The 109,132-nt window shown below is 57.5% G+C and carries 120 protein-coding genes and 1 riboswitch (2 of these 121 cut by a window edge); of the genes, 56 read left to right on the top strand and 64 right to left on the bottom strand.

The genetic code is table 11. From position 1 onward, the window contains the following. Positions 1–392 carry the final stretch of a glycoside hydrolase family 18 protein gene (locus tag ACOWVD_RS02790; RefSeq protein ID WP_049240332.1) on the top strand. It extends 886 nt beyond the left edge of the window, so 392 of the gene's 1,278 nt are visible here — the last part of the coding sequence; its start codon lies beyond the left edge, outside the window; it ends in the stop codon at positions 390–392. Between the two features lie 42 nt (positions 393–434). Here the strand turns inward: ACOWVD_RS02790 and ACOWVD_RS02785 are convergent, their stop codons facing one another. Together ACOWVD_RS02785 and msrB are read right to left on the bottom strand one after the other, a co-directional pair. Continuing rightward, on the bottom strand, positions 435–707 hold the full coding sequence (locus ACOWVD_RS02785; protein WP_004932218.1) for a YeaC family protein: 273 nt from the start codon (positions 705–707) through the stop codon (positions 435–437). Between the two features lie 63 nt (positions 708–770). After that, positions 771–1,184 carry a peptide-methionine (R)-S-oxide reductase MsrB gene (gene msrB, locus ACOWVD_RS02780; RefSeq protein WP_004932219.1) on the bottom strand — a complete coding sequence of 138 codons (414 nt, stop codon included), beginning with the start codon at positions 1,182–1,184 and terminating at the stop codon, positions 771–773. 348 nt (positions 1,185–1,532) lie between these two features. Between msrB and gapA the strand changes: the two genes are divergently transcribed. Together gapA and ACOWVD_RS02770 are read left to right on the top strand one after the other, a co-directional pair. Then, positions 1,533–2,528 (top strand): glyceraldehyde-3-phosphate dehydrogenase, encoded by a 996-nt coding sequence (gapA, locus tag ACOWVD_RS02775; RefSeq protein WP_004932222.1) that lies wholly within the window; start codon positions 1,533–1,535, stop codon positions 2,526–2,528. A gap of 192 nt (positions 2,529–2,720) precedes the next feature. Next, positions 2,721–3,596, top strand: a complete 876-nt coding sequence (locus ACOWVD_RS02770; protein ID WP_049240331.1) for a D-hexose-6-phosphate mutarotase — start codon at positions 2,721–2,723, stop codon at positions 3,594–3,596. Positions 3,597–3,690: 94 nt separating this feature from the next. Here the strand turns inward: ACOWVD_RS02770 and ACOWVD_RS02765 are convergent, their stop codons facing one another. Together ACOWVD_RS02765 and ACOWVD_RS02760 are read right to left on the bottom strand one after the other, a co-directional pair. Further along, positions 3,691–4,455 carry a MipA/OmpV family protein gene (locus ACOWVD_RS02765; RefSeq protein WP_015378103.1) on the bottom strand — a complete coding sequence of 255 codons (765 nt, stop codon included), beginning with the start codon at positions 4,453–4,455 and terminating at the stop codon, positions 3,691–3,693. A gap of 108 nt (positions 4,456–4,563) precedes the next feature. Next, the gene (locus ACOWVD_RS02760; RefSeq protein ID WP_153297016.1) at positions 4,564–4,839 is read right to left on the bottom strand and encodes a hypothetical protein; all 276 of its coding nucleotides are present in this window, start codon (positions 4,837–4,839) and stop codon (positions 4,564–4,566) included. 42 nt (positions 4,840–4,881) lie between these two features. Here ACOWVD_RS02760 and yeaG point away from each other — a divergent pair, with 42 nt between their 5' ends. From yeaG to ACOWVD_RS02745, 3 genes are all read left to right on the top strand, one after another. After that, positions 4,882–6,816 (top strand): protein kinase YeaG, encoded by a 1,935-nt coding sequence (yeaG, locus tag ACOWVD_RS02755; protein WP_004932230.1) that lies wholly within the window; start codon positions 4,882–4,884, stop codon positions 6,814–6,816. Positions 6,817–6,948: 132 nt separating this feature from the next. Then, the gene (locus ACOWVD_RS02750) at positions 6,949–8,217 is read left to right on the top strand and encodes a YeaH/YhbH family protein (protein WP_004932234.1); all 1,269 of its coding nucleotides are present in this window, start codon (positions 6,949–6,951) and stop codon (positions 8,215–8,217) included. Positions 8,218–8,555: 338 nt separating this feature from the next. Continuing rightward, positions 8,556–8,786, top strand: a complete 231-nt coding sequence (locus ACOWVD_RS02745; protein ID WP_004932237.1) for a hypothetical protein — start codon at positions 8,556–8,558, stop codon at positions 8,784–8,786. Positions 8,787–8,910: 124 nt separating this feature from the next. Here the strand turns inward: ACOWVD_RS02745 and ACOWVD_RS02740 are convergent, their stop codons facing one another. Beyond that, on the bottom strand, positions 8,911–9,600 hold the full coding sequence (locus tag ACOWVD_RS02740; protein WP_004932239.1) for an alpha/beta hydrolase: 690 nt from the start codon (positions 9,598–9,600) through the stop codon (positions 8,911–8,913). Between the two features lie 826 nt (positions 9,601–10,426). On the opposite strand from ACOWVD_RS02740, the gene ACOWVD_RS02735 reads away from it, so the two are divergent. After that, positions 10,427–10,603 (top strand): GhoT/OrtT family toxin, encoded by a 177-nt coding sequence (locus ACOWVD_RS02735; protein ID WP_015378105.1) that lies wholly within the window; start codon positions 10,427–10,429, stop codon positions 10,601–10,603. Positions 10,604–10,866: 263 nt separating this feature from the next. Here the strand turns inward: ACOWVD_RS02735 and ACOWVD_RS02730 are convergent, their stop codons facing one another. After that, positions 10,867–11,160, bottom strand: coding sequence for a hypothetical protein (locus ACOWVD_RS02730; protein ID WP_015378107.1), 294 nt, complete (start codon positions 11,158–11,160; stop codon positions 10,867–10,869). Positions 11,161–11,385: 225 nt separating this feature from the next. Between ACOWVD_RS02730 and ACOWVD_RS02725 the strand changes: the two genes are divergently transcribed. The 3 genes from ACOWVD_RS02725 (at position 11,386) to ACOWVD_RS02715 (ending at position 14,006) form a co-directional block, all read left to right on the top strand. Further along, the gene (locus ACOWVD_RS02725; RefSeq protein ID WP_421105409.1) at positions 11,386–11,868 is read left to right on the top strand and encodes a hypothetical protein; all 483 of its coding nucleotides are present in this window, start codon (positions 11,386–11,388) and stop codon (positions 11,866–11,868) included. 306 nt (positions 11,869–12,174) lie between these two features. After that, positions 12,175–12,735 carry a 3'-5' exonuclease gene (locus ACOWVD_RS02720; protein ID WP_004932251.1) on the top strand — a complete coding sequence of 187 codons (561 nt, stop codon included), beginning with the start codon at positions 12,175–12,177 and terminating at the stop codon, positions 12,733–12,735. A 77-nt stretch (positions 12,736–12,812) separates the two neighbouring features. After that, complete coding sequence (locus tag ACOWVD_RS02715) at positions 12,813–14,006, top strand: multidrug effflux MFS transporter (RefSeq protein WP_164094877.1); 1,194 nt, start codon at positions 12,813–12,815, stop codon at positions 14,004–14,006. An 8-nt stretch (positions 14,007–14,014) separates the two neighbouring features. Here ACOWVD_RS02715 and dadX read toward each other — a convergent pair whose 3' ends face one another. Both dadX and ACOWVD_RS02705 read right to left on the bottom strand, forming a co-directional pair. Then, entirely contained in the window at positions 14,015–15,088 is a 1,074-nt protein-coding gene (gene dadX, locus ACOWVD_RS02710; RefSeq protein ID WP_049240328.1) for a catabolic alanine racemase DadX, read from the bottom strand. 76 nt (positions 15,089–15,164) lie between these two features. Next, positions 15,165–16,469: a D-amino acid dehydrogenase gene (locus ACOWVD_RS02705; RefSeq protein ID WP_049240327.1), complete on the bottom strand. Its 1,305-nt coding sequence runs from the start codon at positions 16,467–16,469 to the stop codon at positions 15,165–15,167. Between the two features lie 539 nt (positions 16,470–17,008). On the opposite strand from ACOWVD_RS02705, the gene ACOWVD_RS02700 reads away from it, so the two are divergent. Continuing rightward, on the top strand, positions 17,009–17,326 hold the full coding sequence (locus ACOWVD_RS02700; protein ID WP_033632861.1) for an antibiotic biosynthesis monooxygenase family protein: 318 nt from the start codon (positions 17,009–17,011) through the stop codon (positions 17,324–17,326). A 46-nt stretch (positions 17,327–17,372) separates the two neighbouring features. On the opposite strand, the gene zinT is transcribed toward ACOWVD_RS02700, so the two are convergent. Continuing rightward, on the bottom strand, positions 17,373–18,023 hold the full coding sequence (gene zinT, locus ACOWVD_RS02695) for a metal-binding protein ZinT (protein ID WP_004932265.1): 651 nt from the start codon (positions 18,021–18,023) through the stop codon (positions 17,373–17,375). Between the two features lie 298 nt (positions 18,024–18,321). Here zinT and ACOWVD_RS02690 point away from each other — a divergent pair, with 298 nt between their 5' ends. Then, the gene (locus tag ACOWVD_RS02690; RefSeq protein WP_016927460.1) at positions 18,322–19,857 is read left to right on the top strand and encodes a SpoVR family protein; all 1,536 of its coding nucleotides are present in this window, start codon (positions 18,322–18,324) and stop codon (positions 19,855–19,857) included. Between the two features lie 57 nt (positions 19,858–19,914). Here the strand turns inward: ACOWVD_RS02690 and fadR are convergent, their stop codons facing one another. Then, positions 19,915–20,634, bottom strand: a complete 720-nt coding sequence (fadR, locus tag ACOWVD_RS02685; protein WP_004932271.1) for a fatty acid metabolism transcriptional regulator FadR — start codon at positions 20,632–20,634, stop codon at positions 19,915–19,917. Positions 20,635–20,877: 243 nt separating this feature from the next. Here fadR and nhaB point away from each other — a divergent pair, with 243 nt between their 5' ends. The 3 genes from nhaB (at position 20,878) to ACOWVD_RS02670 (ending at position 24,504) form a co-directional block, all read left to right on the top strand. Beyond that, positions 20,878–22,443: a sodium/proton antiporter NhaB gene (gene nhaB, locus ACOWVD_RS02680; protein WP_033632859.1), complete on the top strand. Its 1,566-nt coding sequence runs from the start codon at positions 20,878–20,880 to the stop codon at positions 22,441–22,443. 120 nt (positions 22,444–22,563) lie between these two features. Then, positions 22,564–23,094, top strand: coding sequence for a disulfide bond formation protein DsbB (gene dsbB / locus ACOWVD_RS02675; protein WP_004932277.1), 531 nt, complete (start codon positions 22,564–22,566; stop codon positions 23,092–23,094). A gap of 648 nt (positions 23,095–23,742) precedes the next feature. Then, positions 23,743–24,504, top strand: coding sequence for an aspartyl/asparaginyl beta-hydroxylase domain-containing protein (locus ACOWVD_RS02670; protein WP_048323832.1), 762 nt, complete (start codon positions 23,743–23,745; stop codon positions 24,502–24,504). Between the two features lie 118 nt (positions 24,505–24,622). Here ACOWVD_RS02670 and ACOWVD_RS02665 read toward each other — a convergent pair whose 3' ends face one another. From ACOWVD_RS02665 to ACOWVD_RS02650, 4 genes are all read right to left on the bottom strand, one after another. After that, positions 24,623–25,069: a YcgN family cysteine cluster protein gene (locus tag ACOWVD_RS02665; RefSeq protein ID WP_004932284.1), complete on the bottom strand. Its 447-nt coding sequence runs from the start codon at positions 25,067–25,069 to the stop codon at positions 24,623–24,625. Positions 25,070–25,191: 122 nt separating this feature from the next. Continuing rightward, complete coding sequence (locus tag ACOWVD_RS02660; RefSeq protein WP_025159804.1) at positions 25,192–25,848, bottom strand: fumarylacetoacetate hydrolase family protein; 657 nt, start codon at positions 25,846–25,848, stop codon at positions 25,192–25,194. Between the two features lie 58 nt (positions 25,849–25,906). Next, positions 25,907–26,869, bottom strand: a complete 963-nt coding sequence (locus ACOWVD_RS02655; RefSeq protein WP_239504276.1) for a lytic murein transglycosylase — start codon at positions 26,867–26,869, stop codon at positions 25,907–25,909. A gap of 88 nt (positions 26,870–26,957) precedes the next feature. Then, positions 26,958–27,230, bottom strand: coding sequence for a YcgL domain-containing protein (locus tag ACOWVD_RS02650; RefSeq protein WP_004932294.1), 273 nt, complete (start codon positions 27,228–27,230; stop codon positions 26,958–26,960). A gap of 136 nt (positions 27,231–27,366) precedes the next feature. Between ACOWVD_RS02650 and minC the strand changes: the two genes are divergently transcribed. From minC to minE, 3 genes are read left to right on the top strand one after another with little or no spacing between them, the layout of a single operon-like run. After that, a complete protein-coding gene (gene minC / locus ACOWVD_RS02645; protein WP_004932297.1) occupies positions 27,367–28,062 on the top strand; it encodes a septum site-determining protein MinC in 696 nt (231 codons plus the stop codon). A 25-nt stretch (positions 28,063–28,087) separates the two neighbouring features. Beyond that, positions 28,088–28,900: a septum site-determining protein MinD gene (gene minD / locus ACOWVD_RS02640; protein WP_004932300.1), complete on the top strand. Its 813-nt coding sequence runs from the start codon at positions 28,088–28,090 to the stop codon at positions 28,898–28,900. Between the two features lie 3 nt (positions 28,901–28,903). Beyond that, on the top strand, positions 28,904–29,173 hold the full coding sequence (gene minE, locus ACOWVD_RS02635; RefSeq protein ID WP_004932303.1) for a cell division topological specificity factor MinE: 270 nt from the start codon (positions 28,904–28,906) through the stop codon (positions 29,171–29,173). A 237-nt stretch (positions 29,174–29,410) separates the two neighbouring features. Here minE and rnd read toward each other — a convergent pair whose 3' ends face one another. From rnd to ACOWVD_RS02610, 5 genes are all read right to left on the bottom strand, one after another. Then, positions 29,411–30,532, bottom strand: a complete 1,122-nt coding sequence (gene rnd / locus ACOWVD_RS02630; RefSeq protein ID WP_015378121.1) for a ribonuclease D — start codon at positions 30,530–30,532, stop codon at positions 29,411–29,413. Positions 30,533–30,613: 81 nt separating this feature from the next. After that, the gene (fadD, locus tag ACOWVD_RS02625) at positions 30,614–32,302 is read right to left on the bottom strand and encodes a long-chain-fatty-acid--CoA ligase FadD (protein WP_004932309.1); all 1,689 of its coding nucleotides are present in this window, start codon (positions 32,300–32,302) and stop codon (positions 30,614–30,616) included. Positions 32,303–32,511: 209 nt separating this feature from the next. After that, positions 32,512–33,102 (bottom strand): Slp family lipoprotein, encoded by a 591-nt coding sequence (locus ACOWVD_RS02620; protein WP_049240321.1) that lies wholly within the window; start codon positions 33,100–33,102, stop codon positions 32,512–32,514. A gap of 100 nt (positions 33,103–33,202) precedes the next feature. Beyond that, the gene (tsaB, locus tag ACOWVD_RS02615; RefSeq protein ID WP_164094874.1) at positions 33,203–33,904 is read right to left on the bottom strand and encodes a tRNA (adenosine(37)-N6)-threonylcarbamoyltransferase complex dimerization subunit type 1 TsaB; all 702 of its coding nucleotides are present in this window, start codon (positions 33,902–33,904) and stop codon (positions 33,203–33,205) included. A 79-nt stretch (positions 33,905–33,983) separates the two neighbouring features. Then, the gene (locus ACOWVD_RS02610; RefSeq protein ID WP_049240318.1) at positions 33,984–35,900 is read right to left on the bottom strand and encodes an ATP-dependent DNA helicase; all 1,917 of its coding nucleotides are present in this window, start codon (positions 35,898–35,900) and stop codon (positions 33,984–33,986) included. Positions 35,901–36,033: 133 nt separating this feature from the next. Between ACOWVD_RS02610 and ACOWVD_RS02605 the strand changes: the two genes are divergently transcribed. Then, on the top strand, positions 36,034–36,378 hold the full coding sequence (locus tag ACOWVD_RS02605) for a RidA family protein (RefSeq protein ID WP_015378124.1): 345 nt from the start codon (positions 36,034–36,036) through the stop codon (positions 36,376–36,378). 62 nt (positions 36,379–36,440) lie between these two features. Here ACOWVD_RS02605 and mdtI read toward each other — a convergent pair whose 3' ends face one another. The 4 genes from mdtI to zwf all read right to left on the bottom strand — a co-directional run bounded on the left by mdtI (position 36,441) and on the right by zwf (position 39,949). Further along, the gene (gene mdtI, locus ACOWVD_RS02600) at positions 36,441–36,770 is read right to left on the bottom strand and encodes a multidrug/spermidine efflux SMR transporter subunit MdtI (protein ID WP_004932324.1); all 330 of its coding nucleotides are present in this window, start codon (positions 36,768–36,770) and stop codon (positions 36,441–36,443) included. After that, the gene (gene mdtJ, locus ACOWVD_RS02595) at positions 36,757–37,125 is read right to left on the bottom strand and encodes a multidrug/spermidine efflux SMR transporter subunit MdtJ (protein WP_004932327.1); all 369 of its coding nucleotides are present in this window, start codon (positions 37,123–37,125) and stop codon (positions 36,757–36,759) included. Before mdtJ ends, mdtI begins: the two co-directional genes overlap by 14 nt. Positions 37,126–37,677: 552 nt before the next feature. Beyond that, positions 37,678–38,319 carry a bifunctional 4-hydroxy-2-oxoglutarate aldolase/2-dehydro-3-deoxy-phosphogluconate aldolase gene (locus ACOWVD_RS02590; RefSeq protein ID WP_004932329.1) on the bottom strand — a complete coding sequence of 214 codons (642 nt, stop codon included), beginning with the start codon at positions 38,317–38,319 and terminating at the stop codon, positions 37,678–37,680. A gap of 154 nt (positions 38,320–38,473) precedes the next feature. Next, positions 38,474–39,949, bottom strand: a complete 1,476-nt coding sequence (gene zwf, locus ACOWVD_RS02585) for a glucose-6-phosphate dehydrogenase (protein WP_004932333.1) — start codon at positions 39,947–39,949, stop codon at positions 38,474–38,476. A gap of 449 nt (positions 39,950–40,398) precedes the next feature. Between zwf and ACOWVD_RS02580 the strand changes: the two genes are divergently transcribed. The 3 genes from ACOWVD_RS02580 (at position 40,399) to ACOWVD_RS02570 (ending at position 43,870) form a co-directional block, all read left to right on the top strand. Continuing rightward, positions 40,399–41,271, top strand: a complete 873-nt coding sequence (locus ACOWVD_RS02580; RefSeq protein ID WP_021503871.1) for a MurR/RpiR family transcriptional regulator — start codon at positions 40,399–40,401, stop codon at positions 41,269–41,271. A gap of 189 nt (positions 41,272–41,460) precedes the next feature. Next, on the top strand, positions 41,461–42,903 hold the full coding sequence (pyk, locus tag ACOWVD_RS02575) for a pyruvate kinase (protein ID WP_004932339.1): 1,443 nt from the start codon (positions 41,461–41,463) through the stop codon (positions 42,901–42,903). A gap of 85 nt (positions 42,904–42,988) precedes the next feature. After that, on the top strand, positions 42,989–43,870 hold the full coding sequence (locus ACOWVD_RS02570; RefSeq protein ID WP_049240316.1) for a leucine-rich repeat domain-containing protein: 882 nt from the start codon (positions 42,989–42,991) through the stop codon (positions 43,868–43,870). 49 nt (positions 43,871–43,919) lie between these two features. Here ACOWVD_RS02570 and lpxM read toward each other — a convergent pair whose 3' ends face one another. The 3 genes from lpxM to znuA all read right to left on the bottom strand — a co-directional run bounded on the left by lpxM (position 43,920) and on the right by znuA (position 47,325). Then, entirely contained in the window at positions 43,920–44,888 is a 969-nt protein-coding gene (lpxM, locus tag ACOWVD_RS02565) for a lauroyl-Kdo(2)-lipid IV(A) myristoyltransferase (RefSeq protein ID WP_004932345.1), read from the bottom strand. Between the two features lie 149 nt (positions 44,889–45,037). After that, positions 45,038–46,360 carry a murein DD-endopeptidase MepM gene (mepM, locus tag ACOWVD_RS02560; protein ID WP_049240312.1) on the bottom strand — a complete coding sequence of 441 codons (1,323 nt, stop codon included), beginning with the start codon at positions 46,358–46,360 and terminating at the stop codon, positions 45,038–45,040. Between the two features lie 20 nt (positions 46,361–46,380). Beyond that, a complete protein-coding gene (gene znuA, locus ACOWVD_RS02555) occupies positions 46,381–47,325 on the bottom strand; it encodes a zinc ABC transporter substrate-binding protein ZnuA (protein ID WP_049240344.1) in 945 nt (314 codons plus the stop codon). A gap of 78 nt (positions 47,326–47,403) precedes the next feature. On the opposite strand from znuA, the gene znuC reads away from it, so the two are divergent. Continuing rightward, on the top strand, positions 47,404–48,162 hold the full coding sequence (gene znuC, locus ACOWVD_RS02550) for a zinc ABC transporter ATP-binding protein ZnuC (RefSeq protein WP_004932357.1): 759 nt from the start codon (positions 47,404–47,406) through the stop codon (positions 48,160–48,162). Next, entirely contained in the window at positions 48,159–48,944 is a 786-nt protein-coding gene (znuB, locus tag ACOWVD_RS02545) for a zinc ABC transporter permease subunit ZnuB (protein WP_015378131.1), read from the top strand. The genes znuC and znuB overlap by 4 nt, the downstream gene beginning before the upstream one ends. Before the next feature lie 61 nt (positions 48,945–49,005). On the opposite strand, the gene ruvB is transcribed toward znuB, so the two are convergent. The 7 genes from ruvB to ACOWVD_RS02510 form a co-directional block, all read right to left on the bottom strand. Next, entirely contained in the window at positions 49,006–50,010 is a 1,005-nt protein-coding gene (gene ruvB, locus ACOWVD_RS02540) for a Holliday junction branch migration DNA helicase RuvB (RefSeq protein ID WP_004932364.1), read from the bottom strand. Between the two features lie 19 nt (positions 50,011–50,029). Continuing rightward, positions 50,030–50,644, bottom strand: a complete 615-nt coding sequence (gene ruvA / locus ACOWVD_RS02535; RefSeq protein ID WP_004932365.1) for a Holliday junction branch migration protein RuvA — start codon at positions 50,642–50,644, stop codon at positions 50,030–50,032. Between the two features lie 112 nt (positions 50,645–50,756). Continuing rightward, positions 50,757–51,278, bottom strand: a complete 522-nt coding sequence (ruvC, locus tag ACOWVD_RS02530; protein WP_004932367.1) for a crossover junction endodeoxyribonuclease RuvC — start codon at positions 51,276–51,278, stop codon at positions 50,757–50,759. A gap of 57 nt (positions 51,279–51,335) precedes the next feature. After that, positions 51,336–52,079 carry a YebC/PmpR family DNA-binding transcriptional regulator gene (locus tag ACOWVD_RS02525; RefSeq protein ID WP_004932370.1) on the bottom strand — a complete coding sequence of 248 codons (744 nt, stop codon included), beginning with the start codon at positions 52,077–52,079 and terminating at the stop codon, positions 51,336–51,338. A gap of 19 nt (positions 52,080–52,098) precedes the next feature. After that, positions 52,099–52,545, bottom strand: a complete 447-nt coding sequence (gene nudB, locus ACOWVD_RS02520) for a dihydroneopterin triphosphate diphosphatase (RefSeq protein ID WP_004932373.1) — start codon at positions 52,543–52,545, stop codon at positions 52,099–52,101. After that, positions 52,545–54,329 carry an aspartate--tRNA ligase gene (gene aspS, locus ACOWVD_RS02515; protein WP_049240311.1) on the bottom strand — a complete coding sequence of 595 codons (1,785 nt, stop codon included), beginning with the start codon at positions 54,327–54,329 and terminating at the stop codon, positions 52,545–52,547. Before aspS ends, nudB begins: the two co-directional genes overlap by 1 nt. 74 nt (positions 54,330–54,403) lie before the next feature. Further along, a complete protein-coding gene (locus ACOWVD_RS02510; RefSeq protein WP_033632845.1) occupies positions 54,404–54,595 on the bottom strand; it encodes an FmdB family zinc ribbon protein in 192 nt (63 codons plus the stop codon). A gap of 231 nt (positions 54,596–54,826) precedes the next feature. Between ACOWVD_RS02510 and ACOWVD_RS02505 the strand changes: the two genes are divergently transcribed. The 8 genes from ACOWVD_RS02505 to ACOWVD_RS02470 all read left to right on the top strand — a co-directional run bounded on the left by ACOWVD_RS02505 (position 54,827) and on the right by ACOWVD_RS02470 (position 61,735). Further along, positions 54,827–55,405, top strand: a complete 579-nt coding sequence (locus tag ACOWVD_RS02505; RefSeq protein ID WP_049240309.1) for a hydrolase — start codon at positions 54,827–54,829, stop codon at positions 55,403–55,405. 53 nt (positions 55,406–55,458) lie between these two features. Beyond that, complete coding sequence (locus ACOWVD_RS02500) at positions 55,459–56,274, top strand: DUF72 domain-containing protein (protein ID WP_031299685.1); 816 nt, start codon at positions 55,459–55,461, stop codon at positions 56,272–56,274. Between the two features lie 102 nt (positions 56,275–56,376). Beyond that, positions 56,377–56,772 (top strand): MAPEG family protein, encoded by a 396-nt coding sequence (locus ACOWVD_RS02495; RefSeq protein ID WP_004932387.1) that lies wholly within the window; start codon positions 56,377–56,379, stop codon positions 56,770–56,772. 102 nt (positions 56,773–56,874) lie between these two features. Next, positions 56,875–57,618: a carboxy-S-adenosyl-L-methionine synthase CmoA gene (gene cmoA / locus ACOWVD_RS02490; protein ID WP_049240308.1), complete on the top strand. Its 744-nt coding sequence runs from the start codon at positions 56,875–56,877 to the stop codon at positions 57,616–57,618. After that, positions 57,615–58,586: a tRNA 5-methoxyuridine(34)/uridine 5-oxyacetic acid(34) synthase CmoB gene (cmoB, locus tag ACOWVD_RS02485; protein WP_049240307.1), complete on the top strand. Its 972-nt coding sequence runs from the start codon at positions 57,615–57,617 to the stop codon at positions 58,584–58,586. The genes cmoA and cmoB overlap by 4 nt, the downstream gene beginning before the upstream one ends. Before the next feature lie 184 nt (positions 58,587–58,770). After that, positions 58,771–59,133, top strand: a complete 363-nt coding sequence (locus ACOWVD_RS02480; RefSeq protein WP_049240306.1) for a GtrA family protein — start codon at positions 58,771–58,773, stop codon at positions 59,131–59,133. Then, positions 59,133–60,068 (top strand): glycosyltransferase family 2 protein, encoded by a 936-nt coding sequence (locus ACOWVD_RS02475; RefSeq protein WP_049240342.1) that lies wholly within the window; start codon positions 59,133–59,135, stop codon positions 60,066–60,068. The genes ACOWVD_RS02480 and ACOWVD_RS02475 overlap by 1 nt, the downstream gene beginning before the upstream one ends. A gap of 176 nt (positions 60,069–60,244) precedes the next feature. Then, on the top strand, positions 60,245–61,735 hold the full coding sequence (locus tag ACOWVD_RS02470) for a glucosyltransferase domain-containing protein (protein ID WP_049240305.1): 1,491 nt from the start codon (positions 60,245–60,247) through the stop codon (positions 61,733–61,735). A gap of 70 nt (positions 61,736–61,805) precedes the next feature. Here the strand turns inward: ACOWVD_RS02470 and ACOWVD_RS02465 are convergent, their stop codons facing one another. The 3 genes from ACOWVD_RS02465 to cutC form a co-directional block, all read right to left on the bottom strand. Continuing rightward, positions 61,806–63,650 (bottom strand): FKBP-type peptidyl-prolyl cis-trans isomerase N-terminal domain-containing protein, encoded by a 1,845-nt coding sequence (locus ACOWVD_RS02465; RefSeq protein ID WP_204348641.1) that lies wholly within the window; start codon positions 63,648–63,650, stop codon positions 61,806–61,808. Beyond that, positions 63,647–64,051 carry a hypothetical protein gene (locus ACOWVD_RS02460; RefSeq protein WP_049240302.1) on the bottom strand — a complete coding sequence of 135 codons (405 nt, stop codon included), beginning with the start codon at positions 64,049–64,051 and terminating at the stop codon, positions 63,647–63,649. Before ACOWVD_RS02460 ends, ACOWVD_RS02465 begins: the two co-directional genes overlap by 4 nt. A 430-nt stretch (positions 64,052–64,481) precedes the next feature. Then, positions 64,482–65,240 (bottom strand): copper homeostasis protein CutC, encoded by a 759-nt coding sequence (gene cutC / locus ACOWVD_RS02455; protein ID WP_049240301.1) that lies wholly within the window; start codon positions 65,238–65,240, stop codon positions 64,482–64,484. 101 nt (positions 65,241–65,341) lie between these two features. On the opposite strand from cutC, the gene ACOWVD_RS02450 reads away from it, so the two are divergent. After that, complete coding sequence (locus ACOWVD_RS02450; RefSeq protein WP_197842867.1) at positions 65,342–66,490, top strand: MalY/PatB family protein; 1,149 nt, start codon at positions 65,342–65,344, stop codon at positions 66,488–66,490. Here the strand turns inward: ACOWVD_RS02450 and ACOWVD_RS02445 are convergent. Then, positions 66,487–67,050, bottom strand: a complete 564-nt coding sequence (locus tag ACOWVD_RS02445) for a VOC family protein (RefSeq protein ID WP_049240299.1) — start codon at positions 67,048–67,050, stop codon at positions 66,487–66,489. The two genes, ACOWVD_RS02450 and ACOWVD_RS02445, sit on opposite strands and share 4 nt — an antisense overlap. An 804-nt stretch (positions 67,051–67,854) precedes the next feature. Between ACOWVD_RS02445 and argS the strand changes: the two genes are divergently transcribed. Next, positions 67,855–69,585 carry an arginine--tRNA ligase gene (gene argS / locus ACOWVD_RS02440; protein WP_015378141.1) on the top strand — a complete coding sequence of 577 codons (1,731 nt, stop codon included), beginning with the start codon at positions 67,855–67,857 and terminating at the stop codon, positions 69,583–69,585. Positions 69,586–69,647: 62 nt separating this feature from the next. Here the strand turns inward: argS and murJ are convergent, their stop codons facing one another. The 4 genes from murJ to rimJ form a co-directional block, all read right to left on the bottom strand. Then, entirely contained in the window at positions 69,648–71,183 is a 1,536-nt protein-coding gene (gene murJ / locus ACOWVD_RS02435; protein WP_015378142.1) for a murein biosynthesis integral membrane protein MurJ, read from the bottom strand. 106 nt (positions 71,184–71,289) lie between these two features. Continuing rightward, positions 71,290–72,210, bottom strand: coding sequence for a Gfo/Idh/MocA family protein (locus ACOWVD_RS02430; protein WP_164094870.1), 921 nt, complete (start codon positions 72,208–72,210; stop codon positions 71,290–71,292). Further along, positions 72,203–72,838, bottom strand: coding sequence for a YceH family protein (locus tag ACOWVD_RS02425; RefSeq protein ID WP_421105408.1), 636 nt, complete (start codon positions 72,836–72,838; stop codon positions 72,203–72,205). Before ACOWVD_RS02425 ends, ACOWVD_RS02430 begins: the two co-directional genes overlap by 8 nt. Positions 72,839–72,847: 9 nt before the next feature. Next, positions 72,848–73,432, bottom strand: coding sequence for a ribosomal protein S5-alanine N-acetyltransferase (gene rimJ / locus ACOWVD_RS02420; protein ID WP_004929636.1), 585 nt, complete (start codon positions 73,430–73,432; stop codon positions 72,848–72,850). Positions 73,433–73,778: 346 nt separating this feature from the next. On the opposite strand from rimJ, the gene mdtH reads away from it, so the two are divergent. The 5 genes from mdtH (at position 73,779) to ACOWVD_RS02395 (ending at position 78,470) form a co-directional block, all read left to right on the top strand. Further along, positions 73,779–74,984, top strand: a complete 1,206-nt coding sequence (gene mdtH, locus ACOWVD_RS02415) for a multidrug efflux MFS transporter MdtH (RefSeq protein ID WP_049240293.1) — start codon at positions 73,779–73,781, stop codon at positions 74,982–74,984. A gap of 73 nt (positions 74,985–75,057) precedes the next feature. Then, on the top strand, positions 75,058–75,306 hold the full coding sequence (locus tag ACOWVD_RS02410; RefSeq protein ID WP_004929632.1) for a hypothetical protein: 249 nt from the start codon (positions 75,058–75,060) through the stop codon (positions 75,304–75,306). Positions 75,307–75,433: 127 nt separating this feature from the next. Continuing rightward, positions 75,434–76,081, top strand: a complete 648-nt coding sequence (gene grxB, locus ACOWVD_RS02405; RefSeq protein ID WP_164094868.1) for a glutaredoxin 2 — start codon at positions 75,434–75,436, stop codon at positions 76,079–76,081. A gap of 32 nt (positions 76,082–76,113) precedes the next feature. After that, on the top strand, positions 76,114–77,754 hold the full coding sequence (locus ACOWVD_RS02400; protein ID WP_406887337.1) for an ABC1 kinase family protein: 1,641 nt from the start codon (positions 76,114–76,116) through the stop codon (positions 77,752–77,754). 152 nt (positions 77,755–77,906) lie between these two features. Then, positions 77,907–78,470 (top strand): lipoprotein, encoded by a 564-nt coding sequence (locus ACOWVD_RS02395; RefSeq protein ID WP_004927555.1) that lies wholly within the window; start codon positions 77,907–77,909, stop codon positions 78,468–78,470. A 56-nt stretch (positions 78,471–78,526) separates the two neighbouring features. Here the strand turns inward: ACOWVD_RS02395 and yebF are convergent, their stop codons facing one another. The 5 genes from yebF to cspE (ACOWVD_RS02370) form a co-directional block, all read right to left on the bottom strand. Further along, a complete protein-coding gene (gene yebF / locus ACOWVD_RS02390) occupies positions 78,527–78,886 on the bottom strand; it encodes a protein YebF (protein WP_164094866.1) in 360 nt (119 codons plus the stop codon). A gap of 71 nt (positions 78,887–78,957) precedes the next feature. Continuing rightward, positions 78,958–79,266: a N(4)-acetylcytidine aminohydrolase gene (gene yqfB, locus ACOWVD_RS02385; RefSeq protein ID WP_004927562.1), complete on the bottom strand. Its 309-nt coding sequence runs from the start codon at positions 79,264–79,266 to the stop codon at positions 78,958–78,960. A 39-nt stretch (positions 79,267–79,305) separates the two neighbouring features. Further along, complete coding sequence (locus tag ACOWVD_RS02380) at positions 79,306–79,629, bottom strand: YebG family protein (protein ID WP_004927565.1); 324 nt, start codon at positions 79,627–79,629, stop codon at positions 79,306–79,308. 88 nt (positions 79,630–79,717) lie between these two features. Continuing rightward, positions 79,718–81,100, bottom strand: coding sequence for an ATP-dependent RNA helicase DbpA (gene dbpA / locus ACOWVD_RS02375; RefSeq protein ID WP_164094865.1), 1,383 nt, complete (start codon positions 81,098–81,100; stop codon positions 79,718–79,720). A 147-nt stretch (positions 81,101–81,247) separates the two neighbouring features. Further along, positions 81,248–81,457 carry a transcription antiterminator/RNA stability regulator CspE gene (cspE, locus tag ACOWVD_RS02370; RefSeq protein WP_004927572.1) on the bottom strand — a complete coding sequence of 70 codons (210 nt, stop codon included), beginning with the start codon at positions 81,455–81,457 and terminating at the stop codon, positions 81,248–81,250. Positions 81,458–81,703: 246 nt separating this feature from the next. Between cspE (ACOWVD_RS02370) and purT the strand changes: the two genes are divergently transcribed. Then, the gene (gene purT / locus ACOWVD_RS02365; RefSeq protein WP_004927575.1) at positions 81,704–82,882 is read left to right on the top strand and encodes a formate-dependent phosphoribosylglycinamide formyltransferase; all 1,179 of its coding nucleotides are present in this window, start codon (positions 81,704–81,706) and stop codon (positions 82,880–82,882) included. Positions 82,883–82,916: 34 nt separating this feature from the next. On the opposite strand, the gene ACOWVD_RS02360 is transcribed toward purT, so the two are convergent. Together ACOWVD_RS02360 and ACOWVD_RS02355 are read right to left on the bottom strand one after the other, a co-directional pair. Then, positions 82,917–83,156: a YoaH family protein gene (locus ACOWVD_RS02360; RefSeq protein ID WP_015378151.1), complete on the bottom strand. Its 240-nt coding sequence runs from the start codon at positions 83,154–83,156 to the stop codon at positions 82,917–82,919. A gap of 70 nt (positions 83,157–83,226) precedes the next feature. Next, positions 83,227–84,228: a glycosyltransferase gene (locus ACOWVD_RS02355; protein ID WP_048323877.1), complete on the bottom strand. Its 1,002-nt coding sequence runs from the start codon at positions 84,226–84,228 to the stop codon at positions 83,227–83,229. Positions 84,229–84,750: 522 nt separating this feature from the next. Here ACOWVD_RS02355 and pabB point away from each other — a divergent pair. From pabB to ACOWVD_RS02335, 4 genes are all read left to right on the top strand, one after another. Next, the gene (pabB, locus tag ACOWVD_RS02350; RefSeq protein ID WP_049240341.1) at positions 84,751–86,124 is read left to right on the top strand and encodes an aminodeoxychorismate synthase component 1; all 1,374 of its coding nucleotides are present in this window, start codon (positions 84,751–84,753) and stop codon (positions 86,122–86,124) included. Further along, positions 86,121–86,699, top strand: a complete 579-nt coding sequence (locus ACOWVD_RS02345; RefSeq protein ID WP_004927587.1) for a CoA pyrophosphatase — start codon at positions 86,121–86,123, stop codon at positions 86,697–86,699. Before pabB ends, ACOWVD_RS02345 begins: the two co-directional genes overlap by 4 nt. 446 nt (positions 86,700–87,145) lie before the next feature. Further along, positions 87,146–88,510 (top strand): L-serine ammonia-lyase, encoded by a 1,365-nt coding sequence (sdaA, locus tag ACOWVD_RS02340; RefSeq protein ID WP_004927589.1) that lies wholly within the window; start codon positions 87,146–87,148, stop codon positions 88,508–88,510. A gap of 267 nt (positions 88,511–88,777) precedes the next feature. Further along, complete coding sequence (locus ACOWVD_RS02335) at positions 88,778–90,364, top strand: EAL domain-containing protein (protein ID WP_049240284.1); 1,587 nt, start codon at positions 88,778–88,780, stop codon at positions 90,362–90,364. A 16-nt stretch (positions 90,365–90,380) separates the two neighbouring features. Here the strand turns inward: ACOWVD_RS02335 and ACOWVD_RS02330 are convergent, their stop codons facing one another. After that, a complete protein-coding gene (locus tag ACOWVD_RS02330) occupies positions 90,381–91,925 on the bottom strand; it encodes a TerC family protein (RefSeq protein WP_060559773.1) in 1,545 nt (514 codons plus the stop codon). A 562-nt stretch (positions 91,926–92,487) separates the two neighbouring features. Between ACOWVD_RS02330 and manX the strand changes: the two genes are divergently transcribed. The 5 genes from manX (at position 92,488) to mntP (ending at position 96,658) form a co-directional block, all read left to right on the top strand. Then, positions 92,488–93,447 (top strand): PTS mannose transporter subunit IIAB, encoded by a 960-nt coding sequence (gene manX, locus ACOWVD_RS02325; protein WP_049240280.1) that lies wholly within the window; start codon positions 92,488–92,490, stop codon positions 93,445–93,447. 56 nt (positions 93,448–93,503) lie between these two features. Then, a complete protein-coding gene (locus ACOWVD_RS02320; protein ID WP_015378156.1) occupies positions 93,504–94,304 on the top strand; it encodes a PTS mannose/fructose/sorbose transporter subunit IIC in 801 nt (266 codons plus the stop codon). Positions 94,305–94,319: 15 nt separating this feature from the next. Further along, a complete protein-coding gene (locus ACOWVD_RS02315) occupies positions 94,320–95,162 on the top strand; it encodes a PTS mannose transporter subunit IID (RefSeq protein WP_015378157.1) in 843 nt (280 codons plus the stop codon). Positions 95,163–95,216: 54 nt separating this feature from the next. Next, the gene (locus ACOWVD_RS02310) at positions 95,217–95,675 is read left to right on the top strand and encodes a DUF986 family protein (RefSeq protein WP_004927610.1); all 459 of its coding nucleotides are present in this window, start codon (positions 95,217–95,219) and stop codon (positions 95,673–95,675) included. 218 nt (positions 95,676–95,893) lie between these two features. Then, positions 95,894–96,081: riboswitch (yybP-ykoY riboswitch) on the top strand. 7 nt (positions 96,082–96,088) lie between these two features. After that, positions 96,089–96,658 (top strand): manganese efflux pump MntP, encoded by a 570-nt coding sequence (gene mntP / locus ACOWVD_RS02305; RefSeq protein ID WP_004927615.1) that lies wholly within the window; start codon positions 96,089–96,091, stop codon positions 96,656–96,658. A 63-nt stretch (positions 96,659–96,721) separates the two neighbouring features. Here the strand turns inward: mntP and rlmA are convergent, their stop codons facing one another. Further along, a complete protein-coding gene (rlmA, locus tag ACOWVD_RS02300; RefSeq protein ID WP_049240278.1) occupies positions 96,722–97,540 on the bottom strand; it encodes a 23S rRNA (guanine(745)-N(1))-methyltransferase in 819 nt (272 codons plus the stop codon). Positions 97,541–97,701: 161 nt separating this feature from the next. Here rlmA and pgeF point away from each other — a divergent pair, with 161 nt between their 5' ends. Then, entirely contained in the window at positions 97,702–98,418 is a 717-nt protein-coding gene (pgeF, locus tag ACOWVD_RS02295) for a peptidoglycan editing factor PgeF (protein ID WP_004927619.1), read from the top strand. A gap of 52 nt (positions 98,419–98,470) precedes the next feature. On the opposite strand, the gene cspE (ACOWVD_RS02290) is transcribed toward pgeF, so the two are convergent. Both cspE (ACOWVD_RS02290) and ACOWVD_RS02285 read right to left on the bottom strand, forming a co-directional pair. Next, positions 98,471–98,680, bottom strand: coding sequence for a transcription antiterminator/RNA stability regulator CspE (cspE, locus tag ACOWVD_RS02290; protein WP_002221949.1), 210 nt, complete (start codon positions 98,678–98,680; stop codon positions 98,471–98,473). A 41-nt stretch (positions 98,681–98,721) separates the two neighbouring features. Continuing rightward, a complete protein-coding gene (locus ACOWVD_RS02285) occupies positions 98,722–98,838 on the bottom strand; it encodes a DUF2627 domain-containing protein (protein WP_002211058.1) in 117 nt (38 codons plus the stop codon). A 306-nt stretch (positions 98,839–99,144) separates the two neighbouring features. Here ACOWVD_RS02285 and ACOWVD_RS02280 point away from each other — a divergent pair, with 306 nt between their 5' ends. Beyond that, positions 99,145–99,435 (top strand): hypothetical protein, encoded by a 291-nt coding sequence (locus ACOWVD_RS02280; protein WP_197799011.1) that lies wholly within the window; start codon positions 99,145–99,147, stop codon positions 99,433–99,435. 84 nt (positions 99,436–99,519) lie between these two features. On the opposite strand, the gene ACOWVD_RS02275 is transcribed toward ACOWVD_RS02280, so the two are convergent. After that, positions 99,520–100,554 (bottom strand): MBL fold metallo-hydrolase, encoded by a 1,035-nt coding sequence (locus ACOWVD_RS02275; protein ID WP_015378161.1) that lies wholly within the window; start codon positions 100,552–100,554, stop codon positions 99,520–99,522. 219 nt (positions 100,555–100,773) lie between these two features. Here ACOWVD_RS02275 and ACOWVD_RS02270 point away from each other — a divergent pair, with 219 nt between their 5' ends. Next, positions 100,774–101,064 (top strand): hypothetical protein, encoded by a 291-nt coding sequence (locus ACOWVD_RS02270; RefSeq protein ID WP_004927675.1) that lies wholly within the window; start codon positions 100,774–100,776, stop codon positions 101,062–101,064. Positions 101,065–101,110: 46 nt separating this feature from the next. Here the strand turns inward: ACOWVD_RS02270 and ACOWVD_RS02265 are convergent, their stop codons facing one another. The 3 genes from ACOWVD_RS02265 to ACOWVD_RS02255 form a co-directional block, all read right to left on the bottom strand. Next, the gene (locus tag ACOWVD_RS02265; RefSeq protein WP_421105407.1) at positions 101,111–102,472 is read right to left on the bottom strand and encodes an amino acid permease; all 1,362 of its coding nucleotides are present in this window, start codon (positions 102,470–102,472) and stop codon (positions 101,111–101,113) included. Positions 102,473–102,647: 175 nt separating this feature from the next. Then, positions 102,648–102,884 carry a DUF4060 family protein gene (locus tag ACOWVD_RS02260; RefSeq protein ID WP_004927680.1) on the bottom strand — a complete coding sequence of 79 codons (237 nt, stop codon included), beginning with the start codon at positions 102,882–102,884 and terminating at the stop codon, positions 102,648–102,650. A 74-nt stretch (positions 102,885–102,958) separates the two neighbouring features. Continuing rightward, on the bottom strand, positions 102,959–103,261 hold the full coding sequence (locus ACOWVD_RS02255) for a phage protein NinX family protein (protein WP_004927682.1): 303 nt from the start codon (positions 103,259–103,261) through the stop codon (positions 102,959–102,961). 170 nt (positions 103,262–103,431) lie between these two features. Here ACOWVD_RS02255 and fos point away from each other — a divergent pair, with 170 nt between their 5' ends. Then, a complete protein-coding gene (gene fos, locus ACOWVD_RS02250; RefSeq protein WP_049240276.1) occupies positions 103,432–103,839 on the top strand; it encodes a fosfomycin resistance glutathione transferase in 408 nt (135 codons plus the stop codon). A 39-nt stretch (positions 103,840–103,878) separates the two neighbouring features. Here the strand turns inward: fos and ACOWVD_RS02245 are convergent, their stop codons facing one another. After that, entirely contained in the window at positions 103,879–104,154 is a 276-nt protein-coding gene (locus ACOWVD_RS02245) for a YebO family protein (RefSeq protein ID WP_033640075.1), read from the bottom strand. 81 nt (positions 104,155–104,235) lie between these two features. Beyond that, positions 104,236–104,394 carry a PhoP/PhoQ regulator MgrB gene (locus ACOWVD_RS02240; protein ID WP_004927688.1) on the bottom strand — a complete coding sequence of 53 codons (159 nt, stop codon included), beginning with the start codon at positions 104,392–104,394 and terminating at the stop codon, positions 104,236–104,238. Between the two features lie 161 nt (positions 104,395–104,555). Between ACOWVD_RS02240 and ACOWVD_RS02235 the strand changes: the two genes are divergently transcribed. After that, positions 104,556–104,789, top strand: coding sequence for a YobH family protein (locus ACOWVD_RS02235; RefSeq protein ID WP_004927690.1), 234 nt, complete (start codon positions 104,556–104,558; stop codon positions 104,787–104,789). A gap of 40 nt (positions 104,790–104,829) precedes the next feature. Here the strand turns inward: ACOWVD_RS02235 and ACOWVD_RS02230 are convergent, their stop codons facing one another. Next, positions 104,830–105,069, bottom strand: coding sequence for a DUF2766 family protein (locus tag ACOWVD_RS02230; RefSeq protein WP_004927692.1), 240 nt, complete (start codon positions 105,067–105,069; stop codon positions 104,830–104,832). A 184-nt stretch (positions 105,070–105,253) separates the two neighbouring features. On the opposite strand from ACOWVD_RS02230, the gene ACOWVD_RS02225 reads away from it, so the two are divergent. Together ACOWVD_RS02225 and ACOWVD_RS02220 are read left to right on the top strand one after the other, a co-directional pair. Continuing rightward, positions 105,254–105,466, top strand: coding sequence for a YccJ family protein (locus tag ACOWVD_RS02225; protein WP_004927694.1), 213 nt, complete (start codon positions 105,254–105,256; stop codon positions 105,464–105,466). Positions 105,467–105,912: 446 nt separating this feature from the next. Beyond that, on the top strand, positions 105,913–106,299 hold the full coding sequence (locus tag ACOWVD_RS02220) for a helix-turn-helix domain-containing protein (protein WP_004927697.1): 387 nt from the start codon (positions 105,913–105,915) through the stop codon (positions 106,297–106,299). Positions 106,300–106,320: 21 nt separating this feature from the next. Here ACOWVD_RS02220 and ACOWVD_RS02215 read toward each other — a convergent pair whose 3' ends face one another. The 5 genes from ACOWVD_RS02215 to lysM form a co-directional block, all read right to left on the bottom strand. Next, complete coding sequence (locus tag ACOWVD_RS02215; RefSeq protein ID WP_044031053.1) at positions 106,321–106,674, bottom strand: DUF1304 domain-containing protein; 354 nt, start codon at positions 106,672–106,674, stop codon at positions 106,321–106,323. Positions 106,675–107,102: 428 nt separating this feature from the next. After that, on the bottom strand, positions 107,103–108,044 hold the full coding sequence (locus tag ACOWVD_RS02210; RefSeq protein ID WP_164094864.1) for a pirin family protein: 942 nt from the start codon (positions 108,042–108,044) through the stop codon (positions 107,103–107,105). A gap of 103 nt (positions 108,045–108,147) precedes the next feature. Beyond that, the gene (locus tag ACOWVD_RS02205; RefSeq protein ID WP_170310328.1) at positions 108,148–108,312 is read right to left on the bottom strand and encodes a hypothetical protein; all 165 of its coding nucleotides are present in this window, start codon (positions 108,310–108,312) and stop codon (positions 108,148–108,150) included. 23 nt (positions 108,313–108,335) lie between these two features. Next, positions 108,336–108,491: a hypothetical protein gene (locus ACOWVD_RS02200; RefSeq protein WP_004934560.1), complete on the bottom strand. Its 156-nt coding sequence runs from the start codon at positions 108,489–108,491 to the stop codon at positions 108,336–108,338. Positions 108,492–108,756: 265 nt separating this feature from the next. Continuing rightward, positions 108,757–109,132, bottom strand: partial view of a peptidoglycan-binding protein LysM gene (lysM, locus tag ACOWVD_RS02195; RefSeq protein ID WP_015378169.1) — the 3' portion only. Its footprint extends 71 nt past the window's final position; only the last 376 of its 447 coding nucleotides appear in the window; its start codon lies off the right edge, out of view — the gene reads right to left on this strand; the stop codon is at positions 108,757–108,759.

Raw genomic sequence — 109,132 nt, 5'->3', positions numbered from 1 at the left:
ACAAGCCGGACGCCGCCAAACATCCGGTGACGCAGCCTTATTTCAGTGCGCGAGAAACCGCTCTGTTCCGCACGCTGGGGCTGGATCTCAGCAAAGACACTTACTTTAAATACCGCGATATCGTCAGCAAATTGCTCAACGATCCGCAGCAGCGTTTCCGCGAGCACTGGGATGACGACGCCAAGGTGCCTTACCTGACGCTGCAATCCGCCGAAGGCAAACCGCTGTTCGCCATCTCCTACGAGAACCCGCGTTCGGTGGCTATCAAAGCCGAGTACATCAAAAGCCAGGGATTGGGGGGAGCGATGTTCTGGGAGTACGGCGCGGACGACAATAACCGGCTGGCGCAACAGCTGGCGGAGTCGCTGGGAATAAAAGGCGAAAAACGGTAAATCGACGGGGCGATGGCGACATCGCCCCGCTTTAGGGACAGCTTACTGCGGTTTAAGTTTGACCAGCGGCTCGGCAACAAACTGCTGCTTCAGTTCTTGCTTGCTCTTCATCACGATCTGCCCGTCGGTGCCGATGCTCATGTGCTGCGGATCGACGTTGTTCATCGACTGCCACAGCATCACCGCCTGCAGGCTGTTTTCCTTCTGCTCAGGCGTCAGCGCCACGCCGTCCGGCCACTTGCCCAGCTCAACCGCCTGCACCAGGCGCTGGTATATCTCGGGCGTCATCGCCGCAATCAGATCTTTCACGTCCATCAGAGCCCTTCTCGCTTACAGATGAATAATTAGCTGAATCGATTTTGTTGATTAAATTACCACTTAACCGGCCGTTTGGTCGCCATTTTCGCCATCGGTGAAACTCAGCGAGGCGGAGTTGACGCAGTAGCGGTCGCCAGTCGGCTGCGGGCCATCAGGGAAAACGTGCCCCAAATGCGCATCGCAGTGGCCGCAGCGGATTTCAACACGATGCATATTATGTGAATTATCATCAAGATAACGGATTGCATCGGCGGAAACCGGCTCATAAAAGCTCGGCCAGCCGCAGCCGGAATCGTATTTGGTTTCGGAATAGAACAGCGGCTGGTTACAGCACAGGCAATGGTACACGCCCTCGCGCTTGTTGTGCAGCAATTTGCCGCTGAACGGCGCTTCGGTGCCACGCTGTTGCGTCACATAACGTTGGATTTCATTCAGTTCCGTGACCGGATGACCGGGGGTTGTCTCTTTAGCCATTTGTGCTTATCTCTGAATGTGGATAATGTCAACGAAAACAATGATTAATAATAACAAAAAATTAACACCGCTGCAGGGGTTTTTGGCCTAAACTGTAGCCCATAAAGGCCACGTCACGATGATATGTGATAACGATCACACATCTTGCGTATGCTGACTTTATACTTGGCGGCTTGTCCCCATATAACGGATGAGGCCGAGCGCAAATGGACTGTGCAATAAGCGTGCAAAACCACCCTTCCGGTTTGACTTGCCGCAAGTATTGACACGATTCCGCTTGACGCTGGGTAAGGTTTTTGTAATTTTACAACCAACCTTTTATTCACTAACAAATAGCTGGTGGAATATATGACTATCAAAGTAGGTATCAACGGTTTTGGCCGTATCGGTCGCATTGTTTTCCGTGCTGCTCAAGAGCGTTCTGACATCGAGATCGTTGCAATCAACGATCTGTTGGACGCAGAGTACATGGCTTACATGCTGAAGTATGACTCTACTCACGGCCGTTTCAACGGTACGGTAGAAGTTAAAGACGGCCACTTGGTTGTTAACGGCAAAACCATCCGTGTTACCGCAGAGAAAGACCCGGCTAACCTGAAGTGGAACGAAGTGGGTGTTGATGTGGTTGCTGAAGCGACCGGTATCTTCCTGACCGACGAAACCGCGCGTAAACACATCACCGCCGGCGCTAAAAAAGTGGTTCTGACTGGCCCATCCAAAGATGCGACCCCAATGTTCGTTCGCGGCGCCAACTTTGACAAATATGCCGGCCAGGACATCGTGTCCAACGCCTCTTGCACCACCAACTGCCTGGCGCCGCTGGCTAAAGTCATCAACGACAACTTCGGTATCGTTGAAGGCCTGATGACCACCGTTCACGCCACCACCGCTACTCAGAAAACCGTTGATGGCCCGTCTCACAAAGACTGGCGCGGCGGCCGCGGCGCATCCCAGAACATCATCCCTTCTTCTACCGGCGCAGCGAAAGCGGTTGGCGTGGTTCTGCCAGAGCTGAAAGGCAAACTGACCGGCATGGCGTTCCGCGTACCGACCCCTAACGTGTCCGTTGTTGACCTGACCGTGCGTCTGGAAAAAGCGGCTACCTACGAAGAAATCAAGAAAGCCATCAAAGATGCCGCTGAAGGCTCGATGAAAGGCGTTCTGGGCTATGTTGAAGACGACGTGGTTTCCACCGATTTCAACGGCGAAGTGCTGACTTCCGTGTTCGATGCCAAAGCCGGTATCGCACTGAACGACAACTTCGTGAAACTGGTTTCCTGGTACGACAACGAAACCGGCTATTCCAACAAGGTTCTGGATCTGATCGCTCACATCTCCAAGTAATGGCATGATGTTAAGCTGATAATGAGGGCGACATTTTTGTCGCCCTTTTTTTACCCGTCATCTTTCGAGTCACTGCGTTGTTGGCTGCACACACTCACCTCAGTCACTGTCTAAGCATGCGCCTGAGGGCCTGGTTGTGACCCGAAAGCTAATAGGGTCCATTTCTATTTCCGGCAAACAATAGGTTATGAAATGAACGAGAAAATTTTCACCCTGCCCGTTTCCGAACAAATTTCTCCTTATATCAGCCAGCGGCAACTCGATGAGCTGGGCGTGGTTGTGGTGTCGCACCCGAAAGTGCGCGCGGCCGTCGCGCTGCAAGGCGCGCATTTGCTGGCCTGGCAGCCCAGCGGTGAGCAGCCGGTGATTTGGCTCAGCAACAACACGCCTTTCGCCAAAGGCAAGGCCATCCGCGGCGGCGTGCCGATCTGTTGGCCGTGGTTCGGCCCGGTGGCGCAGCCCTCCCACGGCTTTGCCCGCAACCAGCCCTGGAGCCTGACGGCGCACGATGAAGATGACAACGGCGTCATCCTGACCTTTACGCTGAAAGACAATGAGCAGACCCGCAAACTGTGGCCGCACGCCTTCACGCTGATTGCTCGCTTCAAGCTGGGTGAAGAGTGCGAGATCGAACTGGAGTCGCACGGCGATTATCAAGCCACGGCGGCTCTGCACAGCTACTTCCAGGTCGGCGATATCGATCGGGTCAGCGTGGCGGGCCTGGGCGAGCCGTATATCGATAAAGTGGCGGGCGGCGCCGAAGCGCGCCAGACCGGCGAAGTGACCTTTGTCGGCCAAACCGACCGCGTCTATACCCGCCCGGAAGCTTTCAGCCAGATCCGCGATCCGGCACTCGCTCGCACCATCGAGGTTCACCACCATCATATGAGCGACGTCATCGCCTGGAACCCCGGCGTGGAACTCTCCTGCAGCATGGGGGATATGCCGAACGACGGTTACAAGACCATGGTCTGCATCGAGACCGGGCGCGTCAGCAAACCGCTGGTCGCTGCCGGCGAGCAACCCGCCCGTTTGGGTGTCACCTTCCGCAGTCGTAAGAAGGCCTGAGGAACCGTGCGCGGAAGCGCACCACAGATGTGCAAAAGGGGCGCTAGCGCCCCTTTTTGATGCACGACATGCACGACAGTTGTGCAATGCGTGATTAGAAGGTGTAGCTCACACCCGTCATCAACAAACCGGTGTAAGATTTATCCACCATCGGGCTGTCTTTCACTTCATCCGACAATTTCACATAGCGGCCGACGAAGAAGGCGTTCCAGCTTTTGTTGATCTGATAATTGGCGCTCAGCTCGAGATACGGAGCCCAGCTATCGCCAGGGGTGTAGCTGTCCAGGCCGCTGCGGCGTGATTCATTGGCGCTGACGCCGTAGTAATATTTGTTCTGGTTCTTGCTGTTCCACATCACGCCCACGCCCGGGACCAGCGTCAGCGCGTCCAGATCAAACTTGTACAGATAAGCGACATCGCCCACCAGCCCGTTGCTGTTGTTCAGCGTGTCGCCGGTGAACGTGGTACGAAGGGTGCCCCATTCCGCGTTGTGCGAATAGGCCAGGCCGGCCATCAGCGTGCCGCGACGCTTGTCGAGGCGCTTCATGCGATCGTCGTCGCTGTCGCCTGGACGGTAGCCCCATGGCGTGTAGTAACCCATGATGCTCAGCTGGTTTTCTTGATCTTTCCACAGGTAGTAACCGGCGGTCAGAGTACGAAAGTAGAAGTCGTCACCTTCATAGTCGATGACGGGCACCGGATAAACGCGGTCCTGATAACCGCGATACGCGTCCGGACTAACCAGCGCGGCAGCACCGAGTGACCAGGTCCCCGCCTGAGCACTTTGCGCACAAACCATTGCGGAAGCGATAATTGCTAGCGTTTTGAGTTTTGAAATCTTCACTGGTTCTTTTTCCATAAATTACAGGGTTAATAGCCGCGATAGTTTATGTGAAAATTTAGTTGCGCGCCTAATCTTTACAAAGGAAAACGACCAAGATCGAATAACTTATAGCGGAATTATGAATTAATCATGGCGGAACGATGACGTTTTATCCCGCAGGCCGCGCCAGACAAGGCATTTGGCTTCCACGGTAATAACTGAGTCATTGATATGACTTAAAAAAAGCTTTTTCTGCGGCAGGAAATTTTCCGGCAAGCAAACTAAGCTTAAATCAGAAGGTGAATTTATCCTGGGCCCAGTGGCATACAGCGCAACTCGCGATAATAAGCGCACCAAGTTGGCATACGGGTTGCTGTACTCAGGCGTATTCTCATCTTTCGGGAGCCAGAACACTATCACACGCTCTCTTTAACCTGTGCTAATAACGAAAGGACGGGCATCATGAACATATTTGACCACTATCGCCAGCGCTACGAAGCTGCCAAGGACGAAGAGTTCACACTGCAGGAATTTCTTACCATTTGCCGGCAAGATCGCAGTGCCTATGCCAACGCGGCCGAACGTCTGCTGATGGCTATCGGTGAACCTGTGATGGTCGACACTGCGCTAGAATCACGCCTGTCGCGCCTGTTCTCCAACCGCGTGATCGCACGCTATCCGGCCTTCGAAGAATTCTACGGCATGGAAGAGGCCATCGAACAGATCGTCTCTTACCTGAAGCACGCCGCGCAGGGCCTGGAAGAGAAGAAACAGATCCTGTACCTGCTGGGCCCGGTGGGCGGCGGTAAATCCTCGCTGGCAGAACGCCTTAAAGCGTTGATGCAGCGCGTGCCCATCTACACCCTCAGCGCCAACGGCGAACGCAGCCCGGTCAACGATCATCCGCTGTGCCTGTTCAACCCTCAGGAAGATGCCTCAATCCTGGAAAAAGAGTTCAACATCCCAAGTCGCTATCTCGGCACCATCATGTCGCCGTGGGCGGCGAAGCGCCTGCACGAGTTCGGCGGCGATATCACCAAGTTTAAAGTCGTGAAGGTGCGCCCTTCCATCCTGGAGCAGATCGCCATCGCCAAAACCGAACCGGGCGATGAGAACAACCAGGACATCTCGGCGCTGGTCGGTAAAGTGGACATCCGTAAGCTGGAGAACCACGCGCAGAACGATCCGGACGCCTACGGCTATTCCGGCGCACTGTGCCGCGCCAACCAGGGGATTATGGAATTCGTCGAGATGTTCAAAGCGCCGATCAAAGTGCTGCATCCGCTGCTGACGGCGACTCAGGAAGGTAACTACAACGGCACCGAGGGCATCTCCGCCCTGCCGTTCAACGGCATTATTCTGGCGCACTCCAACGAATCCGAGTGGGTGACCTTCCGTAACAACAAGAACAACGAAGCGTTCCTCGACCGCGTGTACATCGTCAAGGTGCCTTACTGCCTGCGCGTGTCGGAAGAGATCAAGATTTACGACAAGCTGCTGGATCACAGCGAGCTGACTCACGCGCCCTGCGCGCCGGGCACCCTCGAAACGCTGGCGCGCTTTAGCGTGCTGTCGCGGCTGAAAGAGCCGGAAAACTCGAGCATTTACTCGAAAATGCGCGTGTATGACGGCGAAAGCCTCAAGGATACCGATCCGAAAGCCAAGTCCTATCAGGAGTACCGCGACTACGCCGGGGTTGACGAAGGCATGAACGGCCTCTCCACCCGTTTCGCCTTTAAAATCCTCTCGCGGGTATTCAACTTCGATCACGCCGAGGTGGCAGCCAACCCGGTGCACCTGTTCTATGTGCTGGAGCAGCAGATCGAACGCGAACAGTTCCCGCAGGATTTGGCCGAGAAATACCTCGAACATCTGAAAGGCTATCTGATCCCGAAATACGCCGAGTTTATCGGCAAAGAGATCCAGACCGCCTATCTGGAATCCTACTCGGAATACGGACAGAACATTTTTGACCGTTACGTGACCTACGCGGACTTCTGGATCCAGGATCAGGAGTATCGCGACCCCGACACCGGTCAGCTGTTCGACCGCGAGTCTTTGAACGCCGAACTGGAGAAAATTGAAAAACCGGCCGGTATCAGCAACCCGAAAGATTTCCGCAACGAAATCGTGAACTTCGTGCTGCGCGCCCGCGCCAACAACAACGGCCGCAATCCGAACTGGACCAGCTACGAGAAGCTGCGCACCGTGATCGAGAAGAAAATGTTCTCCAATACCGAAGAGCTGTTGCCGGTGATTTCATTTAACGCCAAAACCTCGACGGACGAGCAGAAAAAACACGACGACTTCGTCGACCGCATGATGGAGAAAGGCTATACCCGCAAGCAGGTGCGCCTGTTGTGTGAATGGTATCTGCGGGTCAGAAAATCCTCATAACGCCTCAGGTAAGCGGCATTATCAGGGCCATGTCCACAGTCATGGACGTTGCAGCGCAGCCCAAGGAGGGGCTTACACATTGCGCTGTCGCGACCGGGACATGAAGAGTTGGCAACGTCGTTTGGGGGAAGTATGGCCTATTTCATTGACCGACGGCTGAACGGCAAAAACAAGAGCATGGTGAACCGCCAGCGCTTCTTGCGCCGTTACAAGTCGCAAATCAAACAGTCGATTGCCGAAGCCATCAACAAGCGTTCGGTCACCGACGTAGACAGCGGGGAATCGGTCTCCATCCCCACTGACGATATCAACGAACCGATGTTTCATCAGGGGCGCGGCGGTACACGCCATCGCGTTCACCCAGGCAATGACCACTTCGTGCAGAACGATCGCGTTGAGCGGCCTCAGGGCGGCGCAGGCGGTGGCGGCGGCCAGGGCAACGCCAGCCAGGACGGTGAAGGCCAGGATGAATTCGTCTTCCAGATCTCCAAAGACGAGTACCTCGATCTTTTGTTCGAGGATCTCGCCCTGCCCAATCTGAAAAAGAATCAGTACAAGCAGTTGACCGAGTTCAAAACCCATCGTGCCGGCTATACCGCCAATGGCGTGCCGGCCAACATCAGCGTCGTGCGTTCGCTGCAGAACTCGCTGGCGCGACGAACCGCCATGACCGCCGGTAAAAGACGCGCGTTGCACGAGCTGGAAGATGCGCTGACCCAGTTGGAAAATACCGAGCCGGTGCAATTGCTGGAAGAGGAGCGGCTGCGCAAGGAAATTGCCGAACTGCGCAAGAAAATCGAAAGCGTGCCGTTTATCGATACCTTCGACCTGCGCTACAAAAACTATGAGCGCCGGCCGGAGCCCTCCAGCCAGGCGGTGATGTTCTGCCTGATGGACGTGTCCGGCTCGATGGACCAGGCGACCAAAGACATGGCCAAGCGTTTTTACATTCTGCTCTATTTGTTCCTGAGCCGAACCTATAAAAACGTCGAGGTGGTCTACATTCGCCATCACACCCAGGCGAAAGAGGTGGACGAACAGGAGTTCTTCTATTCGCAGGAAACCGGTGGCACCATCGTTTCCAGCGCGCTGAAGTTAATGAATGACGTAGTCGAAGAGCGTTATGACCCGGCGCAATGGAATATCTATGCCGCGCAAGCGTCGGACGGCGACAACTGGGCCGACGATTCACCGCTGTGTCATGAGCTGTTGGCGAAAAAGATCCTGCCGATGGTGCGTTATTACAGCTACATAGAAATCACTCGCCGCGCTCACCAAACGCTGTGGCGCGAATACGAGGATCTGCAGGCGAAATTCGACAACTTCGCCATGCAGCATATCCGCGAACCGGACGATATCTATCCGGTATTCCGCGAACTGTTCCGTAAGCAGACCGTGTGAATAACGCCGCGTGAATGTCACCACAGCCGGAAAGCACCGTTTTCCGGCTGTTTCTTTTTCGCATTATATATTTGCAAAACCCATGTTTATTTTTTAAACAATGACAACAGCAATAATAAGTCAGATTCCCCAGAACGGTCCTCTCTATTATTTGTTCTTCTGAGGTTATTCCTAAACATCCGCCGCTCCCCCCCGCACGGCTTGATAGGAATATTCCCATTCAGTTATCGTTACCCCATCGCTTAAGTCTCTTCCTAAGCGAAATTTGCCTCATTTTATTTTTCTATGGCTTCTCAGCCCGCTGCGGCGGGCATTTACCTGTCAGCAGGTTAGACATCATGATCGACTACACCCTCTATGGCCTCAACAAGCACGATGTTGATGAATACCATAAGCAAATATGTTGCCTGCTCGGCAAAAACGTGCTGCTGGTGCTGACCGCCAACAAGCCGATAACCAAACAGAACCTGCTCGCCAGCCTTATCCAGGAGATAGAAAAGCAGCCCGATGATTATTTTCAGCGGCTGCATCGCGCGGCAATAGAAATGATCGGCGTTAACGGGCGCTAAGGCGATATACGTAAGGCAAACCTCTACGCCATTATTGCCGTCGCCGTCGTGTTGATGATGCTGTTATAGCGATATCAGCGAAGGGATAATCTGCCGCAGAATGTCGAGCCTTCCTGCCCCTGCTTTATTTCAAACCTGCCGCTTCGTCAATCAAACCCGCCACCTCATCGGCATGGGAAACCAGCGAGGCATGGCTGGCATTCAGCACCATCACTTTCTTGGCCTGCAGCCGCTGCGCCATGCGCCGCTGATTCTCCGGCGCTATCATGCGATCGTCGCTGGAAAGTTGATACCATGACGGCTTATGTTTCCAGGCTGGCTCGCCGATGGTGTTACCAAAGGTATCGGCCAGCGGGGCCTTCTGCGCCACCGCCATCACCAATGCCTCGTCGGCGGTCAGATCCTGGCAAAAGCTTTCGTGAAACTTGTCGGTTTTAATCCACAGATAACCGTCGCTGTCCGGGGCCAGATTCTCGACTGCCGCAGGAGGATGCGCTTGCGTAATACCGCCGGCACTTTCACCGGCATCCGGCGCAAACGCGGCGATGTAGACCAGGCCAACCACGTTAGGCTGGTTGCCCATTTCCGTGATCACGGCACCGCCGTAAGAGTGCCCGACCAACAATACCGGTCCCGCTTGCTGCGCGACCATCTTGCGCGTACGTTCCGCATCCTCAGCCAGCGACGTCAACGGCATTTCCACCGCATGAATCGCCGTATATCCCCTGCGCGACAACTCGATGATGACCTTACTCCAGTGCGCGGCGCCGCCCCAGAATCCGTGTACCAGCACGATAGTTGGTTTTGTGCTCATTGCCGACTCCTTCATCTCATAGGAAAGCGCCGCAGGCAGATGAACGCCCCCGCAAGGGGCGAGCCTGGCTGCCTTCGACGCCACGCAGTCCTCCTTTTATATAGTCAGCCTCATGGCGTTCAGCAATAGCTACGACGAGTTAACGTCCCCGATTTTCCACCGCCGCCGCAGCTTATCGAAGCGGCTTACGCCGCAAGGCCGGGAAAAAAAAGGATTAAAACTAGGATTTTTACCCATACCGATCTAAAATTTCGCGCAAAAACAAAGAGAAGTAAATTTGGCTCACCGGGAAAAGGAATGAAGTTGTGAAGGAAATGATCTCCATCGTTTTTATGGCATGCCTGCTGGCGCTGCTGTTTTCGTGGCTGTTCGTCTACGGTCTTAACATTCATTAAACCCGTAACGACAACCATCCCCCTCCCTGGCGGGCAAGCGGCGCATCGCGACTGATGCGCTAAAACCGGCGCCTGAAGGGTTCACGTACCGCCAAACCCGACGCCACCTCACCTTAACCTTGCTGTTCGCAAATACATCATTAATTTTTATGAGTCATAACCCCACCGCGTTTCCCCCTTCACCGACTCTTTTACTGCTCAGCGGAGTTCACTCCAGAAGGATGGCTTGCCTGACGCAAAATGTTACCGGTAACTATGCTGTTGATTTCTTTTGGCAATAAACATAAAGCCGCTAATAACCCTACGTTCTTTATAGAAATAAATTATGCATACTTATGGATAAAGGTTTGAATAAAGGGCCTTTGGTCATTGATTATCACCCGCCAAGCTCCTAGAATTCGCGCGTAAAAATACAACTGGGATCGGGTTTCATGTCGCCGCTGTGGGTTGCAACGCAATACTGTTATTTTATTGGTCTGTTAGTTTCTATGGTTTTCACCTACCTGGTTAGCCGGGACACCGTCAAAATTCGCTGTATCAGCGCACTGACCATCGGGTTAACCTGGCCGTTGAGCCTGCCGGTGGTGTTGCTGTTTTCGCTGTTCTAACGCCCCAATGCCGCGCGCTGGCTTTTAAACAGCCATATTAATGAAAAGAGGCTGACCACCGGCGTCATGGTTTTTGGCGTGGGATAAAAAAGTGCCAGCGCAAGGCTGGCATGAAAACGGGAAGCAATGTGAGCAATGTCGTGCCGGATCGGGGGCACAGAAGGAGACAACCCTTTTCCCCTCACCGGCGAATAAAATGATAATACGTCTCATTATTGAATGCAAAGTCATTTCCCCAGGCAACTTTCCCCCTTGAGAAACTATCAGCCGCGCGGCGATCGCCAGCGCTGATACAATCGCCCCGCCCCCCACACCAGCAGCCAGAGCAAAGCGTTCAACCCCAACCATAGCATCAGCAAGTAGAAGAAAGTCTGATAGCCGGGTATGCCCCGATCGGCCAAAAACGGGTTGAAGTGAAAAAATTTGACGATCGCGAACGGATTAAGATTGAAACGGTTGAACACGACCGCCGTCAGCAACGGTGGCAATAGCGTATAAAACGCCAGGCTGAACAACAGCAGGATTTTTGTGCCCGAAGTATTTTTATAATCTTTCATATCAATAAATTATATCTGTCATCATAGTGCAAAAACCGCCAGGCATTCGTACGCCAATCGACCCCGCGGGCGCAAAAGAGTTCCAGGCCAACGCGGAAATAAAGCCGATCCCGCGTTTAATTGTCATTTAGCGCTCGGGTGATATATACCCTGTGGATTTTAAATTACGATGTCGCCGCGCCGTCTTCAAGCACAGCGTTTACATGGCATCATCAGGAGGCATTAATGAAACCGGACGCACTCTCCCTGCCGCCGCCCCCGAAAAAGCTCAAGGTCATCTACGGCTGGTATATTTATGTGATCTATATCCTGCTGGTTTTCAACATTTACATGGCGGTCTACAACGTCTGCGTTCGGCACCCGATCGAGGCCCCGCTGCTGTCGCTGTTTCACAGCCTGTTTCTCGCGCTGATGCTGCAGCAGGTGCTCAAGAAGAACGTCGTTTTCGCCTGGGTCTTGCTGAGCTATTTTATTCTGATGCGCCTGTATTACGCCAATGTGCTGCATGTTGAGTTCACGTTGGTGAGCCGTTGCCTGGTGCTGCTGATTCTGACGCTGCTGCTGACCGGCGCCGTAGCCGTCGGGCAACTGGCCACGCAGCCGCAGCGGCATGACTGGCTGGCGCGGCTGGGCTGGCGGCAATGGGGGGCGCTCACGGCGCTGGCGGCCATCCTGACGCCGCTGATTACCACCGACTATCTGGGATAAACTGGGGGCTATTTGGGAATATGAGGTTCGGAAATGTCTACGACGCGGCATATTTTGGTGTAGTTACCCGCCTTCTCACAGATCTTGTCCGTGACGAACATGCTAAGGTAGCCCAGCAGCAGCAAGTAGCCGGCCATGCACAGAATAAAGATAAGCGTTCTCACCGATAGCGACCAACCTGACAAGAGTATCACGAGCATCATAACCTGAACGAGGCGCTTTAAAAGGATTTCATGTGCGCACCGGCCGCATCGGCGCACGTTCTGTAGTAACATTAAGCCACCACGCCCACCACCGGAAACGCCGATGCACCATCTGATGTTAGACATTGAAACCCTGGATATAAAACCCAGCGCCGTCATTCTGGTGGTTGCGGCGGTGTTTTTCGATCCCCGGACCGGGGAACTCGGCGCCGAATTCGAGGCCGCCGTCAGCAGTCAGAAAGACCAACCGGGCCGTACCATCAGTCTGGACACGGTCGCCTGGTGGGCGAAACAGTCCGATGAAGCACGCAAACAGGCCTTCGGCGGCACCGAGAGCCTGAAGCGCGTGCTGAGCAGCCTCAGCCGCTTTATCCATATGAACAGCACTGATACGGTAAAGGTCTGGGGGAACGGCAAAGAGTTCGACTGCGCGATCCTCGAACACGCCTTCCAGCAGTTGGAAATGCCCTGCCCGTGGAAGTTTTGGGATACTCAGGACGTGCGCACGGTGATCACGCTGGCGGAACTGCATGGCTTTAACCCGAAAAAGGCTCGCCCGTTCGAAGGTATGCCGCATCGTGCGCTGGATGATGCTCGCCACCAGGCCCGTTATGTGGCCGATACCGTCTCGGCGCTCTATTATCGTCAGGGGGCGCAGCGCTGACCCGCTTTGCCCCTTTTCATTTGCCGCCAGAGTCTCTACTCTAGCCCTCTTTGTCACTCGGACGTGCCTTTTCTGTTATGCAAAAGTTTCTGTTTATGCTTCTCAGCCTGGTGCTGCTCGGCCCATTAGGCATCGATCTTTATCTGCCGACTATTCCCGCTATTGCCGTCGGCCTGGGCAGCAGCGAAGCGTTGATCCAATCCACCATATCGCTATTTATTCTGGTACTTGGCCTCGGCCAGGTCATCGCCGGCCCGCTGGTGGATAACTATGGCCGCAAACCGGTGGCGCTGGCCGGCATTATCCTCTACATGATCGGCGCCGCGATGGCGGCGCTGGCCACCAGCCCGACGATTTTCATCGCTTCGCGTCTGCTGCAAGGGGTGGCGGTTTGCTGCACCGCCGTCGTCGCCTTCAGCGGCGTGCGCGATCGCCTGAATGGCGACGACGCCGCCCGCGCTTTCGGCTTTCTTAACGGCACGCTGAACATCATCCCGGCGCTGGCGCCGCTGCTCGGCGGCCTGCTCGCCGAAGCCTTCGGCTGGCGCGCGCCCTTCTGGTTCCTGGTCGGCTACGCGCTGCTGGTGTTGGCGCTCATCGCGCTGCGCCTGCCGGAAACTCGCCCCGCCGACACCGTGCCGGTCAAGGGGTTGCCGGTGCGTCAATACGCGCGCATCCTCAGCGAACGGCGTTTCCTCTCTTTTGCGGTGGTGAACTCCGGGGCGATGGGCATGGCGCTGACCTACGTTTCTCTGGCACCGAACGTGCTGATGGGCACCGCCGGCCTGACGCCGCTGCAATTCTCGCTGGTGTTCGGCGCCAACGGTTTCTGGATCATGCTGGTCAGCTTCTTCGCCAACCGCATCATCCACAAGGTCGGCCGCCCGGTTTGTCTGGCGACCGGCGGCATGTTGATGGGGCTGGGCTGTCTGGGCCTGCTGCTGGGCGTCATGCTGCTGCCCGCGACGGCGCAAGCGCACTGGCTGGCGTATATGCTGCCAGTCGCCAGCGCCTGCGCCGGGTTGGCATTCGTGATGGGCCCGGCCACCAGCTACGCGTTGGAACCCTACTCCAATGAGGCCGGCGTCGCGTCCGCGCTGGTCGGTTTCGTGCAGATGGCGGGCGGCGCCGCGCTGGGTCTGGTGGCGATGGCGTTGCCGCTGCAACCCAAGCTGTCGCTGGCGCTGGTGATGCTGGCGGGCTGCCTGCTGGCGCTGCACGCGCGGCGGCTCAGCAAGCAGATTAAAGGGCAGATCAGAAAAGTCGCCTGAGCCCCGGCTCAGGCTTCGATGGCGACCGGCACTCGCGCCGCTAACGCCGACAGCAGTTCATAGCCTAACGTCCCTGCCGCCGTGGCCACCTCATCCACCGGCAGACGTTGCCCCCACAGCTCGACTTCGGCGCCCAGTTCGACTTGCGGACAGGGCGTCAGATCCACCGCCAGCATATCCATCGATACCGTTCCCAGGGTGCGCGTCAGCACGCCGCCAACCCATACCGGCGTACCAGTCGGCGCATGACGCGGATAGCCGTCGGCGTAACCGCAGGCCACCACGCCGATACGCTGTGCGCCTGCGGCGCTGTAACGACCACCGTAACCCACACGATCGCCAGACTTCAGCTGCTGAATGCCGATGATTTCACTGCTCAGCGTCATCGCCGGCTGCAGCCCCGTCGCCGCAACGTCATTCCAGCAACCGCTCGGCGAAGCGCCATAGAGAACGATCCCAGGACGGATCCAACTACCGTGGGTCGAAGGGTGCCACAGCGTGGCGGCCGAGTTGGCCAGACAGCGCGGCAGCGGTATATCGGTAGCCGCCGCCTCGATGGTGGCCATCTGCTGCGTCACGCCTTCGGGGCCGTCGGCGGTGGCGAAATGGCTCATCAGCGTAAGCTCGGCAATGTTGGCTACCGCCTGCGCCCTGCGCCACACCTCATGCAGCCGCTCGGGTGCGAACCCCAGCCGATTCATGCCACTGTTCACTTTCAGATAGACATTGAGCGGCGCGTTCAGCGTGGCGTCGGCGATCGCCGCCAGTTGCCAGTCGCTGTGCACCGCCGTCGTCAGGCGATAACGGTCAAGCAACGCCAGATCCTGCGGCTGGAAGAAGCCTTCCAACAACAGGATAGGCCCTTGCCAACCCGACTCGCGCAGCAGCACCGCTTCGGCCAGATCCAGCATGGCGAAGCCGTCGGTTTGCGCCATGCTGCGCCAAACGTGTTTGATGCCGTGGCCATAGGCGTTAGCCTTGACCACCGCCCAGACTTTGGCGCCGGGGGCGAAACGGCGCACCACCTGCAGGTTATTTTCAATCGCGCCGAGATGCATCGTGGCGGTTATGGGACGGGGCATCGCTTCTCCTTGGGGCAGCGTACGGCGGCCACGCGCGCCTGCGCGTGGCCGGGAAAGTCTATGACAGAGTCAACGATTAACGTGCGGGATGCACGTCGTTCAGCGGAACCGCGTGTTGCTGACGAAACCCGGCGCTGTAACGCGCCACCGCCAAGTCATCGGAAGGGATCGCCGGCGTAATGCCGGACATCAGATCGGACAACAACTGCCCGGAGCCACAGGCCATCGTCCAGCCCAACGTGCCATGCCCGGTATTGAGATACAGGTTCTTCAGCGAGGTGCGGCCGACAATTGGCGTGCCGTCCGGCGTCATCGGCCGCAAGCCGGTCCAGAACGTCGCCTCTTCCACTCGGCCGCCGTTCGGGTAGAGATCGCGCACCACCATTTCCAGCGTTTCGCGCCGTTTTTGCTCCAGCTGCGTATTGAAACCGACGATCTCCGCCATGCCGCCAACGCGAATGCGCTGGTCGAAGCGTGTGATGGCGATTTTATACGTCTCATCCAATACCGTAGAGAACGGCGCCGCCGCTTCGTCGGTGATAGGAATGGTCAACGAATAGCCCTTCAGCGGGTAAACCGGAATGGACACCAGGCCGCGCAGCAGCGCCGTGGAGTACGAGCCGAACGCCACCACATAGCTGTCGGCCTTGAACACTTCCTCGCCGCACTGCACGCCGGCGATCTTGTCGCCCTCCACCAGTAGACGATCGACGCTGCGGTTGAACAGGAAGGTGACGCCCGCCTGCTCTGCCATCTTCGCCAACTGTTGCGTAAACAGCTGGCAATCGCCGGTTTCGTCGTTCGGCAACTGCAGGCCACCGGTCAGCTTGTGCGCCACCTGCGCCAGCGCCGGCTCGACGCTGCCGAGCTGGCCGGCTTCCAGCAATCTGTAAGGCACGCCGGCATCTTCCAATACCGCAATGTCTTTCGCGGCGTTTTCGAACTGTTGTTGAGTGCGAAACAGCTGCAGCGTGCCGCCCTGGCGACCTTCGTACTGGATGCCGGTTTCCTGACGCAGCGCCTTGATACAATCGCGGCTGTATTCCGCCAGGCGCACCATGCGGCCTTTGTTGGTCATGTAGTGTTCGGTGTTGCAGTTTTTCAACATCTGCCACATCCAGCTCAGCTGGAAGCTGCTGCCGTCGAGGCGGATGGCCAACGGCGCATGGCGCTGGAACATCCACCTTATGGCCTTCAGCGGCACGCCCGGCGCCGCCCAAGGGGCAGCATAACCCGGTGAAATCTGCCCGGCGTTCGCCGCGCTGGTTTCCAGTGCGGGGCCTGGCTGACGATCGATCACCGTCACCTCATGCCCCGCCTTCGCCAAATACCAGGCACTGGCTACGCCCACCACTCCACTACCTAAAATTACCACTCGCATCGCTGACTCCAGCCCAAGGCTTAACAAAGCATAATCTTCTGCTTACAGGAAATTAACTCAGTGAAAAAATCCGTCCAACAACTTCGTCATCAAACGTGACAATATTCACAATTAATTTATCGTCGATGGGCCATGTATTTGCAATAGCCGTCTGCAAATAGCGATAAGATGCGGTTTAGAGGGGATTATGGCGTCATACCGCCACTGAATTGATATCAACGCTATCAATGATAGCATTCAAAAAAGGCGTAATAAGCAACATTGATTTAACAGAACATAAAAATACCAGCCAACATTTAAACAGAATAAAAATCCAATAAAATAAAAAATTCCAACATAACAAACAAAGAGAGCCCCCTCCCTCCGCAGCAGAAAAATCGCGCAAAATTTCAGCTGCCGTTAACCTTGCTTTCAGTGCCGGAATAAAACACCCGAGCCCTTGGCCCGCCCGTTTATGTTGAACGCTGCAGCACGATATGAACGTTGAAGCCAGAAACAGCGCCTAAAGTTCACACTGTCGCTATTGTGGAGAACGTCTTATGTTCATCGCCATCTACCAGTTTTCAGTCAAACCCGGACACGAGCACGCCTTTCGCCAGGCTTGGCTGGCGTTGACCCAAGGTATCTATCTGCAGCGCGGCAGCCTTGGCTCGCGCCTGCATCGGGATGTGGGCGGGCAGTTTATCGGCTATGCGCAATGGCCAAGCCGAGTCGCATGGGAAAGCGCCGGTGATATTCAGTTGGATGAACGCTACCGGCAAGCCCGGGAACGAATGCGTGCGACCTTGTTGGCAGATAAAACGCTATTTGAAATGGAAGTGACGGACGATTACCTGCAAATCAGACCGTTTGACTGAGCACAAGCCCACACAGGCGGGCTTGTGGTTGCGGGAACGAGCAGCATCAATGATGCAGCATCTCATCCACGACTTCTTTGGTTTGCAGTTGGAATGGGTAGTAAGTCGGCCAGTTATCCATCTCTTTCAGCAACGCTTCCTGCGACGTGTTGCCCATAAAGATATGGAAATGCGCCGATTTGCGCGGGCCGATAATATGATCGCTGAACTGCACGAATTTCGGCGCCAGGCTGCCGGCATCCTGACATTCAAACAGATAACGCACGCCCTTTTTACCGGAAACATACGTCAGGATCTTATGCCCGGCGTACTTATACTGACAGGCGCTGGATTGGTCACCGCGGTGAAATTCCATGACGCCGTTTTCAATGCCGATGGTATCCACATCGGTGGCATACCCTTTGCGGTAATACGCCTTCACTTCGGCGAATGTCTTGCGCTTGTCCTGTGCCGCTTTCTTCTTGAACACCGGGTCAAGATCCCCATTGAGCAGATAGGGATACACGGATTGCCACACGCCCTCCCAGTCGGCCAGGTCGCGATCTTTGACGTCCTTATCGTCGAACACCCCCGCCTCCGCCTTTTTTTCCGCCTCCGTCAGCGGCTTGCCATGTGAATGATGCCCGTGGGCGCATGCCTGCCCGCTGATAAACAACGCGGCCAGCGCCACCGCCAGTTTGCCAAAATGCCTCGCCAAAATGCGCTCCTTGTCCGTTATCGGGAAAAATTAAAAGTTACAATATAACATAACATTTTTCAATCCTTGTCGTGCAACAGGCATTGTGTTGCGCCCCCCTGCCGCAGGGTTATACTCGAAGAGGAAGTGCGGTGCCGCACCGCCTTCTGCCGGGACGGGCGCCGGATTGACCGCCGTTCGCCCCTTTGCGTACCGGCATTTTTATTTCACTGATTTGCAATGGTTAATTATGACTTGAACTATGCTTGTTACAGGGTCTGCCGTTTGAGCAAGACCCGTGAATAATGAGGGTGCGCTGATGACTACTTCAACACATGAAAAGGTTAAGGATGATAAACGTCTGAGCGATGGACCGGACTGGACGTTCGAACTGCTGCAGGTGTATTTGGAGCAGATCGACCGCGTCGCCAAGCATTACCGACTCGACACCTACCCCCATCAAATCGAGGTGATCACCTCCGAGCAGATGATGGACGCCTATTCGAGCGTCGGCATGCCGATCAACTATACCCATTGGTCCTTCGGCAAGAAGTTCATCGAAACCGAACAGCGCTACAAACAGGGCCAGCAAGGGCTGGCGTATGAAATCGTCATCAACTCCAATCCCTGCATCGCCTACCTGATGGAGGAGAACACCATCACCATGCAGGCACTGGTGATGGCGCACGCCTGCTATGGCCACAACTCGTTCTTCAAGAATAACTATCTGTTCCGCAGCTGGACCGACGCCAGCTCCATCGTCGATTATCTGCTGTTCGCCCGCCACTACATCAGCCAGTGCGAAGAGCGCTACGGCGTCGATGAAGTGGAGCGACTGCTGGACTCTTGCCATGCGCTGATGAACTATGGGGTCGACAGGTACAAGCGCCCGCAGAAAATCTCCCTGGTGGAAGAGAAAGCGCGCCAGAAAAGCCGCGAAGAGTATCTGCAAAGCCAGGTGAATACGTTATGGAAGACCTTGCCACGCGTTGAACGCGAAGAATCGCCGGAGCAGGCGCGCCGGTATCCGAGCGAACCGCAGGAAAATATCCTCTATTTTATCGAAAAGAATGCACCGCTGCTGGAACCCTGGCAGCGTGAGGTGTTGCGCATCGTGCGCAAAGTCAGCCAGTATTTCTACCCGCAAAAGCAGACTCAGGTGATGAACGAGGGTTGGGCCACCTTCTGGCATTACACCATCCTCAACCATCTGTACGACGAGGGCCGAGTGACCGAGCGGTTTATGCTGGAGTTTTTGCACAGCCACACCAACGTGGTGTATCAGCCGCCGTACAACAGCCCGTACTATAACGGCATCAACCCTTATGCGCTGGGCTTCGCCATGTTCCAGGACATCAAGCGCATCTGCCAATCGCCGACCGAAGAAGACCGCTACTGGTTCCCGGACATCGCCGGAAAAGACTGGCTGGAGACATTGCACTTCGCCATGCGCGACTTCAAGGACGAGAGCTTTATCAGCCAGTTCCTGTCACCCAAAGTGATGCGCGATTTCCGGTTGTTCACCGTGCTGGACGACGATCGCAACAACTATCTGGAGATTGCCGCGATCCATAACGAAGCCGGTTACCGGGCGATCCGCCAGGAGCTGTCGGCGCAATACAACTTGAGCAACCATGAGCCGAACATTCAGATCTGGAACGTGGATCTGCGCGGTGACCGCTCGCTGACATTGCGCTACATCCCGCAGGAACGCGCGCCACTGGATAAGAGCCGCCGCGACGTGTTGAAGCACCTGCATCGCCTGTGGGGCTTCGACGTGATCCTCGAGCAGCAAAATGAAGACGGCAGTGTAGAGCTGCTCGATCGCTGCCCGCCGCGGCCTACGCCGCTGTAACCGCCACAACGACAAAGGGCGCCGCATGGCGCCCTTTCTTATTTCATTGACTCGCGATTAACGACGCGCTTCGGTCAGATCGCTCGGCATGGTGCCCTGCATGCTCTGCCAAATCGCTCCGCTGTCTTTACCGTAGCTGCGCACGGTATCCATCACCTGGTCGTACAATTTCTCATGGCACAGCGTGGACAGCTTGCTGTAGAAGGCCAGCGCCAGCTTGCGCGCTTCCGGATTGGAGAAGTAGTAACGGCCCACGCGGGTGTACAGCCCTTTCAGACCGTTGAAGATCAGGCCGTAGATCGGGTTGCCGGAAGCGAACGCCAGACCGCGGAAGATCTCGTAATCGAGCAGATTGAAAGCGTCCGCCTGATCTTCTACCTCGGCGGCCTTCGCCAACACTTCCTGGGCCTGCTCCGGATGATTGCGCACCGCGGCGCGAATAAAGATCGACGCGATATTGGTGCGCACGGACAGCAGGTTATCGATCAGCTGAGGGACGCTTTTGTGATCGAGACGGGCCACCGTCTCAAGGATATTGAGGCCGGACGTTTCCCAAAAATTGTTCACTTTGGTCGGTTTGCCATGCTGAATGGTCAACCAGCCATCGCGGGCCAGACGTTGCAACACTTCACGTAACGTGGTGCGCGTGACGCCAATCAACTCCGAAAGCTCACGCTCCGCGGGCAAAATAGAGCCAGGGGGGAAGCGATTATTCCAAATACTCTCAATAATGTACTCTTCCGCGAAACCGGCAGGACTCTGCGCCTTTATGACCATGTGTTTGACGTTCCGTTGCGACGATAAAATCAGTAAAAGTAATCAGCTCATCATACCAGATCGTGCTGACATGACATAGCGTGGGCGAAAAACAATAAACGAAAGTGTGCATAACGTGGCAAAAAACGAGCAAAAATACCGGTCGTGGGAATTTTCTCATCGTAAAACAAGCTCAGGTTGCGCACGCCCCCGCCGCATTGTTAGGGTACGTGCTACGACTGATTGAAGGATGCATAGAGCACAATGGAAACAACCCTGCGTAGCGCCCTGCTCAAAAATTTTCTGGGGCAATCTCCCGACTGGTACAAACTGACCATTCTCATTTTTCTGGCGATCAACCCCCTGGTGTTCTTTTTCGCCAGCCCGTTTATCGCGGGTTGGCTGCTGGTGGTCGAGTTCATCTTTACCCTGGCGATGGCGCTGAAATGCTACCCGCTGCTGCCGGGCGGCCTGCTGGCGCTCGAGGCCGTGGCCATCGGCATGACCAGCCCGGCGCAGGTCTCGCAGGAAATCGAACATAATCTGGACGTGTTGCTGCTGCTGATCTTTATGGTGGCCGGCATCTACTTTATGAAGCAACTGCTGCTGTTCGTATTCACCAAGCTGCTGCTCAACATCCGCTCGAAAACGCTGCTGTCGCTGGCGTTCTGCCTGGCCGCTGCCTTTCTTTCCGCCTTTCTCGACGCGCTGACGGTCGTGGCGGTGGTGATCAGCGTGGCCACCGGCTTCTATTCCATCTATCACAACGTGACGTCGAATCGCCCCGACGGCGACATCGGCGATGACAGCGATTTTACCGGCGAAGAGCGCAAACAGACGCTGGAGCAATTCCGCGCCTTTCTGCGCAGCCTGCTGATGCACGCCGGCGTCGGCACCGCGCTCGGCGGGGTCATGACCATGGTGGGCGAGCCGCAAAACCTGATCATCGCCAAAAACGCGGGCTGGGGTTTTATCGATTTCTTCCTGCGAATGGCGCCGGTCACGCTGCCGGTGTTGGTGTGCGGCCTGCTGGTTTGTTGGCTGGTAGAACGTTTTCGCCTGTTTGGCTACGGCGCGCAGCTACCGGAAGCGGTACGCGACGTGCTGAAAGAGTATGACCGCAAGGCCACTGCGGGCCGTAGCAAGCAAGAACGGCTCAAACTGGTGATGCAAGCGCTGATCGGCGTTTGGCTGGTGCTGGCGCTGGCCTTCCACCTGGCTGAAGTGGGGCTGATTGGCCTGTCGGTCATCGTTCTCGCCACCTCCCTGTGCGGCGTGAACGACGAGCACGCCATCGGCAAAGCGTTCCAGGAAGCGCTGCCGTTCACCGCGCTGCTGACGGTGTTTTTCACCGTGGTCGCGGTCATCATCGAGCAGCACCTGTTCAGCCCGGTGATCCAGTTTGTGCTGCGCGCCGAGCCCGCTTCTCAGCTTTCGCTGTTCTACCTGTTCAACGGCCTGCTGTCGTCGGTTTCCGACAACGTGTTCGTCGGCACGGTTTACATCAACGAGGCGCGCACCGCGCTGGAAACCGGCGCTATCGGGCTGAAGCAGTTCGAGCTGCTGGCGGTCGCCATCAATACCGGCACCAATCTGCCCTCGGTCGCTACCCCTAACGGGCAGGCGGCGTTTCTGTTTCTGCTGACGTCTGCGCTGGCGCCGCTGGTGCGTTTGTCGTATGGCCGCATGGTATGGATGGCCCTGCCTTATACGGTGGTGCTGACGGTGGTTGGCCTGCTGTGCGTCCAGTTCACCTTGGAACCGGCGACCGAGCTGTTGACGCAGTGGCATTGGCTGACGCTGCCGTCCATCGACGCCGTCGGCCACTGAGACGGCGTCGGCAGGGTGAACCGACTATTTTTACGCTGAATCCGGCCCAGGTGGCTGGCAGCGAAGAGGAATTGGTTTACACTGCCGGTTCAATTGCTTACTGCATGGAAGAATCTAGATATGTTGCAATTCTTTAACCGCTGTTCACAAGGACGCGGCGCCTGGCTGCTGATGGCCCTGACAGCGTTGGTGTTGGAACTGGTCGCGCTTTATTTCCAGCACGTTATGCTGCTGCAGCCGTGCGTGATGTGCATTTACGAGCGTTGCGCGCTGTTCGGTATCCTCGGCGCCTCGCTGGTGGGCGCCATCGCGCCGAAAACGCCGCTGCGCTACGCGGCGATCTTGCTGTGGATCTACAGCGCCTGGGAAGGCGTACAGCTGGCGTGGAAGCACACCATGATCCAGTTGCATCCTTCGCCATTCAATACCTGCGATTTCTTCGTCAGCTTCCCGTCCTGGCTGCCGCTGGACAAATGGCTGCCGGCGGTGTTCCACGCTTCCGGTGACTGCTCCGTGCGTCAATGGCAATTCCTGACGTTGGAAATGCCGCAATGGTTGGTCGGCATCTTCGGCGCCTATCTGCTGGTGGCGCTGATTGTGCTGATCGCGCAGTTTGTTCGCCCACGCCGCCGCGACCTGTTCGGCCGCTGATCGGCAGACAAACAAAAAACGGCGCCGGAAGGCGCCCTTTTTTTAGGTATTGCTGCCACATTCCGAGATAAAGCCACCTCAGGTATGTGTAAGGAAGTAAACGAGCACGATCAGCGCTCCAGCTACGGCAAACAGGCGGATCATTTTCATTGTTATACTCTCGAACTTGCGGGAGAGCGGCCAAATTACCCAACTTATCGTTTAAAAAGAAGCATCCCGGCACAATTAAGCGAGTAATTTACATAACATTAAACTTCTGCGATATCGGCGACTAAAAACTGGCCGCTCTGGCTCATTCCTTTCAGCCTTCGAGCATCAATAAATTACCGTTACTTATGAACGACTGCACCTTTGTCACATTCAGAGCACAATATTTTGGTGAAGTTTACCCATAAAATCCTTATAGTATCGGCAAAGTGAGTACTACCGATTTCCCTGGTGTTGTTGTGTGTCTTGCCCCTCATCTTTGCAGGGGCTTTTTTCCTTCTCCCCCAACCGTCAGTCCCCGCTGTCTTTAAAGAAATCATTCAAATTTAACTCTGCGCGGTATCACTCATCGGCCATCACTCGCGCACTAATGATTAAAATCGTTCGTGATTCTTTCCTTATGCTGAAAGCAGTAGGCCAATGACATCAAGGACACGATTTATGCCGGATAGCACCTTTCCCACCACGTCTCAGCGCCCGTTCCTGCGGCGCATGCTGCTCAAAGCAGGGAAAAAATTCCTGCGCTGGAACGGCGAGTTTCAAACTCGCCATTCGCTCATCTCCACCACGCCGCGGATCGGTAATCATGAATTTAATTGGGTGACGGCGCTGGAAGCCCGTTGGCCAGCCATTCGCCAGGAGTTGGATCGGTTACTGGAGCACCCGGAGGACATCCCCGCGTTCCATCAAATATCACCGGATCAGAAACGCATCTCCAAAGGGGATAATTGGAAAACCTTCGGGCTATTTGTCTACGGACAGCGCGTTGATGAGAACTGCGCCATTTGCCCGCACACCGCACAGGCGGTCAGCGAGATCCCCGGCATGCGCACCGCCATGTTTTCGATCCTTAAGCCGCACTATCACATCGTCCCCCACAAAGGTCCGACTCGTGCCGTGGTGCGCGCGCATTTGGGATTGATCGTGCCAAAGGATCGGGACAAGCTCTGGATCCGCGTCGACGATCAGATCCTGCACTGGGATGAAGGCAAGGTCATTTTGTTTGATGACTCTTATGAACACGAGGTGCGCAATGATACCGACGAACTGCGTGCGGTGCTGTTTCTCGATATCGACCGGCCGATGGACAAAGTGGGGACGGCGGTAAATAAACTGCTGTTCAGCCTGATTAAAGCCAGCCCTTACGTGAAGCAGCCGCTGAAAAATCTGGCCAATTGGCGCCGCCGCGACAAAAAAGAGTGAAGTGACGGCTTATGCGATAACCTCACGCCTGCCGGTTAGCGCAATTGCAGAGGGCGGCGTGTCCTGACACGCCGCCCTCTTGCATGAAAACGCGTCTTGCTGCGCAAGGGGGCCGGCGTTATCTGGCCCAGTCCGGCTTGTTGAGGATATGATCCTGCCAGTCCACCACTTCACTCTCGCGCACTGCGATATGCCGCACCGTGATGCGCTCGCCGTGCATCGCCGCTTTGGAGCCGCTGATCAGCGGGTGCCAGGGGAACAGCGGCTTGCCTTCGCCAATCAGACGATAGGCGCAGGTAGGCGGCAGCCAATCGAAGGTGGTGAGATTTTCGCGCGTCAGTTTGATGCAGTCTTCTTCCAGCTCGAAGCGCCGCTCGTAGTTGCGGCATTGGCAGGATTTGATGTTGAGCTGGTTGCAGGCTACGTTGGTAAAATAAATCTCGTCGGTATCTTCGTCGATCAGCTTATTCAAACAGCATTGCCCGCACCCGTCGCACAGCGATTCCCACTCTTGTTCTGACATTTCCGCCAGCGTTTTCTGTTGCCAAAAAGCGAGTTGTGACATGTTAGCGTCCGGTTTCGGTAAATGGATAAGTCACCTGCGCGCAGGTTCGAGGGGGGACTATATAGACATTTTAGCCACAAGATGCAAGCTTTGCCGCCGACGATGCCGGCGGCAAGGAGAAATCAGATCACCCGGGTGCTGAGCGTTTTGCCGTTCAGGCTGATTTTCAGCATGTCGCCGGAAGCCATCGGGCCCACGCCCTGCGGCGTGCCGGTCAGGATGATGTCGCCGGCGCGCAGCGTGAAGAAGCGGCTCATGTAGCTGATAAGCGGCAGGATTGGCGTGATCATGTCGCGCGTATTGCCCTGCTGGCGCAATTGATCGTTGACGGTCAACGACAGCTCGGCGTTTTGCGGATCGCCGAATTCCGCCACCGGGATAAATCCCGACATCGGGCAGGAACCGTCGAAGGCCTTGGCCTTTTCCCACGGCTGACCGGCCTTTTTAAAGCCCGCTTGCAGATCGCGCAGCGTCAGATCGAGCGCCACACCGTAACCGGCGATCGCCCGCGCAACGCGATCTTCGTTGGCCTGTTTCAACGGCGTGCCGATCAGCACCGCCAGCTCGACCTCATGGTGCACTGAACCGAACTCTTTGGGGATAGCCACCGGCTGGCGGATATCGCACAACGCCGTTTCCGGTTTGATAAACACCACCGGTTCGACGGACACCGCGCTGCCCATTTCCTTGATGTGATCGGCGTAGTTGCTGCCGACGCAGACCACCTTGTTCACCGGGAAATCGAGCAGCGAACCCTGCCAGTCTCTATGTTGATACATACCGCTTCTCCCAAACTGTAGAGGCTTGGCGCGCCAAGCCGATTATTGGTGTGCCGGATCAATGCCCGATCGCGTCTGCCATCATACCCACGGCGAGAGCGAAATAGTAAGAACGATTCCAGTGCATGAGGGTGCGGAAATTATCATAGACCAGGAACGTCCGCCCCTGCAGATCATCCGGCGCGATAATCCAACCGCGCTGCACAGCATGCGGCAACGCACTGCCATCCGCGCGGCGCACGCCGCGTTTTTGCCAGTCGTTGACGCTGCGCGCCTGCGCGTCTTTCAGACCCAGTTCGGCCCGGTTGAAACCGGCGGGCAATTTGACCTCGCGCCCCCAACCGATGCCGGGCTGCCAACCCTCTTTGGACAAGTAGCTGGCTGTAGACGCGAAAACGTCGTCAATGTTATTCCAGATATCGATGCGCCCGTCGCCGTCGCCATCCGCAGCGTAGCGCAAGAAGGAGCTCGGCATAAACTGGCATTGCCCCATCGCGCCGGCCCAGGAGCCTTTCAGCGGCGTATCGCCGACGTGCCCCTGCTCGACTATCTGCAGCGCCGCCATCAGTTCCTGGCTGAAAAAAGCTTCACGGCGCCCTTCAAACGCCAAGGTCGCCAGCGCAGACACCACGTCTTCCCGCCCCTGAATCTTGCCGTAGGCGCTCTCCATCCCCCACAGTGCGATGATATAACGCCCTGGCACCCGATAGCGCTCGCTGGCCCGCGACCATTGCGCATGGCGCAGCCGATACAGTTCGCGCCCCTGGCGCACCTTGGCGGGCGACATCACCCGCCGTAGATAGTCGTCCAGGGTTACCTTCTGCTCCGGCTGATTGCGATCGGCCTTGATCACCCGATCGACGAAATGGATTTGCGCAAACGCGCGATCAAGGGTGGCCTGACTGATGCCCTGTTCCCGCGCCCGGCGCTTAAGTTGATCGACATACGCCGGGAACTGCGCCGGATCGCGGCCGCTCACCGCCAGCGTCGTCTCCTGCGCCGCCTGCGATGCGCCGGGCATCAGCACCCCGCCCAGCGCCAACCAGGCGGCCAATACGGTCTTTCTCGCCGAACGTGTCATCGCGCCTCCCCTGGCCGTGGCGACTGTCTCAGGCCTTATCGCCCGCCAGATGCTGATTGAGCAGGTTTTCAACCGGCGGCGGGAACTGCAGATAATAGCCTTCGTCTTTCAACGCCTGCTTCACCTTTTCGATATCCGCCGAGGCCAATTTCTTGCGCTCATCGAGCGACAGCATCATGGCGAATTGCGGCACGCCGAAACTTTTCATCAGCTCTTCCGGCACACGAGAGAAATCGTCTTTTTTTTCGACATAAAGATAAGTTTGATCGCGTTTCGGGCTTCTATAGATCACACAAAGCATTTTTTTAACTCTATTTAATTGAGGGAGCGTCTTGCCTGGATATAACTCTGACTATAACATGCTTATAGTACATCGGAATATCGCACCCCGAGTGGTATTCCGGGGATTTAAAGTTGCTGAGACTGAGTCAGGATAGATGTCACAATCGCCAATTGAGCTAAAAGGCAGCAGTTTTACCCTATCGGTTGTTCATTTGCATAATTCGCAGCCCGAGGTAATACGCCAGGCGTTACAGGAAAAAGTTGAGCAAGCGCCCGCTTTTCTGAAAAACGCCCCTGTTGTTATCAACGTCGCAACGCTGGAAGGCGATGCGAACTGGAAAGAACTTCAACAGGCTGTCGCGGCAGCAGGTCTGCGCGTTGTGGGTATCAGCGGTTGCAGAGATGAGCGTCAAAAGCGCGCGATAGCCCGCGCCGGGCTGCCGCTGCTGAGCGAAGGCAAAGGCCAGAAAATGGCGGCGCCGGAGCCTGCACCAGCGCCCGTGGTGGCGGATAACGCCCCCGCCAAAACGCGCATCATCAGTACGCCTGTCCGCTCCGGCCAACAGATTTACGCCCGCAACAGCGATCTTATCGTGACCAGCAGCGTCAGCGCCGGCGCCGAGTTGATTGCCGACGGCAATATTCATGTCTACGGCATGATGCGCGGTCGCGCACTGGCAGGCGCGTCAGGCGACACGCAATGTCAGATTTTTTGCACCCACCTGGCGGCTGAGCTAGTCTCTATCGCAGGGCAGTACTGGTTGAGCGACCAAATCCCGTCCGATTACGTCGGGCAGGCCGTACGACTCAGCCTGTTGGATAACGCTTTAACCATACAACCTTTAAATTAAGCCCTTTTGACAAGGAATCCATTTCATGGCACGCATTATTGTTGTTACATCGGGTAAAGGGGGCGTTGGCAAGACCACTTCGAGCGCGGCCATCGCTACCGGCCTGGCCCAGAAAGGCAAGAAAACCGTCGTGATCGATTTCGATATCGGTCTGCGTAATCTTGACCTGATCATGGGCTGCGAACGTCGGGTAGTTTATGATTTCGTGAACGTGATTCAGGGCGATGCCACGCTGAATCAGGCGTTGATCAAAGACAAACGCACTGAAAACCTCTATATCCTGCCGGCTTCGCAGACGCGCGACAAAGACGCGTTAACCCGTGAAGGCGTTGAAAAAGTCCTCAACGATCTCGGCGAGATGGATTTTGACTTCGTGGTCTGCGACTCACCGGCCGGTATCGAAACCGGTGCGCTGATGGCGCTGTATTTCGCCGACGAAGCTATCATCACCACCAACCCGGAAGTCTCTTCGGTACGCGACTCCGACCGTATCCTGGGCATTCTCTCTTCTAAATCACGCCGCGCTGAGAAAGGCGAATCGCCTATCAAGGAACACCTGCTGCTGACCCGTTACAACCCGGGCCGCGTCAGCCGTGGCGACATGCTGAGCATGGAAGACGTGCTGGAAATCCTGCGCATTCCGCTGGTGGGCGTAATCCCGGAAGACCAGTCCGTGCTGCGCGCTTCCAACCAGGGTGAGCCTGTCATTCTGGATGCCGAGTCAGACGCCGGTAAGGCGTATGACGATACCGTTTGCCGCTTGTTGGGGGAAGAACGCCCATTCCGCTTCATTGAAGAAGAGAAGAAGGGTTTCCTGAAACGCCTTTTTGGGGGATAAACCATGGCCTTATTAGACTTCTTTCTGTCCCGCAAAAAACAGACAGCCAATATAGCCAAGGAACGGCTGCAGATTATCGTCGCAGAGCGTCGCCGCGGGGACAGTGAGCCCCCGTATCTGCCTGATTTGAAACGCGATATTCTGGCGGTTATTTGCAAATACATTCAGATCGATCCTGAAATGCTGCATGTGCAGTTCGAGCAGAAAGGGGACGATATTTCGGTACTTGAACTTAACGTGACATTACCGGAATCGGAAGAAGCAGCTAAATGATTGCGACGCATTAATTACCCCCTGTATATTTTATGCAGGGGGTAACTGTATGTGCATCCAGTTATTAAGCATTATCGGCAGCAAAAAATCGATTTTCCCCTTTGGGACAATTCCCAATTAACTTTGCCGCCACCTCGTTTAAAGTAAATTCTGGCCAGATTTACCTTCAACGCATTATTTCCTGCCTATATTCACCCGAGCAGAGTTTCCCTACCCTGCCCTGGTGATAACCAGCGATTAATAATCTTTCAGGATGTCCTGCAACGGCACCATTAATAAATCGCCGCGCCAGCCGCTGATTAATTCAGGGCGACTCTCGCCGTCCTTCAGTTTCCAATGCCAGTTCAACAATTGGTTAATTTGGCGACGGGATGCCAGCAGCTCGCTGCTCAACCCGCTTTGCTCGCTGACGGTAGCGATCGCCGCCTTGATGTCTTTGAACACCTTCTTGTAGCCCGGCTGATCGATAAGGTTGGCCAACGGCGCCGGCAACTCGGACTCGTCCAGCGCTTCGGCCTCCGCCACCAGCGCCAGCAGCGTTTTACCGTGATAACGGATCTCCGGCCCGCTCAGACCCAGCGAATCCAGTTCTCCCAGCGAAGACGGCATATAGCGCGCCACCTGCCACAGGTTCTCCTCACGCACCACAAAGTTCACCGCCAGATCGCGCTCACGCGCCTGGCGCAGCCGCCATTCCGCCAACTTCTGCAGACAACCGAGCTGACGCGGGCGCAGCTGCCAGGCGTTGCTGATTTCGCGGTAGGCCAATGCCGGCGCCAGCGTCTCGCTACGGCGCTGGCACAGCAGCAGGCACTCGTTATTGGCCGCCGCGGTCCAACCGGCCTCTTCGGTCTCCTGCACCAACTGTTTAGCCATCGGCAGCAGATAGAACACGTCGGCGGCCGCGTACACGCATTGCCTTTCGGTCAGCGGGCGCGCCAGCCAGTCGGTGCGCGACTCGCTCTTGTCCAGCTCAACCTTCATGTACTCCGCCACCAGCGTCGCGAAGCCACAGGAGAGCGGCCGGCCGGTAAAGGCCGCCAGGATCTGAGTGTCGACCATCGGCGTCGGCAGCGTTTTAAAGGCGTTGAGAAACACTTCGAGATCTTCACTGCCGGCATGCAGGAACTTCACCACGGCGGTGTCGGCCAGCAGGTCGACAAACGGCTGCCATTGCTTGATCGGCAGAGGATCGATAAGGGAGAGTTGTTCACCGTCGTAGAGCTGGATCAGGCCCAGCTGCGGATAGTAGGTGCGCGTTCTGACAAACTCGGTGTCCAGCGCAATCTGGGCATGCTTTCTCGCCTGCTCGCAGACCTGCTGCAATCCGGCATCGGTAGTGATCAACTGATAATTCAAAACATCATTCTCTTGTAGGATTCAAACACAACAACGCCGGCATTCACCGGCGTTGTTGATAGTCAGGCGCGAGAGCGACACCTAGGCGGCATCGGCCGGCTTCGGCGTTTTTAGCTCATCGCGCAGTTCTCGCCGCAAAATCTTGCCGACGTTAGACTTCGGCAGTTCATCGCGGAACTCAACAATTTTAGGCACTTTATACCCGGTCAGGTGCCGACGGCAATGGGTCAACAGCTCTTCCTTGGTCAGCGAGGCGTCTTTCTTCACCACGCAGATCTTCACCGTTTCGCCGGAGACCTCGCTCGGCACGCCGATCGCCGCACATTCCAGCACTTTCGGATGCTGGCTGACCACGTCCTCGATCTCGTTCGGGTAAACGTTGAAACCGGAGACCAGGATCATGTCTTTCTTGCGGTCGACGATGCGCACGAACCCCTGCTCGTCTACGGTCACCACATCGCCGGTCGCCAACCAGCCATCTTTCAGCACTTCGTCGGTGGCGTCCGGGCGCTGCCAATAGCCTAACATAACTTGCGGCCCTTTGACCCACAGTTCGCCCGGTTCGCCCGGCGGTACATCCTGGCCATTGTCGTCCACCAGACGAATGTCCGTCGACGGCACCGGCAGGCCGATGCTGCCGCTGTAGTGTTTCAGATCGTAAGGGTTACCGGCCACCAACGGCGCGCACTCCGTCAGGCCATAACCTTCCAGCAGGTGTTTACCGGTGGTTTTCTCCCACTTCTCGGCCACCGCTTTTTGCACCGACATGCCGCCGCCGACCGAGAAACGCAGCGTAGAGAAATCGAGCTTGTGGAACTCTTCGTTGTTCAGCAACGCGTTGAACAGCGTATTCACCCCGCTCATGGCGGTGAACGGATATTTGCCCAGTTCTTTCACCAGCCCAGGAATGTCGCGTGGGTTGGTGATCAGCAAATTGCGCCCGCCCAGATCGATAAACAGCAGGCAGTTCACCGTCAGCGCGAAAATGTGATACAGCGGCAACGCCGTCACCACCAGTTCCTGCCCTTCGCGGAACAGCGGCGAATAGGCGGCCTTGGCCTGCTCGAGGTTGGCCTGCATGTTGCGGTGCGTCAGCATCGCGCCCTTCGCCACCCCGGTGGTGCCGCCCGTATATTGCAGGAAGGCCAGATCGGCATTAATGATGTCCGGTTTTACATACTGCAGGCGGCGGCCGCGCTGCAGCGCGCTGCGGAATGAAATGGCGTCCGGCAGGTTGTATTTCGGCACCAGACGCTTGACATACTTGACCACGAAGTTGACCAGCGTGCCTTTGGCGGCCGACAGCTGATCGCCCATGCGCGTCAGGATCACGTGCTTGACCTGAGTGTTGAACACCACTTTTTCCAGCGTATGGGCAAAGTTGGAAACGATGACGATGGCGCTGGCGCCGCTGTCGTTCAACTGGTGCTCCAGCTCACGCGGGGTATACAGCGGGTTGACGTTGACCACCACCATGCCGGCGCGCAGAATGCCGAACAGGGCGATGGGGTATTGCAATAGGTTAGGCATCATCAGTGCGACGCGGTCGCCCTTCTTCAGGCCCAGTTCATTTTGCAGGTAAGCCGCGAAAGCCCGGCTGCGTTCTTCCAGTTTGCGGAAGGTCATCACCTCGCCCATATTGATAAAGGCGGGCTGATCGGCATAGCGCTGCACGGCATGCTCAAACATTTCGATCAACGACGAATAGCGATCGGCATCAATCTCTGCGGGCACATCTGCCGGATACCGTTTTAACCAGACCTTATCCAAGGTATTACTCCTGAAATCATTACTAATTATCATCGCAGCCCTCAAACTCGCAGCCTAACCATAACAATATTTTAACTCAGCAGACCAGTTCGGGTTTTAAACATTATTCAGGTTGCGATGTACGTCACTAATTGTCGGATATTCCTTATCCCAAAAAGCAAAAGGGCGGCCTGAGCCGCCCTGTCAAATTTGTTCACATCAAGCGTATGCTACTCGGTTACGATGGTTTGCACCTGCGCCGGGCCAGGGTTGTACCAGCCATAGCCTGCGCCCCAACCGGGTCCCCACGGACCTCCGCGCCAGCCCCAGGGCCCCATCGGCGCTGGCGGCATCACCACCTGTTGCACCAGATGCCAGCGTTTGAAACCGGTCACGTTCATCGTCACGAAGCGATACGGCGTCATGCCGATCCGCCCCTCTTTCAGGCCGGTAATGGGGCCGACAACGGTCACCAGTTGGCCTTTGAAATCAACCGGCTCGAGGAAACCGTTTACCGTGGCCAGCAAGCGGCCGCGCGAGGGTTCACCCAATATCGGCCGCGCACCGCTGTCGAGCGGCACCGCCGCAATCTCCAGCACCGTGCGCCCTTGTTCGTTGGCGACGTTCACCACGGTGCCGCCGAAGCGGGCTTCCGCACCGGTAAACAGGTTGGGTGCATTTTGTACCGAGGAAAGCTGAGTCACCGGCGTAGGGCTGGAGCCTTTGATCGCATCCGGTACGGTGACGCACCCGGATAAAACCAGCGCGCCGCAGGCGACGGCCAGCAGCGACAGCTTTTTACTTGCAGTGCGGATTAACATGGTCGCAATCTCCTGAAATGGCTGTAACTTTGACCGCGTTTCATCGTTCAAGTTGCAGGCCTTCATCGCCCGGCATCAACATCAGCACAATACGCCGCGATCAGTCGCGGCCCGGCAGTTTTTTCCAGGTCACTTCATTGCGCAGGTAGGTCGGCTCGGCATTTTCCACCGCTACCGCCAGCCCTTCTTGCCAGGCCTGCAGCGCCAGCGGCAGCATGTCTTGCGCCTGCGGCAACAGCATCTGGCCGTCGCGCACGCTCAGCGTGGAACCCTTGACCAGATCGGGGTAGGTTTGCCACCCGGTGCCAACATGGGCCCATTCGCCCTGCAGGCGCTGCGCACGCTCCAGCGCCTGCGCCGGCGACAGCACGGCCTCGCTTTCGCTTTCCCACCAGCGGCCGTCCGCCTGGCGTTCGAACTGCCCCCAGTAAACTTCACCCATGCGCGCATCGATCGCCGCCAGCACACGCTCCGCGCCGCTGACGCGCCAGGCGCCCTGCGCCATGGTTTGCAGCGTGGAAACGCCGATCATCGGCAGATCGGCGCCCAGCGCCAGGCCTTGAGCGATGCCGATACCGATGCGCACCCCGGTAAAGCTGCCGGGGCCACGGCCGAAGGCCAGCGCATCGAGCTGGTTGAGCGCCAGACCGGATTCCGCCAGCACCTGCTGCACCATAGGTAAAATTCGTTGCGTATGCTCGCGTGGGCACAGCTCAAACAGGGCGTGGATTTCGCCTTGATTCCAGACGGCGACGGAACAGGCTTCCGTCGCGGTATCGATCGCTAAAATTCGCGTGGACATGCCAACCTCTGGCGGGAATAAAACTGGGTTTTTCATACAGGGCGCGCATTGTAGCACAGCCCCGTAAGCCCTTCATCTTTCACGTGGCCGACGTGTCGGCGGCCTGCAGGAAGGCGATTGCCTGCTTCAGATCGCGGGTGCGCGGCGTGGGCGGCAGGCTATTGAGGAACACCTCGCCGTAAGGGCGCATCACCAGACGGTTATCGCAAATCACCAGCACGCCGCGATCGTCGGTGTCGCGGATCAAACGGCCGACGCCCTGTTTCAGGGTGATGACCGCATCCGGCAACTGCACATCATTGAACGGATCGCCGCCGCGCAGGCGGCAATCTTCAATACGCGCCTTCAGCAACGGATCGTCCGGTGACGTGAACGGCAGTTTATCGATGATGACGCAGGACAGCGCATCGCCGCGCACGTCCACCCCTTCCCAGAAACTGCTGGTCGCCACCAGCAGCGCGTTACCGGCGGCGACAAACTGCGCCAACAGCTGGCCTTTGCTGGTTTCCCCCTGCAACAGCACCGGCAGCGTCATCGTGGCGCGAAACTCTTCCGCCAGCTCACGCATCATCTGGTGCGAGGTGCACAAGAAGAAGCAGCGGCCGTTGTTGGCTTCGATTAATGGCCGCAGCATGCGCGCCAGTTGGCGCGCCCCGCCGGGCTGATTCGGCGAAGGCAAAAAGCGCGGCACGCACAGCAACGCCTGTTTGGCATAGTCGAACGGGCTCGGCAGCAGCAGCGTTTTGGCCTTGGTCAGCCCCAAGCGTTCGGTGAAATGGCCCAACCGATCGTTGACCGACAGCGTGGCCGAGGTAAAGATCCAGCTGCCCGGCTTCTCGTCCAGCATTTCGCGGAACCGATCGGCCACCGTCAGCGGCGTCAGCGCCAACACGAAGTGGCGTGAATTGCATTCATACCAATAGCTGTAGCCCGGCTCCGTCACCGCCTTCAGCCGTTTAAGGCGCGCGCGATACAGCGTGGCGCGCTCAAAAGCGGCATCCAGCAGCGCCGAACGCCCCAGCGACAGTTTCATGACGTCGTAACACAGCTCCAACGCGTCATCGAGCAGCAATAAAGCGCGCTGCACGTTCGGCTCCCCGAGCACATCGCGCAGATTGCCGCGAAAACCCGGCTCTCCCAGATTAAGGCGAAAATCTTGCGTGCTCAGGCTGAGACGGTCGGCGCTTTTTTGCAGTTGAGCGGCATCGCGCACCTCGGTGCGGTAGGCGATGGTGATGTCCTTCGCCAGATCCAGCAACTGGCGGCTGGTAAGCTGCTGGCCGAAATACTGGCTGGCGATGTCGGGGATTTGGTGCGCCTCATCAAAAATCATCACCTCGGCTTCCGGGATCAGCTCGGCGAAACCGCCCTCTTTCACCACCATATCCGCCAGGAACAGGTGATGGTTCACCACCACCACATCCGCATCCATCGCGCGGCGGCGCGCTTTAACCACGAAGCAATCCTGATACAGCGGGCAGTCGCTGCCCAGGCAGTTGTCATTGGTGCTGGTCACCAATGGCCAGACGAAACTGTCTTCCGCCACTTCGCTGCAGGTGCTGATGTCGCCTTCTTTGGTCTGCGACGACCACTTGCGCAGCTGCACCAAATCGATCAGCGTCTGCCCCGCCAGTTCGCCGCCGGCCATCGACTGCTGCTCCAGCCGCTCCAGGCACAGGTAGTTGGAGCGCCCCTTCAGCAGCGCCAGCTTGCCTTTGTACTTCAGCGCCTTGGCGACGGTGGGCAGATCGCGCGCATACAGCTGATCCTGCAACGCTTTCGAACCGGTGGAGATGATCACTTTGCGATCGGCGCGCAGCGCCGGCGCCAGATAAGCGAAGGTTTTGCCGGTGCCGGTGCCGGCTTCCACCACCAGCTCCTGCTTGAAATTGATCGCCTCGGTGACGGCCTGCGCCATCTGCCGCTGCGGCTCACGCGGTTTGAATCCCTTGATAGCCTGCGCCAATGCGCCGTCTGTTGCAAAATCGTCTGTCACGCTGTCTCTCTGCCGGTGTCATTCAGCGGTGATTATGCCAAGCCTGCCGCCCGGCTACCACCCACTTTATCGCCGCGCTTTTTCATCACCGGCTGTGCTACCCTGAGCGGGACTATGATATGGAGATAAGCAAATGAATATCGAAAGAATTGATCCCGATCAGCGCTGGTCCGAAGCCGTGGTGCACAACGAGACCGTTTACTACACCAGCGTGCCGGAGAACCTGGATGATGACGCGACCGCGCAGACCGCCAACGCGCTTGCAGCCATCGACGTGCTGCTGGCGCGCGTAGGCTCGGATAAAAGCCGCATTTTGGACGCCACCATCTTCCTGGCCAATACCGCCGACTTCGCCGCGATGAACGCCGCCTGGGACGCCTGGGTCGTTGCCGGCAGCGCGCCGGTACGTTGCACCGTGCAGGCGCAGCTGATGAATCCGAAATATAAAGTGGAAATCAAAATCATCGCCGCGCTGTAAGCCTGAGCGCAGACGAAAAAAAACCGCAGACGGCAACGCCTGCGGTTTTTTATTGCCCGCTATCAGGACAGTTTAAGGATCACCATCCCCGCCAGCAACAGCGCCAGGCCGATCCAGCCTTTGGCGTTTAACCGCTGGCCGAACATGATCCAGCCCGCGGCGATAGTGGCGGCGATACCGAAACCGCCCCACAACGCATAAGCGATCGACAGATCGATGCCCTTCACCGCCTGCGCCAGGGCGCTGAACGCGCCGAGCACCGACAGCAGCGACAGCAATCCCAGCCAAATTTTACGGAAGCCGTCCGACATCTTCAGGAAGATGTTGGCGATGATTTCCAGCACGATGGCCAGCCCCAGAAACCCAATGTGGTACAACTCAAACTGTTGCATGGTTGTCACCTCGCGGGCTGACCTGTTTTCGCTCTTTGCGGGTACCGGATTTCACCAGCATGATGCCGGCGATCAGCGTAGCCAGGCCCAGTACTTTCAGCGCCGAGATTGGCTCGTCGAACCACAGCACGCTGAACAGGGTGATGAACAGAATGCCGATACCTTCCCACAGCGCATAGGCTACGCCCAACGCCACGCGTTTTACCGCCACCGACAGCAGCACATAAGACGCGGTGATCATCACGTACATCACGATATGCCCGATCATGCCGCCATTGACGCTGGCGTATTTCATCGACAAGGTACCGATGATTTCGGTCATGATGGCCAAACCTAAAAAGATCCAATAAATCATAATTTTTCTCCCAAACGGCGAATAACACGCGCCAAGGCATATTTATCCCGATTTATCTCGTCGAACGGCCGCAGTACGGCGCGCAAGACGCAGAGATCCCTGGGGATAAACTGACCCAAACGCAAAAAGAATGTTTGCCCGGCTGAACGGTAGAACGAAGGCCTAAGCCCGCTACCCGCACCGGTTAAGGGAGAAAGACGCTATAGCTCGCTGCACCAGTGATGCTCACTGGCAAGGATCGCAGACAGGAAGAGTTGGCACGTAGAGGTTCTGAGGGTAGTTCCGTTAATAGTCATCATAATAGTTCTCTATTATCAGCCGCACACCGTGCGATTTGCCCAATATCCTCATAAAAGTAAAATTTTCAACTGAGATATTTTTACCACAGCCAAAATAAGAAAGCAAACTGCCGTTTTCATCAAAAAGCAGAAAAAAACGGGTTAAAAATAAGAAAGTTAATCGCGATAAAAATTAAAAAAGGCTCAACGGAGCGTTGAGCCTTGCGATACCCGCGGGTGAGCAAATAAGCGCCAATCCCAGGCCTGGCGCGGGTTACAACGCGGCGCCGCTGACGGCGCTGCGCGCCAGTTCAGTGATGCGCGCATAGTCGCCTTTTTCGAGCGCGTCCGCCGGCACCAGCCAGGAACCGCCGATGCAGAGCACGCTTTTCAGCGCCAGATAATCGCGGTAATTGTTTGGCGTAATACCGCCGGTCGGGCAAAAACGCACCTGCGGGAACGGGCCGCCGATCGCCTGCAGCGCCTTCACGCCGCCGTTGGCTTCCGCCGGGAAGAATTTGAATTCCCGCAGACCGTGATCCATGCCCTGCATCAGTTCAGACACGGTGCTGATGCCCGGGATCAGCGGGATGGGTCCCGCCGTCGCCGCCTGCAGCAAGGCCTCGGTCAGCCCTGGGCTGATGGCGAACTGCGCCCCGGCTTCGGTCACCTGCCGCAGCTGCTGCGGGTTGATCACCGTACCGGCGCCGATGATCGCCTCCGGCACCTCTTCGGCGATAGCGCGGATAGACTCCAGCCCGCAGGCGGTGCGCAGCGTCACCTCCAATACCCGCACGCCGCCGGCAACCAGCGCTTTCGCCAGCGGCACCGCCTGCTCCAGCTTGTTGATCACGATAACAGGCACCACCGGCCCCGCCGTCAGGATCTGCTCGGCGCTGGTTTTCCAGTTTTTCATCGTTATTTCTCCATTACTCGCGGTTAACAATGGCACGCCCCTGCCACAGGGCTCCGCACAAATGCGCGGACGTCCGGCCGTACCGTAAGTGATGTGGCCCACGCGCAGATCGCAGGCAAAAAAAAGCCGGCAGACAAGCTGCCGGCATTACGCATTATTCGAACTCGTTCCAGGAGCGGCCGTCGCGGGTGATCATCGCCACCGAGGCCACCGGCCCCCAGGTGCCCGCCTGGTAAGGCTTAGGCGCCTCGTTGTCGGCTTTCCATGCGTCCATGATGGAGTCGACCCACTTCCAGGCTTCTTCCACTTCATCGCGGCGCACGAACAGCGCCTGAATGCCGCGCATGGTCTCCAGCAGCAGGCGCTCGTAGGCGTCCGCCACGTGCTCCTGGTTAAAGGTTTCCGAGAAGCTCAGGTCCAGCTTGGTGGTCTGCAGGCGGTGCTTGTGATCCAGCCCCGGCACCTTGTTCAGCACCTGAATTTCGATGCCTTCGTCCGGCTGCAGGCGGATGGTCAGCTTGTTCTGCGGCAACTGCTGGTAAGAATCGCTGAACAGGTTAAGCGGCGGGTTTTTGAAGTACACCACCACTTCCGAACATTTGGTCGGCAGACGTTTACCGGTACGCAGGTAGAACGGCACGCCGGCCCACTGCCAGTTGTCGATATCCACGCGGATAGAGACGAAGGTTTCGGTGCTGCTGCTCTTGTTCGCCCCTTCCTCTTCCAGATAACCCGGCACTTTCTTGCCCTGGACGAAGCCGGCGGTATACTGGCCGCGCACGGTGGTTTCCCGGACATTGGTCTGATCGATGCGGCGCAGCGAGCGCAGCACCTTCACCTTCTCGTCGCGGATGCGGTCGGTGGTCAGATCCGCCGGCGGCGACATGGCGATCATGGTCAGGATCTGCAGCAGGTGGTTCTGGATCATGTCGCGCATCTGGCCGGCCTGGTCGAAGTAACCCCAACGCCCTTCGATGCCCACCTCTTCCGCTACGGTGATCTGCACCGAATCGATGGTGCGGTTATCCCAGTTGGAGGCGAAAAGCGAGTTGGCGAAACGCAGCGCCAACAGGTTCAGCACTGTCTCTTTGCCGAGATAGTGGTCGATACGGTAAACCTGGGATTCGTTGAAGTACTCCGCCACCTGATCGTTGATCACGCGTGAGGACGCCAAATCGGTGCCCAGCGGTTTCTCCATCACCACGCGCGCCGGCTCATGGTTCAGCTTGGCTTCGCCCAGCCCTTTGCAGATGGCGCCAAAGGTGCTTGGCGGCATGGCAAAGTAGTTGATGGTGGTGCGGTGCTTCTGATCCAGCATTTTACCCAATTTGGTAAAGTTCTTGCTGTCGTTGACGTCCAGGTTGCAGAAGTCCAGGCGCGCGCTTAGCGTGGCCCAGAGTTCGTCATCCAGTTTTTCCTTCATGAAGGTGCCAAGCGCTTCCTTGACCACTTCGGTATAGGCTTGTTTATCCCACTCCGCGCGGCCGACGCCGATGATCCGCGTATCCGGGTGGATGTGTCCGGCTTTCTCTAACTGGTACAGGGAAGGCAGCAGCTTACGGCGCGCCAAATCACCTTTCGCGCCGAAAATAACCAGGTCACACGCCTGGGCTGTAGAGGTTACCGCCATGTTCATCTCCTCGTTGCAGGATATTTGTAATTTTCTTACATTACTAATGTACTCTGTTTGACTACGGCCAGCAAACCCGGTGCAAAAGCAGAAAAAAAGCCCCAAAGATTCCAGTGGTAAGCGCCACTGCGCGGCAGAGCCGTTGCAGGTGGGCAAAACTGTAACTTTTCGTCTTTTTTGACGCTCTGTTACCATTATGAAAGTTAGACACAGGTCATATTCTGGTGAAAAAAGCCTGCATACACCCTGTCGAGACTGCCAACGGTTACCAGCACGTAGTATATTTTCACTAAACCGGCATTGATTTCTCCTTTGTTTGAAATCGACATACCCTATCGATTCCAGGTTACAGCCGCTCGTTTGGCGTCTGCTCGCACGGCGAACACGGGCGAAATTCGACGCTGTTGCTTGAAAGCCACAGGGATAAAACCATGAGTGACTCTCGTTATATGAATACGCTGGACAAAATCCAGAGCCATCTGGAACGCCTGAGCAAATCTGAAAGGAAAGTCGCCGAGGTGATCCTGGCCTCCCCGCAGACCGCCATTCACTCCAGCATCGCCACGCTGGCGCGCATGGCCGACGTCAGCGAACCTACCGTCAACCGTTTTTGCCGCCGCCTTGATACCAAAGGCTTTCCCGACTTCAAACTGCATCTCGCCCAAAGCCTGGCTAACGGCACGCCCTACGTAAACCGTAACGTTGAGGAAGATGACAGCGTCGATTCCTATACCAGCAAGATCTTCGAATCGGTAATGGCCAGCCTCGATACAGTAAAGGCAAATTTGGATATTGCCGCAATCAATCGTGCGGTTGACCTGCTCACCCAGGCAAAAAAGATCTCTTTCTTCGGGCTGGGTGCCTCCGCGGCGGTGGCGCACGATGCGATGAACAAATTTTTCCGCTTCAACATTCCGGTGGTCTACTTTGATGACATCGTCATGCAGCGCATGAGCTGCATGAACTCCAGCGAAGGCGACGTGGTGGTGCTGATCTCACACACCGGCCGCACCAAGAATCTGGTGGAGATGGCCCACCTGGCGCGGGAGAACGACGCCACGGTACTGGCTATCACCTCGCGCGACACCCCGCTCGCCCAGGCGGCGACCCTGGCCCTGCTGCTCGACGTGCCCGAAGACACCGACGTTTACATGCCGATGGTGTCGCGGATCGCGCAATTAACGCTCATTGACGTGCTCGCCACCGGATTTACCTTGCGCCGAGGGGCTAAATTCAGAGATAACTTGAAGCGGGTCAAAGAAGCGCTCAAAGAATCGCGCTTTGATAAAGGCGTGGTCATTCCCAACAGTTTTGATTCGTGACCCGACGAAGAAAAAATCGCCGTTCAACAGACATTTGAATGACGGCATCAGAGGCGGTACCCTGTTAACATGCTCATACGGGTAACCCGGGTGAAATATCAGTGTTGTAAAATTACATTTCACGCCTGGTTTCGTTATCCGACGTTATCGCAACACCAATATTTGCTTCACCAGTCAACGGAGTAATACATGTCCAGACGGCTCAGAAGAACCAAAATCGTTACCACCCTGGGTCCGGCTACAGACCGCGACAATAATCTGGAAAAGATCATTGCCGCCGGCGCCAACGTAGTTCGGCTTAACTTCTCCCACGGCAGCCCGGAAGATCACCAGGCTCGCGCTGACAAAGTACGCGAAATTGCTGCCAAGCTGGGGCGTCACGTCGCTATCCTCGGCGATCTGCAAGGGCCGAAAATTCGCGTATCCACCTTCAAGGAAGGCAAAATCTTCCTCAACGTGGGCGATAAATTCCTGCTGGACGCCAACCTGTCAAAAGGCGAAGGCGATAAAGAAAAAGTTGGTATCGACTATAAAGGCCTGCCAGCCGATGTGGTGCCGGGCGACGTCCTGCTGCTCGATGACGGCCGCGTTCAGCTGAAAGTGCTCGAAGTTCAGGGCATGAAAGTGTTTACCGAAGTGACCGTCGGCGGCCCGCTATCCAACAACAAGGGCATCAACAAACTCGGCGGTGGCCTGTCGGCCGAAGCCCTGACCGAAAAAGACAAGGCGGACATCGTGACCGCCGCCAAGATTGGCGTCGACTACCTGGCGGTCTCCTTCCCGCGTACCGGTGAAGATCTGAACTATGCCCGCCGCCTGGCGCGCGATGCCGGCTGCAACGCCAAGATCGTGTCCAAGGTTGAGCGCGCCGAAGCGGTTTGCACCGACGAAGCGATGGACGACATTATTCTGGCCTCCGACGTGGTGATGGTGGCCCGTGGCGACCTGGGCGTCGAAATCGGCGATCCGGAACTGGTCGGCATTCAGAAGAAACTGATCCGCCGCGCCCGCACCCTGAACCGCGCGGTGATCACCGCGACCCAGATGATGGAGTCGATGATCACCAACCCGATGCCGACCCGCGCCGAAGTCATGGACGTAGCCAACGCCGTGCTGGACGGCACCGACGCCGTCATGCTGTCGGCGGAAACCGCCGCTGGCCAATACCCGGCGGAAACCGTGGCGGCGATGGCGCGCGTTTGTCTGGGTGCCGAGAAGATCCCGAGCATCAACGTTTCCAAACACCGCCTGGACGTACAGTTCGACAACATCGAAGAGGCGATCGCTATGTCTTCGATGTACGCCGCCAACCACCTGAAAGGCGTCACCGCGCTGATCGCCATGACCGAATCCGGCCGCACTGCGCTGATGATGTCGCGCATCAGCTCCGGCCTGCCGATCTTCGCCATGTCGCGGCATGAGCACACGCTGAACCTGACCGCGCTGTATCGCGGCGTGACGCCGGTGTATTTCGACAGCCACAAAGACGGCGTGATCGCCGCCAATGAAGCCGTCAATCGCCTGCGTGACAAAGGCTTCCTGGTCTCCGGCGATCTGGTGATCGTCACCCAGGGCGACGTGATGGAAACCGTCGGCACCACCAATACCAGCCGTATTCTGCGCGTCGAGTAATCCACGCCGCAGACGACATGCCGGCCGGCTCACGTTGGCCGGCATTTTTTTTGCCCTGACACCGCCATAAACGACGGAGAACGCCATGCTCCACCAACGCAATCCAGCCTCGACCGGTGATGCGCTCGATCTCGATGGGCGCGGTCTGACGCAGCTCGACGAATCGCAGCTAACCGGCCATGCGCTGCGCAAAATCAGCCTGTACGACAATCAGCTGACGGCCTTCCCCGCCTCCATCTTGCAACACCGCAACCTGCAGGTACTGAACATCTCCTGCAATCAGATCGGCCACCTGCCGCCGGAGATTGGCCAGTTGCAACAGCTTGAGATGTTCGACTTCGGCCACAATCGCGCCAGCGAACTCCCCGAGGAACTGGGGCAACTGCATCGGTTGAAATACCTCTACCTGAGCGACAACGGCTTTAGCGATCTGCCGCGCTCGCTGGCGCAGCTACAGCAGCTGGTTTACCTCAACGCGACCGATAACCAACTGACCGCCTTGCCGCAGGCAATACCGAGTCTGGCGGCGTTGCAGGAGCTGCGTTTATACAACAACCGCATCGGCAGCCTGCCCGCCGAAATCGGGCAACTGCGCGCGCTGCGCGAACTGCATATCATGAAAAATGCCCTGACCGCGCTGCCGGCGGTAATGGCACAGCTCGGTGAGCTGGAGATACTCGACGCGGCCAGCAACGCCATCGCCGAACTGCCGGCAGCCTTCTGCCGGCTACCGCGGTTGAGCGAGTTGAACCTGCGTTTCAACCAGCTGACGCGCCTGCCGGAAAATATCGGTGAGCTGACGGCGCTGAGAAGCCTGGATCTGCGCGCCAACCGCCTGAGCGATCTGCCGGAAAGCCTCGGCGAACTGAGCCGGCTGCGCAAGCTTGATCTGCGCTGGAACGATTTCACCCACACGCCGAAAGTCGTCGACATCCTGCGGGCGCGCGGCTGTAGGGTACACATCTGAATAGACGCCGGTCGGGTTGTGACCCTGCCGGCGTTAGCGGTAGAAAGGATTAACGATACAGATCGTCGCGCGAGTAGGGTTCAATCTCCCCTTCTTTGCGCGTCTTCAACAATTTGAGGATCCAGGTGTACTGCTCCGGGTTCGGGCCCACCAGGTTTTCCACTTCTTCATTCATACGGCGGGCAATCCGTGGGTCATCGGCTTCGGCCAGATCGTCCATCGGCTCGCGAATATAGATATCCAGCATGCTGGTTTTGCCGTCGTACACCGGGAACAACGGCACGATCGCCGCACGGCATACCTTCATCAGCCGCCCGACCGCCGGCAAGGTCGCCTTATAGGTGGCGAAGAAGTCGACAAACTCGCTGTGCTCAGCGCCGTGATCCTGATCGGGCAGATAATAACCCCAATACCCCTGGCGAACTGAACTGATAAACGGTTTGATGCCGTCATTGCGCGCGTGCATGCGGCCGCCGAATTTACGACGCACGGCGTTCCACAGGTAGTCGATCAGCTGATTGCGCTGGTTGTGGAACATCGCCGCCATCGGTTGGCCGCGCGCGGCCATCAACATCGCCGGCACATCCACCGCCCAGCCGTGAGGCACCAGGAAAATCACGTTGCGCCCTTCCGCCCGGATCTTGTCCAACACCTCTTCACCGTGCCAACGCACGCGCTTGAGCACTTTCTCGGGCTTGGTGCAGGCCAGCTCCGCCATCAGCACCATCGACTGCGGCGCGCAGGCGAACATCTGGTCGATAATGTGCTCACGGTCGCTTTCCGGCAATTCCGGCAAGCAATACAGCAGGTTGATGCGGGCACGACGGCGCGCGCCCTTCGCCAGCTTGCCGGCCAGTTTGCCGACCGCACCCAGCACCGGATCGCGCAGGCGCGCAGGCACCAGCGAAATGCCGGCCATTAGACCGGTTCCCAACCACACGCCCCAGTAGCGCGGATATAAAAAGGCTTTTTGAAACTGCGGAATGAACTCTACGTTCGATTTCTTCTCGTTTTGCATGCACATGCTCTTGGCTTAGCGATTCGGCTAATCATAATTGCCAGCACCGATTTTGCAATTAACAACCGCGAACCGCCCAGATAAAACAGCATCGGCCCGCAATCAGGCCGATGAAATTAACGGCGCCGAAGCGCCGGAAAAAGGGGGTGTTAATCCAACTGCAGCTGAGGAACCACTTCCTTCACCTGCGCCAGATAATCGCTGCGGTCTTTGCCGCCCAGCCCTTCGGAACGCGGCAGCTTGGCCGTCAGCGGGTTCACCGCCTGTTGGCCGGTCCACAGTTCAAAGTGCAGATGCGGCCCGGTGGAGCGGCCGGTGTTGCCGGAGAGCGCAATGCGATCGCCGCGTTTCACCTTCTGGCCTGGTTTCACCAGCAGTTTTTTCAGGTGCATATAGCGCGTGGTGTACTGACGACCGTGGCGGATCGCCACATAGTTGCCCGCTGCGCCGCTGCGTTTGGCGATCACCACCTCACCGTCACCGACCGCCAGCACCGGCGTGCCGACCGGCATGGCGAAATCGACGCCCTTGTGCGGCGCCACGCGGCCGGTCACCGGGTTCACGCGGCGCGGGTTGAAGTTGGAGGAGATGCGGAACTGTTTCATGGTCGGGAAACGCATGAAGCCGCGCGCCAGGCCAGAGCCCTGGCGATCGTAGAATTTGCCGTCTTCGGCGCGGATCGCATAGTAATCCTTGCCGCCGGTGCGCAAACGCACGCCCAACAGCTGGCTTTGCGATTTCTTACCGTCGAAATGCTCACGCGACATCAGCACGGAGAACTGATCGCCTTTTCGCAGCTTGCGGAAATCGAGCTGCCACTGCAACGCCTTGATCACCGAGTTGATCTCGTTACGGCTCAGCCCGGCGTCGCCGGCGCTGCTGACGAAGCTGCCGTTGACCCGGCCGCTGATCACGTTGTTGCGCCATTCGCCCTGCTGCGCCTCTTTTGACTCCTTGAAGCTGTTGCCGACGCGATCATAGGTGCGAGTTTCGCGGCGGGAAATCTCCCAGGTCAACTGCTGCAAATCGCCTGCGTCGTTCACGGTCCACGACAGCTGTTGGCCGATCTTCAGGTTACGCAGATCGCGGTTTTGCGAAGCCAGCAAGGTGACATCCGACATATCGATGCCGTACTGCGTCAGAATGCTGCCAAGGGTGTCGCCGGTGGAAACCACATATTCATGCACGCCATCATCGCCGGCATCCTTCTGGTCCAGCTCATCCTGCGGGATTTCGTCATCGGGGGTGGGTTGGTCGACATCTATCGGTTCACTGGCTTCAGGGAGCAATGACCGCATCTGGCTGGATTCTAACTCGACGCTCTTGGCGATGGGGTTGTGTTCTGGGTGGTAAACAAAAGGCCGCCAAACAGCGACGGCCAATGTGACGACTGTCAGCGACCCCAGCATGACGCGGTGGGGCCGTGGCAGGTTGTTATACGCCAGAGCGATAGTTCGGACTATCTGCTGCACTCGATATTATCCTCATAAGCTTACTTCAGGCAGCTCACGTACTGGTTTGACAGCTGAGTCAGGAATTTCCCGTAGCTGTCCTTCCCCAGCGCGATGCCGATGCCCAGCGGGTCCAGCGTTCCGGAACGCACTTTGGTACCCTTGGCGACGGCATTGATTACGGCCGGCCTGAATTGTGGCTCAGCAAAAACGCATACCGCTTTCTGCTCAACCAACTGTGTTCGAATTTGGTGTAGGCGCTGTGCTCCAGGCTGAATTTCGGGATTGACGGTGAAATGGCCCAGCGGACTCAAACCGTAGTGTTTTTCAAAGTAGCCGTAAGCATCATGAAAAACAAAATAACCCTTACCTTGCACAGGCGTAAGCATGTTACCAACATTTTTGTCAGTTTGCGTCAGCAGATTCTCGAACTGGCGCAGGTTTGCGTCTAATTTGTCCTTATTTTGCGGCATAAGTTCCAACAATCTGTCGTGAATCGCGATCGCGGTCACTTTTGCTATCTCCGGCGACAGCCAAACGTGCATATTGTACTCGCCGTGATGATGCCCATGATCGTCATCGGCATGGTTATGCGCTTCGCCTGCATGTTCATGATCGTCGTCCTCTTCGCCTTTCATCAGCAACGGCTTCACCGCCGGCAGTTCGCTGATAGCCAGCTTTCGCGTCGCCGAGATCGGCACCAGCGCCTTGTTCAAGAACGCTTCCATGTCCGGCCCGACCCACAACACCAGGTCAGCGGAACGCAAGCGCTGGATATCGGAAGGACGCAACGCAAAATCGTGCGGCGAAGCGCCGTCCGGCAGCAACACCTCGGTCGGCGTCACGCCGTCGGCGATGGCCGAAGCGATAAAGCCTAAGGGGCGAATCGAGGTCACCACCGCAGCGGAAGCGCTGCTCAGCGGGCCGGCCATCAACAGTGCGCTGGCCAGCAGCGTGCGCTGCAGCCATTTATTTTTCTTTGCCATCATCAGTAATCCCATCGTTTTCATCAACAAGGCGTGATATTATAACATCCGCTTCGTTCTGCAACCTGTAATCTCGAGATGTCTACACTGATAACGCTAAAAAATATCTCCGTCGCCTTCGGCAGCCGCAAGGTGCTGTCGAACATTTCCCTCAGCCTGCAGCCCGGCCGTATTCTCACGCTGCTTGGCCCGAACGGCGCGGGTAAATCCACACTGGTACGCGTGGTGCTGGGATTGGTCAAACCAACCGCCGGCACGCTGGAGCGGGAGCCCGACCTGCGCATCGGCTACGTGCCGCAAAAACTCCACCTCGACGCCACCCTGCCGCTGACCGTCAGCCGCTTTATGCGTCTTAAACCCGGCGTAAAGAAAGCCGACATTCTGCCGGCGCTCAAGCGCGTGCACGCCGCCCACCTGCTCGACCAGCCGATGCAAAAGCTCTCCGGCGGTGAGAACCAACGCGTACTGCTGGCGCGAGCGCTGCTGAATAAACCGCAGCTGCTGGTGCTGGACGAACCCACGCAAGGGGTGGACGTCAACGGCCAACTGGCGCTGTACGACCTGATCGATCAGCTGCGCAAGGAACTGGGCTGCGCCGTACTGATGGTCTCGCACGATCTGCATCTGGTGATGGCGAAAACCGACGAGGTGTTGTGCCTCAATCAGCATATCTGCTGCTCCGGCGCGCCGGAGGTGGTCTCGATGCATCCCGAATTCATCGCCATGTTCGGCAACCGCGGCGCAGAGCAGCTGGCGGTGTATCGCCACCATCACAACCACCGCCACGACCTGCAGGGAAGAATTGTCTTGAAGAAAACCGGGAGCCGCGAAGCATGATCGAATTGTTACTTCCCGGCTGGCTGGCTGGGGTGTTGCTGGCTAGCGCCGCCGGGCCGCTGGGCTCCTTTGTGGTTTGGCGCCGCATGTCCTACTTCGGCGACACCCTGGCGCACGCCTCGCTGCTCGGCGTCGCCTTTGGCCTGTTGCTGGACATCAATCCTTTCTATGCGGTGATCGCCATTACGCTGCTGCTGGCCCTGGCCCTGGTGTGGCTGGAACGCCGCCCGCAGCTTTCGGTGGATACCCTGCTCGGCATTCTGGCCCACAGCGCCCTGTCGCTGGGTCTGGTGGTGGTGGCGTTGATGTCCAACGTGCGGGTCGATCTGATGGCCTATCTGTTCGGCGATCTGCTGTCGGTCACGCTGAGCGACATTGTGATGATCGCCGGCGGCGTCGCCGTGGTGCTGTTGGTGCTGTGGTGGCAATGGCGCGATCTGCTGTCGATGACCATCAGCCCGGAGCTGGCGCACGTCGACGGCGTCAATCTGGCGCGGGCTCGCACCGTGCTGATGCTGGTCACCGCGTTGACCATCGGCCTGGCGATGAAATTCGTCGGCGCGCTGATCATCACCTCGCTGCTGATCATTCCAGCGGCGACCGCTCGCCGTTTCGCGCGCACGCCGGAGCAGATGGCGGGTGTCGCGGTACTGCTCGGCATGGTGGCGGTTACCGGCGGCCTGGCCTTCTCGGCATTTTACGATACGCCGGCCGGCCCTTCGGTGGTGCTCTGCGCTGCCGTGCTGTTCACGCTGAGCCTGTTCAAAAAACAACAGGCTTGATTAAAGCCCGGATATGACAAGGGCCGCATCTGCGGCCCTTTTTTATTGGCGGATTAAAAATTTACTCTTCGCGTTCGAGACCAAAGTGCCGGTAGGCGTGCTGCGTCGCCAGACGGCCGCGCGGCGTGCGCTGGATAAAGCCCTGCTGGATCAGAAACGGTTCAATCACGTCTTCAATGGTTTCGCGCTCTTCACCGATCGCCGCCGCCAGATTATCCAACCCGACCGGGCCACCGGTAAACTTGTCGATAATCGCCAGCAGCAGTTTGCGATCCATATAGTCGAAGCCTTCGGCATCGACGTTGAGCATATCAAGCGCCTGCGCCGCCACCGAACCGCTGATCACGCCGTTGGCGCGCACTTCAGCGAAATCGCGCACCCGGCGCAACAGGCGGTTGGCGATACGCGGCGTGCCGCGCGCGCGGCGGGCCACTTCATGGGCACCCTCGTCGGACAGCTCCAGCCCCAGGCACCCGGCGCTGCGCGAGACGATGTGCTGCAGATCCGCCACCTGATAAAACTCCAGCCGCTGGACAATGCCGAAGCGATCGCGCAGCGGCGAGGTCAGCGAACCGGCGCGGGTGGTGGCGCCCACCAAGGTAAACGGCGGCAGATCGAGCTTAATCGAACGCGCCGCCGGCCCTTCGCCGATCATGATATCCAGCTGGTAGTCTTCCATCGCCGGATACAATACTTCTTCCACCACCGGTGACAAACGGTGAATTTCGTCGATGAACAACACGTCGTGCGGCTCGAGGTTGGTCAGCATCGCCGCCAAATCGCCCGCCTTCTCCAGCACCGGGCCGGAAGTAGTGCGCAAATTTACGCCCATTTCGTTGGCCACGATGTTGGCCAGGGTGGTTTTCCCCAGCCCCGGCGGGCCGAAGATCAATAAATGGTCGAGCGCGTCGCCGCGCTGCTTGGCCGCCTGAATGAAGATCTCCATCTGCTCGCGCACGTGCGGCTGGCCGACGTATTCAGTCAGCAGCTTGGGACGAATGGCGCGATCGAGGATCTCCTCTTCGTTGATCGGTTCGGCGGAAATCAGGCGATCGGCTTCAATCATTATCTACCCCTTTTCGGCCTTACAGGGCGGCGCGCAGCGCGTCGCGGATCAGGGTTTCGCAGTCGGCGCCCGGCTTGGCAATCTTGCTGACCATGCGGCTGGCTTCCTGCGGCTTATAGCCCAGCGCCACCAGCGCCGAGACAGCTTCGGCTTCTGCGTCCGCTTCCGGCGTTTTGTCGGCGGCGGCCGGCAGGCTGATCTCGCTGCTGTTGTTGAACAGATCGCCGTTCAGCCCTTTGAAGCGGTCTTTCATCTCGACCACCAGGCGCTCGGCGGTTTTTTTGCCCACGCCCGGCAGCTTGACCAGTGCGGTGATCTCTTCGCGCTCCACCGCGCTGACGAACTGCTGCGCGGACATGCCCGACAGGATGGCGAGCGCCAGTTTCGGCCCGACGCCGTTGACCTTAATCAGCTCGCGGAACAGCGCGCGCTCCTGCTTGTCGTTGAAACCGTACAGCAGCTGCGCGTCTTCACGCACCACGAAGTGGGTAAACACGATGGCCTCTTGCCCCAGTTCCGGCAGCTCGTAAAAGCAGGTCATCGGCATGTGCACTTCATAACCCACGCCGTTCGCCTCCAGTAACACCAGCGGCGGCTGCTTTTCCAGAATATTTCCTCTGAGACGACCTATCATTTACCCTCCTGCAGAATTACCGGGCATGGCGCCCTGCCATGCCGTTGCTGGTAAAGCTTATAACATAAAAAAGGCTGGATGAATATCCAGCCTGAGCAATCATCGTTTCGCGTCAGCGCAAACGCCCGCGCGCCAGGTTCAGCCGCCCTTCGCTCATTCGCAGCACGTTCTGGCTGAGGTGGCAGTGGGTGATGGCGATGGCCAGGGCATCCGCGGCATCCGCCTGCGGGTTGGCCGAGAGTTTGAGCAGCGAGCGCACCATGTGCTGTACCTGCGCCTTTTCGGCCGCGCCGGTGCCGACCACGGTTTGTTTGACCTGCCGCGCCGCGTACTCGAACACTTCCAGGTTCTGATTCACCGCCGCCACGATCGCGACGCCGCGCGCCTGGCCGAGCTTGAGCGCCGAATCCGGGTTCTTGGCCATAAACACCTGTTCGATGGCGAAGAAATCGGGCTGAAACTGGGTGATGATCTCGCTGACGCCGGCGTAAATCAGCTTCAGCCGCGTCGGCATGTCGTCCACCACCGTGCGGATGCAGCCGCTGGCGATATAGCTCAACTGGCGCCCCTGCTGGCGGATAAGGCCATAGCCGGTGACGCGCGAGCCGGGATCGATACCGAGTATGATCGCCATATCTACATCCACCTTGCATGCACGGCGCCGCCGAACGGCGGCGCCCGTTTTACCGGATTACAGCGTCGCCGCCACTTCGTCGGAGATTTCACCGTTATGGTAAACTTCCTGCACGTCGTCGCAGTCTTCCAGCATATCGATCAGGCGCAACAGCTTAGGCGCGGTTTCCGCGTCCATGTCGGCCTTGGTCGATGGGATCATCGACACTTCCGCCGCTTCGGCTTCGAAGCCCGCCGCGGTCAGCGCGTCTTTCACCGCGCCCAGGCTTTCCCAAGCGGTGAACACGTCGATGGCGCCATCGTCATAGGTCACGATGTCTTCCGCACCGGCTTCCAACGCCGCTTCCATTACGCTGTCTTCATCCAGGCCCGGTGCGTAGGTGATCACGCCCTTCTTGGTGAACAGATAAGCCACGGAACCGTCGGTGCCGAGGTTGCCGCCGCATTTGGTAAAGGCGTGGCGCACTTCCGCCACGGTGCGGTTGCGGTTGTCGCTCAGGCATTCGATCATGACGGCGGTGCCGCCAGGGCCGTAGCCTTCATAGATGATGGTTTCCATATTAGTATCATCATCGCCGCCCACGCCGCGCGCGATTGCACGGTTCATGGTGTCGCGCGTCATGTTGTTCGACAGCGCCTTGTCCATCGCCGCGCGCAGACGCGGGTTGGAATCCGGATCGCCGCCACCCAGCTTGGCGGCGGTGACCAGCTCACGAATAATCTTGGTGAAAATTTTACCGCGCTTGGCGTCCTGCGCCGCTTTACGGTGCTTTGTGTTGGCCCACTTACTATGACCTGCCATAAAAAATCTCCGAAAAAAACTACTGGACTGAATTGATCACGAACTCTTCAATCGCCTGCTGATTGCTCCACGACTTGGTCAACTTCACGGCCTCGGCCGCCTCAAGCCATTGGTAAGCGTGATGCTCGGTAATCACCGGATCGCGCTCCTCGGGCAACGCCAGACAGAACCAGTGCTCTTTATTGCGCGTGGTTCCCGGCGCATAGCGATGTCGCAAATGGACAAAGAGTTCAAACTCCACGCAGCGCTGGCAATCGAACAACGGCAGGTGCTCTGCTTCGATATCGATGCCCACTTCTTCCATGACCTCACGCCGCGCGGCATGCGGCGGCGACTCATCCTGTTCCAGGCTGCCGGTGACCGACTGCCAGAACTCGGTATCGTCGCGCCGCTGTAACATCAGCACCCGACCACTGGATTTCGCGTAAATCACTACCAGGATAGATTCAGGGCGCTTATAACTCATCACTCGCTCTCTTGTTCCGCACCGGCTTTCTTTACCACGCTGATCGCCAGCTCCTGCAGCGACGCCGGGTTGGCGAAGCTCGGTGCGTCGGTCATCAGGCAGGCCGCCGCGGTGGTTTTCGGGAAGGCGATGACGTCGCGGATGTTGTCGGTGCCGGTTAGCAGCATCACCAGACGGTCCAGGCCGAAGGCCAGACCGGCGTGCGGCGGCGTGCCATACTTCAGCGCGTCCAGCAGGAAGCCGAACTTCTCGCGCTGTTCGTGTTCGTCGATGCCCAGAATGCTGAACACCGTCTGCTGCATTTCGCTGCGGTGAATACGCACCGAACCGCCGCCCACTTCGTAACCGTTGATCACCATGTCATAGGCGTTGGCGATGGCGTTGACCGGCGCGGCGGCCAGCTCTTCCGGGCTCATATCGCGCGGCGAGGTGAACGGGTGGTGCATCGCCGCCAGACCGCCCTCTTCGTCTTCTTCGAACATCGGGAAGTCAACCACCCACAGCGGCGCCCAGCTGTCGAGTTGGGTCAGGCCCAGATCGCGACCCAGCTTCAGGCGCAGCGCGCCCATCGCATCGGTGACAATCTTGACACTGTCTGCGCCGAAGAACAGGATGTCGCCGGTCTGCGCGTCGGTGCGCGCCAGGACGGCTTCCAGCACTTCCGCGCTGAGGAATTTGGCGATCGGGCTCTGCACGCCTTCCATGCCGGCGGCGCGGTCGTTGACCTTCAGCCAGGCCAGGCCTTTGGCGCCGTAGATGTTGACGAAAGCGCCGTACTCGTCGATCTGCTTGCGGGTCAGCTGTGCGCCGCCCGGTACGCGGATCGCCGCCACGCGGCCTTTGGCGTCGTTGGCCGGGCCGGAGAACACTTTGAACTCGACGTCCTTGACCAGGTCGGCCACGTCCACCAGCTCCAGCGGGTTACGCAGGTCCGGCTTGTCGGAACCAAAGCGACGCATCGCTTCGGCGAAGGTCATGACCGGGAAATCGCCCAGATCCACGCCCTTCACGTCCAGCCACAGTTCGCGCGCCAGTTTCTCCATCACTTCACGCACCTGCTCGGCGGTCATGAAAGAGGTTTCGACGTCGATCTGGGTGAATTCAGGCTGACGGTCCGCACGCAGGTCTTCGTCGCGGAAGCATTTGACGATCTGGTAGTAACGATCGAAGCCGGACATCATCAACAGCTGTTTAAACAGCTGCGGAGACTGCGGCAGCGCGTAGAATTTGCCCTTGTGCACGCGGCTCGGCACCAGGTAATCGCGGGCGCCTTCCGGCGTCGCTTTGGTCAGCATCGGCGTTTCGATGTCGAGGAAACCGTGGCTGTCCATAAAGCGACGTACGAAGCTGGTGATTTTGGCGCGGGTCTTCAGACGCTCGGCCATTTCCGGGCGACGCAGATCGAGGTAACGGTATTTCAGGCGCGCTTCTTCGCTGTTGACCTGGTTGGAGTCCAGCGGCAGCGGCTCGGAGCGGTTGATGATCTCGAGCGCGTGGGCAAACACTTCCACTTCGCCGGTGGCCATATCTTTATTGATCTGGCTGTCCGGACGCGCACGCACGGTGCCGACGATCTGGATGCAGAATTCATTGCGCAGGTCATAGGCCTTGTCGAACGCGACTTTCTGGTCCGGATCGAAGAACACCTGCACGATGCCTTCACGGTCGCGCATATCAATAAAGATCAGGCCGCCCAGATCGCGACGACGATTGACCCAACCACACAGAGTGACTTCCTGGCCCACGTGGGACAGATTCAACTGCCCGCAATATTCAGTACGCATACGCTATCCTTTTACACAGCCGATGCCGCGCTGGGCTACTGCGCCCCTGTCGCGCGGCTGTTATCTGATAAATTCTACTTGTTGCCCGGTTTAAAATCCGTCGCATACCAGCCGGTGCCCTTAAGCTGGAAACCGGAAGATGAAATCAACTTGGTCAACGCGGGCTGCCCACACGCCGGGCAGTCAGCCAGCGGCGCATCGGAAAATTTTTGCAGTTTCTCTAACCGATGGTTGCAAGCACCACATGCATATTCATAAATCGGCATAGGTCGTTGGATTAAAGAGTGTTGAAAAAAGGGAGTCATTATAAAGGAAATTCATCCGCCCGATAAGTGCGAACACAGCATTGTTACTGCACTAAATGGCGCGTTTTTGTTCGAATCAACACATCGGTTAACAAATTTCCCATTAACCTGCGACAGTTTTTTCACGTAGCCTGATTCTCCCCCGGTTTTGCGCCGAACAGTTTTTATCCACTTCGCAACGAGATGAAATCCATGCTGAAACTTGACGCCCAAACCACCGCTCTGGTGCTGATCGATTTGCAAAACGGCATTCTGCCCTACGCCGGCGGCCCGCACAGCGCCGGCCAGGTGGTGGCGAACGCCGCCCTGCTGGCCGCGCGTTTTCGCATGCTGGGCGCGCCGGTGCTGTTGGTGCGCGTCGGTTGGTCAGACTCCTTCGCCGAAGCGCTGAAACAGCCGGTGGATAAACCGGCTCCCGCGCCCACCGGCGGTTTGCCGGCCAGCTGGTGGGAATTCCCCGCGCCGCTGGCGGTCTGCGACAACGATATTCTGATCACCAAGCGCCAATGGGGCGCCTTCTACGGCACCGATCTGGACTTGCAGCTGCGCCGCCGCGGCATCAAATCCGTAGTCTTGGGCGGCATATCCACCAATATCGGCGTGGAATCCACCGCCCGCGCCGCCTGGGAGCACGGCTATGAGCTGGTGATCGCCGAAGACGTCTGCAGCGCGCAGAACGCGGAAATGCACCGTTTCGCGTTCGAACACATCTTCCCGCGTTTGGCGCGGGTGCGCGACACCGGCGAAATTCTTGCCGCGCTCGAGCGGTAACGTTAAGTTGTAGCCTGATAAGCCAAGCACAAGTAAAGGAAGACGACGCCGTGATCTACATCGGACTGCCGCAGTGGCAACATTCAGCCTGGAATCGTATCGGGCTGCGTGATTTGGCGGATTACAGCCGCTACTTCAACTGCGTGGAAGGCAACACCACCTTCTACGCGCTGCCGAAACTGGAAATCGTGCAGCGCTGGCGCGACATGACCGGCGACGATTTTCGCTTCTGCTTCAAATTCCCGTCGGACATCAGCCACAAGGCCGCCCTGCGCAACTGCGCCGCCGAGCTACAGGCGTTTTACCACTGCCTGAGCCCGGTACATCAGCGCATCGGCCAATTGTGGCTGCAGCTGCCCGCCGCCTTCGGCCCCGATGAGCTGCCGCGCATGTGGCAGTTCTTCGAAAGCCTGCCGCAGGAGTTCACCTACGGCGTAGAAGTGCGTCATCCGGCGTTTTTCGCCAAGGGCGAGGAAGAGCGCGCGTTGAATCAGGGGTTACACCAGCGCGGCATCAATCGGGTGATCCTCGACAGCCGCCCGGTGCATCACGCCGCCCCCAATACCGCCGCCGTGCGCGATGCCCAGCAGAAAAAACCGAAGCTGCCGGTACACGCTCTGGTCACCGCCGACCAACCGTTGGTGCGCTTTATCGGCGGTGACCAACTGGCCGATAACCTGCGCTGGTTCGAAGCCTGGCAACAAAAACTGCCGCTGTGGCAGCAACAGCATCAGCCCTATCTGTTTATTCATACGCCGGACAACGGCGATTCGCCCCAGCAGGCGCAAAAAATTTGGCAGCAGTTGCGCCTGGCGATCCCTGATTTGCCTGCGCCGCCAGACTGGCCAGAACAAGATGCTCTGTTTTGACCTATTAATCTGACCAATAACATCAAATATTTCCCCGCGACAGTGAATACAATGACGGCTATGATGCTGGCTGCCAGTTTTGGTTAGGGAACGGAGTTAAAAATGGTAAGCGCGCTTTATGTGGTGCTCGGCGCATTGTTGTTGATCAAACTCTCTTATGACGTAGTCAGGTTAAGGATGCAGTACCGCGTAGCCTACGGCGACGGCGGTTTCTACGAATTGCAGACTGCCATCCGCGTGCATGGCAACGCCGTTGAATACATTCCTATCGCTGCCGTATTGCTGGTGATCATGGAAATGAACGGCGCGGAAATCTGGATGATTCACCTCTGCGGCCTGATGCTGATGGCCGGACGGCTGGTGCATTACTACGGTTTACGCAACCGCGAGGTGCGCTGGCGCCGTTCAGGTATGGCCGCGACCTATATCTCTTTGTTGTTGATGGTTCTGGCAAATATCTTCTATCTGCCTTGGGATCTGATTTTCAGCCTGCACTGATCCCGTTTTATCATCAGGCGGCCGCGCCGCCTGCTTCCGCTCCGCTTTTTTGCGCTTTTCTGTTAGACTACGCAGCTTCGAATTCTGAACTGATTTGCCGCTATGCCAAACCGCGATACTCTTTTCTCCGCCCCCATCGCCAAACTGGGCGACTGGACCTTCGACGAACGCGTCGCCGAAGTGTTCCCCGACATGATCCAACGCTCCGTTCCCGGCTATTCCAACATCATCTCGATGATCGGCATGCTGGCCGAACGTTTTGTGCAACCCGACAGCCGGGTGTATGACCTGGGCTGCTCGCTGGGCGCGGCGACGCTGTCAATGCGGCGGAATATCAAGGTGCCCGGCTGCAATATCATCGCCGTCGACAATTCGCCGGCGATGGTGGAACGTTGCCGCCGCCATATTGACGCCTTCCGCGCCGACACGCCGGTTGAGGTTATCGAAGCCGACATTCGCGACATCGACATCGAAGACGCCTCGATGGTGGTACTGAACTTTACGCTGCAGTTCCTCGAGCCGGCCGATCGCCTGCGCCTGCTGGAGAAAATCTATCGTGGCCTGCGCCCGGGCGGCGCGCTGGTGCTGTCGGAAAAATTCAGCTTTGAAGACGCCGAAGTCGGCGAGCTGCTGTTCAACATGCACCACGATTTCAAACGCGCCAACGGATACAGCGAGCTGGAGATCAGCCAAAAACGCAGCATGCTGGAAAACGTGATGCTGACCGATTCGGTGGAGGCGCACAAGGCGCGTCTGCAACAGGCCGGATTCGAGCATGCCGAAGTGTGGTTCCAGTGCTTCAACTTCGGTTCGCTGATCGCCCTGAAAGCGGGGGATGCGCAATGATCGAATTCGGTGATTTCTATCAGCGCATTGCCAAGAGCCCCCTCAGCCACTGGCTGGATACGCTGCCCGCGCAGCTGAGCGCCTGGCAACGCGAATCGCTGCACGGCAAATTCAAGCAGTGGTTCAACTCGGTGGAGCATTTGCCGACGCTGACCCCCACCCGTCTCGATCTGCTGCACGGCGTGCGCGCTGAGATGGAGCCTGGCCTGTCGCCGGGCCAGCTTGAAGGCGTCGAGAAAATGCTGCGCACCCTGATGCCGTGGCGTAAAGGGCCGTTCTCGCTGTATGGCATCGATATCGATACCGAATGGCATTCCGACTGGAAGTGGGATCGCGTGCTGCCGCATATCTCCCCGTTGGCCGGACGCACCATTCTCGACGTCGGCTGCGGCAGCGGTTATCACCTGTGGCGCATGATCGGCGCCGGCGCACACTTTGCCGTAGGCATCGATCCGATGCAGCTGTTCCTGTGCCAGTTTGAAGCGGTGCGCAAACTGTTGGGCGGCGATCAGCGCGCCCACCTGCTGCCGCTCGGCATCGAGCAGTTGCCGGAACTGGCGGCGTTCGACACCGTGTTCTCGATGGGCGTCCTGTATCATCGCCGCTCGCCGCTCGATCATCTGTATCAGTTGAAAAATCAGCTGGTAGCTGAAGGCGAACTGGTGCTGGAAACGCTGGTGGTGGAAGGCGATCGCCACCAGGTGCTGGTGCCGGGCGACCGTTATGCGCAGATGCGCAACGTGTATTTCATTCCTTCCGCCGAAGCGCTGAAATGCTGGCTGGAGAAATGCGGCTTCGTCGACGTGAAAATCGCCGATATGTGCGTCACCAGCCTCGAAGAACAGCGCCGTACAGACTGGATGACCAGCGAGTCGCTGGCTGAATTCCTCGACCCGAACGACCGCAGCAAAACGGTTGAAGGCTATCCTGCGCCGCTGCGCGCCGTGTTGGTTGCCAAAAAACCTTAAACGTCGATGCGCCGGTCACTCCCGTCGGCGCGTCCTGCCCCTCTATTTTTCTTCGCCCCGCCTCGGGTGTTGATTCTGCCCGCCGTGTAAAGCGTGCGGTCCGCCGCGAATGTTTACTTGCCTTGAACCATAAACGACGGCAGAATCGCTAACTATTCCATTAATAGCGCCCTGCAGAAAAGACATGCTCAAACAGCTTTCTCGTTATATTTCTGTTGGCCTACTCAATACGCTAATTCATTGGTGCGTTTTTGCGATTTTTGTCTATGGTGCCGCCGTGAATCAAGGCAGCAGCAATTTGATCGCATTCTGCATCGCCGTAACGTTTTCTTTTTTTGCCAACTGCAGATTTACATTCAAATCCCACGCGACCCTCGGTCGTTATCTCATGTATGTTGTGTTTCTGGGTGCGTTAAGTTTCGCGACCGGCATGACTTCGGATAAATTCAATTTTCCGCCTGTCGTGACTTTGGTGAGCTTTTCCGCTCTCAGCCTGTGCTTAGGATTTTTCTATTCACGATATCTCGTCTTCAAGGAAATGAAATGATGCGGATCTCATTGGTTGTTCCTGTTTTTAATGAAGAAGCGACGATAAACGAATTCTATCGGGCGGTCAGGGAATTTACGCCGCTACACGACTACGACGTTGAAATCATTTTTGTTAACGACGGCAGCAGAGATAGCACGGCAGCGATCGTCGCCACGCTGGCGAAAAACGATCGTCTGGTATCCAAAATCAACTTTACACGCAACTTCGGTAAAGAAGCGGCGCTGTTCGCTGGCCTGGAGCACGCGTCCGGAGATGTTGTGATCCCCATCGACGTCGATCTGCAAGATCCGATCGAAGTCATTCCTCTGTTGCTGCAACGTTGGGAAAAAGGCGCAGACATCGTGCTGGCGAAAAGGCGTACCCGCAACCGCGACGGTCTTTTCAAACGCACTATGGCGGAATGGTTCTATTTCTTGCACAACAAAATAAGTAAACCGCGGATCGAAGAAAACGTGGGCGACTTCCGGCTGCTCTCGCGCCGCACCGTCGAAAACATCCAAAAGATGCCGGAACGCAACCTTTTCATGAAAGGGATCCTCTCCTGGGTGGGCGGTAAAACTGATATCGTCGAGTACGACAGGGCGCCACGCAGCGCCGGCACCTCAAAATTCAACGGTTGGCGCCTGTGGAACCTGGCGCTTGAAGGCATCACCAGCTTCTCTACCGTGCCGCTGAGGGTATGGTCTTACATCGGTTTATCCGTCGCAACGCTGTCCTTTTTGTATGGCGCTTATATGATTATCGACAAGCTTATCTGGGACAACCCGGTAAAAGGCTACCCTTCATTGCTGGTTTCCATCCTCTTTCTCGGAGGCGTGCAACTAATCGGCATCGGCGTCCTCGGTGAATATATCGGCCGGATCTACATCGAAAGCAAAGGGCGGCCCCGGTATATTATTGAAGATGAGCCGGATGATAAGGATAAGCAATAAGCGCCGGAGGTCGATAATGCCGCTTCTTGGCGGCTGGAACTAATCCTAAATAGCGAGAAAACCTGTAATATTCTTATATATCACCGGTTTTATTCTGCCTATACTGCTGGACCGACAGGCGTAGCTCACCTTCAGGGCGAACCGAAGAACGACGCGATAGCATAATGAAATATCGGATGGGTGAAATGGATCAAATGACGCGGAACTATTTATTGCTGGCCAGCTTTTTTTGTTTGTTCTATACCTTCCCGCTCCTTATTTCCGATGGCTATTATATCGATGATCTCGGCCGTTCCATTCACGGTTTCGCTCACTGGACCGCTAACGGCCGCCCCGCCGCCGATATGATAATGATTCTGTTAAACGCCGGTATGCCGCTGACCGATACATCCCCTTTACCCCAATTGATGGCGGTGATGGTATTCATCGTTGTCGGCCGGCATGTCGGAAAAACTTTTTTTGATGGCAACACGCTGCTTAGCGCGTTGGCGGCATTGTCGTTAATCGCCAGCCCCTACCTGCTGGAAAATTTGTCCTATCGATTTGACGCGTTAACCATGAGCCTGAGTATCGCCCTAGCGATATTCTCAGCCACGTTACAAACCCGATACGCCGCCGCCATTGAGATCTCATTTAAAACCGCGTTGCTTATATTGGTGCTTTCGCTCTACCAGGCATCAATCAACATTTATCTCGCATTTACAGTGATCTTGCTTGTTCATCAAGCCAGAGAAAATCTGGCGCCAAAAGTCATCTTCAGCACCCTGCTAAAATCCTTAGCGGCGCTCGCCCTCGGCGTTTTAATCTATTCCAAGCTCATCGTGCGAAAAACCATCTCCGGCAGTTACAGCATTGAGCACAGCGAAGCTACCTTTGACATACACACCTTATTCGCCAACTTTACGGCCTATAACGCTCAAGCGCTGGGCCTGTTCAAAAACGCCGGCTTCTTGTATCTGTTTGCACTGTATTTGGCGCTGATCGTCATCGCGGTAGGCATCATCGCCGTGCGTTACCTGAAAAACAACGGCGCGGGCATCGCCACGCTCGCCATCGCCGGCGCCATCCTGGCGTCGCCGCCGTTGCTTCTGCTCAGCACCTCGGGCGTTTTGCTATTTCTCAAAATGCCGGTTCTTTCACCACGCGTCTTGGTGGGGTTTGTCTCCGTCATCTTTTTCATTCTCTACGGCGTAGCGAGCCTGTTCGCCAAACGGTATCGTTCTGCGGCGCCGCTGCTGGTGTTGCCGCTGTTTATGTTGCTTACCAGTCTGGCCTACAGCTATTCAGCGGCGTTGCAGAAACAGCGCGATCTGGAAACCTACCTCGCCCGGCGCATCGCTGAAGATTTATATACGCTGAAATATGACGTCAAACGCGACAAAGTGATCATCACGGGCAAAGCCCCCTATGCCGTGGTCACCGCTCATTCCATCGAAAAATTTCCCATTCTCGAAGCCTTGATTCAACGGAACCTGATACGTTGGATATGGAGTTACACGGCGCTTGAACATAACGTATTTTTGCAGGGAACCAAAATGCCGCCGCAACAAGATTTCAATCTCGCCCTGGCAGGAGTGACGCAGGAAAATCAGGTTTTGGATCGGGATATGTATTCAATCAACGAGGTCGGCATTTACAAAGTCATTTCGTTGAAAGAGAACCGTTGAACGTTGCAGGTTTCCCCCTGCCCGATTTTGGCGCTCAGGGGCTGGCAGCGCTGCCCCTGAGCCGCCGTGTTTACGGCTTGCCGGCGTCTGCGATGCGCAACTCATACACCATCGTCGCGTTCGGCGGGATCTGCGGCGCATAGCCCGTTTCACCGTATGCCAACTCCGGCGGCACCACCATCGTCAATGTGCCATGATTTTTCAGATGGCCGATCGCCTCACGGAATAACGGCGGATAGGCGGAAAGCGGCTGAGACATCACCTTTCCACTGCGATCCATATCCTGAATCACGCTGCCGTCGGTCAAGCTCTCTTTCACCACGATATCCACCCGCGCGTTTTCCGCAATGGTTTCATCCCCCATATAATCGATGCGATACCAGAAGCCGGCTGGCGATTTCTGCGTGCCCTTCTTCTTTTTGAACTCGGCAACGAACGCTTCGCCTTTGCTGGTTTGCGTCTTCGCCGCCTGGCTTCTGGCGTCGTTCACCGCTTTTTCCGACTCCGCCAATGCGCTGGCCAGCTGCGCATCGCTTAACTGGTAATGGCCGTTGAAGGTATCAATTACGCCCGCCAGCAGCACGGTTTTATCGGGTGTGATGCCCCAATTTTTACGCTCCGCCAGCATCGTTTGAATGTCGCGCCCCAGGGCGACGCCGGCAGCATAGCTCTGTTGTTCCGGCTTTTTCTTCAGTGTTTTCACCTCCGGCAACCATTTGGCCCGCGATCTCAGCCCGCTCAGTTCGTCTTGCAAAGCTTGCTGAGCCTGATGGGCGGCAGCCAGCTCCGTTGCCGTTTTATCCGCCCGTTGCGTCGCTTCATCCCTCTTCTGCGCTGCCTGCGCGCTTTCCGCCATCACCGCCGCCAGACGTTGTTCCAGCGTTTTGGCCTGCTCGGTTTGCGTTTTGTTTTTTTCCTGCAGTTGCGCCAACTGCCGCTGCAGTTCCTCCGTCGCTTTGGCGGCTTCTATCGCCTGCTTTGCCAGCGCCGCCTTCAGGCTGTTCTCTTGCCGCTCGGCCTGCTGGCGTTGGTCATCACGCTCTTTTTGCAGCGCTGCCAGTTGCTGCTGAAGTTCCCCCGTCGCTTTGGCGGTCTCGATCTTTTGCTGCTCCAGCGCCATCTTCAGGTTTTTCTCCTGTTGTTCGGCCTGTTGGCGTTGGACACCCTGTTCTTTCTGCAGTTGTGCCAGCTGCCGCTGCCGTTCCCCCGTCAACTTGGCGGCTTCGGCCTTCTGTCGTTCCAGCTCAGCGGCGGCCGCTTTTTTGTCCTGCTCATAAAGCTGACGCGCTTTATCGTTGGCGGTTTGCGCCGCCGCCAGCTTCTCCTCCCAAACCTGCTGCCGAACGTTTTCCGCCGGTTTAGGCAAGGCCGCCAGCCGTTGTTCCAGCAAGGCAATGCGCCGATCTCGCTCCGCGGTTTGTTGCTTTTGCCGCGCTAACGCGGCTTGCGCTTCGGCAATCTGCGCCTGAGCCTTGCGCTCCTGCGGCGTCAGATTCAGCGCCTGTCGCACGCCGCTGGCGAAGTCGCTCAAGGCGCTCAGATCGGGAGCAGGTGCCGGTTTATCGGCAGCCGTCAGGGATGACGCAACGCGCAGCGCGGTCAGCTCCTGCTGCAGTGATTGAATAGCGGCTTGCTGTTGTTCCAATCGAGTCTCTTTCTCACGCAGCGCCTTTTGCAACTGCGTCAGTTGCTTTCTCTGCGCAGCCGTTTCACGAATCTGAACCGGCCGGGACGCCGGCTTTTGGGTTTCCTGAGATGGGGTAACCACGGTATCAGCCGCCGGTGCGTCCTGCCGCTGATAACGCTCGGCAAACTGCAATAACGCCGGCACATCGTCATCCGCCGCGGCCACCGCCGGCGCAAACGCCAGCGGTATCATCAGGCTCAATAATGCCTTTCTTGCACGAGGGGTCATTGGGCGCGTTCTCCGCGCTCAGCCAGGCCGGTCATCATGGCAGAACTGATGTCTGCACAGAGACGGCTGGTGCGATAACGATACAGCGCGTCGACGGTTTCCTGCGTGCCCGTGTTGACCCGCTGACGTACCCCGGCATACTGCGCGGCGCCGCTCATCAAGGTATCGAACTCGCGTTTGAATTTCTGATATTTCTCGTTATCCATGCCGCGCATGGCATCCAGTTCGCGCTGGCACTGTTGCATGCGCTCGGCCTCACGCTGCCGCTTATCTTGCTCCGCAACTTCTTCTGCGCTGGGCGGCTTACTCAATGTAGAAACGGGCCGCTTGGCGGTCTGGCAGCCGGTCAGGGCCAACGTCAGTAAAAGCGCCGCGATCCAACAGTGTGCCGTTCGGGTCATTATCATTATCTCCTTGTTAAGTCCGCCGCCAACGCGCTCTGCAGTCGAGCTGACGGCTCTCCTCATTGATGCTGTGATGTTCCGGCCATCAGCCAAGCTGTGTTCGGACATGAAAATGCAGACGCAGCATTGAGAGGCATGGCGCCAATCATTTACTGCATCAATACATATCAAAAAATCATTTAATATTATGATATTAAAAGGATTTTAACTCACAAACTTATCAGCAGGACATGACGATCGCAAGAAGAGATGGGGGGTTGGTCGACCGAGATACCGCGTTGAAACGGGCGAATGGTCTTTACAAAACATAAAAAAAGCCCCGGCAAAACGCCGGGGCCTGGTACTTGCGTGATCGCCGAGGGCTCAGTGACACGCAAAGGGGTCTTACGACCCGGAAACCGGTTGTCAAACGCGGCTAACTGCGTGCTTATGCGCTTTGCGCCAGAGGATCAACCAAGGCCAGCGCGTTTTTCATCGCCTCCACCATTTCGCCATCCACGCAATAATGGCTAAATTCGTCAAACTCATTATCGGAGCACATGGTGACGCCCGCCTTGCGATAACGCATGGTCGACGGCACCAGATGGCCGGAAGAGCTGTGCAGTTCATGCAGGCCGATATCGACAAACTTGTGCAGATTGCTGAGGCGCACGCCGGCACCCGCCATGATCACCGGGCCCTGGCTGGCCTGGCACAAATCGCGCAGCAGCGGCAGGCCAAGTTCGGCGCTCTGCTGCTGGCCGGAGGTCAGAATGCGCGCCACCCCCAGCTCGGTCAGTTGCTCCAGCGCCACCATCGGGTTCTGGCACATGTCGAACGCGCGATGGAAGGTCACCGCCATGCCCTCGCACAGCCTCATCACTTCGCGCATGCGCGGCAGATCGATGTGCCCTTCGTCGTCCAGCATGCCAACCACCACGCCGGGGAACCCCATCTCGCGAATTTGGCGGATATCTTGTTTGATCACTTCGAAATCCACCGCGCCGTAGCAGAAATCGCCACCGCGCGGGCGAACGATCGGATGCACCGGGATCGCAACCCGCTCACGCGCCAGACGCAGCGTGCCATAGCTCGGCGTCAATCCCCCTTCGCTCTGGCTGGCGCACAACTCGATGCGATCGGCGCCCGCCCGTTCGGCCGTCAGCGCACAGTCGACGCTAAAGCAACAAACTTCCAGTTTTATCATTGTCACCCCCAGATAACGGCCAACATACGGCGGCAATTGTTCATTTCTTCATTTCTCACGTAGGCTCATGCATAGGCATAAACCGGCTCAGGGTTATCACTATGGCATTCAATTTTGATCAATGGGTAGACCGCAGTCACAGTGACAGCGTTAAGTGGGATAAATATCGCGGCAGCGACATCATCCCGCTTTGGGTCGCCGACAGCGATTTCACCTCACCGCCGGCGGTGATCGAAGCCTTGCAGCGCCGCGTAGCACACGGCGTATTCGGCTACACCCACCCATCCCCTGATCTTATCGAGGTTTTTACCCGCCGCATGGTAGAGCGCTATGATTGGCACATCAAGCCTGAATGGATCATTTTCCTGCCTGGCCTGGTGTGCGGCCTGAACCTGTGCGTGCGGGCCTGCACCGAAGAACATCAGAGCACGCTGGCCCCCTCGCTCATTTATCCGCCGTTTCGCAAAGCGGCCAAATTCGCCGGGCGTAAACACCTTCCGGTATCGCTAACAGCGGTCAACCAGCGTTGGGGACTGGATTTTTCCTCGATGCATGATCAGCTCAACGGCAACGAAAAACTCCTGTTGCTGTGCAACCCGCAGAATCCCGGTGGCACCGTGTATCGCCGAGAGGAGTTGTTGCAGCACCATCAATTCGCTCGCGAACATGATTTAATCGTCTGTTCGGATGAAATCCACTGCGAACTGCTGCTTGAGCCCGGCGCGCGGCATATCCCCTTCGCCACCCTGAATGAAGACGCGGCCCAACGCAGCGTGACGCTGATGTCACCGTCAAAGACGTTTAACCTCGCCGGGCTCGGCGCCTCAATGGCGATCGTTCCCAACGAAGCATTGCGACAAAAGCTGAAACGCGCGCGCAGCGGCATCGTGCCGGAGGTCAATCTGTTGGCGCTGGCGGCGGCGCAGGCGGCTTATCAATACGGACAACCCTGGCTGGATGAGCAGTTGATTTATCTGCGCGCCAATCGCGATTGGCTGACAAAACGTATCAACGCCATGCCGGGATTGACGTTGCTGCCCGTCGAGGCCACCTACCTGGCCTGGATAGACTGCAGCGCGCTGCCGGTAGATAACCCGCATCAGTTCTTCGAACGTGCGGGCGTTGGGTTAAGCGCCGGCTTGGACTTCGGCGATCGGCGCTTTGTACGGCTTAACTTTGGTTGCCGATGGGCCCTGCTCGATGAAGCGCTCGAGCGCATGGCGCGAGCCTGTGCGGCGCTGCCTGGCTAACTTTGTTCGCTGGCGACGATGTCTCGAATGGAATACGGATGAAACTTGATCGTGACCGTTCCGTCGGTGATGGCCAGCGTCGGGTTCGGTAGCCGCTCGCCCTCGCCTTTTGGCGAGCTTTGCTTCAGCTTGATCCCCGGCGCCAACAATGCCTCATCGGCAAGGTGGCTCAACGCCCGAGCGTACAGCGTCTGAGGATCGCCACTGAGCACTAATTCGACGTGTTCCCAGCCTTCGTGCGGATAGCGCTTCTCCCCAGGATACGGCAGCTCGATGCAGTCTATCCGCCACGGCCCTACGGCCAGCGGCTGAGACAAATCGAACAGACAGATAGGCCGCCCGTTTATCATCGATTCGGATAGCAGTGTCCCGCACTGCATCAGCCCCTGGCGCCAACGTTCGGCGGTGGCATTCTGGTGACAGCGCAGGGAGATGTGATCGGCGGTGAACGCGGCCAGATCAAGCCGCAATTTAGCGGCAAATTGATGCAGCGCCTGCTCGAAACGCGGCAAATCGAGCGTCAGATCGTTCAGTTCGGCAACGGTCGACAAGATGGCCATAAAATCCTCAATACTCAGGAATAGCGGTTGTTCAGACGGCGTAATTTACACGACCGCACCGCCGCCCACCATCTTTACCCGGCCTATGCGCGCATTTTACCTGTTTCGCATCCTTTCGCCGTAATGCTGGCGCGGCGGTGCATGCCTGAGGATAAACCGCCAAATAGCGCACTCTCGGTCTAAATCGAGGTATATTCCTATGAAAAGAAACATTAATCTTACGGCGGCAAAGAAGCGTCACCACCCCGTGACTGCGGTAATGAACACCGCATGGCATTGATCAAAAAGGGAAAAAAGCATTCGCCGTCGTGCAAAATAAATGATGCCGAATTTTGAGATATCCTGTGAGAAATCAAAGCACTCTCATTCATCCTAAGGGTTATCTTAAATGACAGCCAACGCATTGATTCATAATAACGGCTCCGTTATTTTAGATTGAAATTCAATATCGGATATCGCCATGCTTCTTTTACTTTTGTCTCTGCCTCTGCTCGCTATCGCCGCGTATGCTATTTATCGTCACATAAAACAGCGTCAAACAAACACGCTGGGAAACGGACGCAGAAATAAAAAGCGCTGAATCATACAGCATCCGTATTTTACTCTTTCTCTCGACACCTGCTTTTTTTTCTCCCCGCCGCTTACTCTCCTCTCGCCCGCGCACCGACTTACGCCAACTGCTGACGGGCTCCGTCAGATCGGTTACAATTACAGGCTGTTTTGTGGCGGTCGCCCATCGCGCCCGCCACCGTTGAATCCCGCAGGGGCTGGCTTCAGCCCCTCGTTCGTCATTAAGGTAACCCGGTGAATATTCAGGTTCTTCTTTCAGATAAAGTCAGCCAAGCGCTGATCGCCGCTGGCGCGCCAGCCGATTGCGAAGCGCAGGTCCGCCCTTCCGCCAAGGCGCAGTTTGGTGATTACCAGGCCAACGGCGTGATGTCAGTCGCCAAAAAGCTGGGCATGCCGCCCCGTCAGCTGGCGGAAAAAGTGGTGCAACTGCTGGATCTCGGCGACGTCGCCGGTAAAGTGGAAATCGCCGGTCCCGGCTTTATCAACATTTTCCTGAACAGCGATTGGGTCGCCCGCCAGGCCGATCAGGTGCTGAACGCGCCGAAGCTGGGCATTGCGCCGGTTGAGCCCCAAACCATCGTTATCGACTACTCCGCACCGAACGTGGCGAAAGAGATGCACGTCGGCCACCTGCGTTCCACCATCATCGGCGACGCCGCGGCGCGTACCCAGGAATTTTTGGGCCATAAAGTGATTCGCGCCAACCACGTCGGTGACTGGGGCACTCAGTTCGGCATGTTGATTGCCTACCTGGAAAAAATGCAGAACGAAAACGCCAGCGACATGGGCCTGTCCGATTTGGAACAGTTCTATCGCGAAGCCAAAAAACACTACGACGAAGACGCCGAGTTCGCCGAGCGCGCGCGCGCTTACGTCGTGAAGCTGCAGGGCGGCGATCAGTACTGCCTGAAAATGTGGCGCAAGCTGGTCGACATCACCATGGCGCAAAACCAGCTGACCTATAACCGCCTCAACGTCACGCTGACCGAAGACGACGTGATGGGCGAAAGCCTGTATAACGCGATGCTGCCGGGCATCGTCGCCGATCTGAAAGCCAAAGGGCTGGCGGTGGAAAGCGAAGGCGCCACCGTGGTGTTCCTCGACGAATACCAGAACAAGGACGGCGACCCGATGGGCGTCATCATCCAGAAAAAGGATGGCGGCTACCTCTACACCACCACCGATATCGCCTGCGCCAAGTATCGCTACGAAACGCTGGGGGCCAACCGCGTTCTGTATTACATCGACTCCCGTCAGCATCAGCACCTGATGCAGGCCTGGACCATCGTGCGCAAGGCCGGTTATGTGCCGGAGTCCGTCTCGCTGGAACACCACATGTTCGGCATGATGCTGGGCAAAGACGGCAAGCCGTTCAAAACCCGCTCAGGCGGCACGGTGAAGCTCTCCGATCTGCTGGATGAAGCCATCGAACGCGCCGAACAGCTGATCGCCGGCAAAAACCCGGACATGCCGCAAGACGAAATGAAGACCGTGGCCCGCGTGGTCGGCATCGGCGCAGTGAAATACGCCGATCTGTCGAAAAGCCGCACCACCGACTATGTCTTCGACTGGGACAACATGCTGGCCTTCGAGGGTAATACCGCGCCTTATATGCAATACGCCTATACCCGTGTGGCATCGGTATTCAAGCGCGCCGGGATCGACGAAAGCAGCCTGACACTGCCGCTGACGCTGACCGAAGAGCGTGAAATTGCGCTGGCTACCCGCCTGCTGCAGTTCGAAGAGGTGCTCACCACCGTCGCACGTGAAGGCACGCCTCACGTCATGTGCAGCTACCTGTATGATCTGGCCGGCTTGTTCTCCGGCTTCTACGAGCACTGCCAGATCCTGAACGCCGACAGCGAAGAAACCCGTCAGAGCCGCCTGAAGCTGGCGCTGCTGACCGCTAAAACGCTGAAAACCGGCCTGGATACGCTGGGCATCGAAACCGTCGAACGTATGTAAGCCGCACCGCGCGGAAAGTAAAAAGGTCGCCAAGGCGACCTTTTTTTGTTCTTGCATTCGGCTCAGGCGACGCGGCGCGCAAAATCACGCGGGCGGAAGCCCAACCCGGCCAGCACGCCAAAGTAGGCCACGACACCGGCCACCACCACCGCCGCCAAACGCAGCAAACGTTCCAGCATATTGCCCTGATCCCAGGCCGGCATCAGCCACATCACGCCAATCAGCACCGCCGACATCGCCAGCACGGCGATCACCAGCTTAGTGAGGAACAGCGCCCAACCCGGCTGTGGCTGGAAGATCTTCTGCTTGCGCAGCTGCCAATACAGCAGCGAGGCGTTCAGGCAAGCCGCCAAGCCGATCGACAACGCCAGGCCGGCATGCTTCAGCGGACCAATAAACGCCAGGTTCATCACCTGCGTCATGATCAGCGTGATGATAGCGATCTTGACCGGCGTTTTGATGTCCTGCCGCGAATAGAAGCCCGGCGCCAGCACTTTAACCACGATCAGCCCCATCAGCCCCACCGAGTAAGCCACCAGCGCGCGTTGCGTCATCGCCGCGTCAAAGGCGCTGAACTTGCCGTACTGGAACAGCGAGACGGTCAACGGTTTGGCCAAAATGCCCAGCGCGATGGCGCTCGGCAACGCCAGCAGGAAACACAGGCGCAGCCCCCAATCCATCAGGCGCGAATACTCGTCGTGGTTGCCGCTCGAGAAGCTTTTGGCCAGCGACGGCAGCAGGATGGTGCCCAATGCCACGCCCAACACGCCGGAAGGAAATTCCATCAGGCGGTCGGCGTAGTACATCCAGGACACCGAGCCGGATACCAGGAACGATGCGAAGATAGTGTTGATGATCAGCGAGATTTGACTGACCGACACCCCAAGGATCGCCGGCCCCATCTGACGCATTACCCGCCAGACTCCGGCATCGCCCAATTTGATGCGCGGCAGCACCAGCATGCCGATCTTGCGCAGGTGCGGCAGCTGGTAGCCCAGTTGCAGCACGCCGCCCACTACCACCGCCCACGCCAGCGCCAGCACCGGCGGGTGGAAATACGGCGCGGCGAACAGCGCGAAGCCAATCATGCTGACGTTAAGCAGCGTTGGCGCAAAGGCCGGGATCGAGAAGCGGTTCCAGGTATTGAGGATCGCCCCCACCAGCGACGCCAGCGAGATCAACAGAATATAGGGGAATGTGATGCGCAGCAGCGCCGACGTCAGGGCAAACTTGTCGGGCGTATCGGTAAAGCCCGGCGCGGTGAGATAGATAACCCAGGGCGCGGCCAACATCCCCAGCACCGTCACCACCGCCAGCACCAGCGTCAGCAGCCCGGAGACATAGGCGATAAAAGTGCGTGTCGCCTCGTCGCCCTGCTGGCTTTTGTATTCGGCCAGGATCGGCACGAAGGCCTGCGAAAATGCCCCTTCGGCAAAGATACGGCGTAACAGATTCGGGAGTTTGAACGCCACGAAGAAGGCGTCCGTTGCCATGCCGGCCCCGAACACCCGCGCGACGATCGCATCGCGGGCAAAGCCCAACACCCGCGAAAACATCGTCATCGAGCTGACGGCAGCCAAGGATTTGAGTAGGTTCATGTGGTTGTCTGATAGGTACCGTAAATATCAACGCCTGCAACAGCAGGCGTCAGTGAAACAATCGGCTCAGTTTACGCATCCGGAAAAGAATAGCTACCGCCAGATGTTACATAGAGTTATCCCGCAGCAAACGCTCGACCACCCGCTGGGCAAGCAGCGCCTGTTCGCCGCCGGTTTCCGGCGCACTCTGATTGGCGACGGCATCAAGGAAATGCCGCACCGCACCGTCGAAGCCGCGTTGCACCAGCGTGCTTTGCCAGCCCGGCACCGGTTGTTCCAACTCGCCCTGCGCATCTTCACGCAGCCAGTGGCGCATATCGGTCAACTGATACAGCGCGCCGTCTGTCACCGCCTGCACGCTTTCGCGCTGGCTGCCGCCGCGGCGATGCATGCTGGTCGTCACCTGCGTATCGCCGCAGGCGAAGTGATGCTCGGCGTACAGCATTTCGCCTGCGGCGTTGGTGCGCACGCTGCCGCTCAGCAGTTGCTCGCCGCCGCCCGCCAGCCACAGCGCCGTGTCCACCACGTGCAGATAATCATCCAACAGGGTAAAACGCAGATCGTGCGGGCCGACGCTGTCCGCCCGATGTTTATCCATGCGAATGGAGGCCGGCTGGTTCATTTGCTGCTTGAGCTGCCGGTAAAGCGGCGCGAAACGCCGGTTGAACCCCACCATCAGCGTTTTGCCTCGCCGCTCGGCCAGCTCAAGCAACTGCTCGCCCTGCTCCAGCGTCTCCGCCAGCGGTTTATCGACGTAAACGTGCACGCCGCGGTTCAGCAGCTCGCCTATTACCGAAAAATGGCTGGCGGTGCTGCTGTGAACAAAGACCGCGTCGCACTGTTCGGCCAGGCTGTCCAGCCGGGAGAAACAGGCCATGCGGTAGCTGTCGCACAGCGGCTGCGCTTTTTGCTGATTGGGCGAAAAACCGCCCACCAGCGTCCAGTCCGCCGCCTGGCTGAGGATTGGCAGATAAGCCTTCTGCGCGATACTGCCCAATCCCACCACGCCTACACGCAATTTAGTCATTCGCATCCCTCACCAACAGGTGTTGCAACTGCCGTTTCAGTTCCGCCACTTCGCTTTCCAATGCGCTAACCCTGGCGCTCAGTTCGCCATCGAACGCCGCCGGCGGCGCTTCATCAATCTGGCCGCTGAACAGATGCATGAATCGGCTTTCGCGCTTGCCCGGCTCACGCGCCAGGCGCACCACAAACGGGCCATCTTCCCGGGTGGCCAGCTGTTGCAGCACCTGTTCAACCTCGCTGACATCGCTGAACTCGTGCATTCGGTTGGTGCGCGTGCGCAGCTCGCCCGGCGTTTGCGCGCCGCGCAGCAGTAAGGTGGCGATCACCGCCAGTTCGGCGGGAGAGAGCTTCAGTTGGCCGAACTCGGAATTGCAAAACCGCTGCTCGTATTTCACAACCCGATTGCCGAACCCGCTGAGGGTGCGCAGGAAATGTTTGCGCAGCAACAGATCGAGCAGCTGCTGCACTTCGCTTTCGCTCAGATCCATCACCGGCTCGCGGTTGGTCTTTTGATTACAGGCCAGGGTAATGGCGTTAAGCGAAAGCGGGTATTGGTCCGGCGTCGTCACCTGTTTTTCCAACAAGCAGCCGATGACCCGGGCCTCTTTGGCGTTCAATTCATATTTCATCGTTTGGCCTCAACGTGGGGGTAGCCACTCTTTATTGGTGTATGCCGTCAAAACGTGGTCTTGCCACTGGCCGTCGATCAGCAGGTAATCCTTGGCGTAACCTTCGCGTTCGAATCCCAGACGCGTCAGCAATGCGCCGCTGCGCTGGTTGTGCGGCATATAGTTGGCCATGATGCGGTGCATGCGCTGTTGGCGCAGCATATAGCGGATGGCGGACTGCAAGGCTTCGAACATCAGCCCCTGCCCCTGCCATTTCTCCCCCAGCGAATAACCGAGGAAACAGGCGTGAAACGAACCGCGCAGCACGTTGCTGAAGTTCGCCACGCCGCGCACTTCCTGCTCTTCTGGATCGAGCAGGATAAAATAGTAGGCGCTGCCCTGCTTTTGCATTTCAGCGATCATCCCCAGACGCGCCTGCCAGCCGGAAGGATAACAATGGCTTTCGTCGCGCACCGGCTCCCAGGGTTTGAGAAAGGCTCGGTTCTCGGCATAATAATCCGCCAGACGATAGGCATCCCGTTCATGCACTAAACGGACCACCATCCGGTCGGTAGTAAGACGTACTTTTGGCGATGCAGAGCGGTAGCCGAACATCATTTCCCCCGCAGTCAAAACGGTTCGATAAGAAGTATTTATTGGGAAGCCGCGTGGATAATCATCCGATGCCGATCTGATGGCATGATTTTATTTTGCCAATAGCGCTTCAGAACCGCACTTCCCTGCATTCAATATAACCGTAGCCCGCCCCCGAGGTAAAACCTCGGTCGCTCAGTAAATCGCCGAATACGCGTTTTACGGCGTTTTTCCGCCCATTTTGCAGCACAGGTAACACCTTGACGATAAAAAAATATTATCTACTCCGCCCCTGTCGCCGTCCGGCAATTGGGTAGAGAATGGTGGAGTTGCCTTCCCCCTCTCTCTTAATTGCTCATGGTGATGCATGTCTCTGGTGTCGCAAGCGCGCAGCTTGGGTAAATATTTTCTGTTGCTCGACAACCTGCTGGTGGTTTTAGGCTTCTTTGTCGTGTTCCCGCTTATTTCGATCCGCTTCGTCGATCAATTGGGATGGGCGGCGCTGATCGTCGGCATCGCGCTGGGTTTACGTCAACTGCTGCAACAAGGGCTCGGCATCTTTGGCGGCGCGGTCGCCGATCGCTTTGGCGCCAAGCCGATGATCGTCACCGGCATGCTTCTGCGCGCCGCCGGTTTCGCCACCATGGCGATGGCCGATGCGCCGTGGATCCTGTGGTTCTCCTGCGCGCTGTCCGCCCTCGGCGGCACGCTGTTCGATCCGCCGCGCACCGCTTTGGTGATCAAACTGACCCGTCCGCACGAACGCGGCCGCTTTTTCTCGCTGTTGATGATGCAGGACAGCGCCGGCGCGGTAGTCGGCGCGCTGATCGGCAGTTGGCTGCTGCAGTACGATTTCCACTTTGTCTGCTGGGTCGGGGCGGCGATCTTCGTGCTGGCCGCCGGCTGGAACGCCTGGTTACTGCCGGCTTACCGCATCTCCACCGTGCGCGTGCCGATGAAAGAAGGCATGTTGCGGGTCGTGCGCGATCGCCGCTTCCTCACCTATGTCCTGACGCTGACCGGCTACTATATGCTGGCGGTACAGGTGATGCTGATGCTGCCGATCGTGGTCAATGAAATTGCCGGCTCACCGGCGGCGGTGAAATGGATGTATGCGATTGAAGCGGCGCTGTCGTTGTCGCTGCTCTATCCGCTGGCGCGTTGGGGAGAAAAACACTTCCGGCTTGAGCAGCGCCTGATGGCGGGCCTGCTGCTGATGACGCTCAGCCTGCTGCCGATCGGCCTCGCCAGCAGCCTGCAAGGCGTGTTCACGCTGATCTGCTGTTTCTACCTGGGTTCGATCATCGCCGAACCGGCGCGCGAGACGCTGAGCGCTTCGCTGGCCGATCCACGTGCGCGTGGCAGCTATATGGGCTTTAGCCGCCTTGGTCTGGCGCTGGGTGGCGCGTTAGGTTACACCGGCGGCGGCTGGATGTACGATACCGGACGCACGATGAACATGCCGGAGCTACCCTGGTTGCTGCTTGGGGCAGTGGGCTTCGCTACGTTGCTGGCGCTGTACTGGCAGTTCAGCCCGCGACGCAGTGCATCGATGATGCTGCGCGGCGGTTAACGCCATAGAAATCCGGCCGAATCGGCAACAGCTGCTATCCTGTTAGTAAAAACCCCCACAGGAGCCCGTCGGCATGAGCGAAGAAGCAAAATTACCGCAACTACTCGAACATATGATACTGAACTTGCGCATGATTTATGCGCGTTCCACCCTGGTGGAAAAGGCCCTGGCCCATATCCTCGCCAGCGACGCCGGCCTGAAAAACGATATTATCAAACAGCTGCAGGTCGTTACCGCCGCCAACGAACGTGACAAAATCGACCTGGAAGAAGCTCGCATTCACCTGATCGATGTGCTCAACTCGGTACCGGCCAAGAAATAACGCCCCCTAGCCCGCGCCGGTGCGCGGGCAATATCGCAATAACGCACCATCCAACACACGCACGTCAAGACAGCCTCGATAAGCTGTGGTAACTATTGCTGTTAAAACCTGACAACCCGGAGCAAGCATGAAACTGTTCATTTACGATCATTGCCCATTCTGCGTTAAAGCCCGCATGATTTTTGGCCTGAAACGTCTGCCGATTCGCCTGGTCACGTTGCTCAACGACGATGAGACGACTCCGTTCAACCTGATCGGCCAAAAAATGGTGCCTATCCTGGTCAAAGACAACGGCGAAGCGATGCCGGAAAGCCTGGATATCGTGCGCTATGTCGATAACCTGGACGGCAAGCCGGTGCTGACCGGCCGCACCAACCCGGCCATTGCCGAGTGGCTGCAGCGGGTCGGCGAGTACAGCGCAAAATTGCTGTTGCCGCGTATTGCGCATGCCGATTTCGAAGAGTTCGCCACCGACAGCGCCCGCCGTTATTTTATCGATAAAAAGCAGGCGTCAATCGGTGATTTCGCCGAGCATCTCGCCAACAGCGCCGATCTGATCGCCCAGTTGGAGGCCGATCTGCAAACCCTGTCCCCGCTGATCGTTTCCGCCGAAGCGGTAAACGGCGAACTGTCCGAGGACGATATCCACCTGTTCCCGCTGCTGCGCTCGTTGTCGATCGTCGCCGGGGTTGCGCTGCCGGAGAACGTGGAAACCTACCGCAACCGCATGGCGCAGCGCAGCGAGGTGCCGTTGCTGCTGGACATGGAACAATAACGTTTGAATAACCCAAAGGATAGAGCGTACTGATGCTGAAAATGGTGCTCGCCACCGCTCGCGATCGGGCGCGGCTGAAGGAAATTACCTCCGTTCTGATTCGTTACGGCCTGCAAGACGTTCTGCGTCTGCTGGGCCTGGGGGCTTTGCTGCGCGGCGCCCGCGCAGGATCCGTCCAACAGGACGCACAAACCCTGCCCGAGCGGCTGCGCGAAGCGCTCGAGGCGCTGGGCCCGACCTTCGTCAAATTCGGCCAGATCCTGGCCACGCGTTCTGATCTTCTGGATCCGGCCTGGACCAACGAACTGGATCGCCTGCACAGCCAGGCAGCGGTGTTGCCATGGGAAACACTGGCGCCGCAAATCATCGCCGATCTGGGGGGTGAGCCCGAGCAGCAGTTCGCCGAATTCGATCGCACGCCGCTGGCCGCGGCATCGATGGCGCAAATTTACCGCGCCCGCTTGCACAGCGGCGAACAGGTAGTGGTGAAAGTGCTGCGGCCCGGTTTGGCGAAAACCATCCACGCCGATCTGCGGCTGCTGGCCTCGCTGGCGGAAACCGTGGAGCAGCAGAGCCCCACGCTGGCACGCTATCGGCCGCGGCAGATGGTCCGAGCGCTGGCGACGGCACTCAATCACGAGCTGGATTTAACTCACGAAGGGCATAACTGCGATCGCGTCGCCAAGATGTTCGCGCATGAACCCGATGTGGTCGTGCCGAAAATCTATTGGCAATGGTCTTCTCCGCGCCTGTTAGTGCAGGAGTACTTGCCCGGCACCGCGCCGGAGAACCCTCAGCAATTGGCGGCGGCGGGCTTTGACGGCCCGCTGCTGGCGCAACGCGGCGCGAGCGCCTTTATGAGCATGGTGCTGGAGCATCGGTTGTATCACGCCGATCCTCACCCCGGCAACGTCATGGCGCTGAGCGGTGACCGCGTCGGCTTTATCGACTTCGGCATGGTGGGCCAACTGTCTGAGCGGCGGCGCAATCAGTTGCTTCTGCTGCTGCAGGCCATTGCCGATCGTCAGTCCGAAGGCATCGTCAACACGCTGATCGCCTGGTCGGACAGCGAACCGCTGGATCTGATGGATCTGGAGCTGGCGGCGCAAAACTTTCTCGACAAACAGGCCGCCACCACCCTGACGTTGGGCAAGGCTCTGACCGACCTACTGGTGATGGCGCGTGAACACCAGTTGGCGCTGCCGCCCGATCTGGTGCTGCTGTTCAAGGCGTTAATCACCGCCGACGGCGTGCTGCACCGATTGGATCCCGCCTTCGACATCGTCGCCACGCTCAAACCGATGCTGCAACAAACGGTGCTGCAACGCTATGCCCCTGACGCCGTGCGCCAACGGTTATTGGCCCTGGGCGGGGAAGCGCTCGACGCCGGGGAAGAACTGCCGCAAACCCTGCGGCTGTTGGTACGCCGCCTAAAACGCGGGCAGCTCAATGCCGATATCAACGTCAGTAATCTCGGCCAGTTGAGCAAAGCGCTGGAACGCGCCGCCGTCACCCTGGCTATCGCCATTGTCACCGCCGCTTTCACCCTGGGCCTGGCGCCTTATCTGATGCACTCCTCACTGCAGTTGTGGGGCATTCCGCTGTTCCCGCTGTTGGGGGCCGCGGCCTGCCTGGCCGGCGTGATCCTCCTGGCGCTGCGATTGCGGCGCTGACGCTTTCGGCGTTATCCGATAGGTGTCGCCCGTTTTTGCGCGCACTATCCTCTGCACATCGCCGCCTGCCGTTTTCACGCGCAGGCGGAACGTTTATAATGATTAATCAATTATCTGCAGCACTTTTCGCCAGCAGTCGCAATGAGGCATTAATGAAGAAGATCCTGATGGGCGCAGCCGCCCTGCTGTTCGCCGGCGTATTGGCCGGTTGCAATCAACTGACCCAGTACACCCTGAGCGAGCAGGAAGTGAATGATTACCTGCAGAAACATAACGACTATCAGAAGCAGATCGGCGTGCCCGGCCTGGTGGACGCCAACATCGTGCTGACGCAGCTGCAAAGCCAGATCGGCCGCAGCGAGCCGGGTAAAGTCACCCTTTCCGGCGACGCCAAGGTCAACATCACGTCGATTCTCGGCCCGCAAGCGGCGGATCTGAAGCTGACGCTGAAAGCGCAGCCGGTTTACGACCGCGCACAGGGCGCCATTTACCTGAAAGACATGGAACTGACCGATTACAGCGTGCAGCCGGAAAAAATGCAGACGGTGATGAAAGCGCTGACGCCATATCTGAACCAGTCACTGAAGTCTTACTTCGACCAAAAGCCGGCTTATGTGCTGAATCCTGACAACAGCAAAACCGAAGCGCTGGCGAAAAAACTGGCGAAGGGATTGGAAGTGAAACCGGGTGAGTTGGTGATACCGTTCAGCGACTGACGCCGTCCGGGGACATCAAGCCCGCCGCTCGGCGGGCTTTTTATTGCCAAAAAGCGTTACTGCGGCGCGCTGTAGGCGATTTCGCCGGTGTTGCAGTTAAGCGTCACGTTGTAGGTTTTATCTGCCTTGGTGCCACGCACCGTCAACGGCACCTGCCACACCTGATCCTTGCCGGTGATGGCATCCGGGCTGACCCAGGCGATCGGGGTGGCGGTACCCAGCAGCTTTTTGTCCGATTCCCAGCGCGTGATGCGGTTCTGCAAGAAGTCGCGCTTGACCTGGGCGGCGATATCCGCCGGCTGCAGACCCGCACACTGCCCCACCTTGGCGGCGCGCTGCTCGTGATCCTGCGCCCACACCGCAGTCGATGCTCCCATCATGGCCAACAAGGCGATAGCCAAACTCGTTTTTTTCATATCTCCTCCCGTTGTGATTAGCGCTATCCGGGCGCCCATCCCTGGCTCACAACAGGGTTTCGGCAAAGGGTTTACCGTTTGACGAACTCGATGACAAACAGCGCATCCAGGCCCGGATAGATTTCCTTGATCACCTGCTTCAATTCGCCGAGCGACATGTTCTCCTGCTGTGCGTGGCGTTCAGTCAGCGCGTCCAGGCGCACCGGCGTTACCGACAGCACTTCGATAAAGCAGAAAAATACGCCGTCTTCATTGCGGCTTACACGCAATACCTCGCCCGGTTCGAAGTGCGACTCACTGGCATCCCGAATGGTGATGGTTTTGCGCCCGGCCAGAATATCTTGCTCAAAGCGGCTGAAGAAAGTTATTTCACGGCTCATTTTAGATCCTTTTTCATCACAACACCGCAACATAAGTCATTATGCCGCTTGCTTTTCTGACGCAGATCCCTCTTTTGAGTTAGAGGCCGCTTTTTTCGCTTTCGCTTCCGCCGGTTTCTTGAGGGTTTCCGCCGGTGAAGCGCCGCGCAGAATCAGACCCAGCGCATCTTTATTCTCTGCCAGGAAGAAGCTCAGCCCTTCGCGCTGTTCGTCGTCCAGGTTCAGCGGCGCCTGTTGCAGCCACTCTCCGAGGTTATCCGCCAGATCCAGCATTTTGTCGTAGGCGTCGGCTTCTTTCTTGCTCGCGAAAGTCATTTTTTCCTCACCGTTTCTCACCACCACATATTTAACTTCAACCGCCATGCGTGCGTCCTCAAATACTCAAATAACTGTAATTACATACAGTATAAATAGATAATGGCGGGAGGGCAAACCGCCGCCCGCCTTCGGCTTATTTCAGCAGCCGCACCTTGCAGCTCTTGCCTTTGATTTTGCCCTGTTGCAGCTGTTGCAACGCCTTGCGCGCGCTGGCTTTACGGATCGCGACGTAGGCATGCACCGGGAACATGTCGATCTTGCCCACTTCCGCCGCCGTCAGCCCGGCATCGCCGGTCAGCGCGCCAAGGATATCGCCGGGACGGATCTTCGCCTTGCGGCCGCCGTCGATGCACAGCGTCACCATCTCTGCCTCCAGCGAGCCGTTGGCCGCCCCGCTCAGCTCGGACACCGGCGCCCAATCGACGGTCATCTGCAGGTAGTCTTCAATCGCATGCGCCCGCGCCATCTCCTGCGGCGTGCACAGGCTGATCGCCAGCCCGCTCATGCCGGCGCGGCCGGTGCGGCCGACACGGTGCACATGCACTTCGGGATCGAACGCCAGTTCGTAGTTAACCACCAGCTCCAGCTCTTTGATGTCCAGCCCGCGAGCGGCGACGTCGGTCGCCACCAACACTCGGCAACTGCGATTGGCGAAGCGCACCAACACCTGATCGCGGTCGCGCTGCTCCAGATCGCCATGCAGCGCCAGCGCGCTGATGCCGCGGGCCTCCAGGGCCTCAAGCACTGTCTGACAATCGCGCTTGGTATTGCAGAACACCACGCAGGACGCGGGTTGATGGTAGCGAATGGCCGACACCAGGAGCGCCGGGCGCTGCTCGCGCGTAGTCTCATAAAAGCGTTGTTCGATAGCGGTCTGCGCTTCGTCATCGTCCACTTCGACGCTCAGCGGCTGACGCTGAACACGCTCGCTGATGCGTTCGATTCCCGCCGGATAAGTGGCGGAAAACAACAGCGTCTGACGCTGCGGCGGCGTGTAGCTGATCACATCGTCGATATCGTCGGCGAAACCCATATCCAACATGCGGTCGGCCTCATCCAGCACCAACACCTTCAGCTCGTCCAGCAGCAGCGTTTTCTTGCGCAGATGCTCCTGAATGCGCCCCGGCGTCCCCACCACGATGTGTGGCGCGTGCACCAGCGAGTCGAGCTGCGGCCCCATCGGTTGGCCACCGCACAGCGTCAGAATTTTGATGTTTTGCGTGAAACGCGCCAGGCGACGCAGCTCTTTGCTCACCTGATCGGCCAACTCGCGAGTGGGGCAGAGCACCAGCGCCTGCGTGGCAACCTGAGTAACGACGATGTTATTCAGCAAGCCAATGCCGAATGCCGCCGTTTTGCCGCTGCCGGTTTTCGCCTTGGCGCGCACGTCTCGCCCTTGCAGGATAGCGGGCAACGCGGCGGCCTGCACCGGCGTCATTTTGGCGTACCCCAGTTCGTTGAGGTTGGCCAACTGTTCGGCTGGCAGAGGCAGGGAAGAAAAAGAAACTGTGCTCACGGCGATAACTCTTATATGACGAATGGAATGGCGGCGCACCCGCAGGTTGGCGCCGAATCAGCGGTAAATGATAACAGAGATGGGCGGCGTTACGGGCAGCGGGCATAAAAAAACCCGCCGGCGGCGGGTTTCTTGGCGGCTCAGTCGTTAAATCGCAACGACGTTGGCTGCAGCTGGGCCACGTTGGCTGTCCTGGATGGAGAATTCAACCTGCTGGCCTTCAGCCAGAGTCTTGAAACCATCGCTAACGATAGCGGAAAAATGAACGAAAACGTCTTTAGAGCCGTCGGCAGGCGTGATGAAGCCGAAACCTTTGCTTTCGTTGAACCATTTAACGTGACCAGTGATCTTGCTCATTTGTGTTTCCTTTACTTGATAAACCTGCCTTGACGGCACGAGACGCGAAAACCTTGCTATATATAGGCCTTCTTTCGCCGTCGCTTATTAACGCACAATCGCCCAGGCAGGGCAAATATTTCTGCTTGTTATAAAAACAGTAAGTTAGCAACAAACCTGGCGCGGCGGCTGTGAACGCAATCGTTTTCGTATATACTGCCCGCCGATCATCAATCCGCTTACTTTCACCGATCCAGGTACGAAACTATGTTAACGATTGGAACCGCCCTGCGCCCTTCCGCCACCCGCGTTATGTTGCTCGGCTCCGGGGAGCTGGGTAAAGAAGTCGCCATTGAATGCCAGCGCCTCGGTCTGGAAGTGATCGCCGTCGATCGCTATGCCGACGCCCCCGCCATGCATGTGGCGCACCGCAGTCACGTCATCAATATGCTGGACGGTGACGCGTTGAAAGCCGTTATCGAACAAGAGCGGCCGGACTATATCGTTCCCGAAATCGAAGCGATCGCCACCGCCATGCTGGTGGAGCTTGAACGTCAGGGCCACCGCGTGGTGCCCTGCGCCGAAGCCACGCGCCTGACCATGAACCGCGAAGGCATCCGCCGTCTGGCGGCGGAAGAACTTGGCCTGCCCACCTCCAGCTATCGCTTTGCCGACAGCGAAGCGGCTTTCCGGCAGGCGGTCGAACACATCGGCTACCCGTGCATCGTCAAACCGGTGATGAGTTCTTCCGGCAAAGGACAAAGCCTGATCCGCGCGCCTGAACAGCTGCAAAGCGCCTGGGATTACGCGCAACAGGGTGGACGCGCCGGCGGCGGCCGGGTGATCGTCGAAGGGTTGGTAAGATTTGATTTTGAAATTACGTTGCTGACCATCAGCGCCGTGGACGGCGTACATTTCTGCGAGCCGATCGGCCATCGTCAGGAAGACGGAGATTATCGCGAATCCTGGCAACCGCAGCGCATGTCAGCCACGGCGTTGAGCCGTGCTCAGGCTATTGCGGAGAAGGTGGTGAAAGCCCTGGGCGGGTTCGGCCTGTTCGGCGTGGAGCTGTTCGTCTGCGGCGACGACGTGATCTTCAGCGAAGTGTCTCCGCGGCCGCACGATACCGGCATGGTTACGTTGATCTCACAGGATCTGTCCGAGTTCGCCCTGCACGTTCGCGCGTTTCTCGGGTTGCCGATTGGCGCCATCCGCCAGTTCGGCCCTTCCGCTTCGGCGGTGATCCTGCCGCAGCTCACCAGCAGCGATGTGCGTTTCAGCGGACTGGAAAATGCGCTGCGCGGGCACAACCAGCTGCGCCTGTTCGGCAAACCGGAGATCGCCGGGCAACGTCGTCTGGGCGTAGCGCTGGCGACGGCCAACACGACGGAACTGGCGGTGGAGCAAGCGAAACAAGCCGCCGCCGCCGTGACGGTCAACGGCTGATACTCACGGGGCCGCTTGCGCGGCCCCGATAACGTCAATAGTCTTCGTCTTCTTCAGCATCGTCATCCCGCGACGCCTCCGGTGCGGCCTCATGTTGCTCGTCTTCGTCATCGAACAATACCGCAACCTGAGCACCCTGATGCTTCTCGCGAATTTCCTGCGCAACGCGAGCAATGGCCTCACCGCTGCTCATGCCCTGCTCCATCAGTTGATGGATGCGATCCGCCGCTTCCTGCTGCTCCGCGTGATTCAGTAATGGCATACCTGCATGCATGTGTCGTTCTCTCCGGCAAAAGGGAGAAGGAGTATACGCGCTAACGCGGCGGATCCCAACGTCTGGTGCGTCAGGCCGGTTGCGAACAGCCGTTATCGTTGCGCCACTGCTTCAGGCGATGCCGCCACAGCATGACATGCCACCCCTGCTTCAGGCCGCGCGCATTGGCGAACATCGCTCTATCGATACCGCGCTGATAGAACTCTTCGGTGATCTGACTCTGAGCGGCCGGTTCCGGCTCGCGACGAATGCTGTGGCAAATGCCCAGCGCTTCGCGGGTGATTTGCCAATGGAAAGCCGGACGAATGACGATAGTGCCCGCATAGCGCTGGTTGAGCCGCTCCAGCATTTCGACGATTTTCATATAGTGGCGTTGATACTCCACGTTCGCCTTACCGATGCGACGACGATTACTGATCGACTTGTCGTGCACCCGTTGACGGTACAGCGGCGTACTTAAATATTTGACTCGTTTGGCATTAAACATGACTTCTGTCGTCCAGGGAATATCCTGGTGATGTAACCCCGGCTCGAAATAAAGCCGATGCTGGCGAATAAAGTCGAGGCGATATATTGCCAGCCATACAACGTGAATAAACTTTCGCGATTTCAGCGCACGTTCAAACCACTGCACGCCACTGATAACATCGGTGGTACGCAAACGCGCCTCGGGAAAAATCGGCTGCAATTCATCTTGGCTGGTGAAATAGCGCTCGCCATTACATTGCATCACGTCTAATTGGTGTTTTTCCGCCTGTTCCAGCAGCGTGGAATACATCTCCGGCGCCAGCAAGTCGTCGGCATCGGGAAACGCCACATATTTACCTTGTGCAACGGCAAGCCCGGCATTACGCGCGTTAGAAACACCGGCATTGGCCTGATCGATCACACGAATATGCGGATGTACCGCCGCGTAACGGTGCGCAATCTCTCCTGAACCGTCAGTGGAACCATCGTTGACGATGATCACCTCCAACCGTTGCTCGCGCTGGGCCAGCAGCGAGGCCAGGAAAGGCTCCAATAATTCCCCCGCATTGTGCATCGGGACGATCACGCTCAGCATTAACGACATAGTCAGCTCTTCAATGATAATGTAACAAAATAATAATTTTATTTTTCTAAAAGACTCATTCGGCCTGCGTAGGCTTGGGATAAGCGTGAAACACTGCAAATTCCCGCGCTGGCTAATGGGACCGAACTGGCCTTTCTTTCTCAAACCCGCGCCAGAAAAGCGCTGAGTAATTAAGCCATTAATTCCAAAGGGCGGCGACGTTGCTAAAATCGGGCATAGCAACATCCCCCCCGCTTCTAATAACAAGCAGAAATAATAAATTTATGAAATTAACGAATCTTTTTTTATATTTCTCGGGTATTGCGCCCTCGATGAATAGGCTTCCAGTGCATTTGACGTTAAATTTTTAACATATCGAAGTATAATCAATGGCGCAAAAAATGCCTTATTTCAGGTTTATTGAGCTGCCGTTTATGTGAACTGTGCTGCATGTCGCGCATGGCAAAACATGCATGACGTGGCCGTCTATGGCACACTAGCCGCCAGATATCGCCGTCCTCACAGCCAGGTTTATTGACGTTCATGAGCGTAACCGCCCCAAACATAAAATCTTTGCCCTACAGCCGCCGTGCCCTGATGACGCTTTTCGCCCCGCTTTCATCGCAGCCTTGGGCGATGCTGCTGCATTCGGGCTTTGCCGACCATTCGCACAACCGCTTCGATATCCTGGTCGCACAACCGCGCGTGACACTCACCACCCAGGGTGCCGACACGCAAATCGAAAGTGACGGCGTCACCATTCAGTCGCAGGAAGATCCGTTCTCCTTGCTGCAGCAGCAACTGGCGGCGCAAGGCTGGCAGCCGGCGTTTAATCCGGACCTGCCGTTTCAGGGCGGAGCTCTGGGACTGTTCGGCTACGATCTTGGGCGGCGGGTGGAAACCCTGCCGCAGTTGGCCGAAGCCGACCTCGCTTTACCGGATATGGCAGTGGGCATTTATGACTGGGCGGCGATCGCCGACCACCAATTGCAAACCCTGACGCTGCTCAGCTATGGCGATGTGGAGCAGCGCTGGCGCTGGCTCAATAGCCAAACCGCACCTGCAGAACGCCCTTTCACGCTGCTGAGCGACTGGCGCGCCAATATGAGCCGGCGACAATACGGCGAGAAATTCCAACGTATTCAGCACTACCTGCGCAGCGGCGACTGTTACCAAATTAATCTGGCACAACGATTCTCCGCCGACTATCAGGGGGATGAATGGCAGGCGTTCTGCCGCCTGAGCGCCTGCAACCGCGCGCCGTTCTCGGCCTTCCTGCGCTTGCCGCACAACAGCGTACTGAGCGTCTCTCCCGAGCGCTTCCTGTGGCTGGAGCAGCAGCGTATCCAAACCCGCCCGATCAAGGGCACGCTGCCGCGGCTGGCGGACGCGGAACAGGACGCCGCGCAGGCTCGCCGTTTGGCCGATTCACCCAAGGATCGCGCTGAAAATCTGATGATCGTCGATCTGCTGCGCAACGATATCGGCCGCGTCGCCCAGCCTGGCAGCGTACGGGTGCCGGAACTGTTCGCCGTGGAGCCGTTCCCCGCCGTGCATCACCTGGTGAGCACCATCACCGCGACCCTGCCAAACCATACCTCGGCGGCCGAACTGCTGCGCGCCTGCTTCCCCGGCGGTTCGATCACCGGCGCGCCCAAGGTGCGCGCGATGGAAATCATCGAAGAGTTGGAGCCGCAGCGCCGCAATGCCTATTGCGGCAGCATCGGTTACCTGAGCGCCTGCGGCACCATGGACACCAATATCACCATTCGCACGCTCGTCACCGAAAACGGTCGCATCCACTGCTCCGCCGGCGGCGGCATCGTGGCGGACAGCCAGGAGCAGGCGGAATACCAGGAGACCTTCGACAAGGTCGGCCGCATTTTGCCGCAGTTAGGGGAGTATGCCCTGTCGTGATCCCATCGAACTCACCGGCCTCACTGCACGCCTTTATCAGCCGTTTTCAACTGCAGCTGCCACAGGCGACGCAGATTTCGCACCATGTGCGCCCGGCGGCGGTGCTGATCCCGATCGTCTGCCGCGCCGAGCCGACGCTGCTGTTGACCCGCCGTGCCGACTCGCTGCGCAAACATGCCGGTCAAGTGGCCTTCCCCGGCGGCAAAACCGACGCCGAAGACGGATCGGCGATCGTCACGGCGCTGCGAGAAGCGCAGGAAGAAGTGGCGATACCGCCGCAAGCGGTGACTGTCCTCGGCCAAATGGCGCCGCTCGACAGCAGCACCGGATTTCAGGTTACCCCTATCGTCGGCCTCATCCCGCCGGACGTGCAGTTCCACGCCAATGAAGGCGAAGTGGCGGACGTGTTCGAGATGCCCCTGCGGGAAGCGCTGACCCTGTCGCGTTACTATCCGCTGGATATTCATCGCGCCGGCCATACGCACCGCATCTACCTCTCCTGGTATCACAGCCAGTTTATCTGGGGGCTGACCGCCGCTATCATTCGGCGCCTGGCGCAACAGGTCAGTATTTAGCCCGCATTACGTGATCTGACTCGCAATCTGGCACGGTTGCCGACCTCCGCGGCGGGTAAAGCGATCGCTATCACTTCATTTGATCGCTTTTTCAACTACCGTTCCGTTTGAATGGTTTTAAAAAAACTGTAAACCCTCTCTTAAACCTTACGAAATACCTGTAAAATACCACCGTCCGAGATAAACCACTGTAGAAACAGGGATTAAGCCGGCGGCGTTCAGCACGGAAAGCTGACGCGATTACCGCTAATGGAGCTTGGGCGAAAGCGGATACCCCGCACAAGGGGTCGCCCCGGGTAATCAGTAAAAAAAGCGACACCACGGATTATTTAATTTCATGCGAAAAAGGCAGCCGAACCCGCACGGCCCTTTTACAATATCGCTGTTCCCTGCGCGGTTTTTGACCGCCGCAGCCATAACAATACGTCTCTTTAAGGAGTTTTAGCGTGATTAGCGTTTTCGACATGTTTAAGATCGGCATCGGCCCGTCCAGCTCTCATACTGTTGGACCGATGAAAGCCGGCAAACAGTTTGTCGACGATCTGGTAAATAAAGGCCTGATGCCTTCTATCACGCGTGTTGCCGTAGACGTTTACGGCTCACTCTCATTGACCGGCAAAGGTCATCATACCGATATCGCCATCATTCTCGGCCTGGCCGGCAACATGCCGGACACCGTCGATATCGATAGCATTCCGGGTTTTATTCGCGATGTAGAACAACGTCAACGCCTGATGCTGGCCAACGGCCTGCATGAAGTCGATTTCCCGCGCGACGGCGGCATGGTCTTCCGCAGCGACAACCTGCCGCTGCACGAAAACGGCATGCAGATCCACGCCTTCGCCGGCGATAAAGAAGTGTACAGCAAGACCTATTACTCTATCGGCGGCGGTTTCATCGTCGACGAGGAGAATTTCGGCAAGGCCGCCGAGCAAGAACTGCAAATGCCATATCCGTTCAACTCCGCGCGCGAAATGCTCGACCACTGCCGCGAGACCGGCCTGTCGCTGTCCGGCATGGTGATGCAGAACGAACTGGCGCTGCACAGCAAGCAAGAGATCGAGACCTACTTCGGCAACGTCTGGCAAACCATGCGCGCCTGTATCGATCGCGGTCTGAACACCGAAGGCGTACTGCCGGGGCCGCTGCGCGTACCGCGCCGTGCCTCCGCGCTGCGCCGCATGCTGGTGGCGTCGGACAAACTGTCCAGCGATCCGATGAACGTGATCGACTGGGTCAACATGTTCGCGCTGGCGGTTAACGAAGAAAACGCCGCCGGCGGCCGCGTGGTCACCGCGCCGACCAACGGCGCCTGCGGCATCGTGCCTGCGGTGCTGGCTTACTACGATCACTTCATCGAGTCCGTCAGCCCGGATATCTACATCCGCTACTTTATGGCGGCGGGTGCGATCGGCGCGTTGTACAAGATGAACGCCTCCATTTCCGGCGCCGAAGTCGGTTGCCAGGGTGAAGTCGGCGTTGCCTGCTCCATGGCGGCGGCCGGTCTGGCCGAACTGCTGGGCGGCAGCCCTGAGCAGGTCTGTGTGGCGGCGGAGATCGGCATGGAACACAACCTGGGTCTGACCTGTGACCCGGTCGCCGGCCAGGTGCAGGTGCCGTGCATTGAGCGCAACGCCATCGCTTCGGTCAAGGCGATCAACGCAGCCCGCATGGCCCTGCGCCGCACCAGCGAGCCGCGCGTTTCGCTGGATAAGGTGATCGAGACCATGTACGAAACCGGCAAAGACATGAACGCCAAGTACCGCGAAACGTCACGCGGCGGCCTGGCAATCAAGGTGCAATGCGACTGACAGACAACCCCGCCACCCGGCGGGGTTTTTTATGGGTAATCAATTTATTGGCCGCATTTTGTGACAATGTCACCAGAAAATATTCTGCATTTCTCTCATCGATCCGGCGGTTAGCCTGCAAATTGACCTTCTGTTTTGCCAAATCGAAATAATTTACTGAGTTACCATCAATCTTGTATAACCTCAGGCTAGAATTAGCCGAGCGTAACTTAAGGATCTATGACCTGACCGTGACTCGGACTGGATTACCGAACAAGGATTTACCGGATGTTGATGACCCACCTCGCCGCGTCCCGATATCGTTATTACCGTTGGCTGCTGGCCGGAGCGGTGGGCGCGGCTATTCTGTTGGTATCGCTGTATACCCGTTACTATCAAGAGGTCAAAAGTATCGAGCTGAGCCAGCAGACATTGGCCACCCGCACCGTCGGCAAGCTCAACCAGTTGTTGACGCCGGCTCAGCTGCAGGCGGAGCGCAGCATGGACATGCTGGACCAGCCCTGCGAGAACGTTTCGTCGACCCTGCGCTTTCGCGCCGCGCAGAATCAGGCGCTACGCGCCATGTTGCTCGTAAAAAACGGCATTATTTACTGCTCCAGCCTGTTTGGTTCCCGTCATTATCAGCTGGCCGCGGTAATGCCGACCTTCGTCAACAGCAACGCCAGACTGGCGCTGCGCCCCTCGCTGGCGGTGAGCAAAGGCCTGCCCACGCTGGTGATGTGGACGCCATCCCCCCACGATAAAACCAGCGGCGTGCTGCACGTGTTTAATATCGAGCTGCTGTCCAACTTTTTACTCGAGCCGCAGGAGCCTTACGTTCAGCGCGTGGTGCTGAACGTGGCTGACAGCAGCCTGGAATACGGCCGACGCGAAATCCTGAGCCGCGACACCCTGACCAACGATCTGCGCTACACCGCCGGCTCTGCGCTATACCCGTTCTCGATTTCGCTGTTCGGCCCGCAGATCGGCATGCTGGCGCTTTCCGCACTGCCGCGCCATATCCCGCTGGCGCTGCTGATCAGCCTGTTGGCCGCCTATGTGGTCTATCTGCTCACCGCTAACCGCATGAGCCTGTCTTATCACATCGGCCATGCCATCACCCATCGCGAGTTCCGCGTCTATTGCCAGCCCATCATCCATAGCGACACCGGGCGCTGCGCCGGCGTCGAGATGCTGCTGCGCTGGAAAAAGAAGCGACAAGGGTGGATCTCCCCCGACGTGTTTATTCCGCTGGCCGAGCAGCATGAGCTGATCATTCCGCTGACCCGTTATCTGATGCACACCGTGACGGAAAATCTGCAGCTGTTCCCGCCGCGACCGTCGTTCTACATCAGCATCAACGTCGCCGCCGAACACTTTAAAACGCTCAACATCATCGACGATATCCGCCGGATTTGGCTGCCGGCGCATCCGATGCCGTCACTGATGCTGGAGTTGACCGAGCGCACCGCGCTGTCGGCGATCCAGCATGACCAGATCCGGACGCTGAAAGACATGGGGATCATGCTGGCCATCGACGATTTCGGCACCGGCCACAGCTCGCTGAGCTACCTGAAGAACCTTAGCCCGGACGTGTTAAAGATCGACCGCGGATTTACCGCGGCCATCGGCACCGACGCGGTCAACGCCACGGTGACCGACACCATCATTACGCTGGCGCAGCGCCTGAAGCTGAAGCTGGTGGCTGAAGGGGTAGAAACGGCGGAACAGGCCGACTATCTGCGCTCACGCGAGGTCAATGCCCTGCAGGGGTATTATTTCGCCAAGCCGATGCCGATCCACGTTTTCCCGCTGTGGTTGCAGCAGTACGAATCGCGCGTCAGGAAAACGGAAGAGAATACGCCGGAGGCCTGAGCCTCCGGCGGGTGGGTTACGAATGCGCCGGTTCGTCGAAGACGACACGGGTGACACGCACCAGCTCGATGCGATAGTCGGAGACCTCGACAATATCGAAACGCAGGTGGTTCAGTTCAATGGTGTCCCCCACCACCGGCATCTGGCCGTAGTGGGCTAACAGCAGCCCCGCCAGAGTGGCGTAGTCTGCGGTTGGGCTGACCAGGTCATCGCAGGCCAGCGCCTGTTCCAGCGAGTGCAGGTCGGTCCCGCCTTTGACCAGCCAGCCGTCGCCTTCCGCCACGATATCCGGCGTTTCATCTTCGTCCGGGAACTCGCCGGCAATCGCTTCCAGCACATCCAGCGGCGTCACCAGCCCCTGCACCACGCCGAACTCGTTGGTGACCACCACCAGACGCCCTTTGGCGCGGCGCAGCACCGCCAGCAGCTTGATGACATCCATGGTTTCCGGCACCACGATCGGCGGCGTGCGGGCGGCAAACTCGGCGATATCGTCCCCTTGCTCCAGCGCCACCAGCAGATCCTTGGCGCGTACCACGCCGACGATCTCATCCACAGAATCGCGACACACCGGGAACAGGCTGTGCGGCGTATCCAGCAACTGTGCGCGCACCTCCTCACGGGAGCGCTCGCAGTCGACCCAGGAGATGTCAGTGCGCGGCGTCATCACGCTGCGCAATGAGCGCGAGGCCAGCGTCAGCACGCCGCTGATCATATAACGCTCTTCCGCCGCAAAGGTTTCATCCCGCGGCAAGGCGACCGCATCGTCCGCCTGCTGCGCGCGCTGCTGCCCCATCAGGCGCATGATCGCTTCCGCGGTGCGCTCGCGCATCGGGCGACGCGCCTGATGCTTGATAAAGTTGCGACGCGCGATCTGATTGAACAATTCAATCAGGATCGAGAAGCCGATCGCGGCGTACAGATAGCCTTTAGGAATATGCAAGCCGAAGCCTTCGGCGATCAGGCTCAGACCGATCATCAACAGGAAGCTCAGGCACAACACCACAATGGTCGGGTGCGCGTTGACGAAGTTGGTCAACGGTTTGGACGCCAGCAGCATCACCGCCATCGCAATCACCACCGCCGCCATCATCACCGGCAGATCGTTCACCATGCCCACGGCGGTAATCACCGCATCGAGCGAAAACACCGCGTCAAGGATCACGATTTGCACCACCACCGCCCAGAACTTGGCGTAGCCGCGGTTGGCGCCATCCTGGTGCGTCTGCCCTTCCAGCCGTTCATGCAGCTCCATGGTGGCCTTGAACAGCAGGAATACCCCGCCGAACAGCAGGATCAAATCGCGGCCGGAGAAGCTGAAATCGCCGACGCTGAACAGCGGCGTGGTCAGGGTTACCATCCAGGAGATAACAGACAGCAGGCCCAAACGCATCAGCAATGCCAGCGACAGGCCGATGATGCGCGCTTTATCGCGCTGCTTCGGCGGCAACTTGTCGGCCAAAATGGCGATGAACACCAGGTTGTCGATGCCCAGCACGATTTCCAGCACCACCAGCGTAAGCAACCCCGCCCAAATAGAGGGGTCCATTAAAAATTCCATATCAGACTCCAGAAAAAAGTGGGAATGAGCGCACGCCGCTCAGACATGACGATGCCGCCGCTGCATGGGCGCAGTCGACAATAGCAAAGTGACGGGATGGGATTACCGGGAGATGGCCGAAGGGCCGAACAGCATATGCAACGCCAGCAGGTGGCGGGTGAAACCTGGAAAAACAGTTACTTCGGTGACAGTCCATAGGGAGGGCTGAGGCCCTTCACTCCTTAGTGATGAAAGAGGAAATTACTGTATCAGGATTTTTCTGGGGGACAAAGCGGCTTTTTCAACGGCGGTTTAGGGTGACACCACGCCATATCGTCTGCGACAGCTAAGATTTCTCCGAGCATTCAATAGCGGAGCAGCGTCACAAAAAATATTTTTTCACTCACTAAAATAAATCTCGCGTTCGTGAAGTATCACGCACAGGCATTTGATACTGCGTGAGAAATGTTAGGCGTGCGTTTCTTTTTTTCTACCATAATGTATCTGAACCGCGGAAGTGACTGCCAAGACGGCGCGGAGAAACGACACAAACCGCGTCTGGAGTTCAACGAGGAGGTAGCGAGTGGCAATAGCTATTATCATCGGCACACACGGGGCTGCAGCGGAACAACTGCTGAAAACGGCGGAGATGCTATTGGGCGAGCAGGACAACGTCGCCTTTATAGACTTCGTTCCCGGTGAGAATGCCGAAACGTTAATCGTCAAATACAACGAAAAAATCAGTGGATTGGATACCAGCGGCGGCGTGCTGTTCCTGGTGGATACCTGGGGCGGCAGCCCGTTCAACGCCGCCAGCCGCATTGCGGTCGACAAAGAAAACTATGAGGTCGTCACCGGGGTCAACATCCCGATGCTGGTGGAAACCTTCATGGCGCGGGACGACAACCCCGCTTTCGATGAACTGGTGGCGCTGGCGTTGGAAACCGGCCGAGAAGGCGTGAAAGCGCTGAAAAAACCGCAGGAAGAACCTGCAAAAACCGTGGCGCCCGTCGCCAAAGCCGCTGCCCCTCAGGCGCCGCTGGGGCCGAACGACCACATGAAAATCGGCCTGGCGCGCATCGATGATCGCTTAATCCACGGCCAGGTGGCTACCCGCTGGACCAAAGAGACCAATGTCAGCCGCATTATCGTCGTCAGCGATGAAGTCGCCGCCGATCATGTGCGCAAAACCCTGCTGACTCAGGTGGCCCCGCCGGGCGTCACCGCCCACGTGGTGGACGTGGCGAAGGCTATCCGCGTCTGGAACAACCCCAAATACGCCAACGACCGCGTGATGCTGTTGTTTACCAATCCGACCGACGTCTGGCGTCTGGTGGAGGGCGGCGTGGATATTCAATCCGTCAATATCGGCGGCATGGCGTTCCGCCAGGGGAAAACCCAGGTGAACAACGCCGTTTCCGTCGATGAAAAAGATATCGAAGCGTTTAAGAAACTGAACGATCGCGGTATCGAGCTGGAGGTGCGTAAGGTCTCGTCCGACAGCCGGCTAAAAATGATGGACCTGATTAACAAACTCAATTAGTGGCGCCAGCCGCTGATTATTTTACTCAGAGCTTTTTTGGTCATAGGAGAAGTGCAATGGAGATCACCACTCTTCAGATTGTGCTGATATTTATCGTTGCCTGTATCGCCGGGATGGGTTCCGTCCTCGACGAGTTCCAGTTCCACCGTCCGCTGGTCGCCTGTACCCTGATCGGCTTCATTCTCGGCGATATGAAAACCGGCATCATCATCGGCGGTACGCTGGAAATGATCGCGCTTGGCTGGATGAATATCGGTGCGGCGGTCGCGCCGGATGCCGCCCTGGCGTCCATCATCTCGACCATCCTGGTCATCGCCGGTGGGCAAAGCGTCGGCGCCGGTATCGCCCTGGCCATTCCGCTGGCGGCGGCCGGCCAGGTGTTAACCATCATTGTGCGAACCCTCACCGTGGCCTTCCAGCACGCAGCGGACAGCGCGGCGGAGCGCGGCAGCCTGCGCGCCATCAGCTGGATCCATGTCGGCGCCCTGCTGCTGCAGGCAATGCGTATCGCCATCCCGGCAGTCATCGTCGCCATCTCGGTGGGCACCGCCGGGGTGCACGCCCTGCTCAACTCGATCCCGGAAGTGGTCACCAGCGGCCTGAACATCGCCGGCGGCATGATCGTGGTGGTCGGTTACGCGATGGTGATTAACATGATGCGCGCCGGCTACCTGATGCCGTTCTTCTATCTCGGTTTCGTTACCGCCGCCTTCACCAACTTCAACCTGGTGGCGCTCGGCGTCATCGGCGTGGTGATGGCCGTGCTGTATATCCAGCTCAGCCCGAAATACAACAAGTCTCAGGTTGTCCAGGCCGGCCCGGCTAACGCGAACGATCTCGATAACGAACTCGACTAGGAATAGGTGAGAGAAATGGTTGATACAACTGCTCAAAAGAAACTCACGCCGGCCGATATTCGCGGCGTATTCCTGCGCTCGAACCTGTTCCAGGGTTCATGGAACTTCGAACGCATGCAGGCGCTGGGTTTTTGCTTCTCGATGGTGCCGGTGATCCGCCGCCTGTATCCGGAAAACAATGACGATCGCAAACAGGCGATCAAGCGCCACCTTGAGTTCTTCAACACCCACCCTTACGTGGCGGCGCCGGTGCTCGGCGTAACCATGGCGATGGAAGAGCAACGCGCCAACGGCGCACCGATCGACGACGCCGCAATCAACGGCATCAAGGTTGGTTTGATGGGGCCGCTGGCGGGCGTCGGTGACCCGATCTTCTGGGGCACCGTGCGGCCGGTATTCGCCGCGCTTGGGGCGGGCATTGCCATGAGCGGCAGCCTGCTCGGACCGATCCTGTTCTTCGTGCTGTTCAACCTGGTGCGCCTGCTGACCCGCTATTACGGCGTGGCCTACGGTTACCGTAAAGGGGTGGATATCGTCAACGACATGGGCGGCGGCTTCCTGCAGAAACTGACGGAAGGAGCGTCCATTCTCGGCCTGTTTGTCATGGGGGCGCTGGTCAACAAGTGGACGCACGTGAATATCCCGCTGGTGGTGTCCAAGATAACCGACCAGACCGGGCATACCAACGTCACCACGGTGCAGACCATCCTCGACCAGCTGATGCCGGGCCTGGTGCCGCTGCTGTTGACCTTCGCCTGTATGTGGCTGCTGCGCAAGAAAGTCAACGCGCTGTGGATCATCATCGGCTTCTTCGTCATCGGTATCTTTGGCTATTGGATTGGCCTGCTGGGCCTGTAATCGTTCGAAACGGCCGGGGGGCAACCCCCGGCTTTTTTATGTGTGGAGCAAGAGATGTCACTGACCGACGCCGTACTGATGCTGTTTATCGCCCTGCTGTTGCTGTATTCGCTGTACGACGAATTCGGCATGGATCTGCTGAAAGGCAAAACGCGGCTCAAAGTGCCGCTCAAACGCCGCAACCGCCTCGACAGCCTGATTTTCGTCGGCCTGATCGCCATTCTGATTTACCGTAACGTCACCGCCAACGGCGCGCTATTAACCACTTATCTGCTTATTTCTTTGGCGCTGCTCGCCATCTATATTGCTTATATCCGCTCGCCCAAAATGGTGTTTAAAGCGCACGGTTTTTTCTTCGCCAATGTTTTTGTCGAATATAACCGCATTAAAGCCATGAATTTATCGGAGGACGGCATTCTGGCCATCGACCTGGAGCAGCGCCGGCTGTTGGTTCAGGTGACACACCTGGATGACCTGGAGAAGATATACAACTTTTTCGTTGATAATCAATAAATAATGGAAAATTAATTTTATTCTCGCTCAAACCTTGCGCTGTCTGTGGATAATTAATCGGCAGCGCCATTTCATTTCTGACTATTATTTCTGCAACATTGTTACCCGCGTCTACATTATATTCCCACATGAAATCAGATTAATGAAAACGAGTCTCAATTAAGAACAAAAATCGCGCCAGAATAAAGTTGTCGGTACCGAAAATAATATGGTATGGTTGCGCCGTCATTGGGGAGTAGCCGGTTTCTGGAGAATAAAACGCCAGAAACGCCCGTATCAACATACTCGTTTCGCCGTATGAAACGTGGTGCGGGCAGCCAGGTAAGGTTGGCGAGACCATAGACACGTAACTCCGTCGTTTGGTTGGGGGTGGGTTACGTGTATATGGAGCCACCCGGCCGAGGCTATTTCACATGAACCTTTCAGCAACGCTTATTCTCGCTTTCGGCATGTCCATGGATGCGTTCGCCGCTTCTATCGGCAAAGGCGCCAGTCTGCATCAGCCGCGCTTTCGCGAAGCGATCCGCACCGGTCTGATCTTCGGCGTGGTCGAAGCAATCACCCCGCTCATCGGTTGGGCCATCGGCCTGTTCGCCAGCCAATACATCATGGAATGGGATCACTGGGTCGCCTTCTCGCTGCTGTTCATTCTCGGCATGCGCATGATCGTCGAAGGGGTGCGCAACAGGCCCGACGAAGAAGAGAAGGTCAAACGCCACGGCTTCTGGATATTGGTGGCCACCGCTATCGCGACCAGCCTGGACGCCATGGCGATCGGCGTCGGTCTGGCCTTCCTGCAGGTGAACATCGTGCACACCGCAATGGCCATCGGCTGCGCCACCATGATCATGGCAACGTTGGGCATGATGATCGGCCGCTTTATCGGCCCGCTGCTGGGCAAACGCGCCGAAATTCTCGGCGGCGTGGTGTTGATCGGCATCGGCGTCAACATCCTGCTGGAGCACCTCGGCTACCTGGCCTGAGGCGACCGAACTGCAAAAAAAACCTGCCGCGGCAGGTTTTTTTGTTTCTGAGTTCAAGGCCCCTTAAGCGCGACGTCGGTACAACGCCAACACGAAATCCGTCTCGCACACAAACTCGCCGCCCTCGGCCAACCGCTGTTGCACCTCCGGCGTAGCGCGCCAGGCGAACGGCGTCATCTGCAGCAGATTGGCGGCCTGCGCGCCCGGTAGGGTCATCGTATAGGCCAGCGCCTCTTTGCGCTCGCAGTCGAATCCGTCGAACTGTTCATCCTGTTCGGCATGCAGCTGCACCTGCTGGTACACCTGCTCTTTCAGCTGGTACAGATGACGCGGGCCCGGCGAAACCGTCAGCACCACGCCGCCCGGTTTCACTACCCGCGCCAGCTCCTCCGCCTTGCAAGGCGCATAAATGCGCAAGACCGCGTCCAGCGCCCCGTCGGCGAACGGCAAACGGTGACTGGAGGCGACGCAGAACGAGACCGCCGGATAACGTTTGGCGCCATAACGGATCGCCACCTTGGCGACGTCCAGCCCATAGAACGCCATATTGCGCTCCTGGGCCAGCCGTGCGGCCACGGCGGCGGTGTAATACCCTTCCCCGCAGCCTATGTCCAATAACGCGCCTGCATCGGCCGCCAGCGCCGAATCCAGCCACTCGGCTACCTGCGCTTGCAACGGCTGATAATATCCACCGTCGAGAAACGCGCGCCGTGCCTGCATCATTTCCGCGCTGTCTCCCGGCTGCTTCGATCGTTTGTGCTGCACCGGCAGCAGATTCACGTAGCCTTCTTTGGCTTGATCGAACTGATGATTGCCGTCACAACGCCAGTGTTGTGATGAAAAATGCAGCGGTTGATGACACAGGGGGCAGTGATAAGACATGAATGGGCTTCCAGAAAGACAGGGCGCGGCTAGTCTAAAGAAGGCGTCGGCTTGATGCAAGGCGCATCCCCGCTCGCTTTCGCCGCCAACAACACCTAGTCAAGCGGGGAAAAAGCTGGCTACACTGAGAGTCTGTTTTCTCATGCAGGTGAACATAACTTATGAGCGATCGTTCCGCGCTGCTCGATGCGGTGCCCCACATTCAGCACGGCTTCGGCAGCAAACTCGCGCTGCTGCCCGGGCATCTGCTGCCCTACAGCGCCACGCTGCCGGAAAAAAAACAGGTGCACGGCACCCGCATCGTCGATGTGCTGCAGCCGGCGCAGGCATGCGGCGAGGCCGATGGTTTCTATACTCGCCAGCCCGGCATTCTGCTCAGCGTACTGACGGCGGACTGTTTGCCGGTGCTGTTCAGCCGCCGTGACGGAGGCGCCATCGCTGCGGTGCACGCCGGCTGGCGCGGGCTGCTGGACGGCATTCTGGAACAGATGGCAGCACGCATTCGCCAGGACGGCGACACCGCCGATTGGGTCGTCTCCATCGGCCCTGCCGCCGGCCCGTGCTGCTACGAAGTCGATGAAGCGCTGGTGGAGAGTTTTAAACAGCGGCTGCCGCTGCCCGCCACGTTGATCAGCCCGCATTACCGGCATCTCGATTTGGCCGCAATTGCCGAATACAAGCTGGCGGCGCTCGGCTTCGCCGCCGTTGACCGCGCCGGCAGTTGCACCATCTGCACGCCGGACGTCGACCCACAGCGGCCGCAGCGCTTCAAATACACCAGCTATCGCCGCAACAGCCACCGGCGCGCGCAGGATCCGACGCATCCGGGGATCAAAGGCCGCAACCAGTACGCCGGCATCATCATCGCCGCCGGATGACGGAAACGAAAAAGCCCGCGCGAAGGCGGGCTTTTTGTACAGCTGACGCTGATTAGATAGCAGTAACGTTTACTGCAGATGGGCCTTTCTGGCCATCTTGGATTTCGAACTCAACGTTCTGGCCTTCAGCCAGGGTTTTGAAGCCGTTACCCTGGATTGCAGAGAAGTGTACGAACACGTCTTTGCTGCCGTCAGCCGGGGTGATGAAACCGAAACCTTTAGACTCGTTGAACCACTTAACTTGACCTTTGATCTTTGCCATCTTGAGTATTTCCTTTGGATTGTTTAAACCGCCCGAGGGCGTTACATAGACAAACTAGAGTCGTTACTGCTTGAGGCACTAAGATAAGGATCGGCAGAGAAGCGGTATTCAACGCTAACGTCTTTACTCAGAACTTCTTTACTGAAAATGCCACACATATACAGAACTGTACCTCGTTTTACCCAGATGCGTTATCACATACTCTGTATGCGATGGCAAGCCATTTTTAATCACTGAACGACATGTCGCACATATTTGAAACGGTCGAGCGCCACATTTGCTTAAATAGGCCAAAAGATGTTGAAGCATCGGCTATTTTCTGCTTGCCAAAATCACTGCGCCAGACCCCGCATTCTGCTGGAGTTTTAACAAAACTTTCATCGTCTTGACGCCTTTGCGTCTCACCATTTCCGCTTTTTTGCCGCTTATAGCGTTAAAAAATTTGAATCTTTATGGAATTTGATATGCAACATCTGAATATCGATGAACGGGGGCCAATTTATTCATCGCTCCTCCGACCATTTACCGCCGAAAAGCCCATTCATCATCGGCTTTCCGCCCTGCCGCCAAACGGCGCTGTCGAGAACGGCGCACGGGTCGGCGGCGACGTCTCCGCCCTGCACAACGGATGCATAAGCATGCAAAGCGCCGGCACATCTTCCGCTGTCTGTGGTTTCATCATAAATAATCCGAATGTCATTAACCTCAATAGCCGGAATAATCTTATCAATAACGAAAATTCAACGTTGAATTAAATCCTGAAAATACGGGGGTTATTTGAATTACCACCCGCACTTATCAATTCTGCTAATTACAGCTGCGCTTTCAAACCATTGACTTTATTCATCCCGCTGCGCCGCCGGGTGATTAGGTAACGCAGGCGATGAGCCCTGCAACGCGATGCGCTCGCCAATCTTCAGCGGGAGGAATTGATGCTGCTCCAACCCCGCCTCGCTCAGGGCCAGGTTCAGCTGCTGCGGCGGTTCGTCCAGCGATTCATCCGCCAATTCAAATACTCCCCAATGGATGGGAATGGCTCGCGGCTGATTCAGTTCGCGATACAGCGCCACCGACTGCTGCGGATCCATATGCTGCTCCTGCATAAACCAGCGCGGCGCATAGGCGCCGATCGGCAACGCAGCCACGTCGAACGGCCCCAGCCGTTGACCGATCTCCGCCAGCCGTTCCGAATAACCGCTGTCGCCGGAAAAATAAAACCGTAGCGCCGGATGGTGGATCACCCACCCGCACCACAGCGAGCGATTGCGATCCCACAGCGTGCGCATGCTCCAGTGCCGCGCCGGCGTGGCATAGACCGTCAGCTCGCCCAGTGACAGGCTCTGCCACCAGTCCAGTTCATGCACCTTCAGCCGGTAGCGGCGAAACCAGCGCTTCAACCCCAACGGCACGATGAACTCGGCCTGTGGGAAACGCCGCGCCAATTGCCGCACCGTGCGCCTGTCGAGGTGGTCATAATGGTTATGGGAGATCAGCACCACATCCACCGCCGGCAGTTGCCCCACCGTCAACGGCGGCGGCGTTCTGCGCTTTGGGCCGTAAAAGCTCAGCGGCGATGCACGTTCGGACAATACCGGATCGATCAGGATATAGCGGCCGCTCAATCGCAATAGCATCGAGGCATGCCCCAACCACCAGACGCTGTCGTCGCTGCCACTGAGATCGGCAGGTTGCCACCAGCGCTGGGTAAATTGCGCGTAACCCTGCTGCGGTGGCCTGGGCAACCCCTGCCGCTTGCGTTCATCTTGCCAACGCCGAAGATCGCCCTCCTGACGCCGCGAAGGTTCCAGGTTGCGAAATCCCTCCGGCGTATGATGCGCCTTGGCCGCGTCGTAATAACGGTTGATTCTTTTCATCCTGCCTTTTCTCCCGACCACAGCGCCCTGCACGGGCATGACTTTCAGTGTAACAAACCCGATGAAGCTCGCACTTTGTCAGCCGTGCGCTGCATCTCGGGACCTTTTGCCGTATGCTGTTGTCTCACTCCGGTGGAAAGCCAGGGCCGCCAAGAGCCCGTTAAGACTCTCTTAAGATCTTTGTGATTGACTTGTAGGGCATACAGAAAAGGAGAAGTTATGAGTCGTTCTACATCCCGCAAATCAGGCATCGGCCTGGGGCGTCGTATTCGCAGCGCGCTGCTGGCGCAGAAGCAATACTGGAAAATGTATTTCGCCATGAAGCTGCGCCGGCTGCGCGTGCCTGCACCGTTGGTGCTGCTGGGCGGTTCGCTGCTTGGGTTCTTCATGCTGACTCTGCTGATGCTAAGCGTAGTCGCCATCGACGTCATCAGCACCCTGCTGCTGCTGTGCCGGAAACTGCTGGGGCGGGGTCACGGTGAGAGCCGCGCCTTTATGCCGCGCGGCTAACGAGAAAAGAAGCGGAGGCGGGCAATACGCCTCCGCAGCACGCAGATTAACGCTTGGCGCCTTTACGGCGCGTCAGCATGAACCCGCACCACAGCACCGCAACCCATACCGGCATCAGCAGCACCGAAATGCGGATCCCTTCGCTGAAATACATGATCACCAGAATCAGGCCGAGGAACGCCAGACACAGGTAGTTGCCGAACGGATACCACAGCGCCTTAAAGCTGGGGATGACGCCCTGGCGGTTCTTGGCGGCACGGAACTTCAGGTGCGCCAGGCAGATCATCACCCAGTTGATCACCAACGTTGACACCACCAGCGCCATCAGCAGCTCAAACGCCTTGCCGGGCATCAGGTAGTTGATCAGCACGCCGATTGAAGTAATCAACGCCGACAGCGCGATGGACAGCACCGGCACGCCGCGTTTATTCACGCGCGTCAGCATCTGCGGCGCATTGCCCTGGCTGGCCAGCCCGAACAGCATGCGGCTGTTGGCATAAACGCCGCTGTTGTAGACCGACAGCGCGGCGGTCAATACCACTACGTTGAGCACCGTTGCCACCAGATTGCTGTTCAGCGCATGGAAGATCAGCACGAACGGGCTGCCGCCCTCCACCACTTGCCCCCACGGATAGAGCGAAAGCAGCACGGTCAGCGAGCCGATATAGAAGATCAGGATGCGGTACACCACCTGATTGGTGGCTTTGGGAATGCTGCGGCGCGGATCGGCGGCTTCCGCCGCGGTGATGCCGACCATCTCGAGCCCGCCGAACGAGAACATGATCACCGCCATCGCCATCACCAGCCCGGAGAAGCCGTGCGGCATAAAGCCGCCCTGCTGCCAGAAGTTGGTGATGCTGGCCTGCGGCCCGCCGTTACCGCTGGCCAACAGCCAGGCGCCGAAGACGATCATGCCGACAATCGCCACCACCTTGATGATGGCGAACCAGAACTCGGTTTCGCCGTACAGGCGCACGTTCACCAGGTTAATCAGGTTGATCAGCACGAAAAACAGCGCGGCGGAGGCCCAGGTGGGGATCTCCGGCCACCAGTACTGAATGTAGATGCCGACGGCGGTCAATTCCGCCATGCCGACCAGAATGAACATTGCCCAGTAGTTCCAGCCGGAAAGGAAGCCGGCGAAATCGCCCCAGTATTTATAGGCAAAGTGACTGAAAGAGCCGGCGACCGGCTCCTCCACCACCATTTCACCCAGCTGGCGCATGATTAAAAACGCGATAAAACCGCCGATGGCGTAGCCCAGCAGCACGGCGGGGCCGGCCATTTTAATGGTTTGCGCAATGCCGAGAAATAAACCGGTACCGATGGCGCCCCCAAGGGCAATAAGCTGTATGTGTCTGTTTTTTAAACCGCGTTTTAGCGGAGTATCCTGATGCTGACCGCCCATCTTATCCTCATATGGCGTATACCCTTGCCGTTATCGGCCAAGATTTCACCAATCAATAAATGTATCTGCGGGCGGCTTTTTAACACTTAACCCCGTGAGCATCAAGGAGAAGCGCCCCGAGACGGCAGGCCGGAGCGCGATTTTTTTACCGCGAGAAAGCGGATAACGGCAGCGTTTAGCCAGGCATACCGCACAGTTTGGTCAGATTGCGCGCGCCGATCATCAGCGTGGCGACATAAGATTGACTACGCGTGACCACTTCCACCGCCACGCGATCGTTTTGATATTTTATCAGGTAGGTCGAGGGCCAGCCCTGACGGCGCTGGCCGAAGCTTTCGGCATGACGATCGATCGCCGCATGGGCAATCACCAGATGAGACAAGTTTTTATCACCTTTGATAATGCGCTTCATAAACAGCCTCCGCCAACGACAGCTCTGTTATTAGAAAAAGGAGAAACTCTTACCAATCACCGGTATTGTTCGACTCAGTTAGCCTGTCGGCTCATCAGGAAGCAGATCATCGCCGCGCGCAGCGGGCTGGCGCTGTCCGCCTGCCATTCACCGCCCTGAGTGCTCATGCGCGCCTGCCACTGCGGGCTGTCGCTTTGGTTGTCGGGGTTCAGACTGATTTTGTTGGCGCAAATGATCGGCCAGGCATCGGAGGGATTCTTGCAGTAATCTTTACCTTTCACACCACCGTAGGGATACCACTTGTCCGGGTTCTCTCCGGTCAACAGCGCAATGCTGCGGTTCACTTCGGCATCGCTTTCTTCGTACCATTTAATCATCGGCTTCATCCATCTTTCGTAAGGTTCGCGCTACATTACGATGTCTGTACGACAGTTTTATGACAGCGCCGCCGGTTTTCACATTATCTCTACTAATGCTTTATCCCCTTTATCTTTCCTTAGCGTCTGCGTAAACTTTTCTCCCTATTCAGCGCCCGGAGAACGCATGCATGTTGACCGGCCTTAACCATCTGACGCTCGCCGTCAGCAATATCGATCGCAGCTTCGATTTTTATCGTCATCTGTTGGGATTTATCCCGCACGCCCGCTGGCAAGGCGGCGCCTATCTGTCGTTAGGGCCGTTGTGGCTATGCCTGTCGCTGGATGAAACGCGCATGCAACAACGTGAGCGCGATTACACCCATTACGCCTTCAGCGTCGCGCCGGAACACATTGAGCAGGTCAGCGAGCGGTTGCGCCAGGCCGGCGTCGAAGAGTGGAAAAGCAATCGCAGCGAAGGTGAATCACTCTATTTTCTCGATCCCGATGGGCATCAATTGGAGATCCATGCCGGCGATTTGGCCAGCCGCCTGGCGGCATGCCGGGAAAAGCCGTATCAGGACATGGTGTTTTACTGAGGCGCCCCGGCGACGCTGCCGTCGGCCGGGGCATCATGCTCAGCGTTCGGGGATGAAACCTTTGAAATCCAGCGCGGGGTTGAGATCGTCGTCAGCAGCAGCGGCGCCGTCTGCGCCGGCGCGGTGCGCCATACGCTTCAACAGCGCCGTTTGCTGGCGTTGTTGCTCGGCAATCTCCTGCAGCAGGCGAATCTGCTCATTGGCGCGCACGCTGGCGCGGTTCACCAGGAACCAGACCCACAGCCCGGCCAGCAACGCCACGGCGGCGAGGGCCAGCGACAACAGGCCATTCTGGCCAAAACCTAAATCGTACATGGACAACCCTATCTACTGCGAAATTCAGGCCGCCATCTTAACACTCGCGGCAGCCGTGCGAACATCCCTGCCAAAAATTGCTTACCAGGGCACGAAGCGGGTCACCGAACAGATGCCCAACGCAAAATTTCCACCATCGTCGCAATAGCTGTCCAGCGCCAGCAGGTAGAAAAACAGGCAGGCAGCGACGGCCGTCATTATCACGAGGATTTTTTTTCGTAACAAATTTAGCAGCCTCATTGTTATCTTGGTAATCTATCGCGCATGTTATCACAGCGAAGTTAAACGAAGTTTAACTTTCCGTTTAGATTTCTGGCTATCGCCCGGTTTTCAGACTGTTACCCTTGCCCTCGCATAGGCGCCGTGGCTAGATGCCCCCTCAGGGATAACGAGGAAATACGATGAGCAAATTGATTAAGTGGGTATTGGTGTTGGCGGTCATTTACGGCGGCTTTTTGATCTCGGGCTACGGCGTGCTGATCGGCAGCAACAAAAACGTTGGCGGGTTGGGATTGCAGTGCAAATACCTGACGGCGCGCAACGTGGCGATCGCCCAGTACGTGAATGGCGACAACGGTTTCATCGGCGTAGCCGACTGCCCGCTGTTCAAGAAAATCGAAACGGTGGTGGATTAACCGCCACCGCCCGACGCCGCCGCTCTGCGGCGGCCCCGCCTCAGTTGCGGGTAAACTTCATCTCGATCAGCGCAATCGCCTTGTCAATCGCTCGGCGGGTCACCGGATCGGCGCCGGCAGGATGCGTGGAGAAATCGATGCTTTTGAGCTGACCCGCCATCTTGTCGCGCACTTCGGTCGGCGCAATGACGTCGATAACGTCCAGAATCTGTTTGATGACCAGTTGGCAAGCGACCAGATCGGAAGCCAGTTCCTGCTCGTTGCTCAGCATGTCAGACATAATAAATTTCCTTCTTGATTCAAACGCCGCACAGAATAGCATGGCGTCCGCGCCATTGCCCGCACTCCCCGTCTTTTTCCCCATTCTGCGCACCGGCGGGCAAAAGCCTGCGGCGGATTGGCCTATACTTGCTGCATGGCGGTGGTAAAAACCACCCGCAAGCCACAACCAACAGGAGAAAGTTATGGCGAATCACAATGTGAAATCCTGGGCGACAGTGCGTGAAACTTCGGTGGAAATCGCCGAAGCCATTTTTGAGCTGGCAGGGAACGATGAAGTGTTGGCGCAGAAAATCTGGGAAGAAGGCAGTGATGAGGCGTTGGAGAAGGCCTTTGCCAAAACCACCGCCGACCAGCTTTATTGGGGAGAGGAAACCGTCGAGCGGAAAAACGTTTGAGCGGTTACGCAACAAAAAGCCCGGGTTTCTGACCCAGGCTTTCCCGATTAGCGCCCGCCCCGCTCAGCGGCGTGCATGTCTTCTTGCTCTCACGGTTCTTCACCTCCCACACCTTCCGCATTCTTCATGCTCATCACCGGCGTCGCCATAAAAGCGCCGACGCCCACGATTACAACCAGAGTAATAATCACTGTCATTAACATGCGATCACCCCATCAACGTTGAGTTGTTACGGCTGACTCTGTTTTGGCGGTTCTTGCTGCGGCTTTCTTTGCGTCCCCCACCGCGGCGGCGGCAGTCTCAGATTAGCCGTTTTTCCTTTCGGCTGACAAGCGGCGGTCAAACGGTTTTTCCGAATAATTGTCCCCCGTCACCGGCGGCATTTTTGTCCACGGCGGCAAGTTGTGTATACTTCACCGCTATGTAGGTCTCACACTGACGCACTGATGATACAAGAACACCACCTCTCGTTGGTCTGCGCCCTCAGCAAATGGGTCGAAACTCACCTCGGACGAGTGATCCATCTCGAAGAGCTGGCCGAGTATTCCGGCTACTCGCTGTGGCACATGCAGAAGCTGTTCAAAGAAGCGACAGGGATTTCGCTCGGTAAATACATTCGCGAACGCCGTCTGGCCGGCGCAGTCTATCAACTGCGCAGCAGTGAAGCGTCGATCTTCGACATCGCCCTGGACTTTGGCTTCGGTTCACAGTCCCACTTCACCTACATGTTCAGAAAGCGTTTTAATATCACACCCTATGATTTCCGCCAGGATTTGAGCGTTGATCTGCACATCGATCCGCCGCTGCACGTCATTCACCAAAAATCCGCCTGAAGCTCGCCGCAAGTCGGCGGGTTAACGCGCCCCCCAGACCGCCAGCATCGCGATCGCGGCCGGCAGCGCCTGCACCCACAGAATTTTGCGGCTGGCGCTCAACCCGCCGAACACCCCGGCCGCCAGCACACACCCGAGAAAGAACAGCTGCAGCGCCATATCCCCACGCCAGTAGCTCCATACCAACCCCAACGCCAGAAAGCCGTTGTACAACCCCTGATTGGCGGCCAACACCCGCGTGGCTGCGGCGAACTCCGCCGTTGTGCCGAATGCGCGCCTGCCGAGGGGCGTACGCCACAGGAACATTTCCAGCACCAGGATATAAAGATGGAGCGCTGCGATGAGCAGCAGCAAAATATCGGCAAAGAACTTCATGATGGTTCCAGTCGTTTATTGAAGATGCCATCAATTATAAACGCCTTCGCTCGCCTACCCATCGGCGGAGATAAAAAAACCCGCCGAAGCGGGTTTATGCAGGAGTCATTTTTTGAGGTTAGTTTAATACGGCGACCAACAATGCCGCGACAGAGACCCAAAACAGCGCCGTGGCAACCACGACATGGGACAGTCTTGCACGATAGAGTACCTGGCTCATAATGACCTCACTGACATCTGACTAATGGGAGACAACCTGACTTCCTGAGGAATATCCTAAACTTCTTCTCGTTGTCATTATATGCGCCAGATCACTTTTCCGTCGAGAAACCTTATATTGTCGTAAAAGCTGGAGCCGCGATCACATTAATTGCGCCTTATTAGAGCGAAATAAGCCGAATAATCGCGGTGATTATATCCTAACGCTATCAAACATCGCTCCAGGGCAGGCGTGGTGCGGTCATACGCTCACCAGAATAACCTTCAACCGCCGGGAAACGCGGCGCCTCTTGCTCCCAATCATGCTGAGCCCGAGTAATTTCAGCCTTGGTATGTCCTACGAAATTCCACCAGATAAGGATCTCTTCGTTCAGTGGTGCTCCACCGATTAATAATCCCCGGCTGCCCTTTCGCGCATTTAACCCAATAGAGTTATTCTTCACACCTAAATAGGCGAATTCGTCAGGTGAAAAAGTTTCACCATTAAGTTCAAACGCACCAATAAGGGGCAAAAAGCCAATTTCATAATCATCGCGCAACGGCAATTCGATTCTTGCCGCTTCTTCCCATTCCAGATCAATGGCGATTAATGGCGAAAGAGTGAACACCGGTGAACGATAAGCGCCAAATTCCCCGACCAACAAACGATGATTCACGCCATTATTCTGCCATTGCGGCAAATCAGGATAATGATCGAAGCGTGGTGCCATGTCGGCATGTTCGGCCGGCAGCGCGATCCATAATTGTGCGGCATGCAACCGCCGCTGCTCGCCCACCGACTGTTCCGTGTGCGCAATGCCGCGCCCTGCGGTCATCAGATTAACCTGCCCTGGGCGAATCACCTGTTCACTGCCGAGGCTGTCTCGGTGCAGCACCTCACCCTCGATCATCCAGGTGAACGTTTGCAGCCCGATGTGCGGATGCGGCCCCACATCCATGCCGGGCGAAGTGCCGTTGAATACCGTCGGCCCGGCGTGATCGAGAAAACACCAGGCGCCGACGGTGCGCCGCTCCCGAGTTGGCAACGCACGGTTGATCGGGATGCCCCCCACTTCGGCATTACGCACGGCAATACGTTGTATCTGGCGCACGCCGTCAACGACGGGGCATTCGCGTGAAGGTGAAAAGAGCGTAGGACGTGACTGACTCATCGCAAAGACCTCCTGAATGGCGCCGATTCGCCAAGGGGAATCCCCCAAGCTTAACACAGGACAGCCCCCACAGAGCGGCGACGCTCAGGCACGTTCGCGCGGTTCAGGGTGCTTTGATATAGCAGCTCTTGATGTCTATCTCGTCATGCGCGTGCCTGAGATCGGAGAAATAGGTCACGCCAAAGAGAATTGATACCACCAGCAGCACGGACACCAACAGGCCGATGATCGCCAGCAGTTTGGTTTCATCATGGAGATTAGGCTCCATTTTATCTCCCCTAGTTAATCGCGTCAGGTCACCCACAGCGTGACCGCCAGCGTAAAGATAATCAGTGAGCAGGACGCCACCGCCAACACGACGATCGCAAATTGCGCATCACCCAAGGTTTCTCGATAATTTTTATCCGTTGAGGCGTTACGCTCTTGTTTCACTAAATCGGTTTTCACTCGTTCAACTGCTGCGTTGCTGTTTGGCGGGGCAAAACATCCCCTCAGAATAAGGCGCCAACGTCGCTGACTTGGTCGCTCCGGCCTCAACCGGGGGATGACGCTATCAATTTTCCCCATCAGGGTCAACACCGCGCCTGCCGGTGAGCGAGCAAGTACACAGGGGAGATGTAACTGGCATGGAGAGCGCAAGGAAATAAGAGACGCGGATTGCAGAGGACAAAAAAAAGCCCGGTACGTAACCGGGCCAGGGTAAACCGACGCGTTATTGCGGGATACGCAACACCTGCCCCGGATAAATCTTGTCCGGGCTCGACAGCATCGGCTTGTTGGCTTCGAAAATCTTGTTGTACAGATTGGCGTTGCCATACATCTCTTTAGAGATCGCGCTCAGCGTATCGCCCTTCTTCACGGTATAGAAGCGGCTCTCGGCGTCGGATTGCGCTACCGCCACCTTGTCTTCCACACCGCTGATACCCGCCACGTTGCCGATAGCCACCAGGATCTTCTCTTTTAACTCCTGGCTGACGGCGTCGCCGGTCACTACGGCTTTACCATCGACCACCTGCACATTCACTTTGTCGGTGCCCGGCAGGCCGCTCTTATCGAGATGCTCCTTGAGTTTGGCGCTTTGATCTTCG

Origin of the sequence: Serratia sp. SA088 (assembly GCF_049065515.1) — a bacterium.
In the GTDB taxonomy this organism is placed as follows: Bacteria; Pseudomonadota; Gammaproteobacteria; order Enterobacterales; family Enterobacteriaceae; genus Serratia; species Serratia nematodiphila.
The sequence above is the reverse complement of the archived record's forward strand: the minus strand, read 5'-3'. Positions and strand labels throughout refer to the sequence as shown.

Excerpts from the sequence above, each read along its gene's own strand:
- ACOWVD_RS02785 (WP_004932218.1), bottom strand. The coding sequence starts at position 707 with ATGGACGTGAAAGATCTGATTGCGGCGATGACGCCCGAGATATACCAG.
- msrB (WP_004932219.1), bottom strand. The coding sequence starts at position 1,184 with ATGGCTAAAGAGACAACCCCCGGTCATCCGGTCACGGAACTGAATGAA.
- gapA (WP_004932222.1), top strand. The coding sequence starts at position 1,533 with ATGACTATCAAAGTAGGTATCAACGGTTTTGGCCGTATCGGTCGCATT.
- ACOWVD_RS02770 (WP_049240331.1), top strand. The coding sequence starts at position 2,721 with ATGAACGAGAAAATTTTCACCCTGCCCGTTTCCGAACAAATTTCTCCT.
- ACOWVD_RS02765 (WP_015378103.1), bottom strand. The coding sequence starts at position 4,455 with ATGGAAAAAGAACCAGTGAAGATTTCAAAACTCAAAACGCTAGCAATT.
- yeaG (WP_004932230.1), top strand. The coding sequence starts at position 4,882 with ATGAACATATTTGACCACTATCGCCAGCGCTACGAAGCTGCCAAGGAC.
- ACOWVD_RS02750 (WP_004932234.1), top strand. The coding sequence starts at position 6,949 with ATGGCCTATTTCATTGACCGACGGCTGAACGGCAAAAACAAGAGCATG.
- ACOWVD_RS02745 (WP_004932237.1), top strand. The coding sequence starts at position 8,556 with ATGATCGACTACACCCTCTATGGCCTCAACAAGCACGATGTTGATGAA.
- ACOWVD_RS02740 (WP_004932239.1), bottom strand. The coding sequence starts at position 9,600 with ATGAGCACAAAACCAACTATCGTGCTGGTACACGGATTCTGGGGCGGC.
- ACOWVD_RS02735 (WP_015378105.1), top strand. The coding sequence starts at position 10,427 with ATGTCGCCGCTGTGGGTTGCAACGCAATACTGTTATTTTATTGGTCTG.
- ACOWVD_RS02730 (WP_015378107.1), bottom strand. The coding sequence starts at position 11,160 with ATGAAAGATTATAAAAATACTTCGGGCACAAAAATCCTGCTGTTGTTC.
- ACOWVD_RS02725 (WP_421105409.1), top strand. The coding sequence starts at position 11,386 with ATGAAACCGGACGCACTCTCCCTGCCGCCGCCCCCGAAAAAGCTCAAG.
- ACOWVD_RS02720 (WP_004932251.1), top strand. The coding sequence starts at position 12,175 with ATGCACCATCTGATGTTAGACATTGAAACCCTGGATATAAAACCCAGC.
- ACOWVD_RS02715 (WP_164094877.1), top strand. The coding sequence starts at position 12,813 with ATGCAAAAGTTTCTGTTTATGCTTCTCAGCCTGGTGCTGCTCGGCCCA.
- dadX (WP_049240328.1), bottom strand. The coding sequence starts at position 15,088 with ATGCCCCGTCCCATAACCGCCACGATGCATCTCGGCGCGATTGAAAAT.
- ACOWVD_RS02705 (WP_049240327.1), bottom strand. The coding sequence starts at position 16,469 with ATGCGAGTGGTAATTTTAGGTAGTGGAGTGGTGGGCGTAGCCAGTGCC.
- ACOWVD_RS02700 (WP_033632861.1), top strand. The coding sequence starts at position 17,009 with ATGTTCATCGCCATCTACCAGTTTTCAGTCAAACCCGGACACGAGCAC.
- ACOWVD_RS02690 (WP_016927460.1), top strand. The coding sequence starts at position 18,322 with ATGACTACTTCAACACATGAAAAGGTTAAGGATGATAAACGTCTGAGC.
- fadR (WP_004932271.1), bottom strand. The coding sequence starts at position 20,634 with ATGGTCATAAAGGCGCAGAGTCCTGCCGGTTTCGCGGAAGAGTACATT.
- nhaB (WP_033632859.1), top strand. The coding sequence starts at position 20,878 with ATGGAAACAACCCTGCGTAGCGCCCTGCTCAAAAATTTTCTGGGGCAA.
- dsbB (WP_004932277.1), top strand. The coding sequence starts at position 22,564 with ATGTTGCAATTCTTTAACCGCTGTTCACAAGGACGCGGCGCCTGGCTG.
- ACOWVD_RS02670 (WP_048323832.1), top strand. The coding sequence starts at position 23,743 with ATGCCGGATAGCACCTTTCCCACCACGTCTCAGCGCCCGTTCCTGCGG.
- ACOWVD_RS02665 (WP_004932284.1), bottom strand. The coding sequence starts at position 25,069 with ATGTCACAACTCGCTTTTTGGCAACAGAAAACGCTGGCGGAAATGTCA.
- ACOWVD_RS02660 (WP_025159804.1), bottom strand. The coding sequence starts at position 25,848 with ATGTATCAACATAGAGACTGGCAGGGTTCGCTGCTCGATTTCCCGGTG.
- ACOWVD_RS02655 (WP_239504276.1), bottom strand. The coding sequence starts at position 26,869 with ATGCCCGGCGCATCGCAGGCGGCGCAGGAGACGACGCTGGCGGTGAGC.
- ACOWVD_RS02650 (WP_004932294.1), bottom strand. The coding sequence starts at position 27,230 with ATGCTTTGTGTGATCTATAGAAGCCCGAAACGCGATCAAACTTATCTT.
- minC (WP_004932297.1), top strand. The coding sequence starts at position 27,367 with ATGTCACAATCGCCAATTGAGCTAAAAGGCAGCAGTTTTACCCTATCG.
- minD (WP_004932300.1), top strand. The coding sequence starts at position 28,088 with ATGGCACGCATTATTGTTGTTACATCGGGTAAAGGGGGCGTTGGCAAG.
- minE (WP_004932303.1), top strand. The coding sequence starts at position 28,904 with ATGGCCTTATTAGACTTCTTTCTGTCCCGCAAAAAACAGACAGCCAAT.
- ACOWVD_RS02620 (WP_049240321.1), bottom strand. The coding sequence starts at position 33,102 with ATGTTAATCCGCACTGCAAGTAAAAAGCTGTCGCTGCTGGCCGTCGCC.
- tsaB (WP_164094874.1), bottom strand. The coding sequence starts at position 33,904 with ATGTCCACGCGAATTTTAGCGATCGATACCGCGACGGAAGCCTGTTCC.
- ACOWVD_RS02605 (WP_015378124.1), top strand. The coding sequence starts at position 36,034 with ATGAATATCGAAAGAATTGATCCCGATCAGCGCTGGTCCGAAGCCGTG.
- mdtI (WP_004932324.1), bottom strand. The coding sequence starts at position 36,770 with ATGCAACAGTTTGAGTTGTACCACATTGGGTTTCTGGGGCTGGCCATC.
- mdtJ (WP_004932327.1), bottom strand. The coding sequence starts at position 37,125 with ATGATTTATTGGATCTTTTTAGGTTTGGCCATCATGACCGAAATCATC.
- ACOWVD_RS02590 (WP_004932329.1), bottom strand. The coding sequence starts at position 38,319 with ATGAAAAACTGGAAAACCAGCGCCGAGCAGATCCTGACGGCGGGGCCG.
- zwf (WP_004932333.1), bottom strand. The coding sequence starts at position 39,949 with ATGGCGGTAACCTCTACAGCCCAGGCGTGTGACCTGGTTATTTTCGGC.
- ACOWVD_RS02580 (WP_021503871.1), top strand. The coding sequence starts at position 40,399 with ATGAATACGCTGGACAAAATCCAGAGCCATCTGGAACGCCTGAGCAAA.
- pyk (WP_004932339.1), top strand. The coding sequence starts at position 41,461 with ATGTCCAGACGGCTCAGAAGAACCAAAATCGTTACCACCCTGGGTCCG.
- ACOWVD_RS02570 (WP_049240316.1), top strand. The coding sequence starts at position 42,989 with ATGCTCCACCAACGCAATCCAGCCTCGACCGGTGATGCGCTCGATCTC.
- lpxM (WP_004932345.1), bottom strand. The coding sequence starts at position 44,888 with ATGCAAAACGAGAAGAAATCGAACGTAGAGTTCATTCCGCAGTTTCAA.
- znuA (WP_049240344.1), bottom strand. The coding sequence starts at position 47,325 with ATGGCAAAGAAAAATAAATGGCTGCAGCGCACGCTGCTGGCCAGCGCA.
- znuC (WP_004932357.1), top strand. The coding sequence starts at position 47,404 with ATGTCTACACTGATAACGCTAAAAAATATCTCCGTCGCCTTCGGCAGC.
- znuB (WP_015378131.1), top strand. The coding sequence starts at position 48,159 with ATGATCGAATTGTTACTTCCCGGCTGGCTGGCTGGGGTGTTGCTGGCT.
- ruvB (WP_004932364.1), bottom strand. The coding sequence starts at position 50,010 with ATGATTGAAGCCGATCGCCTGATTTCCGCCGAACCGATCAACGAAGAG.
- ruvA (WP_004932365.1), bottom strand. The coding sequence starts at position 50,644 with ATGATAGGTCGTCTCAGAGGAAATATTCTGGAAAAGCAGCCGCCGCTG.
- ruvC (WP_004932367.1), bottom strand. The coding sequence starts at position 51,278 with ATGGCGATCATACTCGGTATCGATCCCGGCTCGCGCGTCACCGGCTAT.
- ACOWVD_RS02525 (WP_004932370.1), bottom strand. The coding sequence starts at position 52,079 with ATGGCAGGTCATAGTAAGTGGGCCAACACAAAGCACCGTAAAGCGGCG.
- nudB (WP_004932373.1), bottom strand. The coding sequence starts at position 52,545 with ATGAGTTATAAGCGCCCTGAATCTATCCTGGTAGTGATTTACGCGAAA.
- aspS (WP_049240311.1), bottom strand. The coding sequence starts at position 54,329 with ATGCGTACTGAATATTGCGGGCAGTTGAATCTGTCCCACGTGGGCCAG.
- ACOWVD_RS02510 (WP_033632845.1), bottom strand. The coding sequence starts at position 54,595 with ATGCCGATTTATGAATATGCATGTGGTGCTTGCAACCATCGGTTAGAG.
- ACOWVD_RS02505 (WP_049240309.1), top strand. The coding sequence starts at position 54,827 with ATGCTGAAACTTGACGCCCAAACCACCGCTCTGGTGCTGATCGATTTG.
- ACOWVD_RS02495 (WP_004932387.1), top strand. The coding sequence starts at position 56,377 with ATGGTAAGCGCGCTTTATGTGGTGCTCGGCGCATTGTTGTTGATCAAA.
- cmoA (WP_049240308.1), top strand. The coding sequence starts at position 56,875 with ATGCCAAACCGCGATACTCTTTTCTCCGCCCCCATCGCCAAACTGGGC.
- cmoB (WP_049240307.1), top strand. The coding sequence starts at position 57,615 with ATGATCGAATTCGGTGATTTCTATCAGCGCATTGCCAAGAGCCCCCTC.
- ACOWVD_RS02480 (WP_049240306.1), top strand. The coding sequence starts at position 58,771 with ATGCTCAAACAGCTTTCTCGTTATATTTCTGTTGGCCTACTCAATACG.
- ACOWVD_RS02475 (WP_049240342.1), top strand. The coding sequence starts at position 59,133 with ATGCGGATCTCATTGGTTGTTCCTGTTTTTAATGAAGAAGCGACGATA.
- ACOWVD_RS02470 (WP_049240305.1), top strand. The coding sequence starts at position 60,245 with ATGGGTGAAATGGATCAAATGACGCGGAACTATTTATTGCTGGCCAGC.
- ACOWVD_RS02465 (WP_204348641.1), bottom strand. The coding sequence starts at position 63,650 with ATGACCCCTCGTGCAAGAAAGGCATTATTGAGCCTGATGATACCGCTG.
- ACOWVD_RS02460 (WP_049240302.1), bottom strand. The coding sequence starts at position 64,051 with ATGACCCGAACGGCACACTGTTGGATCGCGGCGCTTTTACTGACGTTG.
- cutC (WP_049240301.1), bottom strand. The coding sequence starts at position 65,240 with ATGATAAAACTGGAAGTTTGTTGCTTTAGCGTCGACTGTGCGCTGACG.
- ACOWVD_RS02450 (WP_197842867.1), top strand. The coding sequence starts at position 65,342 with ATGGCATTCAATTTTGATCAATGGGTAGACCGCAGTCACAGTGACAGC.
- ACOWVD_RS02445 (WP_049240299.1), bottom strand. The coding sequence starts at position 67,050 with ATGGCCATCTTGTCGACCGTTGCCGAACTGAACGATCTGACGCTCGAT.
- murJ (WP_015378142.1), bottom strand. The coding sequence starts at position 71,183 with ATGAACCTACTCAAATCCTTGGCTGCCGTCAGCTCGATGACGATGTTT.
- ACOWVD_RS02430 (WP_164094870.1), bottom strand. The coding sequence starts at position 72,210 with ATGACTAAATTGCGTGTAGGCGTGGTGGGATTGGGCAGTATCGCGCAG.
- ACOWVD_RS02425 (WP_421105408.1), bottom strand. The coding sequence starts at position 72,838 with ATGAAATATGAATTGAACGCCAAAGAGGCCCGGGTCATCGGCTGCTTG.
- rimJ (WP_004929636.1), bottom strand. The coding sequence starts at position 73,432 with ATGTTCGGCTACCGCTCTGCATCGCCAAAAGTACGTCTTACTACCGAC.
- mdtH (WP_049240293.1), top strand. The coding sequence starts at position 73,779 with ATGTCTCTGGTGTCGCAAGCGCGCAGCTTGGGTAAATATTTTCTGTTG.
- ACOWVD_RS02410 (WP_004929632.1), top strand. The coding sequence starts at position 75,058 with ATGAGCGAAGAAGCAAAATTACCGCAACTACTCGAACATATGATACTG.
- grxB (WP_164094868.1), top strand. The coding sequence starts at position 75,434 with ATGAAACTGTTCATTTACGATCATTGCCCATTCTGCGTTAAAGCCCGC.
- ACOWVD_RS02400 (WP_406887337.1), top strand. The coding sequence starts at position 76,114 with ATGCTGAAAATGGTGCTCGCCACCGCTCGCGATCGGGCGCGGCTGAAG.
- ACOWVD_RS02395 (WP_004927555.1), top strand. The coding sequence starts at position 77,907 with ATGAAGAAGATCCTGATGGGCGCAGCCGCCCTGCTGTTCGCCGGCGTA.
- yebF (WP_164094866.1), bottom strand. The coding sequence starts at position 78,886 with ATGAAAAAAACGAGTTTGGCTATCGCCTTGTTGGCCATGATGGGAGCA.
- yqfB (WP_004927562.1), bottom strand. The coding sequence starts at position 79,266 with ATGAGCCGTGAAATAACTTTCTTCAGCCGCTTTGAGCAAGATATTCTG.
- ACOWVD_RS02380 (WP_004927565.1), bottom strand. The coding sequence starts at position 79,629 with ATGGCGGTTGAAGTTAAATATGTGGTGGTGAGAAACGGTGAGGAAAAA.
- cspE (WP_004927572.1), bottom strand. The coding sequence starts at position 81,457 with ATGAGCAAGATCACTGGTCACGTTAAATGGTTCAACGAAAGCAAAGGT.
- purT (WP_004927575.1), top strand. The coding sequence starts at position 81,704 with ATGTTAACGATTGGAACCGCCCTGCGCCCTTCCGCCACCCGCGTTATG.
- ACOWVD_RS02360 (WP_015378151.1), bottom strand. The coding sequence starts at position 83,156 with ATGCATGCAGGTATGCCATTACTGAATCACGCGGAGCAGCAGGAAGCG.
- ACOWVD_RS02355 (WP_048323877.1), bottom strand. The coding sequence starts at position 84,228 with ATGTCGTTAATGCTGAGCGTGATCGTCCCGATGCACAATGCGGGGGAA.
- pabB (WP_049240341.1), top strand. The coding sequence starts at position 84,751 with ATGAGCGTAACCGCCCCAAACATAAAATCTTTGCCCTACAGCCGCCGT.
- ACOWVD_RS02335 (WP_049240284.1), top strand. The coding sequence starts at position 88,778 with ATGTTGATGACCCACCTCGCCGCGTCCCGATATCGTTATTACCGTTGG.
- ACOWVD_RS02330 (WP_060559773.1), bottom strand. The coding sequence starts at position 91,925 with ATGGAATTTTTAATGGACCCCTCTATTTGGGCGGGGTTGCTTACGCTG.
- ACOWVD_RS02320 (WP_015378156.1), top strand. The coding sequence starts at position 93,504 with ATGGAGATCACCACTCTTCAGATTGTGCTGATATTTATCGTTGCCTGT.
- ACOWVD_RS02315 (WP_015378157.1), top strand. The coding sequence starts at position 94,320 with ATGGTTGATACAACTGCTCAAAAGAAACTCACGCCGGCCGATATTCGC.
- ACOWVD_RS02310 (WP_004927610.1), top strand. The coding sequence starts at position 95,217 with ATGTCACTGACCGACGCCGTACTGATGCTGTTTATCGCCCTGCTGTTG.
- mntP (WP_004927615.1), top strand. The coding sequence starts at position 96,089 with ATGAACCTTTCAGCAACGCTTATTCTCGCTTTCGGCATGTCCATGGAT.
- rlmA (WP_049240278.1), bottom strand. The coding sequence starts at position 97,540 with ATGTCTTATCACTGCCCCCTGTGTCATCAACCGCTGCATTTTTCATCA.
- pgeF (WP_004927619.1), top strand. The coding sequence starts at position 97,702 with ATGAGCGATCGTTCCGCGCTGCTCGATGCGGTGCCCCACATTCAGCAC.
- cspE (WP_002221949.1), bottom strand. The coding sequence starts at position 98,680 with ATGGCAAAGATCAAAGGTCAAGTTAAGTGGTTCAACGAGTCTAAAGGT.
- ACOWVD_RS02285 (WP_002211058.1), bottom strand. The coding sequence starts at position 98,838 with ATGTGTGGCATTTTCAGTAAAGAAGTTCTGAGTAAAGACGTTAGCGTT.
- ACOWVD_RS02280 (WP_197799011.1), top strand. The coding sequence starts at position 99,145 with ATGCAACATCTGAATATCGATGAACGGGGGCCAATTTATTCATCGCTC.
- ACOWVD_RS02275 (WP_015378161.1), bottom strand. The coding sequence starts at position 100,554 with ATGAAAAGAATCAACCGTTATTACGACGCGGCCAAGGCGCATCATACG.
- ACOWVD_RS02270 (WP_004927675.1), top strand. The coding sequence starts at position 100,774 with ATGAGTCGTTCTACATCCCGCAAATCAGGCATCGGCCTGGGGCGTCGT.
- ACOWVD_RS02265 (WP_421105407.1), bottom strand. The coding sequence starts at position 102,472 with ATGGGCGGTCAGCATCAGGATACTCCGCTAAAACGCGGTTTAAAAAAC.
- ACOWVD_RS02260 (WP_004927680.1), bottom strand. The coding sequence starts at position 102,884 with ATGAAGCGCATTATCAAAGGTGATAAAAACTTGTCTCATCTGGTGATT.
- ACOWVD_RS02255 (WP_004927682.1), bottom strand. The coding sequence starts at position 103,261 with ATGATTAAATGGTACGAAGAAAGCGATGCCGAAGTGAACCGCAGCATT.
- fos (WP_049240276.1), top strand. The coding sequence starts at position 103,432 with ATGTTGACCGGCCTTAACCATCTGACGCTCGCCGTCAGCAATATCGAT.
- ACOWVD_RS02245 (WP_033640075.1), bottom strand. The coding sequence starts at position 104,154 with ATGTACGATTTAGGTTTTGGCCAGAATGGCCTGTTGTCGCTGGCCCTC.
- ACOWVD_RS02240 (WP_004927688.1), bottom strand. The coding sequence starts at position 104,394 with ATGAGGCTGCTAAATTTGTTACGAAAAAAAATCCTCGTGATAATGACG.
- ACOWVD_RS02235 (WP_004927690.1), top strand. The coding sequence starts at position 104,556 with ATGAGCAAATTGATTAAGTGGGTATTGGTGTTGGCGGTCATTTACGGC.
- ACOWVD_RS02230 (WP_004927692.1), bottom strand. The coding sequence starts at position 105,069 with ATGTCTGACATGCTGAGCAACGAGCAGGAACTGGCTTCCGATCTGGTC.
- ACOWVD_RS02225 (WP_004927694.1), top strand. The coding sequence starts at position 105,254 with ATGGCGAATCACAATGTGAAATCCTGGGCGACAGTGCGTGAAACTTCG.
- ACOWVD_RS02220 (WP_004927697.1), top strand. The coding sequence starts at position 105,913 with ATGATACAAGAACACCACCTCTCGTTGGTCTGCGCCCTCAGCAAATGG.
- ACOWVD_RS02215 (WP_044031053.1), bottom strand. The coding sequence starts at position 106,674 with ATGAAGTTCTTTGCCGATATTTTGCTGCTGCTCATCGCAGCGCTCCAT.
- ACOWVD_RS02210 (WP_164094864.1), bottom strand. The coding sequence starts at position 108,044 with ATGAGTCAGTCACGTCCTACGCTCTTTTCACCTTCACGCGAATGCCCC.
- ACOWVD_RS02205 (WP_170310328.1), bottom strand. The coding sequence starts at position 108,312 with ATGGAGCCTAATCTCCATGATGAAACCAAACTGCTGGCGATCATCGGC.